This window comes from Spirochaetota bacterium (genome assembly GCA_030154445.1).
GTDB lineage: Bacteria > Spirochaetota > Brevinematia > Brevinematales > Brevinemataceae > Brevinema_A.
In genome coordinates this window covers 57,672-173,014 of record JAGUQW010000011.1, presented here as the reverse complement: position 1 = coordinate 173,014, position 115,343 = coordinate 57,672, and the positions used below count along the sequence as shown (strand labels likewise).

Genomic DNA, 115,343 nt, shown 5'->3' with positions numbered 1-115,343 from the left:
TTTAACATGGATCTTATTAAAATTCTTCTTCAAAAGAAACGCTTTATCTTTGTCTACTGCTGGTCATTCTATAGAAGTTCTTGCTACTGTTCCTGCAGGATTAGGATCTTATTTTGTGATTGCCAAGTTAAGCAATCTCTATTATCTTTGTTCTCTTTCCAACGATGGTCTGCGTTTATTAGACAAAATTTCAGATCAAGAAGCTATTGATTTTATAGAAATTAATAGGGCTCAAACACTCCCTCAAGATATCAAATTTGTTGATTTATTAGAAAATCTTCCTGAAGGTCAACCTAAAAAAGCTTTAGAATTTTTACGCGAAAAAATTACCAATCTTAAGAAGAAATAAATGACAATAACTAACAAACAAAAACATGTATTCATCGGCATGAGCGGTGGAGTTGACAGCTCTGCTTCTGTAAAGATACTTCTTGATCAAAACTACAAAGTTACTGGTGTTACTTTTGTCGGATTAGGCAAAGAAGAAAAACAATTACAAACAGGTAAAAGCTCTTTTTTAGGCAAATCTTCTCGAAAGTGTTGTTCTGCCGAAGAAGTAATCGTAGCAAAACAAGTATGTTTTGGTTTAGGTATAGAACATATCACCTTGGATTTGGCAGAAGTATTCAAAACAATGGTAAGAGAACCTTTTTTAAATAGCTATCTTAATGGTGAAACTCCTAATCCTTGTATGCTCTGTAATCGATTTGTAAAATTAGGTGCTCTTGTAGATTTTGCTCTAAAAAATGGTGCTGATTATGTAGCAATGGGACACTACACAGGGGTAGAACTCATTGATGGAGAATATCTTCTCAAAGCAGGAAAAGACCAAAACAAAGATCAATCTTATTTTTTAGCACTTCTCAAACCTGAAATTTTACCCTATTTGATTTTTCCACTTGCCAACAAAGAAAAACACGAAGTCAGAGATATTGTTAATTCTACTACTTTTCCTATTAATGGAGATAAGGTGGAAAGCCAAGATATTTGTTTTGTAGATGATGACTATAGAAATTACCTAAAACAACAAGGTGTTCCCAAAAATGAAGGCATGATGCTTCTTGATGGTAAGAATGTCGGTACTCATGAAGGTGTAGCTTTTTATGCACTTGGTCAACGAAGAGGACTTGGGATAGCTGTAGGAAAAAAAATATTCATCAGAAAAATTGATGCTCCAAATAATCAGATAACCCTTGGTGACAAACCAAAAAGTATTGAGTTTACAGTTAGTGATCTTAATATTTTTTCTTCCAAATTACAAGATGGTGAATGGGATATACAAACCAGATATAGATCTTCTCGTATCCCTGGAAATATTAGTTTTATTGATAAAAATACAATAGCAGTCACCTTATCAGAAGCTCAAGAAATCATTACTGTTGGGCAATACGCAGTATTTTATAAAAACAACTATATCTATGGTGCTGGAAAAATTATTGCTACAAAATTATTAGATTGATAACAAGGAAATATCATGGCTATACAACAAATCGTGTCTTATGGGCATCCAGCCTTGCGTAGACCAGCACAAAAAGTAATAGAAATTAATGATGAAATACTACAAATTATTCAAGATCTCAAAGATACCCTTCAACATGTTGGGGGATTGGGACTTGCTGCTCCTCAAATAGGTATAGAAAAACAAATCTTTATTGCCGATCTTGCTCTTACAAAAGAAAGAAAATATATAGGCAACAAAGTAACTTTTATCAATCCTGAAATTATCTATACTTCTAAAAAAACAGACTTAGATAATGAGGGCTGTCTTTCTCTTATTGATATTCGTGGCAATGTATCTCGTCCTATAAAAATAAAAATGCGTGGCATGGTACCTTCTGGGACAATGAGAACAATAGAAACTACAGGATTTTTTGCTCGTGTCCTTCAACATGAATTTGATCATCTACACGGAAAATTGTTTATTGATTATTTTTCAGCTACAGAATATGAAAAAAATAGAGATAGAATCAAACAATATATAGTAGATAATAAAAAAATATTACCAGAAATTTTAGAATAGAAGGCTCTTGTGAAAATCATATTTTTTGGAAACAGTCAATTTTCTATGGTACCTTTACAAAAAATGATAGAATCATTTGAAGTTGTTGCTGTTGTAACTGCGCCCGATTCTGTTGTTGGAAGAGGTCAACAAAAATCCCGTTTCAACCCTATAAAAGAACTTGCTTTACAACATAATATACCGATACTACAGCCAGCAAAATTAAAAAATAATACCAATTTTCATCAAGAGCTTAGAGGCTTCAATGCTGATTTACATATTATTGTATCTTATGGCAAAATAATCCCTAAAGATTTGATAGAGATTCCCAAATATAATACAATTAATTTACACTCTTCACTCTTACCAAAATTACGGGGGGCAGCTCCTATACAATATGCTCTTTGGCAAGGTCTTACACAAACAGGTAACACTGTTCAATTTATTTCTGAAGGCATGGATGAGGGTGATATTATAGATCAGAGCATGGTAAATATTGATCCCGATGATAATTATACAATCTTAGAACAAAAACTAACTCTTAATGGTGCTGAGCTTTTAAAGCAAAGTATTTTAAAAATTCAAGCAAATATTGTTACTCCTATACCTCAGAATCATAATGAAGCGACTTATACCAAATTGATCTCTAAAGAAGATGGAATTGTTTATTTTTCTATGAGTGCTGATGAGATATATAATGCTTTTCGTGCTCTTAAAGAAAAACCTGGTATCTTTTTACCATTAGAGTTAGGGAATATTAAAATTATAGAGTGTGAATTACACCCCTTAGCAAATTCTAACATAGAGGGTGAAATCTTAGCGATCGAAAATAATAATATTATCGTGTCTTGTTATGAAAATTGTATCTCCTTAAAAATAATACAAGCTCCAAACAAAAAAGCCTTAAGCGGAAAAGATTTTGTAAATGGTAATAGATTAAAAATAGGATCTATACTAAAATGAAAATACAGTAGTCAAAGAGGATTTATTTATGATGAAAATTAATAAAGAAAATTTAGAAATTATACTTACAAAAATAAAAACTAACTTCATAATATATTTTAAAAATACTAAACAATTCATCATTCAATGGAGTAATCCTCAAACATGGTCAGAATATTTTATTCCTGAAAATCCTGCTGAACATCCTCGTTTGGTTAGATTTTTATTTTTAACATTAGGATCTGTATTAGTTGTTATCTTTATAATTTTTATTATCTCATTTACTATAGTAAGAATATCAATTCCTACGGTTCGTGTACCTTCTGTTGCGAAAATAGATATTACCGAGGCTATCACTATTCTTCAATCCAATCGCTTAAAAACAAGATTTGATATTACCTACGATGATACTCATCCAAAATATCAAGTTATTAAACAATATCCTGCCTCAGGATCTTCCGTGCGTGAAGGACGAGAAGTGAATCTTACAATTAGTTTAGGTGGAGATTTGTATGTAGTTCCTGAACTATGTCAATTAAACAAAGAAACGGCTGTTAATCTTTTAAATCAAGAACGTATTCCTTATAGTATTCAAGTTATTCCAGTGGGCGATAAAGAATTAAACAAAGTAGTGGCTATGAGTCTTCCTATAGGATCTACGGTACCAAGAGATACTGTATTAGTAATCACAATTACCGATGCTATCCTAAAGAATCAATATAAAATGGATAATTTTATAAGACAACCTTTAGAATTTGCAGCTAACACTTTATTTAATAATCATATAACACCTATTATTGTTACCGTTAATGTTGATTCTTTAGCAGACGATGGCATAATCTTAGAGCAAAGTACTGTAGAAGGTGAAATTTTAATGAAAAACACTAGTGTTGTGTTAAAAGTAGGTCTTTATGCTTACAATCAAGGTGACAAAGAAAAATTAAACTGGTATGTATTTCATTTTAATATTCCGAAAGTAGAGGGTTATCAACAACAAATTATTATCACTAATGAGGATGGTACTTTAGAGGATAGCTCTGATGGAGAAAAACAAACAGCTAAATTTTATAAAGCTGTTTTAGAAGATGAACTTGGTAGAACGCGTACTCTTTATGAAAGAATGGGGGCTGAGGGTTCTTCCTTTATTCGTGTTTTCAAAGCTTATGGAAAAGCTAAAATTTATGTATATGCTAATGATGATATTATAGGTAGTAAAGAATATGGTCAATAGAACATTACAAATTTTACCTTCTATTTTTGCAGCCGATGTTAGTAAAATGGAATCTGAAATAGAAAAAATTAAACAACATGATATTCAAATGATCCACTATGATGTTATGGACAATCATTTTGTGCCTAATATTTCTTTTGGACCATTATTTATCCAACAAATAATTCAATCAACGCCTAATATCAAAGCTGATATTCATTTAATGATTGATTTACCAGGACATTGGGAGACATATTTGGATTTAAATCCTTCTGTACTAACAGTACATTTAGAAGCTGGTAATCCCATTCTGATTAAATCAATACTACAACAAATAAGATCCAAAAATATTCTTGCTGGCATATCTATAAAACCAACAACTCCTATCACCGTGCTAAAAGAATTCTTAGGTGAATTTGACCTTTTATTGATTATGAGTGTAGAACCTGGATTTTCTTTTCAATCCTTTATTCCAGAATCTGTTATCAAGATTCAAGAAGCGCGCAAATTATGTGGAGATAATATTATTATCCAAGCTGATGGTGGTATTTCACAAAAAAATATATTAGAATTAAAAAAAGCTGGATTAGATTGGTTTGTAATGGGTGGTGGATTTTTTAAAGAAGCAAATATACAATCTATGTGCCAATCTTTATTATCTTAATAAAAGAATGATAAAAACATGAAGAATACTATTGACAAAATATAATATATATTTTATAATATATTTCATTAAAGAGGGCGTTTAGCTCAGTTGGTCTAGAGCATCTGCCTTACACGCAGAGGGTCGTAGGTTCGACTCCTACAACGCCCAATCAAAAAAAAACTGAATTATTAATAATAATTCAGTTTTTTTTTGATTATATCTAGTTTCAGTACTCTATTCTAACTTCCTTTCAAAATCTTTATAATGTATTATACAGCTTTAGATGAATTATGTCATATCTGTGCTGTATACTTTATTATAACAATACTGCTATTTGTTTATATTATATACATATAATCTTTAATAAATAATATTTCTTAAAACCTATTTATGCAAAACAAAAATATTATTATTATATCTTTAATATCTAAATCAATTAAAAATAAAGAATTAAATGAATATTATGACTATTACATTTTACACTTTACAAAAATCAAAGCTAACTTTATAATATATAAGATATCACTGATCGTCAAAAGATAATAATTTTAAACAACTTAAAAAAATTCAAATAAGGAGAATATATGAATATTCCTTTTAAAGTAGATTTAAAAGATCAGGTAGCGATAGTAACAGGTGCTGGTGGAATCCTATGTAGTGAAATGGCAAAAGCATTAGCGTTATGTGGTGCAAAAGTAGTTGTAGCAGATAGAACATTAGAAAGCGCTCAAAATATTGTAAAAGAAATTGAAAATCTTGGTGGAGAAGCCATGGCTGTAGTATTTGATGTTCTTAACAAAGATGAAATCATCAAAGCAAAAGATGAAATTATGACAAAATGGGAGAAAATCGATCTTCTTATTAATGGCGCTGGTGGTAACTCTCCTTTGGCAACAACAACTATGGAAAATTGTATGCCAGACACTTTATCAAACAAAAAAGAAGGCGATATAACTTTCTTTGATCTCCCTTTAGAAAATATGCGTTGGGTTATGGATCTTAATTTATTTGGAACTATTTTACCTTGTCAAGTATTTGGAGAAGAAATGGTAAAAGCACAAAAAGGAAATATTATTAATCTTTCTTCTATGAATGCTTTTATCCCTTTAACCAAAATTCCTATGTATAGTGCTGGAAAAGCTGCTGTAAGTAACTTCACACAATGGTTAGCAACACATTTAGCTCCTGTAGGGATTCGTGTAAATGCCATTGCTCCTGGATTTTTTGAAACCCATCAAAATGAAAAATTGTTAAGAAACGAAGATGGATCTTACTCTGCAAGAGCAAACAAAATTATCTTAGGAACTCCTATGGCTAAATTCGGTGTTCCTCAAGATCTTATAGGTTCTATTTTATTTTTAGCTTCTGATGAAGCAAGTGGATTTATTAGTGGAATTAATATGCCTATTGATGGTGGATATTCTGCTTACTCAGGCGTATAAATATATACAAAAATAAGGGGGATATTATGTATATGACATTCAGATGGTATGGACCAAATGATCCTATTAATTTAAATTATATTCGGCAAATACCAAAAATGAAAGGAATTGTTAGTTCTTTACATGATGAAGCAACAGGTGCTGCATGGGATTTGGCAAAAATTATATCTTATAAAAAAAACATTGAATCTTATGGATTAAATTTCAAAGTGATTGAAAGTGTACCTGTACACGAAGATATCAAATTAGGACAAGGCTCAAGAGATGAATATATAGATAATTATATCACTACTATCAAAAATCTTGCTCAAGCAGGTTTAGAAGTGATTACTTATAATTTTATGCCGGTATTTGATTGGACAAGAACATCACTCAACACTCCGTTTCCTGATGGATCTAATGCCCTAACCTACAAACATAAAGATATCATGGCTATGGATCCAACATCTCCAGATCTCACTCTACCAGCATGGGTAAAATATAATAATCAAGAGCTTCGTGGATTATTAGAAGCTTATAAAAATGTAGATAATGAAGGGCTTTGGAAAAACTTAGAATATTTTTTAAAAGCCATCGCCCCTATCGCACACGAAAACAAAATCAAACTCGCTATTCATCCCGATGACCCACCTTGGTCAATTTTCGGATTACCAAGAATTATAACTAATAAAGCAGCTTTAGAGAGAGTTCTTTCTATTGTTGATGTTCCCGAAAACGGTCTTTGTTTTTGCACAGGATCTTTAGGAATTTCTCCTGAGAATGATTGTGTTGATATGGTCAAAACATTTGCAAGTCAAAAACGCATTCACTTTGCACATGCCCGTAATGTAAGTATTGATGGCGATCATGATTTCTCAGAAGTAAAACATACTAATGATGTTGGAAATATTGATTTTACTAAAATTCTTAAAGCATATTTTGATGCAGGATTTGACGGTCCCATAAGACCAGATCATGGTAGAATGATTTGGGGTGAAACAGGACTTGCTGGATATGGGCTTTATGATAGAGCTTTGGGGGCTACCTACCTACAAGGTATCTGGGATGCTTTTGAATCTACAAAATAAAGTGAAGGACAACCCCTATGAAAACTTTCATTACAGATCAATTTTTATTAAAAAATAAAACTGCAGAATATTTGTATCACGATTATGCCAAAGATATGCCTATCATTGATTATCATTGCCATTTGTCTCCTCAAGAAATAGCAGAAGACAAGCATTATCGTTCTATTACAGAAATGTGGTTAGACGGAGATCACTACAAATGGCGTGCTATTAGATCTGCCGGTTTTTCAGAAACAGCAATTACAGGGCATTTAGGTGATCCAAATCATGATAAAGAGCGTTTTGATACTTGGGCAAAAGTGCTTCCCCAAACTCTAGGAAACCCTCTCTACCATTGGACTCATCTAGAATTATTACGCTATTTCAATATAGAAGAACTACTTACACCAGAAACATCTGATGCAATTTATAAACAAACAAATCATATCATCAATCAAGATACTTTTTCTGCAAAAAATCTGGTAAGAAAATTCAATCTTAAATTTATTGGAACCACAGACGATCCTATAGATTCTCTTGAATACCATAAAGCTATCGCTGATAGTAATTTTGAATGCAAAGTATCTCCCTCTTGGCGTCCTGATAAAGCTCTAAAAATAGAGCTCAACAGTTTCAAAGATTATATTCAAAAATTATCTTCCGTATGTGGATTCTCTATCACTTCTCTCTCCGAATTAGTCTCTGCTCTAAAAGGCAGAGCTTCCTACTTCAAAAAACATGGTTGTACTATTTCGGATCATGGCTTGGATGAATTCGTATTCACCAGAGATTTTACAGAAAATCAAGTTGCTCATATTTTTAAAAAATCATTAAATAATGAAGTATTGAGTACCCAAGAAATCGTTCAATACAAAAGTTATCTGCTTATAGAATTAGGGCAACTATACAATCAATATCATTGGGTAATGCAACTGCATATAGGTGCATTACGAAATAATAATACCAAAATGTTTAATATTTTAGGTGCTGATTGTGGATTTGATTCTATCAATGACAAAAACTATGCTCCTGAATTATCTGCGTTCTTAGATTCTTTGAATATGATTGATTCTTTACCACAAACTATTCTTTATTCTCTTAATCCAAGAGATAACGAAATGCTAGGAACAATGGTAGGTAACTTCCAAGGTAATACTCCTGGAAAAATTCAATTAGGATCAGGTTGGTGGTTTAATGATCAAAAAGATGGTATGCAAAAACAATTAATAGCCTTATCTAGTTTGGGATTGTTAACACAATTTGTAGGTATGCTCACTGATTCTCGTAGTTTTTTATCATTTGCTCGCCATGAGTATTTCAGAAGAATTCTCTGTAATATGATAGGATCATGGGCAGAAGAAGGAGAAGTACCTATGGATTTGAATTATTTAGGTACTATCGTCAAAGATATCAGCTATAATAATGCTCATCATTATTTCAAAATATAAAACATTTATTATTATTTAATAATAAGAAAATAAATAAGAACACAAATTAGTTAATCACATATTAATTAAAAATAAATATTAAATAAGAACATAAATCAGTTAATTACACATTAATTAAAAAGTCAATAAGAAATCAATAAGAAATTAATAAACACTAATTAAATAAGAAATTAATAAATTCATCTTAACAGCTTCAATAGATATACGTATAAATTTATATAATTTTTTATAATTACACAATGGGGGGTAATTATGAAAAAACTATTTTTAACATTTATTATTTCAATATCATTAATAAATAATAATTATGCACAAGAAACTACCGAAACAAAACCAAGAATCGGATTTAGAATGTTTAATATGTATGTAGAATCTACTTTTGGTGATAGTCTAGCACCAGATCTAGCATCATCCGGTTTAAAGCCATGTTTGGATATGAAAGCTAATTACATACATATGCTTCCAAATGTACCTTGGCTAGGATTTGGTTTTACAGCTCAATTTCAGTATCAATTAGCAAAGTTTCAACCTGGATCTTTAGTACCAATAGATCCAAATGAAGGTAAATTACCAAAATCTGCTACTATTGGTGCAGCCATTCAATTAGGACCTGTATCTTTCGGTATAGATCTTACAGGAAAACTTTCTATGTTTATATTTCAAACATGGAAAGTACCACCTCCTAGGGGATTTGTTGATAATAGTATCACTATAATTTTAGAACAAGGTATTATGGTTAATGGTACCGGATATGTAACTAAAGATGGTAGTCAAATAATGAATCAATATATTATGACTGACGGTCAACTACGCTTTCGTTATCTTATGAAACCAGTATCTTGGTTTGGACTTCAGTTGGAAACAGTCTTGTTTTGGTTTCCAGTATTTCATGCTAGTGGGATGGTCACCGATCCTGCAAGTGCTATGATGATGCGTTTTAATCCTCGTTTTAATTTTTATATTAATAAAAATTGGAGTGTATTTGGTGAACCTAGAGTATTTGTACTGGGTCTTGGCAAACAAAACGGATTCCCTGGAGCTCCAGATCATAGACTTGCTTTAGAATTTAAAGTAGGTATTAATTACAATATAACCTGGATAGATTAAATTAAAAGTGAATTATTAGATCATTAAACTATTAATAATATAAGGAGCATACTATGCTATATCCTATTATGACAGAAAGCCGTCAAGTTATTTCATTAAATGGAATTTGGAACTTCAAACTTGATCAAAATCAAAATGACGAAGGAAAAGGGTTTTCAGAAAAATGGTTCGAAAATTCATTAACAGAACCTATGTCTATCGCTGTACCAGCATCGTTTAATGATCTACATGAAGGTAAAGATTTTAGAGATCATATAGGTTGGATGTGGTATGAAAAAGATATTACTGTTCCTAATTCTTTAAGAGAAACTTCAGAAAGAATTTTACTTAGAATTGATGCAGCTACCCACAAAGCCAAAGTATACTTAAATGGAAAATTAATCATGGAACATATAGGTGGTTTTATTCCTTTCGAAACAGAAATTAACCAATACTTACAAAAAGGTAGTAATAGACTAACTATTGCTATTTGTAATATTACTGATTGGACAACACTTCCAGCAAGTGGAATGACTTTAATGGATACTCCATCAGGTAAAAAAAGAGTTTATAATGGTATGCCTGATTTTTACAACTATGCAGGACTTAATAGATCTGTTCGTATTTATACCACTCCTAGAGATTTTGTTCAAGATATTTCTATCGTGCCTAGTATTAAAGGCAAAGACGGAGTTATTGATTATTCTATAGAAACAGTAGGATCAGGATCTATAACTGTAGAAGTATTAGATAAAAATAAAAAATCAGTGGCTAAAGCTGCTGGAGCAAAGGGGACAATTACTATTCCTAATGCAAAATTATGGAATCCTGGAGATGCTTATTTATATACTCTGCGTGTTAATTTTGGAACAGATATATATGATGAAGAATTTGGAATTCGTACTATAGAAGTCAAAGATGGCAAATTCCTTATTAATAACAAGCCTTTTTACTTTAAAGGATTTGGTAAACATGAAGACGCTCATATAAATGGGCGTGGTCTCAACGAAGCAATGTATATTAAAGATTTTTCTCTTATGAAATGGATCAATGCAAACTCATTCCGTACTTCTCATTATCCTTATTCCGAAGAAATTATGCGTTTAGCAGATAGAGAAGGTATTGTTGTTATTGATGAATGTGCAGCAGTAGCCGTTCATATGAATTTTGGTTTTTCACTTATGGGTGGAAAACACGAAAAAGTAAACACTTGGGAAAAAATACAAACAATGCCTCAACATAGACAAGCAATGGAAGAACTTGTAAAAAGAGATAAAAATCATCCTTGTGTAGTGATGTGGAGTCTCTCTAACGAATCTGCAACAGAAGAGGTAGGAGCAAAAGAATATCATCAAGAGCTTTATGATCTTACTCGTACTTTAGATCCTCAAAAAAGACCTATTACTATTGTAACTCATATGATGAGTACTCCAGATGTTTGTCAAATAGCAGATATTACCGATGTTTTGGCATTAAATAGATATTATAGTTGGTATATCTTCAATGGAGAAATCGAAGATGGGCGTATTGCATTAACTAAAGAACTAGAAGCTTGGGGGAAACGCTGCCCTGGCAAACCTATTATGTTTACTGAATATGGAGCAGATACTATTGCTGGAATGCATGATACAACTTCTGTAGCATTTACAGAAGAATATCAAAAAGAATATCTCGAAATGCATCATGAAGTCTTTGATACATTCCCAACTTTTATTGGCGAACAAATTTGGAATTTTGCGGATTTTGCAACAACACAAGGTGTTATGCGTGCTCAAGGCAACAAAAAGGGAGTCTTTACCAGAGATAGAAAACCCAAATTTGCAGCACATTATTTAAAAGATCGTTGGGGATCTATTCCTAATTTTAATTACAAAAAATAAATTATCAACAATTCTTTCTTTGAACTCTTTTAAAGAAAGAATTGTTTTTTTAATTAATCTTACTCAAACTAATTAATCAGGAGTAAAAAAAATGAATATAACAACAAAACCTTTTGGTTTTAAAGATAAGATAGGTTATTTTTGTGGAGATTTCGCAAATGGATTATTCTTTTCTTTGACAGCCTCCTATTTAACTTTATTTTATGTAGATATTCTAGGTATCAGCGCTGCTTCCGTGGGTTTATTATTAGTATTGGCTAGAGTTTGGGATGCTATCAATGACCCAATACTAGGAACTTGGATCGACAATCAAAAACCAACTCCCATGGGTAAATTCCGTCCATGGATTCTAAGAATGGCAATGCCTGTAATAATATTTGGTATGCTTTCTTTTGCAACTTTTTCATCTTTATTAGATGCACCTTTATATATCAAATTAATATATGCTTATGTTACTTATATCGGATTTGGAATGAGTTATACTGCTATTAATATTCCTTATGGATCTTTAGCTTCTGTAATATCAGATAATGAAATAGATAGAACATCTCTTTCTATGTTTAGATCTTATGGTGCCGTCGCTGCTTCTTTAACAATAAGTATGTTGATTCCTATTTTTGTATTCGATGAAAATCGAATGCCTCAAGCAGAAGGATTTTTTAAAGTTTCAGTTATATTCGGTATATTAAGTATGATTTTTTATACTATATGTTACAAATTAACTACAGAAAGAATTGTAAATACTTATACAGGTCCTAAAAAAATAGATCTTCTTGTAACGATGAAAGATATTTTTAGAAATAAACCTCTATTATTACAAATGTTCTCAGGTATGACATCTATTGGAGTTTTTCTTGTATTAGGTACTTTAGGACCTTACCTTTTTAAAGATTATTTCCAAAATACTAATGCTTTAGTACTTAATGGATTATTAGGTGTTATTGCTATGGTAATTGTTAGTTTATTTCTAAAAAAATTAGTAGCTAAATTTGGTAAAAAATCTACTGCTGTTGGAGGATTATTTATTTATAGTATATGCTCATTTTTATTTTTTTTATTACCAATCACTAATGTTTATCATTATTTTATTTTAATGGGAATAGGTATGTGTGGTATGACTACTAACACTCTTCTTACTTGGGCTTTTATACCTGATTGTATTGATAATCATGAATATCTTACAGGAAAACGTGAAGAGGGTACTATTTATGCGATCTATTCTTTTTCTCGTAAAATAGGTCAAGCTGCTGCTGGATTTTTTGGAGCTTATGTATTAATATGGGTAAAATATATTGCAAATCAACCAACACAATCTATTGAAACTATTCAAGCCATTAAGGTATACGCTAGTCTTCTTCCTGGTATAGGTACATTAATAATAGCAATAGTATTAATGTTATTTTATCATCTTGACAAAGATCAAGTTCAACATATTACAGAAACACTAAAAAAACGTAGACAAGAGCTAAAAGATAGTAATACTCTTACAGAATAAAAATTAATATTAATAAAGTGCTATTAAAATATTCAAATAACAATATATCTTTCTTTTAATTAATATAGTAAATAATATAATGAATAACCTAACTTATATAATAGGAAATTTATATGAAAAAAAATATAACTTTATTAATTGTCACTCTAGTATTAATAGGAGCTTGTGGTAAAAACGAAAAATCAACAGACACAGCGAATACAAAAACACAAGTATTAAAACTATCACACAATCACGCTACTGGATATCCAGTAGATTTAGCATATCAAAAATTTGCTGAATTAGTAAAATCCAATTCAGCAGGACGCTATGAAATAGAAATTTATCCAAGTGCTCAGCTTGGAGAATCAAAAGCTTCTGTAGAATTAGCTCAATCTGGAGTATTACAATTTGGACATATTAATTCTGCTGCCTTAGAAGGATTTGATAATATTTATTCCATCTTAAATTTACCTTATATATTCAAAGATTATGAACATTACAAACGCGTAATGGATAGTACCGAAGTGCGTGATATTTTTGAAGCTTCTTCTAATCAGGGATTTATAACTCTTATTTACTTAGAAGGTGGGGCTCGTAGTTTTTATACCAAAAGCAAAGCAATCACTACTCCTGCAGATCTTGCTGGTATGAAAATTCGTGTTCAGGATTCTCCAACTCATATACAAATGATTCAGCGTCTAGGTGGAACTCCTGTTATTTTAAACTTTTCTGAAGTATATACAGGATTACAACAAGGGGTTATTGACGGTGCCGAAAATAATACCCCATCTCTCGTACAAACAGGACATGGAGAAGTTGCTAAATATTTTTCTCTCAATGAACATTTAAGATTATCAGACTTTCTTGTTGTTGGTGCTCCTTTTTGGAATAAACTATCTGAAGAAGATAAAGATATGTTCCGTACATCAGCTAATGAAACAATAGCATATTTCAGTACTGTTTGGAACGATGCCGAAATGGACGCTCTCACTCAAGCAAAAGAAAAATATAACATTAAAATTACAGAAGTTAATACAAAACCCTTCAGAGATTTAGTATTACCTTTACAAGACGAAATCGCTGCCAAAGATCCTAAATTCAAAAAATTGTTAGATCATATTCGTTCTTTAGAACAATAAAATACTGGAGATTTTATGCATCATTTTACAACAATCAAATTAAAGATTGATAAAGTTCTTATTACTTTATTAAGTAGTTTATTATTCACTATGCTTTTTTGTGTTTGTTGGCAAGTTTTTTCAAGATATATTTTAAAAATGCCTGCAACTTTCACGGAAGAGTTAGTCCGTTTCTTATTAATATGGGTGGGATTACTTGGTGCTACATATAGCTTTGGTACTCATAGACACTTATCATTAACATGGGTTTATGATAAATTTTCTAGTAAATTAAAATTCATTATTAAAATTTTTATTATAGTATTAATTACTATCCTTTCAATAGCTTTATTGATATATGGTGGTTATAGACTAATGCTTATTGCTAGTACTCAAAAATCATCTGTTTTAGCAATTCCTATGTGGATAGTTTATGCTATTTCACCTATTAGTGGTTGTCTGATTTTATTTTATCAAATTTATGATTTTTGGACACTTATAAATAATAAGGAGATACTATAAATGAATATTGAAATTACTACTTTACTTTCTGTTTTTGTTGTTTTGCTTGTTATAGGAGCTCCTATATCTATCGCTATTGCAATTTCATCTTTGAGTGTTATGTTCATGTTTTTACCACCTGAAATGGCTTTGTTAACAGCAGCCCAAACTGTTGTTAATGCACTAAATTCTTTTTCTTTGTTAGCTATTCCTTTGTTTATTCTATCAGGTTCTATTATGAATACTGGCGGATTAGCCTTGAGATTGATTAATTTTACAAAGCTCTTCACAGGAAAACTTCCAGGCCCTCTTTTTCAAATTAATATTCTTTCAAATATGTTATTTGGAGCATTATCAGGATCAGCAATTGCTGCTGAAGTCGCCGTTGGTAAAATCATTGATCCTTTACAAAAAAAAGAAAACTATGATCCTGCACTATCTGCTGCCGTGAATATTGCTTCTTGTCCCACTGGGCTTCTCATCCCACCAAGTAACACTTTTATTGTGTACTCCTTGGTAAGTGGAGGGACTTCTATTGCTGCTTTATTTTTAGCTGGTTATTTACCTGGTATATTAATGGGCTTGGGCATATCTTTGGTTGCAATGTTTTTTTCAATCAAAGAAAATTATCCAAAACAGCAAAGCATCTCTTTTCAAGAAAAAAAAGAAATAATAATTAAAGCCCTACCTAGCTTATTAATGATTGTTATTGTTATTGGCGGTGTTGTTGGTGGTGTATTTACTGCTACAGAAGGATCTGGTATTGCCGCTCTGTATAGTTTAATTTTATCTGTAATATATAAGTCATTAAATGCCAAAAAATTAAAAGAAATTGTTATAGAAACCGTTAGTATGACTGGTATTGTATTATTTCTCATTAGTGTTTCTTCTATTATGTCTTGGGTATTATCTTATTCCAAAATTCCTCAAATTATTGCTGAAGGATTATTAAGTGTTTCTAACAATCCTATCATAATAATGCTTCTCATTAATCTTATTCTATTATGTGTAGGAACTTTTATGGATATGACACCTGCTATTCTCATCTTTACTCCTATTTTCTTACCTATTGCTAAACAAATAGGATTTGATCCTGTTCATTTTGGTATCATCATGACATTCAATCTTTGTATAGGTCTTTGTACCCCTCCCGTAGGAAGTGCCTTATTTGTTGGTTGTAGCTTATCTAATATCAAAATAGAAGAAGTTTTCTCAAAATTAATTCCTATGTTTATTGTTTTGATTATTACTCTATTTTTGATTATTTTTATACCAGAAATCAGTCTTTTTTTACCAAGAGCATTTGGATTAATGTAAATCACAGTCTATATAAAAAGCACCTCTATAAAAGAGGTGCTTTTTTTTGTTTATATTATTTGAAATATTAGTATGTGATAATTTTTATTATATAGATATATATATAATATATTTACATTGAAAATCAAGTTTATTTAAAATAAATCCGATATATATACAATAATCTTATATTTGGAGTATTATGTTATGGCTTATGATAATATTGAACTTTCTATTTCTAATACAATAAAAAAAATTGCTGTTTTATGGTTTTTATTTTCTATTATTAATATCACTTTTATAGCGATATACAGTTATATCAATAATGAAACAAATGAAATAAACAAACAAATGCTGCTTTTATCAGAAATTAATATAGAAGCAACATCTATTTTATATTATAATTCTCAAAAAAACATTGCTTCTGAAGTCGATTATGAAAAAACATTGTTAAATAAATGGATTCTTGACCAACAACAAAAATTTACATCTATAATACCAAATTCCATACCTGAGATAGAATTATTAGACAAACTTGGTAGGATTTTCTATTCAGTAGATGCTCTTAAAATAAAAACTCAATCTGTACAAAATTATCAAAATCTTAGTGATCAATTAGATCTTCTAAAAAGAGTTGCTAATACTCATATAGATAACTCTATTATTACTTTATTAACTACTATCCTAACAAAATTTTTCCTACTTTTTAATGGTATAATACTATTGTTTCTTCTTCTTCTAACATCAATAATATCTAAAAATTTACAAAAAAAATTGCTATCAAAAAATGAGTTTATTCTTGAAGATATATGGAATGAATTACAAGATCTAGAATTAGATCATCAATCGTCTTCCTTACAAATATTAAGCACTACAGATATTCCAAACACAACATCTGATAACATCAGTATTTTAATAGAAGAAGCTAAAAATATCAGTGTTAAAACTCATAGCATCAAAGAAATGCTACTATATTATAATGAACAATCTCCTCATATAATAACATCTACAGAAACATTAGATTCACAAATGCAAGAAAAAATTCTTGGTATTCAAAAATTATTATCCCGCTTATTCACTCGTGCAGAAAGAGCATCATCTTTAGCAAAAGCCTCTACAGAAAATGGATTTCAAGCAGGAATTTTAGCACTCAACATATCTATAGAAGCAGCTCGAGCTGGTAATGCTGGTAAGAATTTTATTCCAATTTCTGATAGGGTTAAAGATTTTTCTGAAAAAAGTTCTCAAATTGGAAACGCCATTCTTGAAGAATTAAAAGATGCCAACTTATCTATCCGAAAAGCCTATGCTGTAGGTAAAGGTATTATAGATTCATCACCACCAGAAAAAATTCATAATACTACTAATTCCACATCAAATACTACTAACTTACATAAAATTATTGAAGAATGTAACGATGTTGTATCATTAACAAAGTATATTCAAAATATTTCCTTAGAATTAGAAAATACTATACAAGTAACATCCGCTGTACCACAATCATTAAATAAAAACAATGGTTTCTTAAAAGCAATACTGATAAGAAGTTTTGAAAGACTTTATCGTTTAAGCTATGGTATTGATCCACCATCTCATAACAAACAAGATACCCTTAATAAAATATAAAATAAAATAAATAAAGCCTCTTATTATATAAGAGGCTTTATTTATTTTATTTCCAAAACTTTAGTGATTAATTCATTTCTGAATAATAAATAATAATTTCCTGGTATAGAAATTTGTATATTTTGTATATTATTATTGGTTGCTATGAGTAAACCCTTATCATCTATAACTGTATAAGAACCTACATGATTGTGATTATCAATATGAAGTGCCCAATAATTATTTTGATCTTGTACAATAGTAATAATAAGATCCAAAAAATTATAGCGATAACATGTAGATTGCTCTTGTCCTCTAAATATTAATTTTTTTTCTTCTAATAGTTCCACCAATCCTGTACATAAAACAGTCCATGTATCTTCAACACATGAAAATAATATTTTATTTTTTACAGTTTCTGTATAATTTTTAATTTTAGCAAGTTCTATAAGATAATTTAATTGATTTTTATTATTTAATAATTCATGAGATATTTTTTGAGAATCATTAGCTGAGAGTTTGTTTTCAAGATAAAGTAATAATTCTTCTAAGTTATATTTTTCTGATTTCATATTTTCCATCTATTATACTATATTTTTTATCATTAAAACCTTTTTCATTTGTAAATTAATTTTTTTTATTATTCTATAAGCAGTATTATAATCTTTAAAAAATTTGATAAACACTTTAAAAACATTATTAGTTAATCTCTTTAGAGATCTACTATACTTATATTGTTTATTTTTTAAACGTAATATTTTTTCTTTATATTCCTTATCCGAATCATTTATATTTTTAATAATAATGTTTTCTATATGAGCAATGGTATGATCTATTTTATCAATCATCTTCAAATAAAATTCTTTTTGTTGATAATTATTATATTGTGCTTTTAAAATTTCTTGATAATATATCATGATTTCTGGTAACGATTTATTTGTAAATTTCATAATAATATGTAATGTATTTGCATCTATATGTTGGGGCATATAGTACAAAAGCCATAAGCTTCGATCTATAGGAGAAAGTTCTTGTACTAGTTCTTCCCATAATATATTTGATTCTTGCTCATCATTTAAGTGATTAATGACAAAGTTGCCTATTTGATTGTCCAATAATTCTCCACCCAACACAAAATCTTGAGATGGAACTGAGCCTTTTTTTGAAAAATCACAAAATTTATTATACAAAACAGCATTAAACCATGTAGTAAAAGCAACTTTTATATCTACTGGATAGGATTTGATGATCTCTTCTGTATGTTCTACAATATATAACACAAAATCAAAACAAATATCTTCATTACATAAGTATTGTTTTTTAGGCCAATTACTTACATATATAAAAACATTTTCTTGAAAAATTTTTATATTTTCTTTAGAATTTCCTTCATGATACTTTTTAATAATATTTATTACGATATTTTCATTTAATTGCATTTATACTACCATTTTAATTATAAAGATTCCCCAATCCATATATATCTAATTTATTAACAGTTTACTATAAATATCTAACAAATCAATAGGGTCAATAGTCGTATTTTCTTGGCTACCCATTGGATTCAAAACTGTTATTTTTACACCTGTTTGGTCTGATATGGCTTGTAATACTGTTGAAGGATCTGTAAAAGCGTCATCTATCATCACAATTTGATCTTTATTTGATATTTGGTTTATTTTATTAATGATAGTAACCATTTTTTTAACAGACACTTGTTCTCCTTCATGCTCATATAGTGTAGCAATAAGTTCAATATTTAATTCTTTTAATAAATAATCCCACACATTGTGTCGTTGCACAACAAATATTTTTTTATCACTATCTTTGTATAAATTTTTAATTTGTTGATAAGATTTTTCTAAACGATCATTAAAAGTTTTATTGTTTTTTTGAAAATCCAACTTATTTTCAGGGAAATTAGCAATTAATATTTCCATAATTTTTTGAGATAAATCTCCTAAATGTTTATAAGATATCCATAAATGTGGATTATTTAAATGATCATGATCCTCATGAGTGTCCTCAGATTCTGTATTCAACAAATGAAACTTTGCGGTATTATCAGCTGTAGATAATATTTTGCCATCAAAGTGATTATCCAAAGCTATTATCGTATCAGCTTTTGCTAAAATAATAGCATCTGATGGTTTTAGATTAAAATTATGAGGATCTGTATTATTCGGAATTATAAAACGAATATCATATTTATCACCAGCTATAACAGTAATTAATGAAGCAATAGGTGCTAATCCCGTGACTATTAAAGTCTTTTGAGATATATTTTTTGTACCACAAGCACTATTCAAGCCTAACATCATAGCTAGTATTAGGTATTTTTTATTAATCATTTTATCTCTCCAATATTTTATATATTATAATAGCTTATATAAAAAAATTCATCTTTTTTCATCTTTAAAGATTGAAATATTACTTAAAATAATATACAATAAGTTTCACTCATTGTATATCTACATCTTGGAATGGAAATCTTATGAAAATATATCTTTTATTATTATTTTTACTATTAAATCCTTTTATATTATTTTCTAAAACTACCAATTCTCAACATACTCTTCCATCGATTTTCGCTATAGTTTATTCTATAGGTAGTGTTGCTAGTGTAAGAGGTGGTGCTCCTCAACACAGTGTTCCAACACTATGGATAAATTTAGAATGGAATATCCCTATCAATATTAAAAAATATTATATTTATACTCAATTCAGAAGTTCTTTTTTTATAAGTAATCCAGCAGATCCTTTTTCAAATCTACTTCCTATAATTCACATGGAAAATTTTAAATTAGGATTTTTATTTGGATTTGGAGGCCTCGTTGCTGATTGGAGAACGGACAATAACACAGGATCTTATATTACTGTGAATGGTGGATTTGTTTTTGAAGGATCTTACTACAGTCGGTCTCTTTCTTCCAAATTCATTCCTATAAGTTCTAGCTTATTAGAAAGTTTTTATCATATAGGATTCGAAATAAACAGTCGCTATCATTTTATATTAGATAAACATCAAATTTTAAGTTTTGGTCTTACCGTTGGTTATTTTTTCAATCCTATTGCTGGAGATCCTTTTTACTTAGGATTACAAAAAGAAATCGTTTTTTTTCATATGCTTAATTATAATTTTAGTATTGGATTGCATTTTTAAATATTATAGAACAAACTATCTAACTCTTAGGTGAGTTTTGCAAATTGGTTATATACCAACAAAATTTGAGGAAGTTTTGTTGTTCATGTGCAATAGGGGGGATCTTGTTGCACATCAAATTATAGGGAGGGAATATGCCTATTACAGAAGAATTTATTGAATCTCTTAAGACTGATCTGGATGATATTTGTACTCGAATTTCAGAAAAATTAAATATTTCTAAAACTCAAATCAAAACTACACTAGAACTTTTTAAAGAAGATTGTACTGTTCCTTTCATTGCTCGTTATCGTAAAGAAAAAACAGGGAATTTAGACGAAACAGAAATTCGTGCTATAGAACATCTTAACAAATCATTAGTTAATTTAGAAACAAGAAGAGTAGAGATTACTAAAGCAATTTTTTCACAAAAATTACTCACAGAAGAACTACTCACTAATATCAATGCTTGTTCTACGCAAACAGAATTAGAAGATCTCTATGCACCATACAAACGTAAGAAAAAAACTCGTGGTATGAAAGCTATAGAAGCAGGTTTAGAACTATTATCAGAATTAATACTTACTAAAGCCTCTGAAGATGAAATTAATACCAAAGCTTCTGAATTTCTCAACGAAGAGCATAAAATTATTACTATTGCAGATGCTCTCCAAGGTGCTATGGATATTATCGCAGAAAAAGTATCACAAGATATTGATAATAGAACTGCTATTCGTGTTTATATTCTCAAACACGGTCAATTACTTGTAACAGGAAACAAAGACAAAGAGACTAGTGTTTATGGTATGTATTATGATTATAAAGAACCACTTTCTACAGTCAAACCACATAGAATTCTTGCTCTAAATAGAGGGGAAACAAGCAAAGAACTAGAAGTGAAAATTAATATTGAAGAAGATAGTGTATATAATGTTACTCTTTCTCGCTATACTATATCTAACAAATTTCATAAAAATGCTATCACTGATAGTATGAAAAGATTGCTTATTCCTGCCGTTTTGAGAGAAATTCGTTCTAATTTTACTAGTCTTGCTGATACCCATGGAATAGCACTCTTCTCAGTAAATCTTCAAAATCTTTTATTACAAGCTCCTATCAAGCGTACTCGTATTCTTGCTTTTGATCCAGGTATTCGTACAGGAACAAAAGTAACTGCTTTGGATGAAAATGGTAAATATCTTTCCGATTTTACTTTTTATCAACACAAATCAATAACTGATTCCAAAAATATGATAGCAGCAGCATTACAAAAGTATAATATAGAATTAATAGCTATCGGTAATGGTACTGGTAGTCAGGATGTTCAAGAAATAGTTACTCAAACAATAGAAGAATTCAAAATTGATATCCCTTTTACTGTTGTCGCCGAAGATGGAGCAAGTGTATATTCTGCCTCTCCTGTAGCTAAAGAAGAATTTCCAGATTTAGATGTGAGTATCCGTGGTGCTATTTCTATTGGGCGTCGTTTGTTAGATCCCCTTTCTGAATTAGTAAAAATTGATCCTCAATCTATTGGAGTTGGACTTTATCAACATGATCTCAATCAAACTGCTCTTGGTGAATCACTGGATGAAACAGTAGAATCTGTTGTAAATAAAGTAGGCGTAAATGTAAATACCGCTTCTTATTCTTTATTAAAATATGTTTCTGGTATTAAATTGAGTCTTGCTAAAAAAATTATTACTTATAGAGATAAAAATGGTACTTTTACTAATCGAATAGATCTTCTCAAAATACCAGGTATGGGTGACAAAACATTTGAACAAGCAGCTGGATTTCTTAAAATTCCTGAATCTCCCGAATCATTAGATAACACATGGGTACATCCAGAGAACTATGCTCTAGCTCGTGAGATTATTACTATTCTCAAAGAAGGTAAAGCATCTAAAGCTCAGTTAGAAGAATGGTGTACTAAATATAATGTTGGACAGACAACAATAGAAGATATTATGTTAGAATTACAAAAGCCTGCTCGAGATCCTCGTGAAGATTATCCAGGGCCTATCATGCAAAAAGGCGTGAAAAAATTTGAAGACCTTCGTGTTGGGATGTCTGTAACTGGTAAGATAAAGAATGTAGTAGATTTTGGTGCTTTTGTAGATTTGGGTCTCAAAGAGACAGCTCTTCTTCATTTGTCTGAAATGAGTGATAATTATGTAGAACATCCTACAGATGTTGTCAAAACGGGTGATATCATTACCGCTAAAATTATTGATATTGATGAAAAAAGACATAGAATTGCTTTGTCCATGAAAACTGGAACAGCAAATCCTCGTTCTCCAAGATCAGAAAATAAAAATAGTGAGAGAACTTCTCCAAAAGATAAAGCAACAAATAATAATAGCTCTAATAATTCACGTAATAACGATATGAAACAAAATGACTCTGGTCAAATGACACACAATCCTTTTGCTCATTTATTAAAAAAATAATTATAATATTCAATCCAAAAACCCTTCCTAGTTATTAGGAAGGGTTTTTGGATTGAATATTATTTATTTACAATAAAAAAATTAGAATCCTTGATTTTCTATATAATTATTCATATATTTTATAATAAGAGAGTTTACAATGATAATATTAATTATGATCTTAATAGCACCTGTTATTTCTTATTCTAAATATACACAAATAGATTTAGAAAATCCAGAAATATTTACTTTTGCTATTATAAATAGAACATCAGCGCAACATATAGTATATGGCAAAGACAAACACGATAAAATTATTCCTATCAATACATCTATTTTAGAATTGTATTTTGGTACTCCAAATGCTTTTTTTTATTCTGGATTTCGTGCATCCACACCCTTGATATTCTCTAGTCAAACTGATCAAAATCAGAATAATAGCTTAAAAAAAATGAATGCTTTTTCTGCTGGTTTGTCTGTCGGTGGTGGGTATGGAATATTATTTCGAAATGCTGTAGCAACGCATCATCTTAAATTTATTGTAAATATAAGTTTAGATATAGGAATATTAAATCATTATAGTTCTATGCCTGAAAATATTTACGAAAAATTGATATCAGGAACAGAATTATTATTTCGATATCATTATACCTTTTCCAAACGCTATTCTTTAATTCTTGGTTTTGATACAGGTATAAGTATACACAGTCAATATGATGAAGAAAAAAATGTTGATATGCTCAATGGGATTTCTATATTTTATGGAGGATCTATTGGACTAGGATTTTAAAATAAAAAAAGCCATTTTTCAACGGCTTTTTTATTATTTAATTAATGACTACAACCACATTCTTCTGATCCACCACCACAGCATTCATCGGAAGCTTCCCCAACAGACTCTAAAGTAAGTTCAAAAGTAAGAGCTTTTCCTGCTAATGGATGATTTCCATCAAGAGTTAATTTACCATTTTCTGCTGCAATAATTGTTACAGGCATTGGCTCACCACTTTGTGGATTTAATAATACTAATTTTTGTCCTACTGGAATTTCAACAACAGCCTCTTTAACAATATCACCATAAGCATCTTTGGTCGGAATATTGATAGTTTTAGTTGCACCCACTTCCATTCCCTCAACACCTTTTTCAAAACCAGGTATTATTTGACCTTGACCAATAACGAAAGCTAAAGGATCTTTACCTTCAGAGCTATCAAAAACTGTTCCATCTGTTAATTTTCCTGTATAATGTACTTTAACTGCATCGCCTTTTTTTGCTTTCATAGATAGCTCCTTAACATTGTAAAAATTTATATATAATATAATACTAAAAATTTATAACAATATCAAGTTTTAAGTCTATTTAAATAGTTTACTTTAATATATAGATATGATACAATATGTTAAATATATATTTTATAGATAGGACATATTATGAAAAAAATAATAATAGCTTTTATGTTATTTACCTCCCCATCATTTAGTAATGATTACAAGTGGGCGAAAGATGAATTATTAAATTTACAAAAAAATTATACTTTGTATATTTCATCTATAGTAAAAGTATCAAATAATCTTGAGCAAATAATACAATTAGACTCTGATCTTTCTATTCAACAACCTACTTCAAGCATAGTATTACTTTCTGGAAATAAAAGCTTTGAAATTTATCCACTTGAATTTTTTACTAGAGTAAATCCTCTAGGCGACTATCATCCTACAAATATGACGGTACAAGATAAACAATATCTTGCAGAAATAGATAGAGCAAAAATCAATGTATCTTTGTTTATGTTAACAAATCTAGAAGTACTTTATTCACAATTAGTAAAAAAACCAGAATCTAATACAATATATAAGGATTTTTTCAAAAAAAGTCAAGAGTACTTACTTTCTCTTGCAAAAAAAGCTCTTACAGTACCTAGAGAAGAAGCTGAAATGCTCAGTACAGAATTCAATCTTTTTATTCTAAAATTATCTACAGTTCCCTTTCCATCAATATATTCTTTTTATCGTCGTCGCATGTTATATTCTTTAGATACTCCAGAAGCTGCTCAAAATGAAATCAATAGAATTAATCAAAGTATTCTTGAAATTAAATAATATTTTATATTAAAGGAGCTTTTTATCAAATTCATAATTGTATTATTAATTATTTTCACCTCTTGTGGTCAAAATAAAACAACACAAATCACTTTTTTACATATCAACGATACTCATTCAAAACATATTCCAACTATTATTACTGACAAAAAAACAGGACTTGCATCTACTAATGGTGGTTCTGCTGCTTTAGCTACTCTTATCAAACAATTAAAAGCAGAAAATCCTGAAAACACATTAGCTATTTTTGGGGGAGATGCTGTTACAGGTTCTGCCTTTTCTCTGGTTTATAAAGGTATGGATTCCACGGATATTTTTAATATGACAGACTTGGATATTGCTGTATTAGGAAATCATGAATTCGATTTTGGACTTAAACAAGCCTACAATATTATTACTAATAGAAATTTTCCAACTATTACTGCTAATATTTATGAACGAGATACTAGTAACAATATTGTTCCACCAACTTTTACTACTAATATTAATGGCAAAAGCATAGGATTTATTGGACTTTTAACTTCTGACGAAGTTTATGCTGACAAAGATAAATTTGGTCAATTTTTTGTTACTGATGAATTTATTTCTTTATCAAATCTTCTTCTAACAGAGCCATCTATCACAACTAATGATTTGCTAGTTTTAGTCTCTCATACAGGAATTGAAAAAGAACAGGCTATTGCAAAAGCATTTCCAAATCTTTTTGATCTTATTATAGGTGGTCATTCCCATACTTACTTGGAACAACCTATAAAAATCAACAAAACATTGATTGTTCAATTAAATAATAACATTAAAGAATTGGGGAAATTAGATTTAAATATCAATTCTAAAAATGAAGTTATATCTTATACATATCAAGCAATCCCTATTAAAAATATTACTCCAGATCCTAAAGTGAGATCTTACATAAAATCAAAACAAGGCTTAGTAGACCAACAAATGGGTTTTATTTTAGCAACAATATCTGAAACATTAGAAGATACAGATATTAGAAGATTATCAACGCCCTTAGGTAATTTTATTACTGATATGGTGTTCGAAGGCTTCAAAGATAGAGGCGTAGAGATTCTTATGTTGAACTCTGGTGGTATAAGATCATCTATAGATGAGGGGAATATTACTTTAGGTAAAGTATACGAAATTCACCCTTTTGATAATATTGGAGTATATTTTGAAACAACTGGTTCTGCATTAAAACAAATATTATCTCACTCAGCTAACAATGTTCGTGGTACAGGTGGATTTTTACAGTTATCAAAAGGTTTATCTGTTACTGTAGAAAATGATAAAAGTATCTCCTCAATTATACTTAATGGAATAGCAATAGATGAAAATAAAATATATAAAATAATAACTTCTGATTGGACATTCAACGGTGGAGACGGATATAATATGATCAAAAAAAATGCTCAAAACATACAAACACTTGGATTTGATGTAAGAGATATACTTATCCAACAATTAAAAAATCGTAGAGAGATTAATGTAAACACATTAGATAATACGAAACGATGGAATATTAAATAAATAAAAAAGTCCTCATTATTGAGGACTTTTTTTATTGATTTATATTATTGTAATTCTTCTACTTGAAAGTTTGAAATGGGCGTTTCATATTGAAAAATATGTTCTACTGGTATTTCTTGAATATCATTTATAGATTGGGGTGCTTTTTTATCTAAAAATCTAAACATATGGAGACCATATTTTACCATAGGAATCCAACCAGTTACTTTTTGAGTTACAGGTAACACTTCATGAACAGGAATAATGGTTATTTTATCTTTGATTTTTATTTCTATATGTAACAAACAAGTTTCAACATCTGCACTTTTACCACCAACAAGATGAAATAGAGACCAAACAGGAAATATTGTACCATGTTTTTGAATTAATCCAATTAATGGAGCTTGCATATTTGGCATCATAGATATGTTACCACAAGAATCTACATTTTTTATTAGATCTAGCTCTAATCCCAACCAAGTATTATTCAAACGAAATGGTAATATTATATTCTGCATAAAATCCTCAACTATTTAAATTAATTCTTTAACTTTTTCTCTTTGGAGAATGATATTTTTAGCTTTTTGGTATAATTTTTTCTCATTAAGAATAAATCCTAAAGTGCCATCTTTAATAATAGAAACCTGATCAACACAAGGTAATAAAGGAACATCAACATATTCTACTACAGCTTCTATACTATATAATATTTTTTCTACGCCAAACACAATTTTTTTATCACCAAATTTACAAACTACCATCACATTTGTAGAAACATTATCAACCCCTAAAAGGGTAGCTAAATTAATTTGACCAAGACATTTTTCATCTCTCATAGCTATCAGAGATTCTTTTATATCAATTACTCTATCAATACATCTATTTGGAATCAACACTTTAGTGTTTTTTAATTGTACTACTAAACAATCTGTAAGGATTTTCTTCATTGGTAATTGTATATGAATTTTTAAATATTCATTATCCATGCTATCAATTTCTAAAGTTCCACCTTTTTTGACAATTTGTTCTTGTAATTCTACGATATTCATTTGATCTGCCACTATACCTCGCCCATCATCTCGAACATAAATATCAAAATAATCACCAGCATCTTCAAATTCTATTAATAACCAACCCATTTCATTTTTATCAGTAGCTTTTCGTCTAAATATAGGTTCTAAACTAAAGTGTAAAGAATTTTTAACTAATGAAAAAACAATATATTTAATAAATTCACTATCACGAGTCAATATTTCACTATTTTCCCCACGAATTCCTAAACGTATTTTTTTACCTAGTTTTTTCACTTCTGTATGAATGTATTTTCTAATATCATCTCCCAACAAGGCTTGTACGGAAATATAATAGTGATCAAACAAAATTTTTTTAATGTTTTTAGTTAAATCTTTCATTTCTATTAGGTCTTCTGTCATTTCTACTGTTTTTTCTTCTGTTAAACCAGCAAACAATAAATCTTGTTTTTGAAATAGTCTACCAACATATCGAATTAAAAATTCTTCTTGAGATACATCATAAAATTCTTTTTGTTCAATATTTTTATAACTAGGCTCTTTTAAAGCTTTTTTTATTAAATTTTGATATTCAAAATGATCAATTTGAACAGAATTTATACCTTCACCCATTGTTGGATCATTTTGAAATTTTGTGGATTTTTCCATAATTTGATCATCAAAAGAAACATTATCAAAAGAAACATCGTTATTCATAAGAGCTGATATTTCTTCATCTGTCAGTACAAGTGTTGTCATTAATTCTTGATGTTTTGGTTCTTGTATATTATTTATTTTTTGAATAGTAACAGATACTTGGGATAATTGTTCTATAAGAGTATCGACACTGTTTTTTGAAAAATATTTTGTAATTACTTGAATATCATCATTATACTTCATAATATTATCTGCTGTATTTTTATAATATTCTAAAGTATGAATAAAATTAATATGTGATCCTAATTCTGAAAAACGATTGTTTTTATATTCTATATCAATAAATTCTGAAAAACTAACTGTTAATTTTGATAATTCTTCTATTCCCATAAATAATATATTATCATGAATTTTTTGTAGATAATACTTTAATGTTTCATAATACTGTTTTGTTGTTGTAACTAAAATAGGCTTAGCAAATAATTCTTTGATAATATCCAAGTCTTGTAATAAATCATTAGAAAATTGTAATAATAATTTTTTATCATTAATTAATAAGGTATTACCTAATTTTTTGACTAATAATATTTTAGATTCTTGCATGATTTTTTCAATTTTGAAAGCACCATCAATATTTGATATTTTACCATCAACCATATCTAAGATTAATTCTAATCCTTTTTTAATGATATCTTTAATAATTACAATCGCTTGAGCATCATCATATTCATAATTACGAGCTAAGGATTCTAAGATAGATAAAAAATGTGTAATTATTCTTAATTTCACACTGTTTCTACCCAATACTACTATCTTATCAAGATTCACTTGTGTATTATGAATATCTATATTTTCTACGCTTAATTTATAATATAATGATTTGACAGAATCAAACAATGAATGTAACATAACTAAACCCTTTTATTCTTATATAATAATAAATACTTTTCATTTTTATCGGTTTATCAATAAAAAAAATAAGAGAATATAAATATATTCTCTTATTTTTTGTTTTACCACTATTATGTAGTGTGTTAATAAAATTTATCTTTTACGATCACTTTGCTATTTGAAGAATCTGAAGTATTAGTATCATTATTTTGTTTCAAAACATTCTCAATAACTTTTTCTGCATATTGTAATTCCCAATTGACTTTATATATAGAGCCCCATATGTCATCTTTAGAAATTCGTATATTTAATTCTGATGTGTCCTCTATATTTTGAACTGGTACTGGATTATCTAATAATCCCAATTGTTGTTGACGATACAACATTCTTTGTTTTTGTAAATTTTGTTGTGCTGGATTGTCTAAATTATTATTTATCCTATTATTATCTCTTGCATTATTTTCTATTATTGGTAATTTGAAGGAATAAGTATCTGTTAATAAAGTTTCTATTTCAAATTTATTTTTATTAAATACACCGTTTGAAATCACTTGCTCATCAATAACAGGCCATAAAGGACTATAATTTTTAGAGAGTACAATGCCTACATTTGTTGATTGATTTGGCCCTAAATTATACAAACCAAAAGATACGGTGACTCCAACATCTTTTCCACTATTATTATCGTAAGACAACGAAGGATCTATCTTGGTTGTATTCCATGATTGTTCTGTAAGTCTACGCCAATTAGCTACTACAATACGAGAAGGAGGTGTTTCTGATACAAAAGGATATAGATAAAATCCATCTCCTTGAGGTCTTTGTGTAGCAACATTTTTCTTACCAAAAAATAAGAAAGGTGGTGTTTTTCCATTATCAAAAATAACAGAATTAGTAATTTTTTCACCAGTTGGTAAATAAACCAAAGGATCATTTCTACTTTCTCCAATATCAGAGTCCAATGACAATTGTACTCCCACTTGCCTTGTATTACTCAAAGAAATATTTGAAACCCTAACAACAACACCTATAGTATTCTCACTAGAATCGCCTAATAAATCCATAGAGAAAAAAGTCAGTTCTAGACGAACATCTTGTTGACTACCAGCTTGAAATATCCCATCTATTTGAGAGCCTATGGCAACTCCTAAAGGATAGACTGTCTGCATCTGATCTAATGTTTGTACTTGATTATCTACATACAACTTCAAAAAAGAAGAGGGTGCTGTTGCTCCTCCAAATAAAATAGAAGAATAATCTAAATTCAATTGATTAATATCAAAAATACTAAAATTACCTCTATACATATCTACATAAGCAGTTAAATCTCCAGATTTAATATGTACTATTCTTTCTTGTTGTGTATATGTATAACTATAAATTAAAGAAAAAAATGCACTATATTTTAATAAATAAAAAAAATTTTGTTTATATTTATTGAGTGTACTAAGCATCATCAGCTACATACTCCGCATCATAAGCACCATCATCTGTAGTGTATCCCTCGTCTCCACCATAAGCACCATCATCTGTGGCGTATTCCTCTTCTTCAGCATAAGTATCATCTTCTGCTGTATATTCCTCATTGTAAGTGGTTTCTTCTGCTACTATTGGTGGTGCAGGAGAAGGTGGTAACGGAATGTTAGGTGGGGGATTCACTCCCTGTGTAAATGAAGGTGGGCCAGTAAATTTTTGCACACCGTCTTTTGTTATTTTTTCTGATAAATCTTGATAAATATTATTTTGTATTCTACTTTGTTGTTCTTTTAATAAATCTTCTTTTACTTGTAATATTTGAGCTTTTTCTGTAGATAATTGTGCCAATTCTTTGACTTTAAGTTTTGTGTTTTCTAATTCTTGTTCTTTGAGATTGAGTTGATATTCTTCTTCCCATAATTTTTTATAAGCTGCAATTGTTTGTTTTTTCTCATAGTCTTTTCCACTTTCTAATGGAGTATACTGATCTCCGATTTTTTGAATAACATTCTCTTGAATAAGTTTCTGGATTTCATTATCATTTTCCTGTTCTACATATGATGAACTCATAGGTTCTGGTACTTCTGACTGTATTGATTCAATTTGTTGTGTAATTACTTCTACAATTTGTTGTGTAATTATTTGAGGAGGACTTTGTACAAATTGTGTTAATACTGTCGGACTATTTTGATATAAAACAGGATTCATAGTATTAGAAATACTTTTGTCAGAGCTAGATAATTGTGCTTTGAAATCAGTTTTTTCAAAATCAGTATCATCTATTAATTCTCTATTATTTTGTTGATTATTATTTCGTTTTGTAGTTTGGTTTCGAGTAATAAATCTAGGCTCATCAAAATCTACATTTTCTTCATCACCAATATCATTTACAAACATATCAATAGAACCTTTTTTGGTTACTATATTATTTGGAACTTGCGTATCAGCCCATAGACTTTCAGGAGTCGTACTATCTAAAACAGCTACTTTTTCTATAGATTTGGCATAGTAATCTGATTCAGGATATAATTCTAATACTGTTCGATATTTTTCTATAGCCGCACTAACTCTATTTTCTCTTTCTCGTGCAATACCTGAAAAATAAAGAGCTGCTGGTGCATATTCAGATTCTGGATATTCTGTAGCAAAAAATGCATAAAAATCTCCTGCTTTATCATGTATCCCTAATTGTAACCAACTTTTTGCAATCCCTAATAATGCTTTTTGTTTTTCTGAAACAGTTTTGGATTTGTTTAGTAATATTTTATAATATTGAAGAGCTGGCTTGTATTTTCCAAGATGTGCGTAAGTTTGCCCTAAATAAAATAATGAAGAATAATAATAAGAAGAATCCGGATATTTTCTAACAATATCCAAAAATCTAGGTTCAGCTTCTGTATACAATCCTTGTTCAAAAAAACGCTTGCCTACTGTGTAGGTTGCTTGGTCCAAAACCATAGGATATATAGGTGCGTTAATTACTAAACATAATATTATTACTAAAAACTTTCTTTTCATATGTATCTCCAAAGAAATAGGCTATTATATTTTAAAACAACTCTATCTTAATAATCGGTATACATAATATCAAATCTTGAACAAATTAAAATAATAATATAAATATTGATTAAAAAAACCTACATAATGTAGGTTTTTTTAATAATTCATCCAAGAAGGAATTTCTTGACCATTTTTTTTCAAAAATTTTATTGCTTCTTTGTGTAACAGTTCTTTTAAGATATCAATTCCATCTTCACTTTTCGCCGATAAAAAAATCGCTTCTGGAAATTTTACTTTAAGATTTACCAAAACTTCATTATCTAATAAATCAATTTTATTAAAAACTAATTGAATTGGAGATTTAATATCCATTTCATCCATCAGATCATTTGCTGTTTGAATTTTATCTAAATAAAATTCTGAAGAAGCATCCACCGCATGTAATACCAAATCCGCATAGGCTGTCTCAGCCAAAGTTGATTTGAAACTTTCTACGATTTCATGGGGAATATCTCTAATAAATCCTACAGTATCTGTCAAGACAGCAGGAATTCCACCTAATTTAAGTTGTCTTGTAGTAGTATCCACTGTGGAAAACAATTTATCCTCTATTAGCAATTTATCGCCAACCAATCTACTAGCTAGAGAAGATTTACCCGCATTAGTATAACCTGCTATCGCTACTTTAAAAACAAATTGACGCGATTTTCTTTTTTCTTCTGATGAGTGTTCTAACTGTTTTAATTCTTTTTTAAGAACTAAAATTCTATCATTAATTTTTCGTTTATCTGTTTCTAATTTTGTTTCTCCAGGACCTCTTGTCCCGATACCGCCACCAGAACGAGACATTGAAGCACCTTGACCCATAAGGCGCGGCAATAGATAAGATAATTGTGCTGTTTCTATTTGTAATTTGGCAACCTTAGATTGGGCATGAATAGCAAAAATATCTAAAATTAACTCTGTTCTAGTAATTACACGACATTCTAATATTTCTTCAATATTACGCGATTGCGAAGGACTTAGTGACATATTGAAAACAACGGCAGCTTTTTGATCTTCAGTTTTATCAAATAATAGATCAATTTCTTCTAATTTGCCTTTTCCTATATAATAAGTAGCATCTATAACTTTTCTATTTTGAATTACACTACCAGCGACAATGCCTCCAGCAGTTTTTACCAAACCTTCAAGCTCACGCATTGATTCTTCAACAATCTTAGGATCATCTTGCGGTAATTTAATTCCAACAAGAAAATAGATATGTTTATTATCTTCCATATTTACTCTTCCTACTTAAATATATAATTATAGTATACTACTTTTCTTGTGTTTTGTCAGTTAATTCTAATATATAATTTAATTGTTTACACAGTTCTAGAAAAAAGCAGAATTTCTTTTCTATATTATCAGCGTCTCTGTTGAGTATTTTTGTGTTTTTTAATAATATATTAGTATCATTTTGAAAGTCTTCTATAAATAAAACAACAAAATCACACAATTCTACTAATAAAGGTCGAAAATTTTTCACTAAAAGATTTGCTTTCTCATTAATATCATAAACCAAAACTTTTACTAGATATTTTTCACCTTCTGTGATTTTATTACCTTGCAAAAACATCATTAATTTTTTATTAGTTGGTAGTTGAGGGTGTACTTGCTGACAAAAATTTTCAAATTCTCTAACAAATGCAAATAATTTTTGATAAAGTTTATCCATTGAATCTTTGTGAGCCATTGTGAAATATTTTTCTGTTAATAAAAAACTGAAAAATGTCATAAACCATTTATTAATAGATTTCGTAAACCAAACTTTAATAGTAGCCAATAATATTGGATAAGAAAATCTATGTAGACCAAGAGTGCTTAATTTATCAGAATATTCTGATGTATAGACTCCTACTTCTGTTATCTGAACATTAAATATTTCGTTTGTTTTTTCAACAGTATCTTTTATCGTATTATTCATAATTTGCTGGATAATTATAGGAAGTAAATTGTCTACTCGTTCTCTCATTATGTGTTGAAATTTCTCAAAAATATTATCAGTATTGTGAATTAATTCCCGTCCCATTAAAGGATTATTATAGGATATATATATGAATTTCAAAATAATATCATTATCTTGAAAAATTTTTACCATGGAACTAATGTTTTTCCAAACAGTAGTCAGTTGGCTTTTTGACAAACAAAATTTTTCACTATTATAAAGTGCTAATGAATCTTGTAATTTTATTAATACTGTTAGTCCCTCATCTGTCATATTAATACTATTTATTAGATTATAAAATTCAATTAAGTAATGTCCAACAGCATTAATAGATACAGCATTCCAAGGTAACTCAGATTTTTTATCATCTAATGAAAGAGAAACATAAGGATGAAAGCGTCTCAAAAATTCTAAAATACTCGAATCATATATTTTGTACAAGGCTATCCACTCTGCATATTGTATATTTACTTTTGTAGAGTCTACAGGAGCAATATTTGCTAAATATTGCCGTATTTTTTTTATATTTATTTGAGAAAGATCAGTGTTATCAATATTATCAACACCCTTAGCAAGATTTTGGATAGTAAAAGGATAAGATTCTATAGAGCTATGAGTCAATAAAGTATGAAATATCAACTCTATAGGTGTAGGATTTTTTATATCTTTAGATATTTTATCAATACTAGCAAAAGTATCTTCTAAAATAGATTGGATAGTAAAAATGTTTTTTAATAGTATATATAAATTATCTGCAAATCCATAAGTTAATTTTTTAGTTTCATCATTATACCAAGTCGGTTGTAGTTGTACGACTTCTTTGCAAAAAAATTTTAATTTGCAATTAAAATAAAAATCATGTAATTTAGCATGATTGAATATTTTGATATATTGAAAACATATTTTTTCCCAAATTCCAAATTCTTCTATGATAGATTCGTAATCATCGTAGTTGCTTTGGTTTTTGTTAATTATATATGATTTTTTATAAACATCATTATTACTCATAATCTTCCATTCATTTGTAGTATTTTCATCAGTTGCAAAAAACTGTATGATATATTTATCATACAGTTTTAGTAATATTAATGCAAATATACGACATTAAAACAATAAAAATAAAAGTGGATCAACTTAGATCCACTTTTATTTTTTTATTTAACAATTTTTGTTAATGAAGTCTACAGCATCTTTAACTGTTTTAATTTTTTGGGCATCTTCGTCTGGAATATCAATTCCAAATTCTTCTTCTAAAGCCATCACAAAATCAACAATATCTAAAGAATCAGCTCCTAGATCTTCTATAAATGATGCGTTTTCTGTAACATCAGATCCACTAACGTTGAGTTTATCAACAATCAATTCTTTTATCTTGTCAAAAGTATCAGACATAAATACCTCCAAATGGTTTATAATAATATACAATTATAATACACTATATGATAATTTGCAAGATTTTTAATAAAAATCATCAACACTAGCCTCACTATATTTGTCAGTATTAAATATATAATTATTTATAAATTTATGTTATACTATACCATATCATTATGGAGAATTTCTGTGCATATTTTTTTAATAATTCTGAACTCTTTATCTATAACTCGTATTTCTATTTTATCAATTACTATTTTTTTTCTTGTTCAAGGTATTTTAGGGGTATCTATACCATTTATTATGCTATGGCTTAATCTTTGTTTGTTATTTATTTTTATTCATATGATTACAGAAATCATCCATTTTCATTATATCAAAAACTCTACTATTCTAATTTCTTTATTTTTAGCAGGGTTTTGGATTATTTTTATCAACGCATCCCACACTGCTATTTTTATTATTAATGATACTCTCAAGCTACAAACTTTATTTAATGCTATTACTATTAGTATCCTTAGCATTTATTTATACCAGAATCTCCGTCGTTCTTTTAGTATTTTTACTAATATCAAAATTAGTTTTCGTCTTTTAATCACACTATCATTTTTATTAGTAATTTCTATTGGAACTGTTTTATTAATGCTTCCTATAGCTACTCCCCCAATGTCACCTCGACTATCTCTAATTAATGCATTTTTCACAGCTGTTTCTGCAGTATGTGTAACAGGTCTTATAGTGGTAGATACAGCAACTTATTTTTCTCGTTTTGGACAACTGATTATCATAGGACTTATTCAAATTGGATCTTTAGGTTTGGTTACTATTACTACTACTATGGTTACACTTTTAGGAAGAAAATTATCACTTACTGGTCAATTATCAGCTAAAAATAGTGTTAGTGCTTCTGGAGATAATACACTAACTAATTATTTAGGATTTACCCTAGGTTTTACAGTTTTCATTGAGATATCTATAGCCCTTCTTTTATTCACACGATTTTCTAAAATTCTCCCTTTAGATGATGCTATTTTTTATTCTATTTTTCACGCTATATCTTCATTTTGTAATGCTGGATTTGCTCTGTTCTCAGACTCTTTAATGGGTTTTGATAATGATATTACGATCAATTTAGCTATTATGCTATCTATTATTATTGGCGGCTTGGGATTTGGGATTTGGTTAGATATCAAAAATAGATTTATCAACAGAGAAAGTAAATCACTATCTCTTCAAACACTTATCGCTATTCGCGTATCATTATTACTTATTTTTGTTGGAACACTAGGATTTTTTATCTTAGAAAAAAACAATACCTTAGTAAATTTACCTTGGTACAAACAAATACTTCGTTCTTTATTTGCTTCCGTAAATTTACGCACAGCAGGTTTTAATACTATTGATATCTCACAAACAAACGAAGCTTCTCGTTTGATGTCTTTATTATTTATGTATATAGGTGCCTCTCCTGGATCTACAGGAGGTGGAATAAAAACAACCACCTTCGTTCTATTATTAGCATATGTCAAAGCATCTCTCAATAATTCACCTGATTATATTGTTTTTGGAAAGAGAATACAGGATTCTCTTGTTAATCAAGCTTGGGCTTTAACTTTTAATTCTATTTCATGGATATTTTTTGTAACTTTAATTCTGTGCTATTTAGATAATATTAGTCTTTCTAGTGCTTTATACGAAACAGTATCAGCTTATGGTACAGTAGGCTTGTCTACAGGGATTACTAGTTCTTTGTCGCCTTTATCCAAACTTCTTATTTCTATTACCATGATTTTGGGACGCGTAGGACCAACTACTATAATGTTAGTCTTGATAAATACTTCTACCAAAATCAATTTAACACGTACACCCGCAGAAAAAATATCTATAGGTTAGAATATTTTATATTATTCTATAAAAAATATTTTCATTTTTATTATTATAAGTTATAATAATATATATATTGTAATATAGAGGCTTAAATATGAAGCAATCTTTAAAAGATTCATCTCTCATCAGACAAGAATTCATCGAATTTTTTCAAAATAAAGAACACACCGTCGTTTCTTCAGCTTCTTTGATTCCTGATAATGATCAAAGCTTACTTTTTACTAATGCTGGTATGAATCAATTCAAAGATGTCTTTCTTAATACTGGCTCAAGACCATTTACTAAAGCGGTTGATACTCAAAAAGTTATGCGTGTTTCTGGTAAACATAACGATTTTGATGATGTTGGTAGAGATACTTATCATCATACTTTTTTCGAAATGCTAGGAAATTGGAGCTTTGGCGATTATTACAAAAAAGAAGCAATTACTTGGGCTTGGGAACTACTCACCAAAAAATGGAACTTACCAAAAGAAAGACTATATATTACTGTTTATGAATCTGATGACGAAAGTTTTGATCTTTGGCTAAACGAAACCGATGTCGACAAAACACATGTATTAAAATATGGCAAAAAAGAAAATTTTTGGGAAATGGGTGCTACAGGTCCTTGTGGCCCTTGTTCTGAAATTCATATTGACCTAACATCAGATCTTTCTCAAAGCATTGGTAAAAAAGGTGTTAATGCTGATAATCCTTTGTTTATTGAACTATGGAATCTGGTTTTTATTCAATATAATAGATTAGAAGATGGGTCTCTTCAAGATCTTCCCTCAAAACATGTTGATACAGGAATGGGATTTGAAAGAATTACAGCTGTACTTCAAAACAAAACTTCCAACTATGATACAGATCTTTTTGCTCCTATTATTGAATTTTTGGCAAAAGATTCTTCTATTCCTTACCAAATTGGGTCTGAAGGCACTCCACATCGTGTTATTGCCGATCATATTAGAGCTTTGACTTTTGCTATTGGAGATGGTATTATTCCATCTAATGAAGGGCGTGGTTATGTTATTCGCAAAATATTACGCCGTGCTGTTCGTTTTGGAAGAGAATTAGGCTACAAAAAACCTTTCTTATATAAACTTGTAACTATTGTTGTTACTATTATGGGTGATGCTTTTCCTGAGATCAAAGACAAAAAATCTTCTATTGAGTCAGTAATACGCTCTGAAGAAGAATCTTTCTTTCGTACCTTAAATAAAGGATTTGACAAAATCAAAGAATTAATTCACCTCGCAAAATCTTCTCATAACAAAGTAGTAAGTGGAGATGATGCATTTTTATTATATGATTCTATGGGATTTCCTATTGATTTTACAGAACAAATTCTGAAAGATGAGGATCTTACTTTTGATCAAGATCGTTTCGATATTCTCATGCAAGAACAAAAAAAAAGAGCTAGGTCAGCTTGGAAAGGCGATGGAATTAATTTTGATGCGTTTGGAAAGATTGCTCAAACTGATTATCTTGGTCATGATTTATATCAAAGCGAAGCAAGGATCATTGGTCTTGTAAAAGAATCTAACAAAGTTATGTCTTGTACCATAGGTGATGATATCGCTCTTGTTCTTGATAAAACTCCTTTTTATGGTGAAAAGGGAGGGCAAATTGGTGATAGTGGTCTTATCAAAATCGATGAAGAAAATATCATAGAAATTTTTGATACGAAGATTTTTCACGGAAAATATATTCATCTAGGAAAAATATTAAAAGGATCTTTTAAAGAGAATGATCTTATTCTAGCTATTGTAGACAAAAATAGAAAAAAAGATATTGCACGAAATCATAGTGCAGCTCATTTATTATTCAAAGCCCTGCGTCTTGTCTTGGGAGATCATATTGCTCAAGCTGGATCTTGGGTTGGTGATAATAGAGTAAGAATCGATTTCACTCATCCCAAAGCTATTTCTTCTACAGAATTAGCTCAAATTACTACCGTTATTAATAAAGATATTATTGCTAATTATCAAACTAATATCATAGAAATGCCTATTGATCAAGCGAAAGCTAGTGGTGCTATTGCTGCTTTTGAAGAAAAATACGGAGATATTGTTCGTGTCGTTACTATAGGCGATTCTATAGAATTATGTGGTGGTACACATATATCTTCTACAGGAGAAATTGGTATTCTAACCATTATTAATGAATCATCTGTATCCGCTGGTACCAGACGCTTGGAAGCATTGGTAGGAAACACAGCACTAGATTATATTAATAATTCTTTGACATTAGAAAAAAATATTGCTCAAACACTAAAATGTGCAACTCATGATATTTTCGAAAAATTAAATAAAGTGCTTGAAGAATCCAAACAAAAAGATAGAGAAATTAAAAAATTAAATATCCTGTTAGCAAAAGGATCTTTTACCGAATTACAAACTAAAGCACATATTATTAACTCTAACACAATTATTATTGCTGAAGTAGACTTGGCTCTCATTCAAGATCTAGGAGATTATTTCAAGAATTCTATAAAATCTGGTGTATTAGTATTAGGCGCTCAAAAATCTGACGGTGGTGCGGTAATAAATGTTATTGTTTCAAAAAATTTAACTAATATTATAAACGCTGGTGATTTAATCAAAGAAATCGCTCCTATTATTGAAGGTAATGGCGGTGGAAAATCAGATCAAGCTATGGCTGGTGGTAAAAACGGAGCAAATTTACAAGATGCACTAACAAAATCATTCAAAATTATTAACAATTCCATCTCTAAAATATAAAAAATAACTATCATTCATTGATAAATTGGAGGCTATTATGCTTTTAAAAGACATTCTTACAGATGAAGCATTTCAAATAGGAATAAATTCTTCTAACAAAGAAGGAATAATTCAAGAAATTGCTAATTTTTTTGAAACAGCTTATGGTCTAGATAATAAAACTATTTTTACAGCTCTCTGGAATAGAGAACAAAAAGGCTCTACAGGCTTAGGAAAAGGTCTCGCTATTCCTCACGCTCGTATCCCAAATAGTGGTTCTATGAAATTAGCAGTGTTCTATGTAGCTAATGGCAAAGATTTTCAATCTTATGATGGTATTCCTACTCAATTATTTGTTGCAGCAATTATTGATGAAGATACGCAGGCTCAAGAACAATTAGAAATGCTTAAAATTATTGTAGAAACTTGTGAAAAAACAGATCTTATAAAAGCACTAAAAGATGTTCATAGTAAAGCTTCATTGAAAGATATTGTTATTCGTCGTATTACTGAAATACAAAATAACTAATTTTTTAGAAAAGGAATATAAAGATCAATTATAATACTCTTCTAATCTGTTTTTATCTGTTTTCATTATTTACTTCATCTTATAGTCAAGTAAATAATGATACTAAAGCTATAGATTCTGTCAAGAACGATAGGGCACAAACTGTGCTTCCTGATTCTCCAAATTTAGCTCCTTTATTGCCTGAGCTTGGAGAATTAAAAATAAAATACTTAACAAAAAATATTACTCATCATGAATTATTTAGATTGGCAAGTTTTTATTTGTCGGAACAACTTTATCAGTATGCTGCAGAATTATATGGTCATTTTTTAGAATTGAATTTAGATGAACCTATATATCAACAAAGAATAGCGATTGCTTTTTATAATAGAGCATTAGCATTGTTTTCTTTAAAATTATATTCGTCTGCTTTACCTGAATTTCAACAAGCTTATGAATATAATAACAAACTCCACGATGCTTTAAGAATGATAGGGACAATTTATTTTATTAATCAAGATAAAGAAAAGGCTCTTTCTACTTGGAAGGAATATCTACTTATAAATATTACTCCAAGTTCTGAACGCAGTTCTGTAGAACAAGCTGTTACTTTATTATCTGATCCAAATTTTTCTTTTGCTCAAGAAGAATTGAATAAAACACCTAAGTTGCCAAATAATACCTGGCCTTTCTTGAGGCCTGACATCATTCCTAATCCCGATTCAAAATACGAAAAAAAGAGAATTATTTAATGAGATATCTATGTTTGAAAATATAAGTTACTTTATTGCCACAACTATTATTATATTAATTGTAGTTGTATTTTATTATTATTATATTATTATACCTAATAGAAACGATCAGCTTCAGGTATTTCTTGAAAAAGCAGAATATGATAAAGCTGAAATTCTTATTCTTGATGTAATAAAAAAAGAACCTTCTAATATAGAGATGTTAGTAACTTTAAGTGATATATATTGGATAACTGAAAAAAAAGAACAAGCTGTTAAAATTTTTGAACATATAATAACTATGTCCAAATTATTACCTATTTATGCAAATATTATATTATTTCGATTGGCAACATGGTATACAGAAAAAAATTATCTTGTAGAGGCTTCTAAAACTTTAGAAAAATTATTACTTTTAGATCCAAAAAATACACAAAATCTTACCCTATTAGGTGATATTTATTATAAAAAAAAAGATTTTAACAAATCTATTGCTATCTATAAAAAAGTAATAGATTTAAATGTAAATGATCTTCAAGCCTGGAAAGAACTCGCATATATTTATTTTTTCTTAAAAATGTATACAGAAGCTTATCAAGCTTTTTCTCAACTTATCAAACTTGATCAAATAAATCCTGAATATGTATTTAAATTAGCTGAAATTTGTATGATTTTGAATGATTTTGACAAAGCTTTAACATATTTTGAGCGAATAAATAAATTTAACGATCCTCTGTTTATCTTTAAAGCTACAAAAAAAATAGCATATATTTATCAGCAACAACAAGACGATGATCAATATGTACTTGCCTTAGAAAAAGCTCGTTTTCTTATCACAGGAAATCCCAATTTACAAATTGAACAAGAAGAAATTTTAGATATCTATTATCAATTAGGAGAATTCTATTCATCTAATAATCATATTCATCTAGCATTAAAAGAGTGGGAAAAAATATTACAAATCAATAAAAATTATCGTGATACTACAGAAAAATTTGAAAAATATTATACTAGCCAATTAAATGATTTTTTTACAGATATGCTTACCCATAAAGATGATGAATTGGTAAAAATCATTTCTAATTTTATCATATCTATTGGTTATAACATAGACTCCATTCAAAGTTTTGGTGCAGAAGCGTTTGATTTTTTTGTTTCAGAATCCTCTGCTAAATGGCGAGATATTAGAAGAAGAAAAACACTTATATCTTTTTGGTGTTCTAATCGACCTCTTCCTGTTGATATACCTATTCGTTTAGGTATATCAGCCAATTCTAAAGGATTAGCTAATATTTTTATCATTTCTACAGGCCCTGTTTTTTCAGAAGAAAGAGCTAATCTCAGTAAAAAATCTATTATTGTTTATGATCAAAATAACATGCAGGAGCTTATGAATGCTAGAAAAAAAATCCTCACCAACAACTAAATCTTGCGTCTTATTCACTGTTCTTTTTTTGAGTTTTGTAGCCCTTATTAGTATATTTACTATTTATGAATTTGTAACTATAGGCAATCCTTTTATGGATCCTGTTACTCCTAATATATTATGGGGATCTATTTTTTTAGTAACATTTTCTTTTGCATTTCGCTATTTCAATACAAAAAAATAATTATATTATTAAAGAAAGGTGTTTATGAAAAATCAACATTGGATTTCAAAAGATAATTTTGGTATAGAAAATTATTATCACCCTATTTTTGATCAGCATACTATCTATAGTCCTTGTAGAACCGCTCCTATTTTTATATTTAATGAAAATCCTGTCAATATAAATCCAACGACTATAGGATTTGAAGAACATTATTGCCCTTTTTGTTTAGGGCAAAATTTTTTAACAACTCCTGAAAAAATAAGAGCAATCAAATCACAGGATCAAATTTCTTATCTTGAATATCCTACGCTACAACAAGATACTCAAGATGTTTTATTTAGAAGACAAGCTAATTTATTTGAAATTATTAGTTATAATTATTGGCAAGAAAAATATCATATCACAACCACGCAGAAAGATATTCATAGAATGGATTGTGCCTTTGATAATTCTCAAATAAGAAATTCTTTTGAAAAACTTCTTCAACTAAAATTACAAAAAAACAATCAATATCTTGAAGATTTTTCTATTACTGAACAAAAAAAAATGTGTGAATATTTTTATAATGGGTTTCACGAATTATTAACTTCTGGAAGACATTATTTACCAAAAGCATCGAAGTCTTCAGAATTATTACATTCTGGTTATATATCGTGGCAAGATCATCGAATATCTTTTGAGATGATTTGTAATGCTATTACAGATATGCATACACGAAATCCATTTTTAAGCTTTGTTACCGTATTTCAAAATTGGCTCTTCAAAGCTGGTGCATCCATTGAACATTGGCATAAACAAATATTAGGTATTGATTTTTGGGGACATATTCTTTTACGAGAAGCGTCTCTTACTAAAAAAAACCCAACTTTCTATAGAGATTTTGTTTGTACTACTATTAATCAGGAAAATTTATTGATCGCTGAAAATACACATGCTCTTGCATATGTAGAAATAGGTGGCAAAACAGGGCAAATTACTATTTGTTCCAAATCACAAAACTTAAGACCTCAAGAACATAGTTTAGAAGAAATACATGCTATGAGTGATTTGTCTCATGCTATTTTAAATACATTTAGCCCTCTCACACCTTATAATGAAGAGTGGTTTTATACTCCTTTTAATCAGCAAGAGTTTATTACTCCTTGGCGTATTATTATCAATTTACGAACTAATACTAATGCTGGCTTCGAAAATATTACACAAAAATTAATTAATCCTATTACCCCTAAGTTATTTGCACAAACCATAAGGGATCTTATGAGAACAAAAAAACATCAAATTGCTCCTAATATTATTATTGGATCCAAACCTATCACAGCAAATATATTTCAATATATATTCAAAAAGTAATCTTTTCATAAATTTTCTATTTTTTACTTAGTATGATATAATTAATAAAACAAATGATTATAAGGAATATAATATACATATTTTTTTACTTATTCTCTTTTCTATTAATGTGTTGCATATTTACGCTCAAGAACAAATTTTTGAAAAAAACAAAATAGTTATTCAAGACGCTGTTGGTGATATACAAACTCGATATTTAAATTCGCATGTATGGTCGCCCATAACTGCGGGAATTTCCATATCACCAAATAGTTTTGTCCGATTGAATTCACCTAACAGTACTATTGATCTCAAATATCCTGATGGTAGCTCTATACGATTAATAGGAATGGGATCTTTCTTCTTCGAAGATGTTTCACAAATCACCAATAATATCTATCAAAGTAAATTATTAGTTTTATTTGGCAGATGGGTTTATCAATCTCATCCTGATTACAAATCACGTCTTATCATAAACACAGATATTACTACAAGTGTCATAGAAAATGGTATAGGAGCTGGATTCTTTTATAATGGAACTAATGAATTCGTACTCAAAAAAGGTAGAGGTATTATTAGTTATAGACAGCAAAATGCTAAAGCTATTGTATTAGATGAATATCAATATATTAAATTTAATGTTTTAGATGGCTTCTTTTTTCCTAGATTAGCTACAGATCAATTATTCAAACAATATCTTATATTTTCAAAAGAAAATTCTGCTACTAATATGCCTAAAAATTCTAATAAGTTGAATCTTTTATCATATATGAAGACTATTAGTTCAGCTAAACAAAACGATACTACTGTTAAAAAAAAAATACTAATAAATGAAGAAATTGATATTACGCAATTAGATAATTTAAAAAATATGACTTTTAAACAAAGATCAGATTTTTTACAAGTAACTATTGCAAGTAGAAGAAAAATTCCTGAAAAAACTATTCCTATCGAAGTTCCTATCGATGACAATCCTATCATTCCAAAATATTTACTTACAGATATAAATATTAAAGACTTTAAAATTAGTGTGAAAAAAAAACCTGTGGTTAAAAAACCTGTGGTTAAAAAACCTGTGGTTAAAAAACCTGTGCGTCCTATATACAAAGCTCCAACAAGGAAACCAACCCCTGCAAAACCAAAACCAAAACCAAAAGTTGTAGCACCAAAAAAAAATGCAAATGATTTGTTAAAAGATTTAAATAAAAACTTTAAAAAAGAAAAACCTAAGCCTAAGCCTGTCACTAAACCTAAACCTGCTCGTATTGTTGTAGAGAAAGTTGCACCCCCTAAACCTAAGCCTAAGCCTAAACCTGTCGTGAAACCTAAACCTGTAGTAGAAGAACCGAAGCCAACTCCTAAAAAGCGTAGGCGTAAAATTAAAAAACCAATTGAACTTATCGAATTAGAAAATATTCCAGAACCTGAACCTGCGCCTGAGCCAGAACCTGAAGATATACCTATTCCTGATACGATTTTAATACCTGAAGAAACTTATCAAGAAAGATCCTCTCCTCAAATAATTGAAGATCCTCATGATCCTAGATATAATGAATTCAAAATTGAAAGTTTAGATGATCTATTAAATAGTGAATTTTCATCTGTTCTTTTTGGTTTATAACATTAATAAATCAAAAACCATGTAATCTAAATAATGACCTTATATTTTTATTAATAAATCAATAAAAATATAAGGTCAATGAAATTGGGGTAAATCTTAACAAGTTTTTATAACAAATGTTTCTTTTATAATATATAGTCTTAATTTGATGTTAAAACTTGTTAAACTTGTTAAGATTTTTATTTTTTTTTATATACAAATTATATTTCTACCCAAATCTTTTGCTTTATATAGTAGCAGATCAGCATTGAAAAATAGATCTGTATATTCTGTATATTCTTCTCTTACACTTACCAGACCTGCACTTAAGGTTATTTTCACAGATTCATCCATTTCCTGTGTTTTTTCTACACATAATCTAATTTTTTCTAACACATCATAAGCTTCTTCTAAAGTAGTTGCAGGAAAAATAATAGCAAACTCTTCACCCCCTATTCTTGCAAGAAAATCTGTTTTACGACAATTCTTTTGCATAATATCTGCAGTAATCGCTAAAATATCGTCTCCTTTCAAATGACCAAAAGTATCATTAACAAATTTAAAATGATCTAAATCAATCAAAGCTAAACAAAAAGAAGTTTTATTACATTTAAAATATTGAAAATATAATTCTAAATTCTTCATAAATGTTCTTCTATTTCCAATCTTAGTCAAAAGATCAAAAAAAGCATAATTATGTATTTGTTGAATTTTATAAAAATTATGTATTGATAATTTTATTTGTATATATAGCTCTTTACTGGTCATAGTTGCCATAGATATCATTAATGATGTTCTTGTATCTAATACATAAGAAAAATCAATATCTTCTACATTATCACATAACAATATCGGTAAAAAAGTCATCACTTCATCTTTTTTAAAAAATGAAGTGATATCATACTTTTGATATAACTTATAATCTATCAATACTAAAATATATTTATTAGATTCTAATTCATCACTATCAGAAAATATTTTTAAAAAATCATCAAAAGTTGCCATAAATGTTAATTTATAGTGTTTACTAAGCGACTTTTTTATTTTTTCAATATAATTATTATTTTCAGTAGCTACAAACAGATTCATTGCTTACCTCTTATTGGCTTTTATATTTTTTATAATTTTCTTATCACACATATTTTCTATAGGGCACAATGAACATTTTGGAGAAATAGGACGACAAATTACTTGACCTAAGGCAACTAAAGGTCTATTAAATTCATTCCAAATATTTTGAGAAACAGTATCACGCAAATAAAATTCTGTTTCTTCTGGATTTTTGGTTTTACAGATCCCTAATCTATTAGAAATCCTATGTACATGGATATCAACACAAATAGCTGGTTTTTCAAAAGCTACTGCCATGACTAAATTAGCTGTTTTTCTGCCTACTCCTGGTAATTCTAATAACAAATCCAAATCTGCAGGAACTGTAGAGTCATAGGTATCTTGCAATATATGAGCGATCTTATGTATTTGTCTTGCTTTAGTTTTATAAAATCCGACAGGATATATTAATTTTTCTATTTGTTCTATCGATATATCACTGATATCTTTTGGTGTTGTCACAACATCGAATAATCGCACAGTGGCTGGTCCGGTAACCTCATCTTTTGTTCTTAAACTAAGGATTGTCGACACTAATACTCTCAAAGGACCATCTCCAACGGTACTCATAAAAAAAACAACAGGTGCTTCTGATAATTGAGGACTATTTTTTAGTATATCAAACATATTGATTAATTTAGTATCATCCCACATCACAAATCCTTTTTTTATTTAATATCGTTACCATTATTATCATGATCAAAATAAATACTACAGAAGCTATCATTTTATTTTGAAAAAACATTACACCCATGGGTATTTCAGAAAATATTTTTGCAATTAAATAAATAAAACGATAAAATAAAAATATTATTTGATCTAGCATCTCAAATGAGATTCCATAGTAACTGAAAAATACTGCTGAAAAACAAAATATTAACAGTATAGGCATAAATGGTACAATAATTGTACTTGAAAACACTGAATATATGTTGAGTACTCCAAATACTAAAATCAAGATTGGTGATACTGACATAAATGCTGCTAAAGAAACAGCTAAATATGAGTTTATTACTGGTATAATATATTTTGATAGTACATCATACCAAAATTTATAGGAAAAAACAATACCTGCCACGGAAATATAACTTAACCAAAAAGATAAGGAATATATATTGTTGGGAGAAATAATCATATTAACAAATAAAGCAATAAAAAATATTTTTGTGTTTAATACAGGAATTCTTATATAAGAAAAAAAAGAACTTAAGAAATGAAATAAAACAGCTCTTTGTAAAGAAATCCCTAAACCACCTAAAAATAAATAAAAAAGAGAAAATGGTAATGTGCTGACTCCTAAAAATCTATTCGACATACCTAACAAAGAAAACAACCAGATGAAAAACATTATAAAAATAATCAAATGTAATCCAGATAGAGCTAATAAATGTGCTAATCCAGAAAATCTTATGTATTCCATAAACTCATCATCAAGAAAACTTTTATTTCCTAAAATTAATGCTGTAATTAAAGCTCCTGATTTAGGATATAAATTAATGATTTCTCTAGTGATATCAATACGAAACACAGAAAATTTATTCAATATCGGAAATAACGAATGATACCAAACAATATTTTGCGGGACATTAATATAACTAGAATTATATTGTTTAGTTCCATATACAGCTATTTTACTAAAAGGAGACAATTCTACAGGAAAATCAAAATATAAATATTGTTGATAAGAAGAAATAACATAGCGTTCTTTTTTATTGTTAATCTCTATATTCGGAAAAGAAGTGATTTGATATTCTTGATAAGAAAAAATAGAAATTTCAGATGAAAAATTATTAGTAATTATAATAAACAGATAGAAAAAAATGAAATATTTTTGTAACATTTATATAGTAATAGTATTTTTTTCCTTAGATCTATTATCTAAAGATACCTCATCTGATTGAAGATCACTATTCATATTAATACCATTTTTCACAGCATTATTTAGTATATCAGTTAATTCATAAAAACCAGCTGGGCGAGATAAATCAAGCATAAAGTGATATTGTGATGCTTGTTTGGCAACAATATCTAACATAGAAGAAGTAAAGGTATAAGAGGATAAAGGTTGTATTTCCATTTGTTGTAATAAATTATGAATAACACCTAATACTTGTAAACTACTTTCTAAAGGATCTCTTTCCTCAATTTCTAAAATACGAGCAATTTTTTGAAATTTATCTAAATTAGATACTAACGAATACTCGAGAGAACTCATCAAGACAGCCCCAGATCCTTCTATTTCGGAACAAACTAAAGAATTAGACAAAGACATCGCTAATCCTGCACAAATACCCAAACTAGAACTTTGTATAGCAAAGCTTGCTAACAAAGATCCCATCATTAATTCATTTTTGAGTTTTACATTAGTTGGCTCATTTGGTAATCTATTACCAGCAGAAACAATTAATTCTATTGCTTTTAATGCATAAGACTCTGAAAGCATCGTAACATTACGAGAAAATAAAGCATCCAAGGCATAAGACAAGCTATGAATAGCAGATTTCAAAATATTATCTACTCTACTAAATTCAGTATAAGAAGAATCTAAAACTAACCAATCAGCTCTTGACTCTAGATCTTTATATGGTTTTTTTAATGTTTCATAATTTGAAGCAATATAGTATGTTTCTAACAATCCTGTATAAATACAAGGAATCGAAGGAATTTCAATATAAGATATCTTATTGTTATCTGTACTTGCAAATTGTACTATTGCTCGAGCAATAGATAACACATGAGTGTCTCCAAATCCTACCACTGTTTGTACACAACTTTCTTTGGCTAATAAAATAGCCTCATCCTGAACACCTTCACTACACTCATTAGAAACTGGATGGAATATTAATCCATAAGAAACATTTTCTATAAAACGACGAAGATTTTGTGTTGCACCAAGATTCATAAGATTTTGATCTGTTACCATAATTACTCTTTTTTTTAATAATTCTGATAATTCACTTAAATTGGTATAACATTCATAGCCTTGAATAATGCGTGTAGGAATATGAAAATAATTGAAATCAAGCATACAAATACCTCTATAGATTTACTTATATAATCTATCGGAAGTAATATTATTTTATTAACATTTATTTTTTAATTCCAAATCCACCAATCATCACAATTATTACAAGTATCGCAAATTTTGTATTCTTGTTTTTTATGTTTATCAAAAGATACCTGATTTTTTGCCCAAATGCTTATTAGTGATTCTTCTAATAAAGAACCAATAATGGTATCTGCTTGACGACATAACAATACTCGTCCATCATTTAAAATAGTCAACTCTCTTCTCAAAGCAAAACAAGGATGTCTCTTAATAGGAGCTAAATCAACAACTTTATTATCCATACCAAAAGAATCAGCTTTTGTAATTAAAACTTTTAAATATTTCCATTCTGTCAAAAAATATTTGATACTTTCTTCAGTTTCCAAACATCTTGTCAAGCGTACCCAAACATGATCTTTATTAGGTAATGATTTAATAAAATTAGTAATTTGTTCCAAGCTATGAGCATTTTTTTTGTACTGTTTGAAAAGTGATTCTACGGTAAAACTAACATCGAAAATTAATTCTGTATTTGGTCGAGCAAGAACTAAATCTGTAAATTCTTGATTTAAACAGAGCGATCTGCATTCTATCAGCACTTTATTTGAAATAGTATTCAATAGCATAAATAATTCTATGAAAGCACTGTGCAAAAAAGGATCACCCCATACTCCTATAGATATCAATGTTTCAGGACATAACTCATCAATTTCTGTTATAATCTTTCTAAAAAGATCTATACCCATCTCTTTATTTGAAAAAGATTTACTATGAAAACCATCTGATTGTGAAGAAATTTCTATAGCTATATATTGAGGATTATGGCGTAACATCACTGATTTTTCTATTAATAAATTATCTATCGTATGAATAGATAATTTTGGATTATCCATCAAATTACTAATATATTCTATAGCACCTTTATTAACGGGAAGAAAATCTATTCTTTCCATAATTAACAAAGAAGCTGACAAATATACACCTACATCGATACCTTTATATTCCCAGTCAATCAGTTCTTTTAAAGAAGATTGTATAACTTGATCTTTCTCAATAAAATTCCAAAAATCATCCAGAAATTCATGAGAAATAATCATAGGAACTAGCCCATCAGGGATATTTTCTGTTAGACAAACATCATATTGATTATTTCTCATATAATTAACTACATCTTCTGTATCTACTAAAGAAAGTAATCCTGCAAAAGCATCACAAATAACAACATCTCTTTGTTGTGCATTTTTAGCAATATATTGATAGAGAGATTTTGAATCAGAAAACTTCAAATCAGTGATTAAACTATCTTGATGACCAACAACTAGTATATCTATATTATTTAATTTGCTTACTAATTTTTGGTGAATATTACTAAGCTTATCTTGATAACGCAAGTAAAAATTTTTATCTATAGAATCTATTAGTACAAATAAGATATTATTCATTATTATCTCCTATTTATTATTGTAGCTTACTTAACATTTCTCTGCAATTTTTACCATATTATTTTTGATATTTTTACTGTTTAGTATTATAATATCATTATGAAACCAATTAAAATATATTTCTTATTTTTTCTCTTTCCTGCTATCATAAGTTCACAATCTCGTATGATACTACCAGATGCTCGTCAAATAAATGATTTTCTCACAAAAGATATCTCTGATATCAATTTTCAATCTCCTTTGATTCTCAGTAATTCTATTCTTTTTTTCTACAAAGGTCCTGCCAAATCTGTACAAATTGCCGGTGATTTTAATAATTGGCAAAAAAATTTGCAAATGGAAGAATCTCGTTCTAATATTTGGGTACTCTCTTTGAAAAATCGTATCCCTGCTGGAAAATATAAATATCGTTTTAAAGTTGATGGATTTTGGATTACCGATCCTCTTAATCCTAATCATGAATTTGATATGGGACGACAAAAATTATCTATTCTTAATCTAACTAATGATTTTATTCCTAATAAAAAATTTCCTTTTTGGATCTCAAATAATACTTATATTTTTCAATATCAAAATACAAATGCTAATATTATTACTATTGCTGGAGATTTTAATAATTGGAATCCTTTTTCTCATCAACTTACTCATAAAGGAGCAGGAATATTTGAAATCGAATTAGAATTAGACTCTGAAGAAATATATTTGTATTCTTTTGTTAAAGACGGCATTTGGATTTATGATCCAAATAATTCAAAACAATATAGAAATGCACAAAATAGACCAGTTAGTGGTTTCTATGCAGATCAAACTAATTCTATTCCTTAAAACAACTATTCATATATATTTAAGAAAGGTGGCTGTCATATGAAAAAATTTCTTGCTACCCCTGGTCCTGTAAATATACCTGATTTTGTTCATCAAGCAATGCAGAATGTATATTATCACCGATCATCAGAATTTTTTAATATTCAAAAAGAATGCAGCACTCTTCTTAGTCATTTTTTTAATAACTCTATACCTAGTATTATTATGCCATCATCTGGAACTGGAATAATGGAAATGGCTCTTATCAATATCTTATCACCAAATGACAAAGTTATTTGTTTAGAATTTGGTAAATTTAGTGAACGTTTTCGTCATATAGCTCAAGCTTTTGAATGTAATGTAGTTAGTATCAAGAGTCCTTGTGGTACTTATCCATCACCCGATCAATTAGAACAAACGCTCAACATTCATCCTGATGCCAAAGTAGTTACCACTTGTCATTCAGAAACAAGTACCTGTGTACTTGCACCTATCAAAGAATATGCTAAAATTATTGCCCCTACAGATACACTTTTTGTAGTAGACGCTATTAGTTCTGTTAGTACCTGTCCTATAGACCAAGAATTAAACAAAATCGATATTTGTCTTGGAGCTGGTCATAAAGGATTCATGATTGATTCAGGCTTAGCCTTTCTCTCTTATTGTGGAGAAAAATTATTACCAGCTATAAAAACTTCGACATTGCCTAAATTTTATTTTAATCTTCAGAAAGAAATGCTCATCCAGAAAGATGGATTAGTATCTTGGACACCTAATATTATGCAAATATTAGGATTACAGGCCAGTCTTCAACATATGATTCAAGAAGGAATTCCTAATATTTATGATCGTTATCAACAGTTATCTCAATTTACTCTACAATCAGGAAAAGAACTAGGATTAACATCTGTTGTTCAAAATCACTTTGACAATAGTTTGAGTGTTAGTGGATTTTTTGTACCAAATCCTAAAGAAATTATAAAAAAAATGGATAATCAAAATATTATTATTACTGGTGGTCAAGGTGAGCTAGCCGACAAAATTATTCGTATTGGACATCTTGGTAACACTACATCATCAGAAATGTCTTGGATAATGAAAATTTTAGCAGCATCTCTTTGAAACTATATAAAAACATTCAATGAATAAAAAATTGACATTACTATCACTTTAGTTTTATAATTAAATAAATAATCACAAAATGAGGGAGTTCATAATGAATATATCTGTATTATTCGGTTCCGAGACTGGAAATGCTCAAGCATTAGCATCACAAGCTAGTGAATTTTTAAATACTAATGGACACACAGCTTCTATAAAAGATTTAGGCGATGTATCAGTAAATGATTTGAAAACATTAGAAAACATCCTTATAATTACTAGTACTTGGGGTGATGGAGAAGCACCTAGTAATGCAAGTAACATTTATGAAACTTTATCAAATACTCAAGAAGATTTATCAAACACTTCTTTTGCTGTATTTGCTATCGGCTCTACTTCTTTTCCTCAATTTTGTCAAGCTGGAATTGATTTTGATGCATTTTTAGAAAAAGCTGGATCAAAAAGACTAGTTGATCTTGAAATGGCCGATGATGATTATAGTGATTCTTTTCCAATATGGTTAGCAGCTATTCAATCCAAATTAGCTTAATATATATCATATATAAAAAACACCCTATGTTTATACTAGGGTGTTTTTAGATTAATTTTGTACTTGATAAAGAGAATATATATCTTTAGTGCATAGTTTGTCTCTTCCTTTAAGAAATGTTAATTCTGATAACAATCCAATTCCTACAAGTTCACCACCCAACTCAAGAACCATTTGTTCTGCAGCTTCTAAAGTACCACCTGTAGCTAAAATATCATCACAAATTAACACTTTATCACCAACATTAATTGCATCTTTATGGATCTCTAAACTATTTTCTCCATATTCTAAAGAATAAGATCGTGAAATAAGTTCTGCTGGTAATTTTCCAGGTTTTCGTATAGGTACAAAACCTGTATGCAAGCCAACAGCAACTGGAGCAGCTATCACAAATCCTCTAGCTTCTAAACCAACAATTTTAGTAATACCTTTGTTTTTAAAATGCTCAATAATTTGAGTAATACTATAAGCAAAAGCATCCGCATCTTTCCAATAAGTAGTCACATCTTCAAATAAAATTCCTTCTGTAGGATAATTTTTAATTTGACGAAATAATGAAGAGTACTTCATATATATTACCTCTTTACTATCATAATTTATAATATTTTATATATCGTATTAATTATTTTATTATTTAGTACTTTGTTCTTTACATTGCAAAGCTCTTAATCTACATAATGCTGCATGCCAATCCAAAGGTCTTGTCTTAACAATATAACGCCAAGCTCTAGTTTTTTCTAATTTGTCACTACTTTGTTTTGATTTTCTATCTATTTGCCTTGGAGATAAATGATCAAAACCAACTCTTGAAAAAATTTCCCAACCGTATTTCTCTATATCTTTTGATACTCGATCCCAAACTTCTTTAGGACTTTGATTTAGATATTCTTTTTCTTTGGCATAAGCCAGTACTGCTGCCAAAGTACCATATTGTGAAAAATCATAAATATGATGCCAGGCACTAAGATCTATAGATTCTCTACCAAACTTTACATGCCCCTTTTCACCATCTATTAATGCCATTCCTTTTTTACCCACAAAACTAACACTATTACCCATGATAACTCTATTATTTCTAGTTTCAAAAACAGGAGCGTTGATTTTTTCCATAGGATTTTGTTTCATAATCTCTTTTGCCTTTTGTGTTTGATCCGTATAGTCATAGTTATCAGCGACAATTACTCTATCAGCAATATTCATAAAATCACCCAAAGCACCCGTAACCATAATTAGTGAAACACCCTGTTTTTTGAGATTATTCATATGAGCAATCAATGGTGTAATTGTTTCTTTATAATCAGGCACTAGATTTCTCATTCTGGAATCTCTGATGAGAAAATTAGTTGCTGAGATATCTTCATCTATTAAAATCAATTTAGAACCCATTTCTAAAGATTCAATCAAATTAGCTGCCTGAGATGAAGATCCACTGGCATTATCTGTTTGGAAAAATGTAGAAGATTTGTATTCTGGTAAATTATGAATAAAAGGTGATATATCTATTCCTTCAATAAAACGACCATCTTCAGCTCTTAAGAAAACCGCACTATCATCAGTGACACAGTATTCTCTACCATCACCTAGTATGTGATTATAAATAGCATTAGAAATAGCAGTAAGTAATGTGGATTTACCATGAAAACCACCACCAGCAATTAAGGTAATACCTTTTGGAATAGCCATCCCTGTAATTTGAAATCCATCTTGTAAAGTAATTGTTTGTTCTAATTCTTTTGGTGATAGGAATGCTCTAGCTTTTTGATGAGACATCGGCTTGTCGTTGATAGCTGAAGCTCTCGCCAAAACAGAATCATTAGCAATAAAGGTAACAATATTTTTGTTTCGACACTCTTCTCTAAGCCAATGTTGTCTTTCTGTTATTTGGACAAATTTTAACAAATAATCATTTTCTTGTTTTGCTTCTAATAATGTTTTTTGAATAACATTAGGTAACTCTTCTAACAACAATTCTTGGGCTTCATTCCCTGCTATTGTCCGTCCAAAAGCTGGTAATCCTATCAATATTTTAAGCTCTATACAATCATCTTTGATAATAACTGAGTTGCCTTCTATAACTTTTTGAGCACCATAACGAATACCACAAAAACCACCATTACCAGAACCTTTGTCATCTTTTGTCATAATACGCACATTTTGTGCAAATATCCTTCCTATAGCATCACAAAAAGAATACAAACGAACAGGATTTGCAATCAAGCTAGGATCAAATTCTGTATTCTGAAAAGGAACTTTAATCGTCATTTTGGATGGTTGAGCAAAAGGATCAGCTTGTACCTGATCTATACTAAGAATGAATTTTTCGAAGTTATATTCTCCTAATAATCCATAATAGAGAGTATATTTACATTTGTTAAAACGCTGTAGTTTAGTTCTTAGATTGTGCATTGTTATTCCTCAATAATTCTATTCTGTTATTATACATTATTTTTATTAAATAGAATACTATTATTTAATAATTTACTAATATTTAATATATCAAGGTTTCCACCCACCTATAAAATACCAAAATAAAAACCACCTTCTGTAATTAAAGAAAGTGGTTTTTTATTGATATTACTAAATATTTGTTCTTGTATGTATCTCTTTTTTTACTTGTTGAATAAAAGAGTCTACAGATATAGCAGTCTCCTCACCTCTAGTATAATGTCTCGGCGAAACGGTATGTTCTGTCATTTCTTTTTCACCCAATACAATTATATAAGGAACTTTCGACATTGTTGCTTGTCTGATTTTGTACCCTAATTTTTCATTAGATTTGTCAATCTCTGTTCTAATTCCAGATTTTTTGAGAATATTTCTTATTTCAATCCCATATTCGTTAAACTTTTCAGAAACAGACAAAATTCGGACTTGTATAGGAGCAAGCCATACTGGAAATTTACCCCCAAAATGCTCTATCAAGATTCCAGCAAATCGTTCCAAACTTCCATAAATAGCTCTATGTATCATCACCAAAATATGTGCTGCTCCATCTGATCCTGTATAAGTCATACCAAAACGCTCTGGTAAATTCATATCTAGTTGAATCGTTCCACATTGATGAGTACGCCCAAGAGCATCTTTTAGATGATAATCAATTTTAGGCCCATAGAATGCCCCATCCCCTTCGTTGAGCGTATATTTTTTACCAAAACGATCCAAGGCTGATTTTAATGATTTTTCTGCTAAAGCCCACATTTCATCAGAGCCTATAGATTTGTCAGGACGAGTAGAAAACTCTATATTATAATCAAAACCATAAGTAGCGTAAGTTTGATCTACAAGTTCCATTGCATTAACTATTTCATCTTCTATTTGTTCCGGTGTCATAAATACATGAGCGTCATCTTGAGTAAATCCACGCACACGAATAAGTCCATTGAGTTGTCCTGATCTTTCATATCGATGTACTTTACCAAACTCTGCCACTCTTAAGGGTAATTCTTTATAAGAATGTGGTTCACTATTATACCATATAATTCCACCAGGGCAATTCATTGGTTTTAGAGCAAGGGTTTCATTCTCTTTGGTTGAAGAAAAGAACATATTTTCTTTGTAGTTTTCCATGTGTCCAGAAGTTTCCCATAAAGAAGTTTTGAGCATTGTTGGTGTTTCAATTTCTATATAGTCTCGTTGATCTAATTCTTCTCTCATAAATTTTAGCATTTCATTTTTAAGTACCATCCCATTAGGATACCAAAAAGGCAAGCCCAATCCCTCTTCATGAAAACCAAATAATTTTAACTCTTTTCCTAATTTACGATGATCTCTTTTTTTAGCTTCTTCTATATTTTCAAGATAGGAATCTAAGTCTTCTTTACTAGCCCATGCAGTACCATAAATACGAGTAAGCATTTTATTGTTTTCAGATCCTCTCCAATACGCTCCAGCAAGCGTTTGTAATTTGAAAAATTTCAAAGCTCTTGTATTGGGAACATGTACCCCACGACAAAGATCTAAAAATTCACCTTGTTTATAAATAGTAACAGGCTCACCACCTTTGATAATATCGTTTAGAATTTCTACTTTATAAATATCATTTTGCTCTGTAAAATATTTGATAGCATCAGATTTTAACCATACTTCTCTAGTAATAGGTAGCGATTCCTTGGTTATTTTTATCATTTCTTTATGAAGAACTGGTAAATCACTTTCTCCAAATTCACCCACAATATCAAAATCATAATAAAATCCATCTTTAATAATAGGTCCGATTGCAGCTTTAGTACCAGGTCGAAGACGAATTAATGCTTGTCCCATCAAATGAGCCATAGAATGTCTATAAATAGCCAGCCCTTGAGAATCTTGAGGCGTAAGAAATTCTACTGATTTTGTATTGTTAATTGCTGTACTAAGATCAGTTTCTATACCATCTGCCAATACAGCAATAGTGGCATCGAGTAGTTCATTAACACCTAATTTTTTAGCGAGATCTCTATCTTCTCGTAATGTTTTTAAGACCTCAGCAAATGTTTGCTGAGTATCTACGCTTAATTCACCTTGTGGAAATTTTAAAAGACTCATTGTCTACTCCTTAAACTCCCTAAACAACAGGGCAGTTTTTGTATTTTTTTAGTTTTCTTAATAAAATTATTCTATTTTTCGTAGATAAATTTTAAACCTAATTTTCTCAGTATATACTTTATAAGGTGCTTAATTTTGTGATTACGCGTCATCATACCAAAATCATACCATTTGTTTCTCATGATTACTGATTCACTAACACAATCATCATCACAAAAATTTTCCAATGAAAACTCAAGATATACTTTGATGAATATACTTCTAAGTGTATCAGAAAATTCATTAATGATCGATACCACTTCTAACGGCAATTCTTCTACACTAGATGAGCTTATTCTTACGAACCCTTTTAAATGTAATTCCATATCTCTAATAAATCTATCTTTAATCATATCCCATACTTTTATAGTTTTGAAAAAACTTTTATTACATTCATAACATATAGAAAACTCTCTAAAGTAATGTACTAGTTCTTTAGCATTTTGTCTTCGTGTTTCAGAGTCTGGATTGAAACGATATTCATATATCTGAGAATCGATATGAATTCTTTTATTAGAACAAGCATACAAAATAGGACTAGAAATCCAATCTTCAAATTTATTGACTTTTATATTTCTAAAAGTATATAATAAAAACTTTTTTACAATTTCTCTCTTAATCAATCCACCTGTTTTATTCCTTTTATATTTTATATTAATAAAGTAAGATTCCAAAACAGCTTGAGGGTTATTTGAAGTATTAGTCCATACAGCATCTATTTCTTGAGATTGAGGATATATATTATTATCAAGTTTCTGACCCCATATAATAGAAGTTACAATATCTGCATTACTTTCTATAGCTTTGGCTAACAATATTGTACAAGCCTCAATATGTAATAGATCATCCGCATCACAAACAGTTATATAATCTCCTGTGACATTTTCATAAGCTATGCACAGTGTTTCATACAGCTTCATGTTTTCTTTGTTTTCAATATAGATAATACGAGAATCTTTGCTCATATATTCTTGAATAATTTGCTTTGTATTGTCTGTAGAAGCATCATTAACAATTACTATTTCTATATTTTTATGAGTTTGATTGATTAATGAATCCAAACATTCTTTTAAAAACTTTTCTCCATTATATACAGGTACAACAATAGATATTTTCATAGTAACTTCCTCAATTTATTTTTTAATATTTTTTCTCAGTTATAATAATTTCCTTTCTAATACATCTATAGAATATTTCTTATTAGTATCTTGATAAGGATAGAGAGGTTTTTTTTCTACTCTATATACCCATTCTGTTCGCAAACTCATATCAAAAATAAGTGTGCCATCACGATCAAACTCAGCAATTCTTGTGGTTTGAAAAATATTTAAGAGCGTATCAAAACCCCACAATACTAGTAAATTTTCGTGATTATCGCCTATCAAATCAACATCAGAAAGCAAACGAGAATAAACTCTTTTTGGATGTTTGATATTTTTTATTAGTGTTGCTTGTCCACCTTGTTCATTAGAATTTGGAGTAATTTGATATTCCAAAACACGAGACCCTATAAAACTAATATCATTATCACCTTGATTATCAAACATTAATAAATTACCATTACTTCTCAACAACAAACTATGTTGATTTCTCGGATAAGTAGAAGAAATCAAGCGATAGGGTTCTAAAGCTTTGATCTGATCCAAATAGACAAAAGAACTGGGTACAAATCCATAGTTCTTACCTTGTTGTGTATTCATCCTATTATCTGCTAACCACCATAAAATCTTCCATTCTTTGTATTTGGCAGCAATAACACCTAGATGTCTCAAGGATAAATAAATAATATCAGTATTTTCATCATAGACCATAGCATTCGCATGAGCCCAATCAATATTTTCTTCTTTTTTAGTAATACGATTCGTACTCATATTATTTGTATCATAAATAGTTTTATTGAGCTCTTCCCAATCAGATGGATCTAGTGTATTCCTAAATAAATCTCCAAAAATTAAATCTCTGATAACTTTTCCTTTGGGATTTATTTGTATAAGTCTATCTTCCATCCCACCTCTATCTGAAAGAGCTAAAACCATTTTGTCCGCGCCTTTATAAGAAAAATCATGGTGTACTTTTATTTGTTCTGTAGAGGAAAAAATTTCTTGACCTAGTAAGTTTATTTTTATCATTTTTTTATCTACAAAATAAAAATAAAATTCATTATTCTTATATTCCATCCTAGCCATTGCATTGATATTATTATCTTTTTGATAGATATAACGAAGATCACCTAATCTATCATAAGCAACAATATTAGTGTAATTGTCATAAAGGAAATAAAAATCCTGATTAAAAGGATCTGATTTTTTTAATTTGTCATAGTGGACTTTTACATATGAGGATCTGACTTTTGGGTATTTTTCTCTCTGATTAATATAAACATCACTAATAAAAATATTAGTATTTAGAATTTGTTGATCTCCCAAAAAAACCAAGATTTGATTTGTTCTATTGTGATACAATCCTTGTATAGGAAATTCATGTCCATACTGAGAAGCAAAAGTATGAGAAAGCGACATGCTTTTTTGTTTGCCCAACACGGTAATGGTTAGCGGTAAATTATTTTCTTGTGCTAATTTGAAAATTCCTGATAAAGGAGTTTTTCCATAAGGATTGATCGTTAACCCTATAGGCACATTAAAAGGTTTGACAAAATCATTAGCACTAAATAAGAAAATTAATATTATAAATACATAGGACATACTACAAACCACACAAAAATTTTTCAAAAGTAGTTTGGGTAAACAGAGTTGATTTGGTTTTGGATTCTATCTCCAAAACACTAATGCATTCAAAACAAGAAGATAAAAAACGCAGATTGTTTTTGGACACTAATGTTTGGTACTTTCTCCACTCATAAGGAGAAACAGCAAATCCTGCTGGTATTTGTCCATTTTTAGCAGTTTTTACTGCCCACATAATTTTGGTTGCTCTATAAAACATTGCTATTATGGCAGGAAAAGATTCCCCAACATAAAGAAGATCGTGCAAAGATTGGAGAGATCTTTCTATATCATGATTGAAAATAGCGTCTATTAGATCAAAAATAGAAGAATTTTGAGCTCTTTCTAATACATGTTGTATATCATTTTCATCAATTGATTTTTTGTCTGTACCTATATAAGCAATCAATTTGTCTAACATTCCTGATAATTCTTCTATATCTTCTCCAGCAAAAGTAACAAGTAAATCTATTACAGAAGAAGAAGAAGAAATACCTTTGTCCCCTAAGCGTCTTTGTGCATAACGCTTTTGATCCTGAGACCATGCTTTTTTGAAATTATGGATGACAGCTCTTTTGTTACCTAATTCAGTAACACTATTTAATATTTTAGTAGGTATTTTTTGATATTCTAATACCAAACAAATAGCGCTAGAAGGATCTTTTAAATAATTTAATAATTGTTTTTCAAATTCACTTTTAGTTTTATCAGCATTTCTAACAATTAACATACGACGAGCGGAAAACAAAGATCCTGTTAATAAGTCTACAAAGAAATCTTCTAAAATTAATTCATCTCCATAATACACAACTCTGTCTTTTTCAGAAAAAGTTGAAATAATTTTATCAAGTTCTTCTTTGAGAAAAACAGGGTTTTCACCACCTAAAACAAAAACATCTATCATCACTATTGTTCCTTAAATATTATAAATAAATTTATTTATAATTATACAATAGAATATTTTTAAACACAATACTATAAGGTATTATCCACAAAATACAAACTATAATAAATAGAAATTTATGTCTAATACTATATTAATTTATAATTATATGTTATGATTGTATAGATATAATAATTTTATTTCAAATATATTTAAAATATACAAAATTTTGGGGCCAGAATGAACATTGTTTTTTATTTTTTATTTTTATTTTTTTCTCCTAATATTATTATCACACAAACAAATGACGATATATTACCATTATCTGATCCTGAATTTTCACATTCTATTATCATATTAAATGGTACTAATTATATAAATATAGGCCTTAAAACAACTCCAAATAGAGGAATGCCTGCCAATATAGATTGGAATCAAATACCTGATATTGGATTTCCAAAAAATGAAGTACATACTATAAAAATCATCCGTAAAGCTAAAATTAATTTTTCTAATGATAATATTATATTATCACCTAGTGTGTGGCGTTTTGAAGCAAAATCTTGGTCTTTGGATTATAAAGGATCTATTCCTTATCTTGAAAATTTAGAATTTCTTGCTCTTGAAGAAAATACCGATTTACTAACATCTAGTAAAATAGAAATAGCACAAAATTCTATGGGTTATTATCAAGATAAAATTAGTCGTTTTCCTGGTTTTTATCAAGCTATGAATCAAACATCATATAACTTAGTATCATCAATTTTTCTAATTTCTAAACAAGATAACATCAACATATACCAACAAACAAAAAAATTAGACAACGAAATATTACAAAATATTCAAGAGCAAATTGTTACAAATATAGAAAATGAATCAACAAATGATGATAAAAATGATTATTTTAATAATGAAGAAATCACTGCTAATGAATCTCATAATACACAAAATGACCAATTAACAATACTAGATAATGGAATGAGTATTAATACTAGTATTGATAAAAAATTAAAAAATAAATTGGATAACGATAATGAATACTGATGAAAAAGATTTATTATACCAAGATATACCTTCTATTAAAAATCGTATTTCTCGAAATGAGAGGGTTTCTTTAAGAAGGCGTAAGATCTGTACCGATTGTCAACCAGATCATATCACTATCGCCAAACAAAAATCAAAACATTTGTATTATTTTTATTTAGCGATTTTAGCGATTGGTATTATTGCTCTACAAATACAAAAAAGACAGAATAATACAGAATCTTTCGCTAAAGAAAGTTCAAAAACTGTACGAATTTCTTTCACAAAAAAAATAACCGCTACTATTATTGATCAGAAATATCGTTATGGTATTTCTATTGTTTTTAGAAATACAGGTAATCAAATTTGGAATATCAATACTTTGAAACTTGATATTTCAAATCTCCCTGATCAAAAAGAAATTATTATCAATTATTCCTTAGCACAGGATGATTTTCATTCTGTTTTTATCCCTTTAACAGAAAAAATCAATAAGATAAACGACATAACTATCACTACAACTTCTTAGGAACAAAATATGAAAAAAGCTATTTATCCTGGTACTTTTGATCCCCCAACAAAAGGGCATGAAGATATTGCACGCCGAGCATTAGAAATATTTGATGAGCTTATTATTGCTGTTGGTGATAACTTCTCAAAAAAAACTCTCTTTTCAGCACAAGAACGAGTTCAATTATGGCAAGAAATATTTCCAAATAATCCCAAGATCACAATAATATCTTTTACAGGATTGATTGTAGAATTTGCCAAAAAAAACAAAGCTGAAATTATTGTGCGTGGATTGAGAGCTATTTCTGATTTTGAATATGAGCTTCAAATAGCAGAGACTAATAGATCTCTTGATCCTCAGATTGATACTATATTTTTTACAGCTAAAGGACGACAACTATTCGTTAGTTCAACGATTGTAAAAGAAATTGCCTCTTTAGGCGGAGATATTTCTAACAAAGCTCCTGCAAATGTTTGTAGAGCTTTGCAAGAAAAATTTCAAATAACGAATCTTAATTAGAAAAAAAAGATCTAATAATATATATATAATAAAAAGGAGTCTGTTTATGTTTATGTTTCTTATGATGCTAAACTTAGTTTTTTTAGCTGTAGGTATCTTTGTTTTCAAAGATTATACCCTATATTTTATCATCCCTGGATTTATCATGGTTCTATGGGCTCAGTTAAATATTCAATGGACATTCAATCATTGGAAAAAGGTCTCAACCTCTCTTACTGGTGTAGCAATGGCTAAACTTATTTTAGATGAAAATGGTATTGATGATGTCTCTATAGAGCATGTTGCAGGAGATCTTACTGACCACTACGATCCTAGATCCAAAATTTTGCGTTTGTCAGATGCCACTTATAATAGTAATTCCGTAGCCGCTGTTGCTGTTGCTGCTCATGAAGTTGGACATGCTATTCAACATCACAAACTTTATACACCGCTTATAGCTAGAAATAATTTTGCACCTGTTGCTCAATTTGCATCTACTATTTGGAGTGTATTAATTTTTGCAGGTTTCTTCCTTAGATTACCTTATCTGTTAGAAATTGGTGTTATTTGTTATGGTGTATTCTTTGTCTTCGCCGTTGTTACTCTTCCTGTTGAGTTTGATGCAAGTAGTAGAGCATTAAAAGCATTAGAGTATGATGGTTCTTTAGATTCTCAAGAATTAATGGGAGCACGTAAAGTGCTCAATGCAGCTGCAATGACTTATGTCGCTGGTGCTGTCATGACACTATTACAATTAGTAAGATTATTATATATTCTCAATGGAAGAGATGAATAATATCACAAATTAATAAAACAATCATTTAAGTAGGTATATTTATTATGGAAACATTCGCTCAAAGAGTTATTAATAGTGCTCAGCAAACTCCTTTACGCCTTCTTCTTCCAGAAGGTAATGATCCTCGTGTACTCATTGCTGCACAAGAAATTATGCATCTAAAAATCGCTTCAGAAGTTAGTGTATTGGGAAATCCAGATCAACTACAAAAAATCGCTAAAGCTAATAATATAGATTTAAAAAATATCAATATCATTGATTTCCAATCAGATCCTAAATTAGAAGAATTCGCTCATGAGTATTATGAGCAACGAAAACACAAAGGAATGACAGAAGAACAAGCCCTAAAAGAAATGACGGATGATGTTTTCTTCGGGGCTAAAATGCTTTCCAAAAATTTCAGTGATGCTATGGTATCGGGGAGTTTCTCACCAACATCAAAAACATTAAGAGCTGCTATTTTCTTTGCAAAACCAATATCAAAAACAATATCTGGAACTATGGTAATGGAAGTTTCTAACAAATCTTTAGGTACTAATGGTTGTCTTGTTTTTGGAGATTGTGCTGTTGTACCAAAACCAACTGCAGAACAATTAGCTGATATTGCTATAGGTTCTGCTCAATGTGCTAGAGAATTATTAAAAATAGAGCCAAAAGTAGCAATGTTAAGTTTCTCTACTTTAGGTTCTGCAAAAAGCTCTGAGACAGAAATTGTTGTCGAAGCGTGTGATATTCTTCATAGTAGAGGTGTCGATTTTGACTTTGAAGGAGAAATACAGTTAGATGCTGCTATTGATCCAGAAACAGCTTCTTTAAAAGCTCCTAACAGTCTTGTTGCTGGTAAAGCTAATGTCTTGATATTTCCGAATCTTGGAGCTGCTAATATTGGCTACAAACTAGTTCAGCGTTTCTCTGATAAAGCTCAAGCTTTCGGACCTTTATTACAAGGGTTGACTCTTCCTATTAATGATCTGTCTCGTGGTTGTTTTGCTGAAGATATTGTTATTACCTCAGCTATCACTTTAAATCAAGCAATAGCAAAAAAATAACAAATTGATTACAAATACAAAATAGATCTACAATTATTCCATGCATTTTCTGTATGGAATAATTTTTATATTTACAAGGTTAGAAATTTTTATGAAAAAATCTTACATTCCTCTGAAGAATACCTTAATTAATGCTTTTGGAACTTTTTTATCTCGGATTACAGGAATCATCAAATTTAATATTGTAAATTATCTTTTTGGTGCTGGTGCTGATACTTTTTATAGTGCAAATGCTAATATTTTATCATTAAGAAAAGTTCTAGGAGAAGGACCGCTAATTAATTCTTTTTTACCAATCTTTAGTAAAGAAAAAAATAAAAATAGTATAGAAGCTGATCGATTTGCTTCTAATGTAATAAATCAATTATTTATTATTTCTATTATAGTTATTATTATAGGTATTGCAGTCACTCCTTGGTGGACAAAAACTTTTTTACCTGGATTTAATAATGATGCTCAAGCATTCAATGAAATAGTAAAACTTACCTCTATTATGTTATTTTCTACTATTTTTTTCTCACTATTTTCTATCATTATGGGACTTCTTAATGCACACGAGAAATTTATTTCATCTTCAAGCGCTCCTATCTTATCAAATATTGTTTTTATTGTTTTTCCTATCCTTACTTACAAGCAGCTAGGAGTTATGTCTTTAGCTTGGGCGATTGTAATTGGTTCATTTGTTCAGTGTATTGCTGAAGGTATCGAATTATACATAATAGGTTTTCGTTATCAGTTTTATTTGAATTTTAAATCTGATAACATTAAAGCATTTTGGAAGTTGTTTTTTCCAACTGCGTTGAATTATCTTGCTCAATCTGGTATTTCTATAGGCTTAGGATATTTTGCTTCCTACTTACCGAGAGGCTCTATGACTTATCTTAGAAATGCAAATACTATCATGATTGCTCCTGTGGGGTTTATTGGAGTTGCTATTTCAGGGGCTATATTCCCCGTGTTTGCTAAAGTAAAAGATAACAAAGAAGAGCTTGCTGAAGCATGGACTCAAGGATTGATTTTTTTTATGTTTGCTTCTATTCCTATAGCGATCTTCTTTCTTATTTATCCTGATATTATTGTAAATATTATTTTTAGAGATATTTCTCGATTTTTCTCTGGTTCTACAGGGTTATTTACTGTAGAATTACTTGATGCTACTATTACTGCTGTAAAAATATTAAGCACTATCCTTATCCCTTGGTCTCTTAATATAATGATAGGCAAGTTATTTTACTCTCTAGAAAAGCCAATGTTTCCTCTTTTTTTAATTGTAGTAAATTTTATTCTTAATATATTAGGTTATCATTTTTCTCGCGTTTTTGGTTGGGGTGGAATTGGACTAGTATACGCTGATCTCATTGCAGGTTGGTTGACTCTTATCACCAGTTTTATTATTATTAGCTTTTACTTACCTCAAACAAAAAAATACAATTTTGTATTTTTGAAAAACACTATTATTTTCAGTGTCTTATCTACTACATTGTGGATTTTATGTAACCCATTATATAATTGGTATCTGACAATTGAATCACCGCTATTTGCTTTATTGCTAGGGGGATTTATTTTTACTCTAGGAATTATTTTATTTGGGATATCAACACATTTATTAAAAATAAATCCTATGACTCATAGAAAAAATATTACTTTATAAAATTGGAGAAGTTATGATTCATAAACATCTTGATGAATTTCAATATTCACCAAAGTTGCATATAATTATAGGATCTTTTGATGGTATACATTTTGCACATCAGCAACTAATAACTAAAGCTATTAATATAGCAAAAAAAAATAATGAAAAATCTCTGATTTTTAGTTTTGATCCTATACCTAAAGAATTTTTTCTTAAAAACGAATTCAAGGGAACTTTGTTACCTATAGAACAAAAAAAGAAAATATTAGAACAGCTCAATGCTGATCATACTATTATTGTTGATTTTGAATCTATAAAAAATTATACAGAAAAACAATTTATTGATATTTTGTTAAGCAAATCAGATCAATTAATTATTTATTCAGGCAAAGATTTTCGTATTGGATCTAAAAATCAAGAGCTATATTCAGGATCTCAGGTCGAATATGTTATTTTGGATGACATATTCATTAATCAACAAGTATGTCGCTCTTCTACAATTAGAGAATTAATTTTAGAGGGAGATATGACGCTTGCTAACACAATGTTGAATAAAGAATATTCAATCTATTCTCACACTATATCAGGCAATAAAATTGGTCGGTCTATTAATTTTCCAACTATAAATATTTTGCCTACGAAACAAATTATCCCAAAATCAGGAGTGTATTTTGGAGAAATAAAAATATATAAGCATACACACCCTGTTATTATCTATGTAGGTAACAGACCTACAGTAGATGGAACAGAGCTTCGTATAGAAAGTCATGTTATTGAAGACTTTCCTCACGGAGATATTCCACCTAATACACCAGCAGAAGTTATTTTTATTCAACGAATTTTTGATGAAAAAACTTTCAAATCACTTGAAGAATTAAAAGAAATGTTGTATACTTATAAGGAAATATCCTTGGGTCTCGCGACTGAGAGATATAAAAATAAATTGAATCGGCTTTCTTAGTCACTGACCGATTGTCCGCGGAGGAACATCATGATTACAGCTGAAGATAAAAAGGCTATTATCGAAAAATATCGAATGCACCCAACAGATACAGCTTCAACAGAAGTTCAAATTGCTCTTACAACTTTGTATATTACTAACTTGTCTAAACATTTACAGCAATTTAAAAAAGATCACAAAACCAAGCGTCGTCTTTTAAAATTGGTAGGACAACGTAAAAGTTTATTGCGTTACTTACATAGATGTGATTTGACTCGTTTTCACAATATTGTAGCAAGTCTCAAAATTCGTGCTTCTTTCTAATCAAAAATAAATATGAGTCAATATAATATGTTGGCTCATATTCTTTTATAAATAAATTTTTAGGAAAAATATATGAGAAAAAATATAATTATATTATTATTATTATTTATGGTATCATGTTCTTCAATTCTAGCAGATTCTGAAAAAATAACAACATTACCAAATGGTACTTACCAAAGTCCTTTAAAGGAAACAATTATTGTTACTGGAGATAAATTTACCATTACAGAAGGATCTGGTATTGACTATACAATCAAAAATTTTGCTTTTGTATCATTCAACAAATATGAACAAACATACTCTTTTACTATAATAAATCCTACAGATAAACAAGAAAAGCATGGAATATTAACACTTTATTCCAGAGAGAATAAAAAAATAACAACTTCAACTATTACTTATAATAGTAAATCTTATTCTTTAGAATAAATATAAAAAAAACAAGTCAGTATAATTGGCTTGTTTTTTTTGATTATCCACCAAACACTGATTGTTTAGCTATTTCTATCTATTAAGATATAGGAATATTTATTTCTTGTTGAGTGATTTTTTTACCCCAAATATCCATTATTGAGCTATCAAAAAAAAATAATGTTCTATGGTATTGAGGATCTTTTGAAAGAGAGTTTTGAATTAATAATTGATAAATTCTATTCTTTTCTGCTTCTAATTGTTCTGGTGATTCAAATGATGATACATGTATTCCATAAAAAATATATTTAATATTTCCAGATACTTGTATTTCATGAGAAATATGAGTATCCAATTGATCAGCTAATGAATGCCCAAAGATGAATAAACTTCTTTTTCGACCTGTATTTGTCTTTTGAAATGATGCAAAAGCTGTAGATAAATATGAATTTGAACGTATTTCTAATGATTTTTTAGTATGATTTTCTGCCATTACTATTATTGGCAATCGATTCTCAAATATTTCTAATAATTGTTCTTTAATATTACCTTTAATATCTCCAGATCTATGTCTAAAAACAGTAGTAGGATCTTCTATTTTCATGGTTTTTTGATCACTATCAGCATGATTAATAAACAGAGATTCTTTGTATTTCAAATCTATCATATCAGAAAATATGTGTAACGCACCATGTAAATAAAGAACAGAGGCTTTCTTACTATTTTTACGACTATCACGAAAAATATATTTTGGAGCATTACCATCTCTTTTCTTATAAAATCCATCAATGAAATTATTTTTTTTATGGGCACAATAAGTTCTATGAAGTATAGTATTGTACAACAATAAATCAAAATTAGTAGTAAATATTTTATCAAAATTCTTTAAAAATTTCTCATAACAATGATTAGTATATCTAGGATCTATATCAAAAACAGATCTAGGATGACATTCTAAAATTTTCTCTACAATAGATTTCTTAATATCGTCTTGTGTTATTTTGATTTTTTCTTTATTCTCATAAGTATGACAATGACTCATTGCTATCTCAGGATTATTATATTTAGATATTAAATCTCTTAATGGGTTTTCTGTAGAATTATTCAAAGCCAAATAACTAAAGTTGGGATCAAAACTAATACTAAAACCATTTCCTAATAATAGATGTTGTTCCAATTTTTCTTCTTCGTTCATTTCTAAACATTCTGTAAATGTTTTAATATCTAAATCATTATTCATGTTAATTCCTTTTATCATTAATCACACCATACTAATGGCATAGTTATAAATCTATAAAAACACCCCCGCTCTTTAATTCAAGAGCGAGGGTTATTTTTGTTGTATATAGTATATTATTTAATGCTCTGTACCAGCATTGATGGCACTATCTTTTTCTGTTAAATCAATAGCACTAATCATTGCTATCAAACCATTGATAATAGTCTCTGTACTCATTGATGCTTGTCCTGGTTTGAGAATAACTTGAGATGGAAAATAAGGAACATGTACAAATCCACCAGCTTTAGCAATATTTGATTTTTCAATATGATATAATAAAGCATATAAAATATGATTACAAACAAAAGTACCTGCAGTATTAGAAATAGAACAAGGAATTTCAGCATCTCTTGTTTTTTGCATCATACTTTTAATAGGTAATTTTACAAAATAAGCATTTGATCCATCTTTATAAATAGGCATATCAATGGGTTGATTGTTTTTATTATCAGGAATACGAGCATCATCAATATTAATCCCTATTCTTTCTATAGTTAGATCAGAACGACCACCAGCTTGCCCTACACAAAGAATTACATCTGGTTTTTCATTTTTTGCCAACTCTAATAAACAATCAATAGACTCTTTAAAAATTGTTGGTATTTGAGCTGTAACTATATCAATTATACCAATTTTTTTAGGAAGTACTTTTACAGCTTCCCAAGCTGGATTAATAATATCTTTTCCAAAAGGGTCAAAACCCGTAACTAAAACTTTCATTAAATACCTCTTAAAATGCTAAAAAATACATCAATACAATATGCAAACATAGTAATATTAATGCGAATGGAAATTGAATTTTAATAATTTTATATTTATCTTTTATTTCCAGAATAGAAATTGGAACCACATTAAAATTAGCTGCCATAGGTGTCATCAAAGTACCACAATAACCTGCAGTCAATCCTAAAGCCCCTACAACTGCTGGGTCACCACCTTGATTGATTACAAATGGTATTCCTATACCTGCAGTAATCACTGCAAAGGCTGCAAATCCATTACCCATAATTATAGTAAACAGTACCATAGAAACACAATACAAAACAACTCCAAGTAAGTGATTACCAATAGGAACAAGACCAGACATAAGATTTGCTACTACATCACCAACACCTACCTTTGAAAAAATAGCACCCAAAGATCCTAATAATTGTGGTAAAATAACAGCTGCTCCCATTCCATGAAGGAGTCTTGGAGCATCATGAAAATAACCTGTTTTTATAGAATCTTTAGTAAGATATATAGCTATTAAAAATGCTACAAGAGAGCTTATCCCTAAACCAGCTAAACCACCTATATTTTCGAACGAAGCTAGTATTATAGCTCCCACACCTATACATAAAGTAGGAATCCAAATATTATTACCTACTTCTAAGCTTTTTAATTGTTTATATTCTGCTGAAGAATCTGACATTACAGACATTTTAACTTGTTTTGTAGCTGTTAGAAATCCCATAATTAACACAAAAATACCAATAACTAAAGAGGGGATATATTTACCTACTACAAATATAGTACCAAATAATAACCAAAAGATTGTTGTTCCAACACGAGCTGTATTATCTTTGTCTTTCAAGGCATAAAATCCAGTACTAAGAGCTACACCACCACCAAAAATATACATTATTTCTAAAATTATTGATTGCATTAGTCTTTCCTTTGTAAATATTTTTTGACCATCATCGTTTGAAGAGGAGTTAACAAAATAACTGAAAACGCTATATAAAATGATACTTTAGCTACATCGACATTAAGAACAGGTATACCCATTTCTTGTAAAGTACCAACAATTAACAACACCCCAGCATTAGCAATAAAAACATTTTGACCAAAAAAATTAGCATAGTTATCAACAGCACAAGCCATTGCTTTTAGTGTATCTTCTTTATCTTGTGATAAATCATGCTGTTTATTAGCAACACTTTCTAACATAGGGTACAAAATAGGTCTAACAAATTGAATATGCCCTCCCAATCGAATACCAAACATAGTCATTGTAATACGAGCAAAAGTATAAAAATTAAGGATATTATCTGTTGTTGCCGTTTTAATCTTTGTAATTAATCGAGTAGCTGTATTTTTTAATCCATTTTTTTCTAAAACTCCTAAAACAGGAAGCGTGAAAAGAAAAATAGACATATATCTTGTATTAAAAAATGATTCTCCCAAAATCGTAAGTAATTCTGTAATATTTAATCCTGAGACTAAACCTGTAATAACACCAGCTAAAATAACAACAGCTATTATATCTAATTTAAGAATAGATCCGATTAAGATTATTAATACACCAATAAGTTTTATCATGAAATTAACTCCTTTTGTATAATTATCAGTATAACAGATGCGTAAATTTATGTCAATTATGGCAAATAATAGGCAGTAATAATATCAGTTATTAATATTACGATTAATAACTTGTAAATATATTGCAAAAATATTAAAAATATATTAAAATAATAAATCATTTTAATATATTAATATATATTACGAATATTACAAAAAAATCTAATTTAATAAATCTTTTATAAAACAGTTATTTAAATCAGATATTATTTGTTATTTCAAATAACAATAAAACTATTTACAGGAGTATTTGATTGTTTAATATCAAAACTATTTCCCGTAAAATCGGAGAACATGAAATCTCTCTCGAAACAGGAAAAATTGCTCGTCAAGCTGGTGGTGGAGTAATTGTAAGATATGCAGGTAATGCTATGTTAGTTACCGTATGCTCTTCTTCAGATCCAACAGATGGTGATTTCTTTCCATTAACTGTACATTTTCAAGAGAAATTTTACTCTGTAGGGCGTATTCCTGGTGGATTCTTCCGTCGTGAAGCAAAACCTTCTGATAATTCTACTCTAATGGCTAGACAAATAGACAGGCCTATCCGACCTTTATTCCCTGCAGGTTTTAGAAATGAAGTTCAAATAATTGTAACACTTATTGATTCTGATCTTACTTATACTACAGAGGGAATGGGTATTTTAGGAGCAGCAGCAGCTCTTGCGATCTCACCAATACCTTTACAAGAACTAACTAGTGGTGTAAAAATTGCTTGGCATCCAGATTGGGGATTCAAAATCAATCCTAGTTTAGAAAATATTAAAGCTTCCAAACTAGATATGCTTGTTGGTGGAACTAGAGCTGGTGTTTGTATGGTTGAGGGTGGCGGTGATGAAGTTTCAGAAGAAATTATTCTTGAAGCATTAAACATCGCTCAAAAATCAATCCTTGAACAAATTATTATGATAGAAGAATTTGCAAAACTAGTAAATCCTACCAAATTAGAAGTAATAGTTCCAGAATCTAAATTCACAGAAGAGCAGAAAAAAGCATTTAAAGAATTTGCTTATAATAAAATTAAAGAAATCTCTAATGAAAATGACAAACATCGTCGATCTTCTAATCTTAAGAATGTATTTACAAATACTTTTGCTCATTTTCAAATTGACAAAGACCATGAAGCTCATAGAGAATTAAAACATATGCTTGAAAATTGGGAAGTCGAAATTATTCGGCATCAAATTCTTATTGAAAAAGTTCGTACTGATGGTCGTAAGCTTACAGAAATTCGTCCTATTAACATAGAGTTGGATCTTTTCAAAGGACTCCACGGCTCTGCATTATTTACGCGTGGTCAAACACAAAGTTTAGGTGTGGTTACTCTCGGTATGCCAAAAGATGAATTGCTTATTGATTCTGTAGAAAACAAAGCAGTATATTCCAAGCGTTTTTTCCTTCATTATAACTTTCCACCATATTCTGTAGGTGAAGTGAAGCGTCTTGGTGGATTATCACGCCGTGAGATCGGACATGGATATCTTGCAGAAAGAGCTCTTGTAGCTGTTCTTCCAGACTCTAATGTGTTTCCTTACACTATTCGTTTTGTATCAGAAATTACAGAATCTAATGGATCATCATCTATGGCATCTGTCTGTTCAGGATCTTTGTCTATGATGGCTGCTGGCGTTCCTCTAAAAGCTCCTGTAGCTGGTATCGCTATGGGTCTCGTATGGGATAAAAGCACTAATGATTACACTGTTCTTTCTGATATTCAAGGGTTAGAAGACCATCATGGAGATATGGATTTCAAAGTAGCTGGTTCTGTACACGGAATTACAGCAATTCAAATGGATCTTAAAACAGCTGGAATACCAGAAGAAATTATGAAAAAAGCTCTTTCTCAAGCCAAAGAAGGAAGAATGCATATATTAAAAATTATGGAAAAAACAATTATAGAAGGAAGGTCAACTGTGTCTAATTCAGCACCTAAAGTACAAAAAATGTCTATTGAGACAGATCAAATCGGAAATGTTATCGGTTCTGGTGGTCGTGTAATCAAAAAAATGATGGTAGAGTTTGATACAGAAATCAATATCGATGATAATGGTACTGTTACAATTTCTGGAAACGATCTAGATCAAATTGAAGCTAATATGAAAGTTATTGAACGCTTAACAAAAGGTTTTAATCCAGACGAAGCTATCACAGGTCCTATTACTCGTAAAGAAGCATTTGGTGTATTTTTAGAAATATTACCAGGAACTCAAGCTCTTCTTCATATATCAAAAATGGAAGCAGATCTTCATTCTTTAGAAATTGGAGATAATATTACTGTATTCTTCAAAAATGTAGATGAGAAAAAACGTATTAATGTTTATCAAATAAACAAAGATGTTGAAGAACCTCGTCGTGAGCGTCGTAATTTTGGAGACCGTGGTGGAGATCGTGGTGGATACAATGGCGGTGGAGATCGTGGTGGATACAAAGGAGATCGTAGCTACAAAAACGATCGTGATGATTCTTCAAAAGGTCATACTCCAGATTCTGGATTTTAATTATAAATTTAATAGAAAAAACACCCTGTTCGTATTGTATAGGGTGTTTTTTTAGTGAAAAATAAATCTATGGTATTGAATTAACAACAATTATACATTATAATAAATAAAAAAGTGAGGATAAGATATGAGAAATATATTAATATTTATATTGTTTACAAGTGCTTGTAGTATGTCATCTTCAAATTCCAAAGATCCAAGTACTTCACCCCAAGATCCAAGTACTTCACAAAAAAATTCAGTTACAAAGCACTTTAACAAAAATCATGTAGGCTTGCCTGTTCTCAAATCTGCTACAAAAAATTTATCTGAAAAATTAAATAAAACTGTTTGGAAAACACTAAATGGTAAGAATTACTCTTTTAGTGTTTTTCTTCTAGATAAAGATAATAGATTTCTTCAAAATACTAGATATGATCAATCTTATGAATTTATACCATCAGGTACTTTATACTATTATAAAATAATCAAAGATACTCCTACAGAATTACAAATACAAGATGATAATTTTTTTATTATATATGGATTAGTCGCTAATAACAAAATTTACTATAACTTAGTTGCTGCAAAACATCATAGCTCTGCTACCGCATATAATACTAAAATTAAAACTGTACAAGATGAGATGACAGTATTATTGGCAACTACTGAAGATACTTCTGGTAGTAGTGGTTTTGATAAAACTAAATGGATTCATCAAAATATTATAGATAAAGAACAGTATACTGTATCTTATAATTTTCCAAGAAATTTAAAAAATTATTTGTATAAATATAAATAAATAAAAGACCCTAGCTTATTATAAAACTAGGGTCTTTTTTTATTATATAATGTATTATTTATTAGCGCAAGAACAATTACCACCACAAGTAAAATTAGCAATACGAGCAAAACTTTCTACTTCGAGAGAAGCACCACCAACTAATGCACCATTAATATTTTCCATAGCCATTAATTCATCAACATTATCAGCTTTTACAGATCCACCATAAAGAATAGCCATATTGTCAGCAAGATCACTTCCATAAATACTAGAAACAATCATGCGAGCCATTCCATGAGCATCATCAGCATCTTGAGGCGATGCTGTTTTACCAGTTCCTATAGCCCACACAGGTTCATAAGCAATAACGATTTTACTTGCATCGGCAGCAGAAATACCTTCAAAAGCCCCTTTAATTTGTGTAGATAGTACAAGTTCTAATTTTCCAGCTTCACGCTCTTCCAAACTTTCACCAACACATAATACAGGTAAAATACCATGAGCTAGTGCAGCTTTGATTTTTTTGTTTACTACAAGATCTGTTTCTCCAAAAATAACGCGTCTTTCAGAATGACCTACTAATGTTACTGTTGCTCCAGCATCTTTTACCATTAAAGGTGAAATTTCACCAGTAAAAGCACCTTTGTCTTCAAAATACATATCTTCAGATCCTACCATGATAGCAGATCCTTTAGCTGCTTCTGCAACAGCATGCAACATTGTAGCTGGCACACATATAAGTACCCCACGCTCAGGTCTGTCCTGCAGTTGTTTTTTTAATTCATTGACAAATGCTACCCCTTCAGCGATAGTTTTATGCATTTTCCAATTTCCAGCCATTAATGATTTCATATTTTCTCCTTTGTGCTATTGACACATTTTATATAATATTAATAATTTTTATTCTTTTGTACTAAAAGTATCTAATTGTTTTAATATAATCAACTCTTCTAATCGTTTTTCTTTATCATCGGCAGTAATAACACTACTTATATTCTGTAAAAAACTATCAAAATCCTTATTATTTATTAATTTATTCATTGTATTCAGATCTAAAGAGTTTCTTTTTTTCGCAGGATAAAGAACTTTAGAACTATCTGGATTATTAAGATCTAATTTCAATATTCCAACACCAAAAGATTGATTTAATCTTTCTAATTCAGCAGAAATATCTTCTTGAATATCTAAAGCTACTAACCAAGCTTCATTTGCCCATGATGAATTTGACACTGCTTGAAAAAAGTACTCTGTTAAATTAGAAGAATTTAATTTTACTTTTAATTCATAAGCAAAAAATTCTATCGTATTGATATTTAATTGTGTACATATTTTCTTGAGTATTGGAAGAAATTCTGAAAATATCACTCCAACCATATCAGGAGTACCCCATTTCATTTCTCCTAATTTGGAAGAGCTAGTACTAGCATTGATTGTTTTGGTATAGATTGATTGATTATAAAGATATTGAGTAAGAATAACATGAAGATCTTTTTCTTTTATTTTTTCAATACCTATAGATTTTTCATAATCATGTTCACTCTTTTTTTCTAATTGCTCTAAGTCTTTATCAGGTGTTATTTTAGATTTGAGCCAAAAAAAACCTTTATCTGTTTTTATAAAAATAGAATCTTGTTTTTTTCTATCAACAGATAAGCGTGCTCCTATAGTATCCCATGGTGTTAGACGGCTTCCCTGATTCGGAATGGGTAATTGTTTATCATAGCCTTTATCAACCGCATTAGTCCAAATCTGTTTATAATGTAATGGTATATCACTTTCTTGTAATACGCGTTCAATTAATTCTAAAAAAGTCATCTATACTCCTTATTATTAAATATATAAATCATTCCTTCCATAAAAAATATCTCTTATTTTTAATAATTCTATTATAAATATTTCTCATATAATATATGTACCGACAAAGGGTGATCTTTGTCTAATTTAGGGTGATTAAATTCACTTACATAAGACATTTTTAATTTTTTCATTACTGCTTGAGACGAAATATTATTTTTTGCAGTAAAAGATACTATCTTGTTCGTAATATTTTTTTCTTGGGCATATTTTAATACACGAGTAGCTGCTTCTATAGCAATTCCTTGCTTCCAATATTTTGTGGCTATTCGCCATCCTATCTCCATCGCTGGTGTAAAAAAAGCTTCAAAAGGAACTTTTTGTATTCCTATAGTACCTATCAATGTTTTTGTCAATTTTTCTTCTACAGCCCAAAAACCAAAACCATTATCTCTTAGCTGATCATCTAAATAAAACATTTCCCCTACAGCGTCTTGATCAGATAATACTTTAGGAAAAAATTTCATCACATCACTATTTTGACACAAAGAAATATAAAACGAACTATCTTCTATTTCCCAATATCGAAATCCCAATCGCTCTGTCTCAAAAAGATAAACTTGGTGGTTTTCTAACATAAGATAAGCCTTTATTTATTTTTTATTTAACAGTTTATGAAAAGCTACATATTTAACTGTTTCATCACCGTACTTCGGTACAAATTCTTCTAGAAATTCCATGTGTATCTTTTGCATTACATTAATTGAGGGTTGATTTTGTTTGATAGTATACGCATATATTTCAGAAAGATCACTATGCTTCTCAATATACTCTAAGGCAGCTTTTGCCCCTTCTGTAGCCAGACCTTGTCCCCAATATTCTTTTTTTAAACACCAGCCGATTTGGACACAAGGAGTAAAAAAAGCTTCAATACTAGGGTGATTAAATCCTATCGTTCCAATAAATTCACCATTTTCTTTGTAATCTACTGCCCAAAAACCATAACCATGATCTTCTAAAAAAACAATATATTCACACATTTTAGCATAAGATTCTGCAGGCGTATAAAGACGAGAGAAAAAAATCATTCCAGCTACATCCTGTCCCAAATTAATAAAAGGAGTTGTGTCTTTTTTTTGCCACAAACGAAAACCAAGTCTTTCTGTTTCAAAAATATATAGAGACATAATATTATCCTCAAACTTATACCAACACAGTATTTTATTATTTTTCTTCTATAGATCTTGTTAATTTGCAACTCATTGTTAACAATTCTTTTGTTAATCCTGCAGTTTCATATAAAGATATAGCTGATTTGTTATTATGAAGAACTGATAATTCTATTTGAGTATAACCTCTATTGATAGCCCATTTTTTGAGATTTGTAAAACACATTTGTCCCAACCCTTGACCTCTATAAAGAGAATCCACGATAAAACAAGCTACAAAAAGATAATGTGATCCTAAAAAAGCAATATCAGTAACTCGTATTTTATCTTGAACATAAGCACAGGCTATTACTATATTATCTTTTTCAAATAATAAAAAAAAATCTAATTCTTTAGCTAATCTTATCTTATCTTCTTGATCATCAAACTCTTCTATAAGAGTGATAAATTCTTCATAACTTTTAACATTTCGAAATAACTTGGGAAGAGCCTGTGTATGTTGTTTTTGAAGATCATAGAGTAATGGCATAATATATTGAAAATCATTTTGTATATCTGCGACACGGATTGTTACAGCTGACATAATTCCCTCTTTTTCTTGTCACTTTCATAGCTTAGTAATTCGTTTATGAGTAATAATCTATGCTCCCTGCTCTACTAAATATCTTGTGACTTCTACATGTCTATTTTTTCTAGCTATTTTTACTGCTGTTTCACCATCTTCATTTTCAATATGAATATCAGCACCATTTGCTATCAAATATTTAATAACTTCCATATGTCCATTATAAGAAGCAAACATCAATGCTGTGCTTTTGAAAAAATCATCCTGAGTATTAAAATCAACTCCATCTTTTGTAAGAAATTCTACGACATCTATTTGCCCATATCTGGATGCTGTCATCCAAGCTGTTCTACCATCTTTATCCAAAGTATTAATCTCAGCACCTTTTTCAATTAAATATTGTACTACTTCCAAATGTCCATTTCTTGCAGCTTTCATCAAAGGGGTGAAACCTTTATCATCTTTTGTATTAACATCAATGCCCTTTTCAATATATTCTTGCACACTTTCCAAGTTACCCTTAGATGAACTCTCAAATATATTCGATTTATTTCTCATGATAAATTCCTATTTCTATTTATTTTACTATTTAATCTATAATTATTGAAAATTAATAAAAATTCTACAATATTATTATTTTACTAATCTTTCTCTCTTCTTTCTGATAATAATTTCTCTTTATAAAACTAAAATTTTAATACTTGAATACCACTACTATTTGATTTTTTTGTAAAACAGCTATCAAACCTGTCAAAGAATATATATCCTCTTTATATATTATTCAATTGTCCTCTATTACTTTAGCTTTTGTCCCGTCCTCGAATGTTAATTCTTCTCCTACGGTGATATCTAATTCTGTAAAAGTAAAATTAGAACGACGCCCTCTTTCTACAACAATTAAACCATCATATTTATTTAAGGCATCATAAGCTTCTTGAGGTTCTATATTAAAAAATTCTCGTTTTGGATTGACACGATATTTGATAAATTTATTATAAAGATTTTTTTCAACATTTTTATAATTTTCAACTTTTTTAGTAAAATATACTTAAAAAGGTTGAGATACTCTAGTAGAATTTAATTTTTTGATACAATCTTCTATAGAACGCTTTGTCATTCCTATTTTAACACGATTTTTAAAATCTTTGTTAGTAAGAATATAAATAGCACTCTTAAATACATACAAATAGTCCTGCATATAATACATTATAATATATTTTCATTTAAAATCAATATATATAAATCTTTAATCAACCTTGTGTTTGTCTAAACTTATTCCAAAAAAAATACCCATTCACTAAGATAGTAAATGGGATATTATTATCAATTACTTAATGTTTGTTACAAGAGCAAGATAGATCATTAAGAGCTGCAACACCAGGCATTTCCTTACCTTCAATAAGCTCCATAGAAGCCCCACCACCAGTAGAAATATGTGACATTTTGTCGGCTAAACCAGCTTTATTAACAGCTGCGACAGAATCTCCACCACCAATAATAGTTAATGCATTTGGTAATTCAGCAAGAGTTTTTGAAACGGCATCGGTACCATTAGCAAATTTATCAAATTCAAAAACACCCAAAGGTCCATTCCAAAAAATAGTTTTTGCAGTTTTAAGAACAGCAATAACTTCTTCAATAGATTTAGGACCCGCATCTAATCCCATCCAGCCTTCAGGGATTGCATCAGCGTTGACAATTTGTGAGGCTGCATCAGGTGCAAATTTGTCCGCTACTACTACATCTGTAGGTAATAAAAATTTAACATTTTTTGCTTTTGCAGCAGCCATAATTTTTTTTGCTGTATCGATTTGATCATCTTCTACTAAAGAAGTACCTACACTATACCCCATTGCCTTGAAGAATGTATAAGCCATCCCACCACCAATAATAATAGCATCAGTTTTGTCAAGCAAATTTTCAATAACACCGATTTTTGAAGAAACTTTTGCGCCTCCAACAATAGCAACAAAGGGATGTTCAGGATTTTTAAGGACTTTATCTTCTAAGAAATTTAATTCTTTTTCCATTAATAATCCAGCAGCCGCAGGTAAGAATTTGGCAATAGCCTCTGTAGAAGCATGAGCTCTGTGAGCTGTACCAAAAGCATCGTTGATAAAAACATCCATTCCTTTAGCCAAAGATTCACCCATTTTAGCTCTTTCAGTAGCATCTTTGGAAGTTTCTTCTTTGTTAAAACGAGTGTTTTCAAGCATAAGAATTTCACCATCTTTTAATTCAGCAATCATTTTTTCAACATCAGCACCAAAAGTAGCTGGTGCCATTTTTACAGTTTTACCAAGTAATGTTGATAAGTGTTCAGCAACAGGTTTTAGAGATAATTTTTTAGCTATTTCTGTAGCAAATGTTGATGCATTAAAGCCTTCTTTTTCAGATGCTTTTTTTTCTTCTTTTTTTGGATCTCCGAGATGACTCATCAATACTAATTTTTTAGCTCCATTTTCAAGCGCATATTTGATTGTTGGTAAAGCACCTTTAACACGAGTATCGTCAGTGATAGTTCTAGACTGCGCGTCTCCAGTCATAGGGACATTAAAATCTACACGCATAATTACAGATTTACCTTTTAAATCCATATCTTTGATGGTTTTTTTTGTAATAGCCATGAAAATACTCCTCTGTATCTTTGATACTTATTTTATTATAATTATGATTGTAAAGATTCTAGTTTTGTAAATAATTGATCTTTTAAAGTATATAAATCATCTAAGCTTGTAATGGATATAGGCTTATTCTCTATAATTTCAATTTCTTTTTTTCTATCATTTAGATATAATTTGCAAATATGTTTTGTTTTTTTACCATCATAATAAACACTAAAAAAACCTTGATAATCTTGATAGTTAATTTTACTTGATACAACTTTTTCTGTACAAATACTTTTTATAATATAGTAAGCTTCCATTTCTTCTTCCGTTGTAACAATATTAGATTCTTGAATTATATTTTCTTTAGATTCTTCTTCAATTTGTTTTTTGGCCATCTCGTTAATACGATCTCTTACTATTTCATCAAGCCATTGTTTAATATATTTACTAGCTAATACAGAAAATTTATTTCTTGATTCACCTCTTTTATGTTTAAAAGGAGTCTCTTTAATTATTAAATTTGTAAATTCATCATCTGAAGTCAAAGAGTTTTCTAAAAGACTATTCATGAATTTTTTTATAGCTGTTTCTGTTGCTAATAAATCAATAGTATTATTAAGTTTGTCTGGATCAAATTGTGTACTATTAAAAGTAAATAAGGTTTGCAATTGAGAAGTAGAAAGAGACTTAGTAATATCAATTACTAAAAATGGGTTTAACTCCATAATATTTGTTTTCTCTTTAGACGCCTTATAAAAACGATACTCAGATCCATTTGTTAAAATAGCATAATTCAATTCTGGAACAGCTACAAAATAAGAGTTCAACTGCCCAACATGATTGTTTAGGGATTCTCCTAATTTTTTACATTCAATAAAAATAATAGGTTTACCATCTTTCAAAATAGCAATATCAACCTTTTCACCTTTTTTCATACGAGCATCAGCATCGTACTCTCTATGAATTTGACGAGGGTCTGTTGTATCATAATCTAATGCTTTAATCAAAGGATCTATCAATGCAGATATAGTAACAGCCTCAGAAGTAATATACTGTTTTTTCGCTTCCAAATCTCGTGCTATTGTTTTTAAAGATAATTCTAATTCTTTCATTTTAAACTCCTAATTATTAGTTAATTTTTTGTAAATATACTGATAATATTATAACTCGATTTTAAATTCTTCTCAAGATATATAATATCAAATTAGCCAAAATAGCTATTTTGTGTATAAATTATTGTTATTTATTTTTATATTCAGCAAGTGTTAGTTCTGGAAATTTCAAACGATCAAAGTTTTTCACCAAATATGGACTAGTGTCTCTTACATCCAAACCTTCACTACGGAGTTTAATAAGCTCATCAGATCGGAGTAACCACATTTTGCCCATACCAAGAGAATACAAAATGAAATAACAAAAATAACCTTTTGAGATATCTGTATCCACAGGTATCACTAATTCATTATTATATTCTTCTGTACGAGATAACATTTGGATTTCCATATATTGCGGAATATTATTTTCTTTTATATTCCTTATAATCACATTACATGATTGATCACTAGTTGACGCAGAAAATACATTGAAATTTTGTTGAATTAGTAAACCTTTGAGGTATTCTACCATGCGTTGATTTGTATTTCGTATCATTTATAATACCCCTATCTTTTATTGTATAAATTATACTATATTTATATAAAAGTATCTACAAAAAGAAAAAACTCTCAAAAGAGAGTAATTATTATAGTTTACATGTCATATAATTGGATATATTTTTAAATCCATGTTTTTGATAATATTTATTTAAATTTTTAAAAGCTGTTAATGCATGAAGTTCCATTGTTGCAAAACCTAAACTTTTTGCGTGCTGACGCGCAAATTCTATCATTTCTTCAGCAAAATGTTGACCTCTATAATCAGGATGAACAATTAAAGTATCTAAAATGATGGAAGGTTTTGTAGGGAATAATAAATCTATATGTGCTTCGTATTTAGAAATATCCATATAAGCAATTATTTTATCTTCTAATTTATACACAAATTGATAAAACCCATCCAAATCTATCATTTTCATAAGGCGATCTTCTAAAATATCTAGTGACTCCAATGGATTCATAAAATAAGGGATTTCGACTTGATGAATATTATACATCAATTCTAATAATGGAAGAACCTCTTTAACCTCATTTTTTTGTATGCTTTGAATCATGTTAAACCTCTTATAATTTTATAGTTAATTATAGCATAGTTATTTAAAATAATCTATATAAAAAAACGACCCTCTATAAAGAAGGTCGTTTAATTGAAAAATTTTATACAAAATCAGAAACAATTTTACAAAGGTGAGCAAGACGATTTGAGAATCCCCATTCGTTATCATACCATGAAAATACTTTAACTGTTTTCTTATCAACACCACCAACAGCTGTTAACTTAGAGTCAACAATACCTGAGTGTGGGTTTCCTACGATATCTTTAAGAACCAAAGGATCAGTTGAATATTCAACAGTTCCCTTTAGGTATCCTGTAGCAGCTGCTTGAAGAGCTTTGTTTACTTCTTCAACAGAAGTAGATTTAGAAACTTCAAAAGTCATATCTGTAATAGATCCAACTGGTGTTGGAACGCGTAATGAACAACCGTCTAATTTTCCTTTTAATTCAGGAATTACTAAACCAATAGCTTTAGCAGCACCAGTAGAAGAAGGAACAATATTTTCAGCGGCAGAACGAGCTCTTCTTAAGTCACTATGTGGACTATCTAATAATTTTTGATCCATTGTGTACGAATGAATAGTAGTCATGAAACCAGAAACAATACCAAAAGCATCATTTACAGCTTTTACAACACCAGCCATAGAGTTTGTAGTACAAGAAGCATTAGAAATAAATTTCATTTCTTTTGTGATTAAGTTGTGATTAACACCAATAACAGTTGTCAAATCAACATCATCAGCACTTTTTGAAGGAGCAGAAAGAAGAACTTTTTTTGCACCAGCTGTGATATGAGCAGTCATACCTTCACGAGTTGTAAAAATACCTGTTGATTCAATAACAATATCAACCCCTAATTCTTTCCAAGGAAGTTTTGTTGCATCTCTTTCAGCAAGAAGCTTGATTTTTTTACCAGCAACTACAAGAAATCCATCTTCTAATTTTACATCACCTTGAAATGGTCCATAAGTTGAATCATATTTGAAAAGGTGAACAAGTACTGCAGGATCTGTTAGATCATTAATTGCAACAATTTCGTATGCTTTAGAATAATTCGCTAAATAAGCACGCAAAGTACAGCGTCCAATACGCCCAAAACCATTGATAGCTATTTTTGCCATTTGAGGCCTCCTGATAGGATAAAATTCATTTTTTATATCACTATATAAAGTATAACACATATTTGAAATTATACAAATTACAAGATTTATTTTTATCGATTATCTATAAAGTCGCCATTTACGACCTTTTTTTTGCTCCAAATTATTGATCAATTCTGTTGAACTTCCTGTAGATTCAGCAGTATATAGTGTACAACTGTTTTGCAAATGAAAGCCAATATATTGATTACGGTTATCTTGTTCTTGAAAAATAACTGTATCATAAAATTTAAGAGAAGATGCTGATGCTAACGCTTCTTCTTTACCTAACAATGTATATGAATGATTTGCTGGATACTTATTAGGCACCATATTTTTTTTTTCAGTTTTGATAGCATATTTATTTTCATTGATATCTATATATAGGTAGGTATCCTTGTCTTTAGAATTCTCTTCTGATCTCCACATAGTACCTCGTAATTCTGAGAATATTTTTTTCCCTGTATCAATATTAGGAATATGTGTGCTTCTTGGTCCTAGATTATTATAATTTGTATCAATAATAAAAGAACAAGAGGTAATCATCAATGCTAATAAAAAAATATTTTTTTTCATGGTATCCACCACCTTAAGTAAACATTTTATAATACTAACTACACAAATCATATATTATTATAGTAAAATTATCAAGTATTATACTTTAAAAAGTATATATTAATAATAATTTGAACATTAATTATCTATTTAATATAACCTTGATAATTTCATTACATTATGCTATACTAAAAAAAATTAACTCAATCCACACTCGAAATTTATTTAAGGAATTTTTATGCACCCAAAATCTGGAGATAAACTGCTTCTTATTAAAGAATTAGATAACCAATTAAATTCTCTTAGCCCTTCTGATAGGGAGTATGGTAAAGTAGCAAAAGAGCGTGCTTCTTACGATGACTTTATTACTAAAAATAATGAATATAACCAAATAGAAAATACTATCACTGAATATTCAGAGTGGTTAAATTCTCCTGATAACGAACTAAGATCTCTTGCAAAAGAAGAGATGCCTCTTTTAAAAGAACAATTAGAAAAAGCATACCAAGATGTTCTATTATTACTCATCCCTCAAGATCCTATGAAAGATAAGAATGCTCTGGTAGAAATTAGAGGTGGTGCTGGTGGTGATGAAGCAGCATTATTTGCTGGTGATCTTTTCCGTATGTACTCTCGTTATGCCGAAACACAACGTTGGAAAATAGAAGTTATTTCTTCTAGTGAAGCTGGAGTCGGTGGTTACAAAGAAATTATTTTTACGGTTAGTGGTAAAGGTGTTTTTGGGGCTCTCAAATTAGAAAGTGGTGTTCATAGAGTTCAACGCGTCCCAACAACTGAATCTAGTGGGCGTATTCACACTTCTACTGCATCTGTAGCTGTACTTTCAGAAACTAGCGAAACAGATGTAACTATTGATGAAAAAGATCTCAAAATAGATGTTTATCGAGCAAGCGGTGCTGGCGGACAACATGTTAACAAAACAGAATCTGCCGTTCGTATTACTCACCTTCCATCAGGATTAGTCGTTACTTGTCAAGATGGGCGTTCTCAAATCCAAAACAGGGCTTCAGCAATGATGGTTCTTCAATCTCGCCTATACGATATGGAATTACAAAAACGGCAAGGGGAAGAATCTGAAAAGCGTAAAGCTCAAATTGGCTCTGGTGATAGATCAGAAAAAATTCGTACCTATAACTTTCAAGAAAATCGTGTTACAGATCACAGGATCAAACTTACTTTACACAAGCTAGACACTATTCTAACCGGTGATCTTACAGAATTACTCAATCATCTAAAAAGCAGTCAAGAATTATTATTCTTAGAACATTTATCTTAAATAATTTAAGTATGATAATAAATTAGTATAAAATAAGGATTATACATTATATGAAAAGTGATAGATCTCTATTAACCACTTTGATTTTATTTTTCTTCTTTGGATGGATATCGGCTCATAGATTTTATGTAGGAAAGAATGTTTCAGCTTTGATTTATTTATAGCTCAATTATGTGGTATTGGTTTGATAATTGATTTTTTTCTAATAATAACAGGAAATTTTACTGATATTAATGGTAAAAGAATTTTATAAAATTAATAAATTTACTTAGCGGTACTTACTTGTAAGGCTAAAATTTTTTCTCTATTTTGTTGAAGCTCGTCTAAGATTTGACTATATATTTCTTCAAAATCATAAGGATCATTCGTGATCGTGTAAATTTTTTGATCAAAATCAATTAAGGTCTGATCTCTATTAGAGTTCAATTCGCCGACTATGTCTCTCGCTTTTTGAGCTTCTTCAACAGCTTTTCTACGATAAATTAATGCTGAATTAAAATAAAATTCTGCAATTTCATAACCATCCAGATATTCTTTATAAAAATCATTATTATAAAAATAAATATTCTCTTTGTAGAATAATCGTCCATATTGGACATACTCATCAGCCAGACGCTGATTTAAATGAGCATTAACAGCATATTGATATTTTTGATATTGTTGTTCGTTAGTAACTTTGATCAGAGCCTTGATAGGATGATCAAAGGGCATTGCTAATGCTAACTCCAAAAAATAAATATTACGCGCAATAGCATCCTGTCTTTCATTTTGATTGAGAGTACGAGAATCCATCTTCAGTAGATCCTCTTTCGTGCTTAATCTTTTAGGCACTGCTTGCACCATAAAATCTGAAACATTTGCGTATACCATATTGCAAGTTAAAATAAGAAAATATAAAAGGACTTTATTCATGTTACCAATATCGGATTTTTTTGAAAAATATGAAGATTTTAACGAATTGAAGTTTGTTATTGATGAATCATTAGTAGGTATTCGTATAGATGCAGCTATTACTCAACAAGAACCTTCTGTGTCTCGAAGTTCTCTCAAAATACTGGACTATTCTATTCTTATAAACGGTATAGAACCAAAACTCTCTCACAAATTATTACTTGGAGAAGAAGTTGAATTTTATTGGTCTCAACATGTAGAAATTTCTTTTGAGCCAGAACCAATCCCATTGACTATTATTTATAGAGATGATGATCTTATGATTGTAGACAAACCATGGGGATTAGTCGTTCATCCTGCCAAAGGACATGAATCTGGTACGCTTGCCAATGGTATTTTACACTATTTACAAACAGAAAATATTGATTATAATTTTGGAGAAGAGGGTCGTGTTGGTATTGTACACCGTTTGGACAAAGATACCCGCGGATTGATGATTATAGCTCTTAACGAACATTCATCTCGTGCCTTAAGCGAAGCATTTAAAAATAGAGAAATCACTAAAGTGTACAAAGCTCTTGTTAAAGGACTCACTCCTGAACATGGAATTCTTGAAGGTAATATTGGTCGTTCTACTAATGACAGAAAAAGAATGGCTGTACTCAAGCGTGGTGGGCGTGATGCTCGTACCGATTACAAAGTATTAAAATATCTCAAAGAACATACTCTATTAGCATGCAAACTCTTTACAGGAAGAACACACCAAATTCGTGTGCATTTATCTCAAGCTACCTACCCTATCGTTAATGATGAACTTTATTCTCGTCAACGCGTTCATTTACCTGGAATGGGATTAATTGCTTGTCATTTAAGTTTCAAGCATCCAAGAACTGGCAAAGAGATGTCTTTCACTCTTCCTGATCCTCCGGCTTTTACACAATTAATAGAAAGTTTAGACAAATAATCAATAGGGTAGTCCTATGTATTTTAGACCAGCTCAAGTCAAAGATTTGTACTTAGAAAAAGATCTTGTTTTGGAACAGTGTTTTGTATTAGAAAATCATAGTGGTGTTTTAGGACTTGTATCTTTTCAAGAAAACACTATTACAATGATACATATAAAGGAAGAATACTATATAACTTTTTTAGAAATGATAGAAGAATATTTGTTTATGAAATATTCTTCTATCATCCTCCTCAATCCCTTAGCAAGCATAAATCTAACAGAGCATCAATGGGTATTTCATCAAACATACTATACAAAAGACAAAAAATCTTTTATTGATAGCCAGTATACTATGATAGTCCATCAAATATCGGAGTAAAAATCTGTGATTAATCCTAGAAAATTTGCATTATTAGGCACCAAGCAAAAAATCTATAAAATTGCTTCTACTATTAGAAATTGTGAAATAGCTCTCAAAAATGGAGAAACTATTGATATTAACGAAACGCTTGCTTATACAGATGCAATAAAAAATCAAGAAGGGCGAAAAATCCTTAAAACTATTGAAATAGTAGAAATGATAAGAAATGTACATACAATCAAAGAAGTGTCCGAACAAATTAAAACTCTAAATTTTGCTTATCATGATCTTTTAGACATTTTAGAACAAAAAATAGACGAAGATAAAAAGTTTTCATTTATTCAATTTGATGATCTCAACAAAGAAGCTATTCGCTATCCTTGGATTGGTATTTTGGATAATCTTCGTTCTCCTATGAATGTGGGGACTATCTTTCGTTCTGCTGATGGATTTGGAACAGGAGAATTATATCTAACAGGAATTACTCCTTGCCCTCCCCATCCCAAATTAGAAAGAACAGCACTTGGTGCTGAAAATTTTGTACCTTTTCAATATTTTTCTACCACAGAAGAAGCTATTCAAGTAGCCAAACAAAAATCATACAAAATCATTGCTCTTGAAGTGGTAGAACCTTCAAAGAATTTATCAGAAATCACTTGCTTTGAAAACTGTGCTTTTATTTTTGGTAATGAAGAGTTTGGTATTACAAGTTCTATCTTAGAATTATGTGATAATGTTGTTCGTTTACCTTTAGTCGGTAAAAAAAATTCAATTAATGTAGGTAATGTTTTTAGTATTGTATCACACTATATTGCTGAAAATATATATCATTAATACTATAATTATATTAAGGAATTGATATGAATATTTTTATTATAGTACTGTTATCAATACCTGTTTTAGGATTTTCAACATCTAATCAAGAATTTCTTGATGCCTTACCTACTGGTTCGCCAAAAATTATACAACAGTATATAGATAAGGGAGCATATCCTAATCAAATAGATTTTCATACAGGATACTCTCCTTTACTAATCACTCTTATAGAAGGTAACACCCCAGCAGCTATCACGCTCATCAACAATAAGGCAAAAATCAATTTTATTTCTGAAGATCAACATACAGCCTTAATTTTTGCTGCTCAATACGGTCATGCTAAAGTTGTAGATCTACTCATTAAAAATAGTGCTAATATTGATTTTACCAATGATCAAGGATCAGCATTAAACTATGCAGCTAAGTATGGTTTTGTACCTATTATTAATAGCTTGTTAAGAGCTGGAGCTAATATTAATAACATTAATATAGATTTATACACTCCTCTTATGCAAGCATCTTGTAATGGACATCAAAAAGCAGTTCAGCTACTCCTCAAAAATAATGCAAATCTTTCTTTCTTCGACAAGCAAGGATATTCAGCATTAAGTCTTGCTACTATAAATAATCACCCTAAAATTATTCAAATGCTCATCAAAGCTGGTGCTGACCCTCATATTATCAACAAAGATGGTTTATCACTTCTTATGTTAGCTAGTCAAAATGGCAGCATAGAAAACATAATATATTTTCTTAAACAAAATATAGCTTTAACTATCACAGATCATAATAAAAACGATGCTCTCTTACTTGCTGCCTACAAAAATGAAACGCAAGCTAGTGATATTCTTATTAAAGCTGGCTCTGATGTCAATAGACAGAATAATGAGGGATGGACAAGTTTACATATTGCTACCTTTTATGAATATGAAGAATTAGCCAAATTATTAATATCTTATGGAGCTGATCCTACTATCAAAAATAATCAAGTACAATCTGCTTTAGATTTTGCTATTAAAGAAAGGAATGAGAAATTATTTGAATTATTTAAATCTACAAACTCCAATCAACAAATATTAATACCAATAATCCAATAAGCTCATCAACAAAATATTAACAATAAAAAGCCCCTTTATAAAAGGGGCTTTTTTAGTAGTGTTATATGATTATTTTTGTATGTTAGTAGATAAGAGATATTTTTCTGTATCTAAGAAGTCAGATAAATTTGGATTAGCTATGATAAGTGCTAAAGCAGCTTTCGCCTCATTTTGAGTATCAGCTTCAACAATATACAAGTTGAATTCGTCTTTTAACCAATATCCTTCATATTCAACTTCATCTCTAGACCAATTTTTTACGATAGCAGCATTGCGACTTGCTGTTTTTTTAGTAGCTGGATCAACAGTTTCTCCTGAAAGAGCAACATCTGTCAACCACACTAATTTTGCATAGTCATCGGAGTCAACTCTTTCCATTCTACCATTTTCCATTTCTCTTTCAACAACCCATGATTTGTTATCAAAAATCACAAATTCAGTTTCTACTTCTAATTTGCCATCATCGTAGTCTTTTTCTGTTTGATACCAGACAGTATTATATAAGCGTTGAATTAAATCAAAATCGCCAATTCTGGTGTCTGCACTAATAGTTTTTGTAGATTGTAATGATCTACCTTCTTTGATTTTGAAATCCTCACTAGGAATATTTTCTGTAACCATTTTACCTATTTGGTTTTTATCTGATGTATTACAACTAGCAACACTAAATAATATTAATATTAATATATTTTTCATGATATTCTCCATAATAATTTTATTTATCTAAAACGATTTATATTTTCTTACAAAAAAAATATATCATTTAAGGATATACTATACTATACTATAATTAATCATATATTTCAACTATTATCAACAACATACTATCAAAAAAGGATGAAAAAATGGATATATCTAATTATCTAACAGAATTAATTTTATGGAATACTACTCACAATCTCGTTTCCAAAAATGAAATCAACAATTTAGAAGAACATGTAGACGATTCATTTTCTCTCTGTGAGCTGATTAAAGAAACAAAACATCATACTATTATAGATATAGGATCTGGTGGTGGATTCCCCATTATCCCTTTAGGTTTTTGGATTAAAGAGGAAAAATTGCCTATTACATTAATTGCTACAGATATCAAAGAAAAAAAATTATCTTTTTTGACATTATGCAGTAGAAAATTTGAATTAGATATTAAAGTAGAAAATTTAACAAAAAAATTTATTTTTGAGCAAGAGTGTCTCATTATTAGCCGTGCTTTTTCTTCTCTCACAAATATTTTGATTTGGAGAGACAAACACGCACCACTCGCTAAAGATTTTTTAATTCTCAAAGGAAATACCGTAGAAGAAGAGTTGAAAGAAGCACAAATATTAGAATATAAACTCATCAAGAATCCTAGAGGCTATATTGTCCAATTTACCCATTTACCTGCTTGTAAATAAGGAAACAGCTTATGAATAAAATAATTTTAGCTTCAGAATCCGAAGGTAGAAAAGAGTTGTTTACTCAGTATTTTGGCACACAATTTGAAACTTATCCGTCTAACTTTATAGAAAAAGATTATTTTCATCTTCCTCCACAAGAAATGGTTCACCAATTAGCTCAACACAAATCAGCTACTGTCGCTCTTAATTTTCCAGATGATTTTGTCTTTGCTTTTGATACTACAATATCTTGTAAAAATAAAAATCTAGGTAAGCCTCAAAATATAGAAGAAGCTTATCTTATGCTTCAATTTCTTAACCAGAAAATACAAACTGTTTGGACTGGCTATTCTATACAATACAAAGATATTCAAACTAGTGGAACAGAGTGTGCTGAATTAATTCTTTCTATTACAGAGGAAGAAATTCATACCTATATCAACACTTATCCAGTTACTAAATTTGCTGGTGCCTATGCTATCCAAAAACAAGATACAAATATTATTGTTAAATCTGGTTTTATAGATACTATTATTGGAGCTCCTATGCATATCGTTTTAGATTTTCTAAAGGTTCATCAACACTATTAAAACAAAAATCCTACAGTCAATCCATAAACTAAGGCATGATCAAAACGCACATCATTTATGTCAGGAAATTCAAATCCAGATGTTATTGATTCTAGCTTATTGAAATAAGAAAAACTCATGATATAACCAATATCTATACCAAAGGTAATTGCAGAATATTTTGTAAAATTATATACAGCTCTTAGTGATAATTCTGCACCCAGATTTACAGGTGTGTTAATATCTTCAATATTCATATCTACATAACGCTCTATAGATGCCAAATCTACAGTCATCCCTCCATTTAAGAAAAGACCCCATCCTTTCCCTGTATCTTCTTTGATCGTATTAATCAAACGACTAGATCCACCAAATAAAAAACCCCAACGAAATTCATTCATAAAAGTATCTATCCGTTGACACTTCGCAAAAGGTGTTGCAAATCTAATTTGAATATAAGAACTATAGCCTAAAAGCCCTTTTCTTTCTTGAGGAAAGAATTCCAGCAAGCTCATACTGTATCCAAAATCTTTGTGATCAGAATCTTTCGGTGCTTTTATATTATGTACTCCCATAAATCTTGTTGATGTACCTATACTACCTGCTGTGTATTTAGCAAAAATTAGTCCCGATTGTAAAATTCCTACCAATAACCCTAATACTAATAATTTACGATTCATTTATTCTCTCCTAATTGTATTCAATCAAAAATACTATATTAAGTTATTTTTATCAAATATGTTTTATTATATATAGAGATTATTGACACTTTTGGACAATTATACATATAATATATATAAATAATATTAAGGAATATCAATGAAATTCAAAGGTGGTTCTTATTTTTTATTAATTCTCCTAGGTGGTGTTATCGGTTACATGCTTGGAGTATCTATGGATCCAGTAGACCGTGCTATTCGTAAAGCTCAAAAAATAAATAGAGCAAATTTAGCAAACATTTCTTCTCTCCGAGAAGGAGGGGCTATGAATATTTTTGGTATTTTTACCAAAAAAACATCCTTACAAGAAAAAATTAACACAGATATTACTTTTAGTAATGAATATGTCAATAGAATCAATAATGATCTAGCCAAAAAAGAAAAAGCTATTGAATTATTAGATGAAACAAAAGAATTTATCAAGCTTGCTACTCAAGAAGTATTTATCGATAGTAGTCTGCAAAAGTATTTATATTCTTTGGGACGCGTTCAATTACAAAATGGGATGATTTTTCAAGCTCTTACAAATCTCCAACGCTCTTATAGTATCAATCCAAATGATTCCTCAACCACACAATTACTATCTTCATCTTACCTTGCCCTTTATCAAACGCTCCCTGCAGGCTCTGAGAAATCACAAGCAGGAGAATCAGCGATAAGATTTCTCAAATTAACACTGTTAACCAAACCCAATAGTATTAATACTATGTATGGCCTTGCCTTAATATATACAGATCAAGGTCTCTACCAACAAGCACTTCCTCTATTTTTACAGATTATAGACAAAGATCCAGAACATATTGATTCTTTATTAGGAGTCGCTCGTATCTATTATGATCAGGGAGAGCGTAACAAAGCTCGACGCATCTATGAACAAACAGAAGCTCTTATCTTAGAACTCAAGAATAAAAAATATTTTACCAGAAAAGAATTAAATATTGGAGTTTTGGATTATAAATTAAAAGTTATTAGAAATAATTTGGAAATATTATACAGCACTCAAAAACTAGGTATCAATTAGATGATAGACAAATATTTGTACACTCTTATTGCCTTTTCTGCTACAGATATTATTGGTTATAATCGTTTTATAAGCATCAAAAAAAAATTTAACGATATCAGTGAATTTTTAGAATGTGATCTTAACTATCAAATGAATCTATTAGGTCTCAAAACAGAACTAGCTAAAAAAATACTTCTTAATATGAAAAAACAAGCTGATATTATTATAGAACAATGTGAACAAAAAAAGATAAATTTTATTCCTCATAATAGTTCTCTCTATCCTCCCTTACTAAAAGATATTATAGACCCTCCTTATTTGCTTTATTCTCAAGGAATCATGAATCCAACAATCCCTCTTATTGCGGTAATAGGAACAAGAAATTCTACTCCTGAAGCAGAAGAGATTAACAAATGGTTTTGCAAAACTTTTGCACAATATGGTTTGGGCGTAGTAAGCGGACTGGCAAAAGGTCACGATGCTATTGCTTCTGATACAGTATTAAAGCATGAAGGGTATACCATTGGTGTTCTCGGTACTGCAATCGATACAGTATATCCTTCCAGCTCCTCTTATCTTTTTCAAAAAATAAGAGAGAAAGGTGTTTTAATATCTGAATATCCACCAGGAATGACATCAACTAAATGGAGATTTCCACGAAGAAATCGTATTGTTAGTGGATTATCTCAAGCTGTTTGTGTCATACAAGCACCAGAAAAATCAGGAACTATGATCACTGTAAATATAGCTTCAGAACAAGGGAAAGATGTTTATGCTGTACCAGGAAATCCTATGATCAATCAAAATAGTGGTACAAATATTTTAATCCAAAAAGGTACCAAATTAGCTTTAAATCCTATAGATATTATTCAAGATGTATTAAAATCAAATCCAAATTTGGAAACAATTCAATTTTTAGCTCAAGATAGTTCTCAAATAATAAAAAAAGAAGATCTTGTAGAAGAAATTGTAGAAGAAAACCAATATTCTTTATCTACAGAAGAAGTAAAAATATTGGAATTAGCTTACGAACATATTCACATTGATGAGATTTCAAGAACTCTAGAAATGAATATTTCTACATTAAATGGACTACTCACTATGATGGAGATCAGAGGTCTTATCATCCAAAAACCAGGACAAATTTATATTAAAAAGGGTTAGGTTATGATGATAATAACATTGATAATAATATCAACGATAGCTGTTGTTTTTGCGATTGTGTCTACTCAAACATTATACTTACATCAAAGACCAGATAAAGAAATATTAACGAAAGAATTTTCTACTCATCACGATTTTTGGTCCAAAAAAGAAGGAAACAAATCTCTCTTAATAATGCTCCATGGAATGTATTCTCACCCCAGTATCTTTCATGATACAGCTCAAAAAGTATTACAAGATGAGTGGGATGTTTATGCCCCTATTCTTCCTAATGCTTCTAATTCTTATGAAGATCTTACTAGCCAACAAGTATACTTATGGGAAGATAGTTTGAAGGTAGCATTTCAAAGATCTTTGATCCACAATCAAGGGTATACAAAAATCGTCCTTGCAGGTCATTCTCAAGGAGGAGCTTTGGCATTAACAATAGCACCATCTTTATCTTTTTTAAACGGATTGATTTCTGTAGCAACACCTATAAATCTAATTCATAAGAAAAACAGTGTTATTAGAAATATTGGAATAATGTTATCAGGGCTCTTGGTGTTTTTAATCCCCAAAAAAGGCTTGTCTACAAATAATAAATATTATAAAGAAAGAAAACTCGTAGAAAATTATGGATCTCCTCGAGAATTTCATTTTGGATTAACACTACATTCTATGAATTTAGGCTTAAAAAAAACAAGGCAAAATCTCCATCACATTACAATACCTTGTTTACTAATCCATGAAAAGGGAGATAAAACAGCTATCTTTGAAGATTTACTATATGTTAAAAAACGTATAAATTCTTCTTCTATTAAAGAAGTACTTCTTGATACACCCCTTTCCATAGACCCTTACTCTAAAAGACATAAGCTATTTACTTATATTCATACAAAAAATCAAGTTGCTCAAGAAATAGTTGATTTCTTGAAAACATTATAAATAAAAATTATGTTAAAAAAAACACTCCCTCTATAAGGGAGTGTTTTTAACATACATATTAAATGTTATTCTCTTTTTCATAATCAACTTTAATAATTCTATTTTCAATTTGATGGATTTTTTCTAATTCTTGAGAACTTTTTAATGCTTCATCAATATTTGTAAAATAACCTACACGAACACGCATTAGATTTTTATTTTTAATTTTTATATCTGTAATATAAGCATTAAAACCAGCCTCTCGCAATGAATTATAAAGTTCCAAGGCATTTTTTTGTTTACTAAAAGCACCCAATTGAATAATATAATGATTACCTATTTTTTGTGGTGTAAAAGGTTCTGTATTTTTTTCTTCAGATGTTAGTGGACTTACTGGTGGTTCTGGTACTTTTTCTTCAGATGTTAGTGGACTTACTGGTGGTTCTGGTACTTTTTCTTTAGGTGTTGGTGGACTTACTGGTGGTTCTGACTGAGGATACTCAGAAATATCATACCCATAGTCATCTTCTTCAGATAAAGGTAATAGAGTATCTCTACGATCATTAGTAGGGCTTGCATCTAAATTATAAGCAGTATCTTGAGCATTCGTTGGTGCTGTAGGTGATACTAAACTATTAGCAATTTCATCTTGAAAACTATAAGGATCTGAACTTTCATTAAATAGATCTGAAAAAGGATCATCATCAATATTATCTTCTAACAATTGCTTTTCTGACGATGTTATTTTATTAGGGATACTATTTAAAGCTTCTGGTGTAGCATGGGATACTGCTACATACTCATCATCTGGACCAATAGTAATATTTGACAAAGGATCATCTATAAGAATATCATTTGTATCACTAATAAAACCAGTAGCCTCTACAGCAGGATTATTATTAGCAAAACTTGAAGGAGAGTTTGAAATCACTTGTGCTTTTAATTCTGAATCTTTATTTACTAATTCTGATTGAAAATCATCATCCATAAAATCTAATTCATCATCAATATTAGCAAATAGCTCATCATTACTATTAAATAAATCATCACTAGCAAGTTCTTCATAATCTTCAGCTTCTGTATATTCTTCTTCAGTATCAACAGGAAATGTATCCTCTTCTTTTTCCGGTGTAACATTGTTAGTAGGAGTATTAGCAAGATTATAAGGAATATCTTTTCCTATTGGAGGGGTAGGCAAACCTATAGGAGAAGGTAAAGAAGTACCTAATTCTAAGATAGTAATTTTAACAAAAGTTGTTCCTTCTGCAATAAATTCAAGTATAGTAGCAGCTTGTTTTGATAAATTCAACACTCTGTTTTGTTCAAAAGGCCCTCTATCATTAATAATAACTTCAACTTTTTTACCATTACTGAGATTTTCGACCTCTATTCTCGTACCAAAAGGTAAAGATCTATGTGCCCCTGTTAAAGTATCTGGAGCATATTTCGCACCACTGGCAGTAGTTTGATCGTTAAAATCATTACCATACCATGAAGTAATACCGTATAGATATTTGGTTGCATTATCTTTTGTAATACGAGCTGCTTGTTGAGTAAATACAGGTGATATACTTGATATTATCAAAACAACTAGTAATACAGGTACAACTTTTGTTGCCTTTTTTACAACATTCAACATGGAGTCCTCCAGTATGTTAATAGTATTTTATTTTAATAAGACACACTTTCATGATGTATCTATTTTTAATCTATTAAAATAATTCGGTAACATAAAAAAAATCTTTACATAACATATAAAATAATTTTAAAATAAAAAAATCTCTTATAAATAATTATAAGAGAAATTAAATTTTAAAACCTATACTGAAAATATTATATTTTTTTAAATATCATAAAAATAAAGTGAATAAATTTCATAATATACTATCTATATAGTGTAAAATTACAAAAAAAACTTTTCTTGAATACCAATAAAATAAATATTTTCAAAATTTATATTTATCATAGTATTTACTATTTTCGTTACATATATAGAAGAATCTATTAGTACTATTCCCAAAAAGTTACCATCTAATGTTTTATATACAGCTTTAGAAGATGTATATACAGAATCTAATATTAATACCAGAGACGAATCTGTATGATCATTATATATCTGTAATCGTCTACCATTATTACTAAAATGTAGGTAGTTATATTTATAGTTAAAATTTTGATTTGACACTCTATTAGAAAATAAATTAGATTTATTTACAGTGAATTTGTGTACTTGAAGTAGAGAAAGTATTAAACATGTTACTAATAATGTGAATATCTTCATTTGTATATCTTTCCTTTTTGATTAAAATATACCCTATTTCAATCAAATTATAACACAAATACAATTTCTATTCAATATATTAAACCAAAAAAATAACAATTTAAATTACTACTTTACAAGCAATCATTTTTAGGTGTATAATACAAATAATAAATGATAAGGGCATGTATGAGTATTTATTTAAAATCTTTAGAAATATCTGGCTTCAAATCGTTTGGTACAAGAACATATATAGAATTTTCTGAAGGAATTACTGGAATTGTAGGACCTAACGGTTGTGGTAAATCTAATGTTGTAGAATCAATGAAATGGGTACTAGGTGAACAAAGTGCCCGTTCTCTTCGCGGTGAAAAAATGCAAGATATTATTTTTGCTGGAACAAAACACCGTACTGCCTCAGGAATGGCAGATGTTGCGTTAACTTTTAACAACGAACTTAAATGGCTCCCTCTTGACTTTCCAGAAGTTTCTATAGGTAGGCGTGTTTTTCGTTCTGGAGAAGGACAATATTTTGTTAATGGGGTTCGTTCTCGTCTAAAAGATACTACAGAACTATTTCTTGATACTGGTGTGGGGAAAGATTCCTATGCTATCTTTGAACAAGGTAAAATCGATAGACTTTTATCAGAATCTGCAGAAGATAGACGGATTTTGTTTGAAGATTTTGCAGGTATTTCCAAATTCAAATTTAGAAAAGAAGAAGCTGAAAAAAAATTAGCACAAGCTCGTGAAAACTTAGAACGATTACAAGAAACTATTGATCGTTTGGAAAAAGAAATCAATATTTTAGAAATTCAAGCAGTAGATGCCGAAAATTATAATACAATTAATAATGAACTTCGTGAAATGGAAGTAAAATTTGAAGTTGCTCGTGTTAATAACATGAAAAGAGAAATAACTCGTCGTGAAAATGAAATTATCAAATTAAAAGAAGCTCTTGCTCCTATGACTATCAAATTAAATGAAATTGAAGAACAAATAAAACTTTCTGATGCTTCTTTGGGAGAAAAAGAATCCCAATTTGGTCATATGAATGAACAAAATATTAAACTAGAAAAAGAACTGTCTGCATCCAAGATTCGTTATGAATCAGCAAAAAAAAATATTGCAGATAGTAATGTTCGCTTGCATGAAATAACAATCAGATCCAAACAAGATCTCGAGCGTATTGAAGAATGGGAAGACATCTTATTAGAAAAGCAAGATGCAATTACTGATGCAGAAAAAAAACAGCAACTAGCTAAAAAAATACTTGATACTGCAGAAGCATCTCAACAAGAACTAAAAAATAAATCCTTACAATTAGAAGAAAATTTATTAGAATTATCTAAAGAACATGGATTCAAAAAAGTATTAAGCCATGATGACATCAATAATATACGCAAAAAAATTGCTGAACTTCAAGGGCAACTTTATGTACAAGAATCAACAATTATTTCTTTGGAAGATGAAATTAAATTAAAAACACAATATCTTCAAGAAGAAGAACAAGAGTTTCAACAATTACAAAAAAAATTAGAAATTGTACAACAAGAAAAAGAACTAGTTTCTACAGAAAAAAATACTATTGTATCACAAATCCATGCTATAGAACAAGAAATACTATTATTAGAAAAAGACTACAAAAAAATTATTGAACAATCTAAGGAGTGTGACAAAATAATTCTTACTAACATGGATCAACAAATTGTCAAACTAAAAGATTTTCAAACAGATTATTCTATACGAAAATCCTCATTAATTGCATTACTAGACAAATCTCAAGAAATCGTTCAAAAAGGATCTCCTATTACTAAGGATATGTTCAATGAACTGCGTAATACTATTAACGCTCATGAAGATGCTTATACTCTTTTGCTAAGTGATATTTTTGGTGAGGGTGGAACTTTTTCTGAGAAGATTATTCTTTCTGAAAAGATGGAGCAAATTGCTCTATCTTTAGAAAATGCAAGAGCTAATCTTACTATAGTAAGACAAAATCTTGATAAAGTATCACAAAAAGAAAATGTCATCTTTCAACAAGTTGCAGAAATTGATATACTACACAAATCATCACAAAAAGAATATATTAAAACTGAAAAAAATATTGCTCAATTATCTTATCAAAAAACCCAAGCTCAAGGAATATTTGAACTTGAAAAATCTCAAATGATTACTAACAGTAGTAAGCTTGAAAAAATTGAAACTATCGTGAGTGATTATGATAAAAAATTAACAGATATCAGAAATAAAAATTACCAATTTCAAGAAGAACTCACCAATGCTCGTATCAATTATAATAGTACAGAAACACAAAGCAAAGCATTGCAAAATGATATGAAAACTCTTGAGGAGCGTATCACAGACTATCGTAGACAAATTACAAATTTTGAACATGATGCGTATCAAATTACTAAAAGAAATACTGAGTTACAAGAAGAAATAGAAGACCTATTAATAGAACAAGATGAACTTAATCCAGAATTGACTAGAATCCAAGAGGATATGAAGCAACATTTTACAGATATTGCGGATCTCAGACAAACTAAAAAAGTACTAGAACATATGCATAAAGAAAATGTAGAACAATTTAATAAATTGCGTATGAGAGAAAGTGAAATCGAGGGCTCTCTTTCTGAAAGAAAAGCTACTATGCTTACTATGGTACATGCACTAAAAGAACAGTTCAACATTAGTGATACTGATATTACTTTAGACAAAGAGGAAACCACAGATCTTTTGAATAATCGTATTAGGCAGTATCGCGATAAACTTCACCAAATGGGTAATGTGAACCTTCTTGCTATTGAACAATTTCAAACTACTAAAGAACAATATGCTACTTTAATTTATCAGAAAGAAGATATAGAAAAAGCTACTAATGATACCGAAATGCTCATCAATGATACAAATAAAGAATCTGCAGAAAAATTTGTAGTTGCTTTTGAACAAATCAGAAAATCATTCCGTACCTTATTTTCAGAACTCTTTAATGGTGGAAAAGCTGATCTTATTCTTAAAGATAAAGAAGATCCTTTACGCTCTGGAATTGATATTATGGCAGAACCTCCGGGACAAAAATTTCAAAATGTTAGTCTTCTTTCTGGAGGACAGCGTGCTATGGTTGCAATCGCCGTTATTTTTTCTATTTTAGAACTAAAGCCAACTCCTTTTGTTATCTTAGACGAAATGGATGCACCTCTTGACGATGAAAATATTGATCGTTTCAAAAGACTTTTGGTACGATTCAAAGGAACAAGTCAATTTGTTGTTGTATCTCACTCCAAATCTACTCTTGAAGTATGTGATGTGTTATTTGGTGTTACTATGGAAGAGCTCGGTTGTTCCAAAGTAGTCAGTGTTGCCTTTGATGAATCTGAAGATTTACTATTTGCTGAATAAAATGAGTAAATTTTATATAATTTTTGTATTTTATATATTAACGGTACTTACTGCTGATAATTTTACTATAGATACAAATGTAGTAATAATACCAAAATTTACAGATATTAAAATACTACTAAAAGCTACTGAGGAAAGACCAGATTTCAGAGTTCAATATTTACAATACAATCCACATTTATGGATGAATAATCCAAGAACAACGCTGATTTTTAGTGAAGCCTTATATAAAATAGGACGCTATCAAGAAAGTTTAGCTTTTGGTCATTATTTATTACTAAAGCCGTTATCTTATTTCAATAAAGGTAAAAACTATTTTACTATTGCCAAAAATTATATTGCTCTAAAAAATATCAATCAGGCTCACTATTATCTACATAAAGCTATTACAAGAAACAATCAATATTATTATTTTTATTATGCTCGCTTTGAAGAATATAATGGTAATTTTTTACTTGCTATAGAATTATATCAAAAATCTTTAAATCATAAATTTGGAGAAAAAGATTATATTTTAGCAGGATATTCTAGAGTCTTAAATAATGCCTTAATCTATTATAAAAACAGAGACAAAGAATTGTATAATTATTATATGAATCTGATAAAAGAAAATCCTCGTCTTCCACAAGGGAAAGCGAGGATAATTGAAAAAGCTATAATTTGGTAATTTATATTAAATATTCATCAGAAGAAGAAAATTTCTCTATATTCATATTTCTACCAAGATAGGAATCGATAATACGAGAATTTTTGATCCTTGTATTAATATCTACTATGGTATTCACTAATGTTGAATCATCAATAATTACATTTTCAGCCAAAGATACATTAGGGCCTATAGTGGCATTAGTAATTTTCACACTAGGGTGTATCCATACAGGTTCATAAATAATGACACTTTTATCAAAGGTGGTGGAAGTAGTATTATTTTTTTGAAGCAGTGTTTTATTAGCTGCTAGCAAGTCTTTGTGATTGCCACAATCATTCCAATCTTTAATCAACAATCCTTCAAACTGTTCTCCCAAGTCCATCATAATACGCATAGAATCAGTGATTTGAATTTCACCTTTTGTACGAATATCTTGAGCTATTTGGTAAGCAATAGCAGAAAAAACACTCTGAGCAGAAGGAAAATAATAAGTTCCAGAAATCGCAAGATTGCTTTTGGGGTTTACTGGTTTTTCTTCCATATCAGTAACAAAACCTCTATCGTCCAGACTTACTATTCCAAATTGGCTAGGATCTTCTACAGTAACTACAGAAATTCTATTATGAGAACTTTGCAACATTTTTGTCCAATCTATCGTAAATGTTTGATCACCTAATACTACAAGCATATCTTCATCTTTGGCAAAAGCATCCCTAGCCTGATATATAGCGTGACCAAGTCCCTGAGGATCTTTTTGTTCTAAAAATTTCATAGCAATATTTGGGTATTTATTTTTAAGATGAGTTTCTAATTCTTCTTTCATGTACCCTGTCACAAAAACAAATTCTGTGGGATTTAATGCTATTAGTTCTTCCATTAAATGATCTAGAATACTTTGACCTGCAACAAACATTAATGGTTTTGGAACAATTGTAGTATGTGGCAATAAACGTGTGCCTTTACCTGCTAATGGCAATACAATTTTCATATTACTTTGCTCCGAGTAATTGTTTTAATATTCTTAATACACGAGTACCATGATCCTTAGCTTTGACATTATACATAGCTTCTTCAATAATACCTTCTGGGTTAATAATAAAAGTACTTCTTGTTAATCCTGCATACACAGTACCCATAAATATCTTTTCGCCCCATACTTTATAAGCACTAAGAGTAGATTTTTCTGTATCTGAAAGTAATATAACTTCTAGTTTGTTTTTTGTAGTAAATTTTTGGTGACTTTCTATACTATCTCCATTAATTCCAATGATATCAACCCCTAAAGCTTGAAATTCTGGATACAAACAAGAAAAATTTATAGCTTGTAAAATACACCCAGGAGTGCTATCTTTGGGATAAAAATAAACTATTACCCACTTGCCAACATAATCACTAAGTGAAATTTTATTACCAGATAACGAATCTAAAGAAAATTGAGGTGCACTATCTCCTTTTTTCAACATGAGATACCTCTATTTTTTATTTTTTTTATTTGGATGTTTTTTTACAGGTCTTTCTTCATCTCTTTCTCTAAAAGTAAGCGTAATAGGTACTCCAGAAAATTCAAAAGCGGTACGCATTCTATTTTCAAGAAATCTTGGAAAATCTTTTCTAAGATTGTCTTTTTTATTAATAAAGAAAACAAATCTTGGTGGTGCTGTATATACTTGAGAACTGTAATAAATTTTTAAGCGAGCAGCAGATTTTTCACCATCATATTCTATAAAGTTTTTAGCTAGCCAATTATTAAAAGTACCTGTTACAACTCTATGATGGAAATCATGTCTTACTTTAATTGCTGTTTCTAATAACTTGTCTGTTTTATAATTATCTTTTCCAGAAATAAAGCATACAGGAGCATAATTAAACTCAGGCAGAGCTTTTCGAATTTTATCTTCCATTTCTTTCATCAAATCTTGATTTTGTTTCCCACTGTTCCCTTCTGTATCCAAAAGATCCCATTTGTTAAGAGCAAAAACCATAGCTCGTTTTTTTTCTTGAATCATATTAGCAAGAACTTTATCATGTCGTGCAATCTCATCAATAGACGCATGAGCATCAATTAATAGAATAGCTACTTCAGCATGCTCTATAGCTTGAGCAGAACGGACAGTTGCATAATATTCAATATCATCTTTTATTTTGGCATTTCTTTTGATACCAGCTGTATCTGTAATACGAATCTTTGTACCATTATGATAAATAATTTCATCGGTAGCATCTCTAGTAGTTCCAGCAATATCACTAACGATCATTCTCTCATAACCAAGTAAAGTATTCAGCAACATCGATTTACCAGCATTAGGTCTACCCACAATAGCAATACGCGTTTCTTCAGTTAGTTCGGCTTCATCATCATTACCAGCAAAAACACCATCAAGATTATATAATTTAGCTTCTATTTCTTCTAATAATGTCGTAAGTCCTACTTTTTGGATTACCGATACAGGAACAACTTTGTCAAATCCCAATGAATAAAACTCTGCGGAAGATATTCCATATGTTCTATTATCAGCTTTGTTTGCTACAACGATAGTCGGGCAGTTAGTTTTTTTGATCATCAGTGCTAGTTCATCATCAAGAGGGTGTACATTTTGAGCATCTACCACAAATAATACAATATCAGCATGGCTGATGGCATAATTTATTTTGATTTGAGCAAGTGAATCAATAGTATCTTCTGTTTCCAAATAACCAGCTGAATCCCATACCATAAATCGAGGATACTGTGGATGTGAAGAAGTTCCAGAAACGATATCTCTCGTAACCCCTTCCGTTGCGTCAACAATAGATTTTCTTTTCCCTACTAAATAATTAAATAGTGATGATTTGCCAGTATTTGGTCGTCCAACTATAGCCACAATAGGCATTAATTTATCCATGTTCCATCCTAAAATTTACTCTATATAGTATACTTTAAAATCGTTTTTTTTTCAAGCTGTAAGCATAGTATAATAGAGAAATAATTATATTATTATTATTTTTTATCTCAGTATATCTAAAACATTGATAAATCTACTCAAATATAGTATAATTATTACATAATTATTTACAGGAATTTATTAATGAGTACAAAAACTTTAATTAAACCTTCTCAATCTACTAATATTAATAAATACAATATTAAATCGTTAAATATCGCAACTGTATTTAGTGGGATAGGATCTTTTGAACAAGCGCTACAAAGAATGAATATAGAACATGATATCGTTTTCGCTTGTGACATAGATAAATTTGTTAAACAAAGTTATTTTGCAAATTATAACATATCAGAAGAGCGATGGTATAATGATATCTCAGATATAGATGGTACTTCATACAAAAATCTTGATATTTTAGTCGGAGGTAGCCCTTGTCAATCTTTTTCTATGGTAGGAAAAAGAAAAGGTTTAGAAGATACTAGAGGACTCCTAGTTTTTGAATTTATCAGAGTGCTACAACAAAGTTCACCTAGCATATTTATTTTTGAAAATGTTAAAGGGTTATTATCTCATAATAGTGGAAACACATGGAAGTTAATAGAAAAAGAATTCAAAGATTTAGGGTATACTATTTTTTCTCAAATTTTAAATGCAAAAAATTTTGGAGTTCCTCAAAATAGAGAAAGGGTTTTTGTGGTGGGGTTCAAAAATCCTTTTATTAATTTTAATTTTCCTTCTACCATTCCTTTGGAATATACAATGCAAGATTTTTTAGAAGATACTTGTGAAAACAAATATTTTTTACCTGAAAAAGGGATAGCATTTGTAACACAAGAAAAAAACTTGAAAAAAAAATACACCCAAATTAATGGAAAAATTGCTTTATGTCAAAAGGCAAATCAACAATTTAACTGGCATGGTGATTTTGTTCAATATATTGAAAAGTATTACCTATCAGATAAAGTTAAAAAATATGTATTAACTAGTGGAACAAAAAATTTCAAGACTAGTACAAAAACAGATCTAGAAATAGCTCGACCACTATTATCGACAATGGCAAAAATGCACAGAGCTGGTGTAGACAACTATATTACAAGAGATACTAGATTAAGAAAATTAACCCCTAGAGAATGTTTAAGATTGATGGGGTTTTCTGATCATTTTAAAATAGTTGTAAGTGATACGCAAATGTATAGACAATCAGGAAATTCAATAGTATCAGATGTTTTAGTCCATATCATAGACAAAATAATAAATACAGGTATATTTAATGTCATATAGTGAATTAGGAAGAATTGAAAATATAAATATCACTGATTCTTGGGTAAAATATAATAAAGTTGGTGAAGGTAGTGGTGAAGCTAGATTATATGTAGGGCAAAATAGTGAAAAACATGTTTTTTTTACATCTACCAATCAATCAATATTTACTGCTTTTGTTTTAAAAAAAGATTTAGCACAGTATTTAAATGATGCTGAATTTGAATATCAAAACCCTTCAAACGATTATAGAAACCGAGAGTCTTTATATGAAAATTTTATTACATACAAACAAAAACTATATGACTTACCAAATATCATCTATTTTGATTTTGAATTTGCCCCTGATACAGCACAAGATCAAAATAGATGTTATATTCGAGCATTAGACACTTCTAACAATTCTATATACACATTCCTGAGAGAAATTCTTTTCCCAAATTTGACTAAAATTGATATTGTCAAAATTAACTTTGATAATGATAGAATAGAGTTTTATTATATACCAAAATTAGAAATACAATATAATCATTATCAACAATTAACCAGGCTCAAAAATCTTGAGGATACAATCACTGAATCAAAATCTATAGAACCTACAGAGAACGAACAATTAATTCTATCTAGGAGAGGACAAGGTAGATTTCGAGCAAATTTAATTGAAGAAATGGTATGTTGTCCTCTAACAAATGTAAATGATTCACGATTATTACTTGCTAGTCATATAAAACCATGGGCAGAATCTAATAATGAAGAAAGGTTAGACCATTATAATGGATTATTATTAACTCCTACCTTTGATAAATTATTTGATCAAGGATTGATAACATTCACTAATCCAACTCAAATATTGTTTTCTTCCCATTTAAGCGAACAAACAATAGAATTATTAAAATTACGAGAATTTACTCCTAATATTAATCATTTTGATTTACGTGAACAATATTTTATTTATCATCATCTAAATATTTTCAAAGGGTAATTAAGCGATTCTCTAAGTAATTAATCTATATTCTCCTCCATTAATTTGGGGGATTTTTTTGATTTAGCTTATATTCTTAATTGCAAAAAAAATGAAAATAATTTATAATATTATTTGTAAATCATCAGTTTTTTAGGAGAGCCCCATGCTTTTATCACCAGATAAAAAAAGAACTCAATTCTGTGGAGAAATCACAGAAGATAAATATCTTGACCAAGTTATCGTCGTCAATGGATGGGTCAATAATTACCGTGATCATGGAGATCTTGTTTTTATAGATTTACGCGATAGAAGTGGTATTATCCAACTCGTTTTTGACCCTACTGATGCTGCAAAAGCTCATGAACTTTCCAAAACACTGCGTCGTGAAGATGTCATTGGTGCTAAAGGTGTTCTTCGTAAAAGAGCTGAAGGATTAGAAAACCCTCGTATTCCTACAGGCAAATATGAATTATGTTGTACAGAGTTATTTATCTTTAATAGATCCAAAACTCCTCCTTTTGATGTTACTACTGGTGAGAAAATCAATGAAGAAGCGCGCCTCAAATATCGTTATATAGATATTCGTTCTCCATTTATGTATGATAATCTTCTCAAAAGATCTGAAATTACTAATAGTATTCGTTCTAGTATGCAAGAAAATGGATTTCTTGAAGTTGAAACCCCTATCCTTACCAAATCTACTCCAGAAGGAGCTAGAGATTTTTTAGTACCATCTCGTGTACACAAAGGATCTTATTTTGCACTACCTCAATCACCACAAATTTTTAAACAATTATTAATGATAGGTGGAATTGAGCGTTATTACCAAATCGCTCGTTGTTTCCGTGATGAAGATCTTCGTGCTGATAGACAGCCGGAATTCACTCAATTAGATATCGAGACATCTTTTATGACAGCTGAAGATATTCAAACACTGATTGAAAATATGCTTAGTAAAATGATGAAAACAGTTTATCACCAAGAAATCAAAACTCCTTTTTTAAGAATGACTTATAAAGATGCTATGAACAAATACGGCGTCGATAGACCTGATATGCGTTTTGGTATGGAAGTTGTGGATGTTAGTGATATTGTCAAAAACTCTGAATTTTCTGTTTTTACTAATGTAACAGCTAAAGGCGGAATGGTAAAATGTCTTCCTGTACCTAATGGTGAAAAACTTTCTCGTAAAGATCTCGATGAATTAATTACATTTGTGGGTAATTATGGTGCTAAAGGTATGGCTTGGATGCGTGTCAAAGAAGATGTCTTAGAATCTAATATTGTAAAATACTTCTCTCCAGAAATTCAAGCAGAACTTATCAAAAAAACAGAAGCTCACAATGGGTATGCTTTGTTATTTATTGCAGATAATAATGATAGTGTTGTATATGATTCTATTGGAAATCTTCGTTTAGAAGTTGGTGATCGTTTTAATCTTAGACCAAAAGATCAATTCTCCTTCTTATGGGTTGTTGACTTTCCACTATTTGAAAAAGATGTGGAAAACAATAGATGGTCTTCTGTACACCACCCATTCACCTCTCCTCATGCCGATGATATAGACAAATTAATGACAGATACCAAATCTGTTCGCGCAAATGCTTATGATGTTATTTGTAATGGAACAGAGCTTGGTGGTGGATCTATTCGTATTGCAACTAGTGATATGCAAAGTAAAATATTTGAACTACTTAATATTTCTACAGAAGAAGCTAATGAAAAATTTGGATTTCTCTTGGAAGCTCTCGCTAATGGCGCACCACCTCATGGCGGTATTGCCTTAGGATTAGACAGAATGGTCATGATTTTTCAGCAATTGGATTCTATCAGAGATGTCATTGCTTTTCCTAAAACACAAAAAGCTACTTGTATGTTAATGGATGCACCTTCTAGTGTAGATCCTCAACAACTCTTGGATCTAAGTATCAAAAATATAGAAGTCAAAGTTAATAGATAATTACTATACAAAAACAAAAAAAAAGCTCCTGTTATAGGAGATTTTTGTGATTATTAATGTTTTTTATAAGGAATATAAATACGAAAATACCTATATATTCTAGGATAAAAAATTTTCAACAAAATCAATGACATCCAAACACTATCTCCAGAAGAATTGTTTGAAAATCGTAATAAAGGGCCAAAGATAGTTTTTTGACATAAGGTATAAAATGGAGATGCTATAACCACACAACCTTTATCTAAAAATTTTTGAATAAGACCTTGTGTACATTGTGCTAAAAGACAACTGTTAAAAATAATGATTTTAGATGACTTTTGTTCTAATAATGATTCTAAGACATCATTTAACAAATATGATTTATATTGATCAACGCCCCCATGTGCAGAAACCAGAATAATATCTGGAGTTTTATAATCTAAAATATAAGAACGCTTTTCTAATAATTTCAAAGTATTCAATGACTCATCTTTAGATAATTCTAATTCAGGATCATACATAATAGAAGCACTATGAATCCTAGATGATTGAATTTTTATAGCAGAAATAATATAATGTTTAACTATAAAAATACTATAAATAAACTCAAAAGGGATAAAGAAAAATTGATTAGAATAATAAATTTTTAGAACAGTTAGAGAAGTAGGGATAGGGATTTGTAATTCTTTGAAAAATAGAATCATAATTTTTTTACCATAATGCGGTAAATCAAAATTATCAGCTATAGTAAAACTTTGGGTGCTTTCTTGAAAAAGTTCTTGCCAATAAATAAGTTGTTTTTGTGTGAGAACATATTCATAATGATTTTTTTCATAAGATATTGTAAAAGATAGATGAGTATTATCATAATTTATAACCATATAATAATGATTGTTTTCTAAGCTATCTATCAAATCATGGCATTGTTGTATTTGTTTATCGGATACTTTCAAAGTAGAAGATTGAGCGAAAAGAGAGTCTGCTATTACCAATAATTTATCTTCATAATGAGAAAATTTCATAAACTGATTGTCACGATTGAAAACGCGAACATGTTGGGTATCATATTTTAATAAATTATTCATTATTTTATAACATTTGCCTCTTTAGGAATGATTAAAATTACTTTGCCCTTTTTCAATTGATCGAGAGTGCGTTGTTGTCCAAAAATTTTGAGTACATCTTCTTCAAACAAAATAATTTCAGAAGATGTATTACCAGCAACAGCTTTTGGAAGAATATACGCTATTCTACTTCCTCTCATAGAATGCTTTAACGCCTCGGTAATAGAAGTAACAAATTGTATAGGACCTTGATTGTAAAGAACATCTGGTTCAATAGTTTCTATACTATAGACTACCTCTCCTGTATGATCCAAAATCTTAGGCATCAGCGACGGTTTGAATTGAGGAAACATGATCATATCAATAATTAATGTATCATAGTATTGAGAACTTGTTGTTTCTTTGGTAAGATAGTTAGTAACTTCTTTATAAAGAATATTTTGATACAAAGATTCTGTTAAACTATTAGAGCCAAATAATGGTACCGTAACTTTTCCAAACATTGTCGAGTTTTTGACAACACTATTTTCAATAGGAAGACTATATAAAATAGATAACACTTTAAATCTGATCGTTTCATTATTTTGAAAGAAATCATTAAAAGAAAAAATAGAAGATACTCTTATTTGTATTACAGCCCCTATAGTGAATTGTATAATTTTTTCCTTTAATCGTTCTAAAAGATTTCCTATATTACGCCCAATATTAAGATCATTATAAGTAATAGGAATACTATATTCTGTTACAATAGTACCTTGTGTCCAATTTATAATAGAATGGTACTCTGAATATAATTCTATCATATCCAGAGATGTTTCTTCATTAGAATATTCTATAAAAGTTCCTGGTTTCAATTGACTATAAAACATAGATGGAGACAAACAAAACATATATATTATTAATAATAAACATTTATAATTATTTTTCATAGTATTCCTATTTTGATTTAAAATCATCTAATTCTTTTTTGGATAAGATAATAGGACGCCAGGGCACAATATCTTTATCACTTTCAGAAAAGTGTATTTTTTCTGGCTTAATACCTAGCGCTGCTTTTGCTCTAATTAACGCTTCATGAGGAAGCATAGTGGGCGCTTGACCTGATATTTTGTAACCAGTATTATAATTTTCACCTTTCACTAAAGCTTCATTTTCTTTATCTTCTTTAATCATCAAACGAATAGCTTGAGCCATCTGATAAGCTAATTTTTCTACATTACTATAATGCTTTGCTCTTTTATATAATTTTAACGCTGTAATCCTATCTTTTTTTTCATGTTCCATTACACTAGCAATACGAGCAATTCCATCTTGGTAATCTATTGCTAAGTAAATCTTTAAAGAATTTTTATAATCTTTATTATTAAAAAGTTCATTACCTCTACGAATTAACATAACTCTTTCAGATTTTTCCATAACAATATCCTTGATATCATAGATTTATTACAAAACACCTTTGATATTTTGCAATATAACTCCTATGTTATCGACATTTTTTTGATATTCTTGAGTATTATTATCCATTCTAGCCTTCTCTGCATCAAGATAATATTGATACACTTCCTGTAAAATAGCTCTTAATTTTTGTTCTTCTGAAAAAGTCATCTGATCTTGATTTTCTAGAATTTTTAATACATTATACATTAATTCATCTACTGTTCTACCAAGACTGACTGTTGTACCGTCAATAACGATAAATTGAGCTGCTAATGGTGTACTAATAGTTTCTGATTCTAAAAATATTGTACTTGCATATATTCCCCTATCTTTCATAGGGTAAAAAATAGTATCTGCACTGGATAGTTTTGAACCAATTTGTCCCCATAAAGTAGACATACGAGAAAAATCTGGATCTTGATTCAAAAAAGATATAGCTTGTGCTAATCCTGGTATCCCTAAACTCGCTGGAGCTTCATACAGATAGATCTTTTTTTGTTTGTTATGATCAATATAAGCAATCATTTGTGCTGAAAAAATATTCTTACCTTTAGGAGTATATGTTTGTTGCATTGCAAGTATATTTTTATTCAAGATCATTCTATTTTTAACAAATTTTCCAATCTCTTGATTCCCTTCGTGTGCGATTTCCCTTTTATTAAATCCTGAATAAAAACTGGCAGTATTAGTATCATGATATATTTCTAACAATTGGCTTTGAATATTAAATAAATCCATAGGATATAAATACTTCTCAGAACCTAATGCCATTTTTTTCTCAAATAATTTTGGGTATAATTTTTTCGTAATTTTAATAAAAGGGTCGGTATTATCCTGAATATCAAAAATAACCTCTCCAGAATATGCTGAGACAAAAGCTTTCATAGGAGATCGAACCCAATTATATTTGCCCCAAGGCGTAGTTATCATTTTAGATGTATAAATAAAATCTGATACACTATAGGCATCTAATTCCCACCACAATTCTTTATTGTATAAGATTAGTCTTGGAGTAGAATAATGAAAATTAGGTAAAATATTCTGTACTATTTCTGTCGGTTTTCTTCTGAAGATAAATTGTGTATCCTTATTAAAATAATCTGTCAATAAGAATCTACTATCTCTATAAATAATAGTTAATAAAATTTTTGTAAAAATATTTATAGGAATACTTCTCAATCCTGTAAAATTTTGTATTTCAAGAGATATACTATTATTTTTGAAATTTGGTAAAAGCATTTTTGTATTTATAAAAATATAATCATTGTATTTTTCACTAAAGAAAATTTGTGGATTAGTTATTTCAATATTTATATTTGTATCTGTATTGTTTAATTCTAAATCTTTAAGAATCAACTGAGATTCACCTTCTTTATTAAATTTATTGACAGCACCTATAATAGCACCATAACCAAAAATATTTCTAAAATGCTTGATATCCCATAATTCCTTAGGATCTTCAGTACTTTCCCTACTAGCAATTAAATAAGGGGAAAAATTGCCCTGTTTGTTAGAAAGTAAAAGAGGTGTTACAGAATGAATAGTAAAAATAGGAAGAACTTCTTGATTTCTTTGTACTACTTTTAAAAAATGAGTGGCATCTTGCCAAAAGTTTTTAGCAAGTACATTTGAAACTTCTTGTTCTGATATAACATAATTATCTCCACGGATAATTTTATCTAACATAAAAGATTTTCTTGTGCTTTCAGCATGAATACCTGCAAATTTTTCTTGTAAAGAACTTTGATTCGGGGTATAGATAAATTTGTCTAAATAAATAGGCCAAATAATATTCAAAATTAATAAAATAAACACTAAAATACCAGAAGTGAT

General features: G+C 29.6%; 110 protein-coding genes, 1 tRNA gene and 1 pseudogene (2 of these 112 cut by a window edge). 60 read left to right on the top strand and 52 right to left on the bottom strand.

Going from position 1 to position 115,343, the window contains the following annotated elements:
- The 17 genes from KFW21_05765 to KFW21_05685 form a co-directional block, all read left to right on the top strand.
- Positions 1 to 349, top strand: partial view of a hypothetical protein gene (locus KFW21_05765; protein MDK2818937.1) — the 3' portion only. 239 nt of this gene lie to the left of the window's left edge; the window shows 349 of its 588 coding nt (coding positions 240-588); its start codon lies beyond the left edge, outside the window; the stop codon is at positions 347 to 349.
- Complete coding sequence (gene mnmA / locus KFW21_05760) at positions 350 to 1,459, top strand: tRNA 2-thiouridine(34) synthase MnmA (GenBank protein ID MDK2818936.1); 1,110 nt, start codon at positions 350 to 352, stop codon at positions 1,457 to 1,459.
- A gap of 15 nt (positions 1,460 to 1,474) precedes the next feature.
- A complete protein-coding gene (gene def, locus KFW21_05755) occupies positions 1,475 to 2,020 on the top strand; it encodes a peptide deformylase (GenBank protein ID MDK2818935.1) in 546 nt (181 codons plus the stop codon).
- 9 nt (positions 2,021 to 2,029) lie between these two features.
- Positions 2,030 to 2,962, top strand: coding sequence for a methionyl-tRNA formyltransferase (gene fmt / locus KFW21_05750; GenBank protein ID MDK2818934.1), 933 nt, complete (start codon positions 2,030 to 2,032; stop codon positions 2,960 to 2,962).
- Positions 2,963 to 2,990: 28 nt separating this feature from the next.
- Positions 2,991 to 4,172 (top strand): PASTA domain-containing protein, encoded by a 1,182-nt coding sequence (locus tag KFW21_05745; protein MDK2818933.1) that lies wholly within the window; start codon positions 2,991 to 2,993, stop codon positions 4,170 to 4,172.
- Positions 4,162 to 4,815, top strand: coding sequence for a ribulose-phosphate 3-epimerase (locus tag KFW21_05740; GenBank protein ID MDK2818932.1), 654 nt, complete (start codon positions 4,162 to 4,164; stop codon positions 4,813 to 4,815). The genes KFW21_05745 and KFW21_05740 overlap by 11 nt, the downstream gene beginning before the upstream one ends.
- Positions 4,816 to 4,890: 75 nt before the next feature.
- Positions 4,891 to 4,965 (top strand) — tRNA-Val (locus tag KFW21_05735).
- A gap of 416 nt (positions 4,966 to 5,381) precedes the next feature.
- Entirely contained in the window at positions 5,382 to 6,239 is an 858-nt protein-coding gene (locus KFW21_05730) for an SDR family oxidoreductase (protein MDK2818931.1), read from the top strand.
- Positions 6,240 to 6,265: 26 nt separating this feature from the next.
- Positions 6,266 to 7,306: a mannonate dehydratase gene (locus KFW21_05725; protein ID MDK2818930.1), complete on the top strand. Its 1,041-nt coding sequence runs from the start codon at positions 6,266 to 6,268 to the stop codon at positions 7,304 to 7,306.
- A 17-nt stretch (positions 7,307 to 7,323) separates the two neighbouring features.
- Positions 7,324 to 8,733, top strand: coding sequence for a glucuronate isomerase (gene uxaC / locus KFW21_05720; protein MDK2818929.1), 1,410 nt, complete (start codon positions 7,324 to 7,326; stop codon positions 8,731 to 8,733).
- Positions 8,734 to 8,985: 252 nt separating this feature from the next.
- Positions 8,986 to 9,840: a hypothetical protein gene (locus KFW21_05715; protein MDK2818928.1), complete on the top strand. Its 855-nt coding sequence runs from the start codon at positions 8,986 to 8,988 to the stop codon at positions 9,838 to 9,840.
- Between the two features lie 53 nt (positions 9,841 to 9,893).
- On the top strand, positions 9,894 to 11,699 hold the full coding sequence (uidA, locus tag KFW21_05710; protein ID MDK2818927.1) for a beta-glucuronidase: 1,806 nt from the start codon (positions 9,894 to 9,896) through the stop codon (positions 11,697 to 11,699).
- Positions 11,700 to 11,790: 91 nt separating this feature from the next.
- Positions 11,791 to 13,194 carry a glycoside-pentoside-hexuronide (GPH):cation symporter gene (locus tag KFW21_05705; protein MDK2818926.1) on the top strand — a complete coding sequence of 468 codons (1,404 nt, stop codon included), beginning with the start codon at positions 11,791 to 11,793 and terminating at the stop codon, positions 13,192 to 13,194.
- A gap of 113 nt (positions 13,195 to 13,307) precedes the next feature.
- A complete protein-coding gene (locus tag KFW21_05700) occupies positions 13,308 to 14,315 on the top strand; it encodes a TRAP transporter substrate-binding protein (GenBank protein MDK2818925.1) in 1,008 nt (335 codons plus the stop codon).
- 15 nt (positions 14,316 to 14,330) lie between these two features.
- A complete protein-coding gene (locus KFW21_05695; GenBank protein MDK2818924.1) occupies positions 14,331 to 14,816 on the top strand; it encodes a TRAP transporter small permease in 486 nt (161 codons plus the stop codon).
- A complete protein-coding gene (locus tag KFW21_05690) occupies positions 14,817 to 16,112 on the top strand; it encodes a TRAP transporter large permease subunit (GenBank protein ID MDK2818923.1) in 1,296 nt (431 codons plus the stop codon).
- Between the two features lie 186 nt (positions 16,113 to 16,298).
- Complete coding sequence (locus KFW21_05685) at positions 16,299 to 17,717, top strand: hypothetical protein (protein MDK2818922.1); 1,419 nt, start codon at positions 16,299 to 16,301, stop codon at positions 17,715 to 17,717.
- A 41-nt stretch (positions 17,718 to 17,758) separates the two neighbouring features.
- On the opposite strand, the gene KFW21_05680 is transcribed toward KFW21_05685, so the two are convergent.
- From KFW21_05680 to KFW21_05670, 3 genes are read right to left on the bottom strand one after another with little or no spacing between them, the layout of a single operon-like run.
- Positions 17,759 to 18,277: a hypothetical protein gene (locus tag KFW21_05680; protein MDK2818921.1), complete on the bottom strand. Its 519-nt coding sequence runs from the start codon at positions 18,275 to 18,277 to the stop codon at positions 17,759 to 17,761.
- A 3-nt stretch (positions 18,278 to 18,280) separates the two neighbouring features.
- Entirely contained in the window at positions 18,281 to 19,135 is an 855-nt protein-coding gene (locus KFW21_05675; GenBank protein MDK2818920.1) for a hypothetical protein, read from the bottom strand.
- A 45-nt stretch (positions 19,136 to 19,180) separates the two neighbouring features.
- Positions 19,181 to 20,047 carry a zinc ABC transporter substrate-binding protein gene (locus tag KFW21_05670; GenBank protein MDK2818919.1) on the bottom strand — a complete coding sequence of 289 codons (867 nt, stop codon included), beginning with the start codon at positions 20,045 to 20,047 and terminating at the stop codon, positions 19,181 to 19,183.
- Positions 20,048 to 20,190: 143 nt separating this feature from the next.
- On the opposite strand from KFW21_05670, the gene KFW21_05665 reads away from it, so the two are divergent.
- The 3 genes from KFW21_05665 to KFW21_05655 all read left to right on the top strand — a co-directional run bounded on the left by KFW21_05665 (position 20,191) and on the right by KFW21_05655 (position 24,060).
- On the top strand, positions 20,191 to 20,859 hold the full coding sequence (locus tag KFW21_05665) for a hypothetical protein (protein MDK2818918.1): 669 nt from the start codon (positions 20,191 to 20,193) through the stop codon (positions 20,857 to 20,859).
- Positions 20,860 to 20,993: 134 nt separating this feature from the next.
- Complete coding sequence (locus KFW21_05660) at positions 20,994 to 23,291, top strand: RNA-binding transcriptional accessory protein (GenBank protein MDK2818917.1); 2,298 nt, start codon at positions 20,994 to 20,996, stop codon at positions 23,289 to 23,291.
- A gap of 139 nt (positions 23,292 to 23,430) precedes the next feature.
- Complete coding sequence (locus tag KFW21_05655) at positions 23,431 to 24,060, top strand: hypothetical protein (protein MDK2818916.1); 630 nt, start codon at positions 23,431 to 23,433, stop codon at positions 24,058 to 24,060.
- A gap of 41 nt (positions 24,061 to 24,101) precedes the next feature.
- Here KFW21_05655 and KFW21_05650 read toward each other — a convergent pair whose 3' ends face one another.
- The gene (locus KFW21_05650; protein MDK2818915.1) at positions 24,102 to 24,551 is read right to left on the bottom strand and encodes a peptidylprolyl isomerase; all 450 of its coding nucleotides are present in this window, start codon (positions 24,549 to 24,551) and stop codon (positions 24,102 to 24,104) included.
- A 150-nt stretch (positions 24,552 to 24,701) separates the two neighbouring features.
- Here KFW21_05650 and KFW21_05645 point away from each other — a divergent pair, with 150 nt between their 5' ends.
- Together KFW21_05645 and KFW21_05640 are read left to right on the top strand one after the other, a co-directional pair.
- Positions 24,702 to 25,370 (top strand): hypothetical protein, encoded by a 669-nt coding sequence (locus tag KFW21_05645; GenBank protein ID MDK2818914.1) that lies wholly within the window; start codon positions 24,702 to 24,704, stop codon positions 25,368 to 25,370.
- Between the two features lie 297 nt (positions 25,371 to 25,667).
- Positions 25,668 to 26,900 (top strand): bifunctional metallophosphatase/5'-nucleotidase, encoded by a 1,233-nt coding sequence (locus tag KFW21_05640; protein ID MDK2818913.1) that lies wholly within the window; start codon positions 25,668 to 25,670, stop codon positions 26,898 to 26,900.
- Positions 26,901 to 26,944: 44 nt separating this feature from the next.
- Here the strand turns inward: KFW21_05640 and KFW21_05635 are convergent, their stop codons facing one another.
- From KFW21_05635 to KFW21_05605, 7 genes are all read right to left on the bottom strand, one after another.
- Positions 26,945 to 27,397: a chemotaxis protein CheW gene (locus KFW21_05635; GenBank protein MDK2818912.1), complete on the bottom strand. Its 453-nt coding sequence runs from the start codon at positions 27,395 to 27,397 to the stop codon at positions 26,945 to 26,947.
- A gap of 15 nt (positions 27,398 to 27,412) precedes the next feature.
- Positions 27,413 to 29,455, bottom strand: coding sequence for a hypothetical protein (locus KFW21_05630; protein ID MDK2818911.1), 2,043 nt, complete (start codon positions 29,453 to 29,455; stop codon positions 27,413 to 27,415).
- A gap of 125 nt (positions 29,456 to 29,580) precedes the next feature.
- Entirely contained in the window at positions 29,581 to 30,891 is a 1,311-nt protein-coding gene (locus KFW21_05625; GenBank protein ID MDK2818910.1) for a hypothetical protein, read from the bottom strand.
- Positions 30,884 to 32,431, bottom strand: a complete 1,548-nt coding sequence (locus KFW21_05620; GenBank protein MDK2818909.1) for a tetratricopeptide repeat protein — start codon at positions 32,429 to 32,431, stop codon at positions 30,884 to 30,886. The genes KFW21_05625 and KFW21_05620 overlap by 8 nt, the downstream gene beginning before the upstream one ends.
- 138 nt (positions 32,432 to 32,569) lie before the next feature.
- Positions 32,570 to 33,694, bottom strand: a complete 1,125-nt coding sequence (gene hflX / locus KFW21_05615) for a GTPase HflX (protein ID MDK2818908.1) — start codon at positions 33,692 to 33,694, stop codon at positions 32,570 to 32,572.
- 37 nt (positions 33,695 to 33,731) lie between these two features.
- On the bottom strand, positions 33,732 to 35,411 hold the full coding sequence (locus KFW21_05610) for a hypothetical protein (GenBank protein MDK2818907.1): 1,680 nt from the start codon (positions 35,409 to 35,411) through the stop codon (positions 33,732 to 33,734).
- A gap of 150 nt (positions 35,412 to 35,561) precedes the next feature.
- Positions 35,562 to 35,795 (bottom strand): acyl carrier protein, encoded by a 234-nt coding sequence (locus tag KFW21_05605; protein ID MDK2818906.1) that lies wholly within the window; start codon positions 35,793 to 35,795, stop codon positions 35,562 to 35,564.
- Positions 35,796 to 35,966: 171 nt separating this feature from the next.
- Between KFW21_05605 and KFW21_05600 the strand changes: the two genes are divergently transcribed.
- From KFW21_05600 to KFW21_05565, 8 genes are all read left to right on the top strand, one after another.
- Positions 35,967 to 37,670, top strand: coding sequence for a TrkH family potassium uptake protein (locus KFW21_05600; GenBank protein ID MDK2818905.1), 1,704 nt, complete (start codon positions 35,967 to 35,969; stop codon positions 37,668 to 37,670).
- A gap of 88 nt (positions 37,671 to 37,758) precedes the next feature.
- On the top strand, positions 37,759 to 40,392 hold the full coding sequence (gene alaS / locus KFW21_05595; protein MDK2818904.1) for an alanine--tRNA ligase: 2,634 nt from the start codon (positions 37,759 to 37,761) through the stop codon (positions 40,390 to 40,392).
- 37 nt (positions 40,393 to 40,429) lie between these two features.
- Positions 40,430 to 40,900: a PTS sugar transporter subunit IIA gene (locus tag KFW21_05590; GenBank protein ID MDK2818903.1), complete on the top strand. Its 471-nt coding sequence runs from the start codon at positions 40,430 to 40,432 to the stop codon at positions 40,898 to 40,900.
- Between the two features lie 143 nt (positions 40,901 to 41,043).
- On the top strand, positions 41,044 to 41,631 hold the full coding sequence (locus KFW21_05585) for a hypothetical protein (protein MDK2818902.1): 588 nt from the start codon (positions 41,044 to 41,046) through the stop codon (positions 41,629 to 41,631).
- A gap of 10 nt (positions 41,632 to 41,641) precedes the next feature.
- Positions 41,642 to 43,036: a hypothetical protein gene (locus tag KFW21_05580; protein MDK2818901.1), complete on the top strand. Its 1,395-nt coding sequence runs from the start codon at positions 41,642 to 41,644 to the stop codon at positions 43,034 to 43,036.
- Complete coding sequence (locus tag KFW21_05575) at positions 43,005 to 43,220, top strand: hypothetical protein (GenBank protein MDK2818900.1); 216 nt, start codon at positions 43,005 to 43,007, stop codon at positions 43,218 to 43,220. The genes KFW21_05580 and KFW21_05575 overlap by 32 nt, the downstream gene beginning before the upstream one ends.
- A 24-nt stretch (positions 43,221 to 43,244) precedes the next feature.
- The gene (locus KFW21_05570) at positions 43,245 to 44,552 is read left to right on the top strand and encodes a DUF4921 family protein (GenBank protein MDK2818899.1); all 1,308 of its coding nucleotides are present in this window, start codon (positions 43,245 to 43,247) and stop codon (positions 44,550 to 44,552) included.
- Positions 44,553 to 44,661: 109 nt separating this feature from the next.
- On the top strand, positions 44,662 to 46,152 hold the full coding sequence (locus tag KFW21_05565; protein MDK2818898.1) for a hypothetical protein: 1,491 nt from the start codon (positions 44,662 to 44,664) through the stop codon (positions 46,150 to 46,152).
- Positions 46,153 to 46,341: 189 nt separating this feature from the next.
- Here the strand turns inward: KFW21_05565 and KFW21_05560 are convergent, their stop codons facing one another.
- From KFW21_05560 to KFW21_05540, 5 genes are all read right to left on the bottom strand, one after another.
- On the bottom strand, positions 46,342 to 47,220 hold the full coding sequence (locus KFW21_05560; GenBank protein MDK2818897.1) for a GGDEF domain-containing protein: 879 nt from the start codon (positions 47,218 to 47,220) through the stop codon (positions 46,342 to 46,344).
- 3 nt (positions 47,221 to 47,223) lie between these two features.
- A complete protein-coding gene (locus tag KFW21_05555) occupies positions 47,224 to 47,895 on the bottom strand; it encodes an endonuclease III (protein MDK2818896.1) in 672 nt (223 codons plus the stop codon).
- A complete protein-coding gene (locus tag KFW21_05550; GenBank protein MDK2818895.1) occupies positions 47,885 to 49,081 on the bottom strand; it encodes a ComEC/Rec2 family competence protein in 1,197 nt (398 codons plus the stop codon). Before KFW21_05550 ends, KFW21_05555 begins: the two co-directional genes overlap by 11 nt.
- The gene (locus KFW21_05545) at positions 49,082 to 50,269 is read right to left on the bottom strand and encodes an iron-containing alcohol dehydrogenase (protein MDK2818894.1); all 1,188 of its coding nucleotides are present in this window, start codon (positions 50,267 to 50,269) and stop codon (positions 49,082 to 49,084) included. It abuts the gene before it with no gap.
- A gap of 68 nt (positions 50,270 to 50,337) precedes the next feature.
- Positions 50,338 to 51,732 (bottom strand): SPASM domain-containing protein, encoded by a 1,395-nt coding sequence (locus tag KFW21_05540; GenBank protein MDK2818893.1) that lies wholly within the window; start codon positions 51,730 to 51,732, stop codon positions 50,338 to 50,340.
- Between the two features lie 99 nt (positions 51,733 to 51,831).
- Between KFW21_05540 and KFW21_05535 the strand changes: the two genes are divergently transcribed.
- From KFW21_05535 to KFW21_05525, 3 genes are all read left to right on the top strand, one after another.
- On the top strand, positions 51,832 to 52,557 hold the full coding sequence (locus tag KFW21_05535; protein MDK2818892.1) for a glycogen-binding domain-containing protein: 726 nt from the start codon (positions 51,832 to 51,834) through the stop codon (positions 52,555 to 52,557).
- A 39-nt stretch (positions 52,558 to 52,596) separates the two neighbouring features.
- Positions 52,597 to 53,658 carry an alanine--glyoxylate aminotransferase family protein gene (locus tag KFW21_05530; protein ID MDK2818891.1) on the top strand — a complete coding sequence of 354 codons (1,062 nt, stop codon included), beginning with the start codon at positions 52,597 to 52,599 and terminating at the stop codon, positions 53,656 to 53,658.
- A gap of 94 nt (positions 53,659 to 53,752) precedes the next feature.
- A complete protein-coding gene (locus tag KFW21_05525; protein ID MDK2818890.1) occupies positions 53,753 to 54,187 on the top strand; it encodes a flavodoxin domain-containing protein in 435 nt (144 codons plus the stop codon).
- Between the two features lie 51 nt (positions 54,188 to 54,238).
- Here KFW21_05525 and KFW21_05520 read toward each other — a convergent pair whose 3' ends face one another.
- The 6 genes from KFW21_05520 to holA form a co-directional block, all read right to left on the bottom strand.
- Positions 54,239 to 54,757 carry an adenine phosphoribosyltransferase gene (locus tag KFW21_05520; protein ID MDK2818889.1) on the bottom strand — a complete coding sequence of 173 codons (519 nt, stop codon included), beginning with the start codon at positions 54,755 to 54,757 and terminating at the stop codon, positions 54,239 to 54,241.
- A 60-nt stretch (positions 54,758 to 54,817) separates the two neighbouring features.
- Entirely contained in the window at positions 54,818 to 56,593 is a 1,776-nt protein-coding gene (locus KFW21_05515; protein ID MDK2818888.1) for an ABC-ATPase domain-containing protein, read from the bottom strand.
- Between the two features lie 171 nt (positions 56,594 to 56,764).
- Positions 56,765 to 58,711: a threonine--tRNA ligase gene (gene thrS, locus KFW21_05510; protein MDK2818887.1), complete on the bottom strand. Its 1,947-nt coding sequence runs from the start codon at positions 58,709 to 58,711 to the stop codon at positions 56,765 to 56,767.
- Positions 58,712 to 58,782: 71 nt separating this feature from the next.
- A complete protein-coding gene (locus KFW21_05505) occupies positions 58,783 to 59,868 on the bottom strand; it encodes a glycosyltransferase family 2 protein (protein MDK2818886.1) in 1,086 nt (361 codons plus the stop codon).
- A 39-nt stretch (positions 59,869 to 59,907) separates the two neighbouring features.
- Positions 59,908 to 61,452, bottom strand: a complete 1,545-nt coding sequence (locus KFW21_05500) for an aryl-sulfate sulfotransferase (protein ID MDK2818885.1) — start codon at positions 61,450 to 61,452, stop codon at positions 59,908 to 59,910.
- 1 nt (position 61,453) lies between these two features.
- Positions 61,454 to 62,377 carry a DNA polymerase III subunit delta gene (holA, locus tag KFW21_05495; GenBank protein MDK2818884.1) on the bottom strand — a complete coding sequence of 308 codons (924 nt, stop codon included), beginning with the start codon at positions 62,375 to 62,377 and terminating at the stop codon, positions 61,454 to 61,456.
- 219 nt (positions 62,378 to 62,596) lie between these two features.
- Between holA and KFW21_05490 the strand changes: the two genes are divergently transcribed.
- From KFW21_05490 to KFW21_05450, 9 genes are all read left to right on the top strand, one after another.
- Positions 62,597 to 63,400 (top strand): hypothetical protein, encoded by an 804-nt coding sequence (locus KFW21_05490; protein MDK2818883.1) that lies wholly within the window; start codon positions 62,597 to 62,599, stop codon positions 63,398 to 63,400.
- Positions 63,390 to 63,908, top strand: coding sequence for a hypothetical protein (locus KFW21_05485; GenBank protein MDK2818882.1), 519 nt, complete (start codon positions 63,390 to 63,392; stop codon positions 63,906 to 63,908). Before KFW21_05490 ends, KFW21_05485 begins: the two co-directional genes overlap by 11 nt.
- Before the next feature lie 9 nt (positions 63,909 to 63,917).
- On the top strand, positions 63,918 to 64,409 hold the full coding sequence (gene coaD / locus KFW21_05480; protein ID MDK2818881.1) for a pantetheine-phosphate adenylyltransferase: 492 nt from the start codon (positions 63,918 to 63,920) through the stop codon (positions 64,407 to 64,409).
- A gap of 64 nt (positions 64,410 to 64,473) precedes the next feature.
- Positions 64,474 to 65,184 (top strand): zinc metallopeptidase, encoded by a 711-nt coding sequence (locus tag KFW21_05475; GenBank protein MDK2818880.1) that lies wholly within the window; start codon positions 64,474 to 64,476, stop codon positions 65,182 to 65,184.
- Positions 65,185 to 65,228: 44 nt separating this feature from the next.
- Positions 65,229 to 66,233 carry a phosphate acetyltransferase gene (gene pta / locus KFW21_05470; protein ID MDK2818879.1) on the top strand — a complete coding sequence of 335 codons (1,005 nt, stop codon included), beginning with the start codon at positions 65,229 to 65,231 and terminating at the stop codon, positions 66,231 to 66,233.
- A gap of 91 nt (positions 66,234 to 66,324) precedes the next feature.
- The gene (locus KFW21_05465) at positions 66,325 to 67,884 is read left to right on the top strand and encodes an oligosaccharide flippase family protein (GenBank protein MDK2818878.1); all 1,560 of its coding nucleotides are present in this window, start codon (positions 66,325 to 66,327) and stop codon (positions 67,882 to 67,884) included.
- A 13-nt stretch (positions 67,885 to 67,897) separates the two neighbouring features.
- Entirely contained in the window at positions 67,898 to 68,827 is a 930-nt protein-coding gene (locus KFW21_05460) for a hypothetical protein (GenBank protein MDK2818877.1), read from the top strand.
- Positions 68,828 to 68,857: 30 nt separating this feature from the next.
- Positions 68,858 to 69,130 carry a 30S ribosomal protein S15 gene (gene rpsO, locus KFW21_05455; GenBank protein MDK2818876.1) on the top strand — a complete coding sequence of 91 codons (273 nt, stop codon included), beginning with the start codon at positions 68,858 to 68,860 and terminating at the stop codon, positions 69,128 to 69,130.
- 72 nt (positions 69,131 to 69,202) lie between these two features.
- Positions 69,203 to 69,559, top strand: coding sequence for a hypothetical protein (locus tag KFW21_05450; GenBank protein MDK2818875.1), 357 nt, complete (start codon positions 69,203 to 69,205; stop codon positions 69,557 to 69,559).
- 82 nt (positions 69,560 to 69,641) lie between these two features.
- Here KFW21_05450 and KFW21_05445 read toward each other — a convergent pair whose 3' ends face one another.
- The 4 genes from KFW21_05445 to KFW21_05430 form a co-directional block, all read right to left on the bottom strand.
- Positions 69,642 to 70,799: a DUF4917 family protein gene (locus tag KFW21_05445; protein ID MDK2818874.1), complete on the bottom strand. Its 1,158-nt coding sequence runs from the start codon at positions 70,797 to 70,799 to the stop codon at positions 69,642 to 69,644.
- A gap of 99 nt (positions 70,800 to 70,898) precedes the next feature.
- Positions 70,899 to 71,540, bottom strand: a complete 642-nt coding sequence (gene pcp, locus KFW21_05440; GenBank protein MDK2818873.1) for a pyroglutamyl-peptidase I — start codon at positions 71,538 to 71,540, stop codon at positions 70,899 to 70,901.
- A gap of 10 nt (positions 71,541 to 71,550) precedes the next feature.
- Positions 71,551 to 72,468, bottom strand: coding sequence for a DUF979 domain-containing protein (locus KFW21_05435; protein ID MDK2818872.1), 918 nt, complete (start codon positions 72,466 to 72,468; stop codon positions 71,551 to 71,553).
- On the bottom strand, positions 72,468 to 73,124 hold the full coding sequence (locus tag KFW21_05430) for a DUF969 domain-containing protein (GenBank protein MDK2818871.1): 657 nt from the start codon (positions 73,122 to 73,124) through the stop codon (positions 72,468 to 72,470). Before KFW21_05430 ends, KFW21_05435 begins: the two co-directional genes overlap by 1 nt.
- A 293-nt stretch (positions 73,125 to 73,417) precedes the next feature.
- Between KFW21_05430 and KFW21_05425 the strand changes: the two genes are divergently transcribed.
- Entirely contained in the window at positions 73,418 to 75,661 is a 2,244-nt protein-coding gene (locus KFW21_05425) for a polyribonucleotide nucleotidyltransferase (protein MDK2818870.1), read from the top strand.
- Between the two features lie 127 nt (positions 75,662 to 75,788).
- Positions 75,789 to 76,442 (top strand): hypothetical protein, encoded by a 654-nt coding sequence (locus tag KFW21_05420; protein MDK2818869.1) that lies wholly within the window; start codon positions 75,789 to 75,791, stop codon positions 76,440 to 76,442.
- Between the two features lie 54 nt (positions 76,443 to 76,496).
- On the opposite strand, the gene tpiA is transcribed toward KFW21_05420, so the two are convergent.
- From tpiA to KFW21_05350, 14 genes and pseudogenes are all read right to left on the bottom strand, one after another.
- A complete protein-coding gene (gene tpiA / locus KFW21_05415; protein ID MDK2818868.1) occupies positions 76,497 to 77,276 on the bottom strand; it encodes a triose-phosphate isomerase in 780 nt (259 codons plus the stop codon).
- A gap of 48 nt (positions 77,277 to 77,324) precedes the next feature.
- Positions 77,325 to 78,239, bottom strand: a complete 915-nt coding sequence (locus KFW21_05410; GenBank protein ID MDK2818867.1) for an HrgA protein — start codon at positions 78,237 to 78,239, stop codon at positions 77,325 to 77,327.
- Positions 78,240 to 78,310: 71 nt separating this feature from the next.
- Positions 78,311 to 78,856: a GNAT family N-acetyltransferase gene (locus KFW21_05405; GenBank protein ID MDK2818866.1), complete on the bottom strand. Its 546-nt coding sequence runs from the start codon at positions 78,854 to 78,856 to the stop codon at positions 78,311 to 78,313.
- 15 nt (positions 78,857 to 78,871) lie between these two features.
- Positions 78,872 to 79,405 carry a GNAT family N-acetyltransferase gene (locus KFW21_05400; protein MDK2818865.1) on the bottom strand — a complete coding sequence of 178 codons (534 nt, stop codon included), beginning with the start codon at positions 79,403 to 79,405 and terminating at the stop codon, positions 78,872 to 78,874.
- 37 nt (positions 79,406 to 79,442) lie between these two features.
- Entirely contained in the window at positions 79,443 to 79,970 is a 528-nt protein-coding gene (locus KFW21_05395; GenBank protein ID MDK2818864.1) for a GNAT family N-acetyltransferase, read from the bottom strand.
- A 57-nt stretch (positions 79,971 to 80,027) separates the two neighbouring features.
- Positions 80,028 to 80,510: an ankyrin repeat domain-containing protein gene (locus tag KFW21_05390; GenBank protein ID MDK2818863.1), complete on the bottom strand. Its 483-nt coding sequence runs from the start codon at positions 80,508 to 80,510 to the stop codon at positions 80,028 to 80,030.
- 223 nt (positions 80,511 to 80,733) lie between these two features.
- Positions 80,734 to 80,988, bottom strand: a pseudogene (locus tag KFW21_05385) (GIY-YIG nuclease family protein).
- Between the two features lie 12 nt (positions 80,989 to 81,000).
- Positions 81,001 to 81,150 (bottom strand): GIY-YIG nuclease family protein, encoded by a 150-nt coding sequence (locus KFW21_05380; protein ID MDK2818862.1) that lies wholly within the window; start codon positions 81,148 to 81,150, stop codon positions 81,001 to 81,003.
- A 133-nt stretch (positions 81,151 to 81,283) separates the two neighbouring features.
- Positions 81,284 to 82,573 carry a phosphoglycerate kinase gene (locus KFW21_05375; GenBank protein MDK2818861.1) on the bottom strand — a complete coding sequence of 430 codons (1,290 nt, stop codon included), beginning with the start codon at positions 82,571 to 82,573 and terminating at the stop codon, positions 81,284 to 81,286.
- A 47-nt stretch (positions 82,574 to 82,620) separates the two neighbouring features.
- Entirely contained in the window at positions 82,621 to 83,673 is a 1,053-nt protein-coding gene (locus tag KFW21_05370; protein ID MDK2818860.1) for a type I restriction enzyme HsdR N-terminal domain-containing protein, read from the bottom strand.
- Between the two features lie 127 nt (positions 83,674 to 83,800).
- Positions 83,801 to 84,211: a hypothetical protein gene (locus KFW21_05365; GenBank protein MDK2818859.1), complete on the bottom strand. Its 411-nt coding sequence runs from the start codon at positions 84,209 to 84,211 to the stop codon at positions 83,801 to 83,803.
- A gap of 91 nt (positions 84,212 to 84,302) precedes the next feature.
- Complete coding sequence (locus KFW21_05360; GenBank protein MDK2818858.1) at positions 84,303 to 84,770, bottom strand: GNAT family N-acetyltransferase; 468 nt, start codon at positions 84,768 to 84,770, stop codon at positions 84,303 to 84,305.
- Positions 84,771 to 84,873: 103 nt separating this feature from the next.
- Complete coding sequence (gene gap / locus KFW21_05355; GenBank protein MDK2818857.1) at positions 84,874 to 85,893, bottom strand: type I glyceraldehyde-3-phosphate dehydrogenase; 1,020 nt, start codon at positions 85,891 to 85,893, stop codon at positions 84,874 to 84,876.
- Positions 85,894 to 85,992: 99 nt separating this feature from the next.
- Entirely contained in the window at positions 85,993 to 86,487 is a 495-nt protein-coding gene (locus KFW21_05350) for a hypothetical protein (GenBank protein ID MDK2818856.1), read from the bottom strand.
- A 217-nt stretch (positions 86,488 to 86,704) separates the two neighbouring features.
- Between KFW21_05350 and prfA the strand changes: the two genes are divergently transcribed.
- Both prfA and KFW21_05340 read left to right on the top strand, forming a co-directional pair.
- Positions 86,705 to 87,763 (top strand): peptide chain release factor 1, encoded by a 1,059-nt coding sequence (gene prfA, locus KFW21_05345; protein ID MDK2818855.1) that lies wholly within the window; start codon positions 86,705 to 86,707, stop codon positions 87,761 to 87,763.
- 50 nt (positions 87,764 to 87,813) lie between these two features.
- Positions 87,814 to 87,927, top strand: a complete 114-nt coding sequence (locus tag KFW21_05340; protein MDK2818854.1) for a TM2 domain-containing protein — start codon at positions 87,814 to 87,816, stop codon at positions 87,925 to 87,927.
- A gap of 100 nt (positions 87,928 to 88,027) precedes the next feature.
- On the opposite strand, the gene KFW21_05335 is transcribed toward KFW21_05340, so the two are convergent.
- The gene (locus tag KFW21_05335; GenBank protein MDK2818853.1) at positions 88,028 to 88,633 is read right to left on the bottom strand and encodes a hypothetical protein; all 606 of its coding nucleotides are present in this window, start codon (positions 88,631 to 88,633) and stop codon (positions 88,028 to 88,030) included.
- A 40-nt stretch (positions 88,634 to 88,673) separates the two neighbouring features.
- Here KFW21_05335 and KFW21_05330 point away from each other — a divergent pair, with 40 nt between their 5' ends.
- From KFW21_05330 to KFW21_05315, 4 genes are read left to right on the top strand one after another with little or no spacing between them, the layout of a single operon-like run.
- Positions 88,674 to 89,618, top strand: a complete 945-nt coding sequence (locus KFW21_05330) for an RluA family pseudouridine synthase (GenBank protein ID MDK2818852.1) — start codon at positions 88,674 to 88,676, stop codon at positions 89,616 to 89,618.
- Between the two features lie 16 nt (positions 89,619 to 89,634).
- The gene (locus KFW21_05325) at positions 89,635 to 89,979 is read left to right on the top strand and encodes a hypothetical protein (protein MDK2818851.1); all 345 of its coding nucleotides are present in this window, start codon (positions 89,635 to 89,637) and stop codon (positions 89,977 to 89,979) included.
- Positions 89,980 to 89,985: 6 nt separating this feature from the next.
- The gene (locus KFW21_05320) at positions 89,986 to 90,795 is read left to right on the top strand and encodes a hypothetical protein (protein MDK2818850.1); all 810 of its coding nucleotides are present in this window, start codon (positions 89,986 to 89,988) and stop codon (positions 90,793 to 90,795) included.
- Positions 90,796 to 90,821: 26 nt separating this feature from the next.
- Positions 90,822 to 91,874 (top strand): ankyrin repeat domain-containing protein, encoded by a 1,053-nt coding sequence (locus KFW21_05315; GenBank protein MDK2818849.1) that lies wholly within the window; start codon positions 90,822 to 90,824, stop codon positions 91,872 to 91,874.
- Between the two features lie 69 nt (positions 91,875 to 91,943).
- Here KFW21_05315 and KFW21_05310 read toward each other — a convergent pair whose 3' ends face one another.
- Complete coding sequence (locus KFW21_05310) at positions 91,944 to 92,570, bottom strand: hypothetical protein (protein MDK2818848.1); 627 nt, start codon at positions 92,568 to 92,570, stop codon at positions 91,944 to 91,946.
- 149 nt (positions 92,571 to 92,719) lie between these two features.
- Here KFW21_05310 and KFW21_05305 point away from each other — a divergent pair, with 149 nt between their 5' ends.
- On the top strand, positions 92,720 to 93,271 hold the full coding sequence (locus tag KFW21_05305) for a class I SAM-dependent methyltransferase (protein ID MDK2818847.1): 552 nt from the start codon (positions 92,720 to 92,722) through the stop codon (positions 93,269 to 93,271).
- Between the two features lie 11 nt (positions 93,272 to 93,282).
- Complete coding sequence (locus KFW21_05300) at positions 93,283 to 93,843, top strand: Maf family protein (GenBank protein MDK2818846.1); 561 nt, start codon at positions 93,283 to 93,285, stop codon at positions 93,841 to 93,843.
- Here the strand turns inward: KFW21_05300 and KFW21_05295 are convergent.
- Positions 93,840 to 94,502, bottom strand: coding sequence for a hypothetical protein (locus KFW21_05295; protein MDK2818845.1), 663 nt, complete (start codon positions 94,500 to 94,502; stop codon positions 93,840 to 93,842). The genes KFW21_05300 and KFW21_05295 overlap by 4 nt on opposite strands.
- A gap of 139 nt (positions 94,503 to 94,641) precedes the next feature.
- Between KFW21_05295 and KFW21_05290 the strand changes: the two genes are divergently transcribed.
- Genes KFW21_05290 through KFW21_05280 form a run of 3 tightly spaced genes read left to right on the top strand, consistent with a single transcriptional unit; the run spans position 94,642 to position 97,635 of the window.
- On the top strand, positions 94,642 to 95,562 hold the full coding sequence (locus KFW21_05290) for a tetratricopeptide repeat protein (GenBank protein MDK2818844.1): 921 nt from the start codon (positions 94,642 to 94,644) through the stop codon (positions 95,560 to 95,562).
- Positions 95,563 to 96,708: a DNA-processing protein DprA gene (gene dprA, locus KFW21_05285; protein MDK2818843.1), complete on the top strand. Its 1,146-nt coding sequence runs from the start codon at positions 95,563 to 95,565 to the stop codon at positions 96,706 to 96,708. It abuts the gene before it with no gap.
- 3 nt (positions 96,709 to 96,711) lie between these two features.
- Positions 96,712 to 97,635: an alpha/beta fold hydrolase gene (locus KFW21_05280; protein MDK2818842.1), complete on the top strand. Its 924-nt coding sequence runs from the start codon at positions 96,712 to 96,714 to the stop codon at positions 97,633 to 97,635.
- Positions 97,636 to 97,693: 58 nt separating this feature from the next.
- Here the strand turns inward: KFW21_05280 and KFW21_05275 are convergent, their stop codons facing one another.
- Together KFW21_05275 and KFW21_05270 are read right to left on the bottom strand one after the other, a co-directional pair.
- Complete coding sequence (locus KFW21_05275) at positions 97,694 to 99,253, bottom strand: septal ring lytic transglycosylase RlpA family protein (GenBank protein ID MDK2818841.1); 1,560 nt, start codon at positions 99,251 to 99,253, stop codon at positions 97,694 to 97,696.
- Between the two features lie 264 nt (positions 99,254 to 99,517).
- The gene (locus KFW21_05270) at positions 99,518 to 99,895 is read right to left on the bottom strand and encodes a hypothetical protein (GenBank protein ID MDK2818840.1); all 378 of its coding nucleotides are present in this window, start codon (positions 99,893 to 99,895) and stop codon (positions 99,518 to 99,520) included.
- A 168-nt stretch (positions 99,896 to 100,063) separates the two neighbouring features.
- Between KFW21_05270 and KFW21_05265 the strand changes: the two genes are divergently transcribed.
- Positions 100,064 to 103,276: an AAA family ATPase gene (locus tag KFW21_05265; protein MDK2818839.1), complete on the top strand. Its 3,213-nt coding sequence runs from the start codon at positions 100,064 to 100,066 to the stop codon at positions 103,274 to 103,276.
- A gap of 1 nt (position 103,277) precedes the next feature.
- The gene (locus KFW21_05260; GenBank protein ID MDK2818838.1) at positions 103,278 to 103,943 is read left to right on the top strand and encodes a hypothetical protein; all 666 of its coding nucleotides are present in this window, start codon (positions 103,278 to 103,280) and stop codon (positions 103,941 to 103,943) included.
- Between the two features lies 1 nt (position 103,944).
- Here KFW21_05260 and KFW21_05255 read toward each other — a convergent pair whose 3' ends face one another.
- From KFW21_05255 to der, 3 genes are read right to left on the bottom strand one after another with little or no spacing between them, the layout of a single operon-like run.
- Positions 103,945 to 104,913 carry an NTP transferase domain-containing protein gene (locus tag KFW21_05255; GenBank protein ID MDK2818837.1) on the bottom strand — a complete coding sequence of 323 codons (969 nt, stop codon included), beginning with the start codon at positions 104,911 to 104,913 and terminating at the stop codon, positions 103,945 to 103,947.
- A gap of 1 nt (position 104,914) precedes the next feature.
- Positions 104,915 to 105,388, bottom strand: coding sequence for a thioredoxin-dependent thiol peroxidase (bcp, locus tag KFW21_05250; GenBank protein MDK2818836.1), 474 nt, complete (start codon positions 105,386 to 105,388; stop codon positions 104,915 to 104,917).
- 9 nt (positions 105,389 to 105,397) lie between these two features.
- The gene (gene der / locus KFW21_05245; GenBank protein MDK2818835.1) at positions 105,398 to 106,807 is read right to left on the bottom strand and encodes a ribosome biogenesis GTPase Der; all 1,410 of its coding nucleotides are present in this window, start codon (positions 106,805 to 106,807) and stop codon (positions 105,398 to 105,400) included.
- Between the two features lie 183 nt (positions 106,808 to 106,990).
- Between der and dcm the strand changes: the two genes are divergently transcribed.
- From dcm to aspS, 3 genes are all read left to right on the top strand, one after another.
- The gene (dcm, locus tag KFW21_05240) at positions 106,991 to 108,127 is read left to right on the top strand and encodes a DNA (cytosine-5-)-methyltransferase (protein MDK2818834.1); all 1,137 of its coding nucleotides are present in this window, start codon (positions 106,991 to 106,993) and stop codon (positions 108,125 to 108,127) included.
- Positions 108,117 to 109,088: an HNH endonuclease gene (locus tag KFW21_05235; protein MDK2818833.1), complete on the top strand. Its 972-nt coding sequence runs from the start codon at positions 108,117 to 108,119 to the stop codon at positions 109,086 to 109,088. The genes dcm and KFW21_05235 overlap by 11 nt, the downstream gene beginning before the upstream one ends.
- A gap of 145 nt (positions 109,089 to 109,233) precedes the next feature.
- Positions 109,234 to 111,030 (top strand): aspartate--tRNA ligase, encoded by a 1,797-nt coding sequence (gene aspS / locus KFW21_05230; GenBank protein MDK2818832.1) that lies wholly within the window; start codon positions 109,234 to 109,236, stop codon positions 111,028 to 111,030.
- A 53-nt stretch (positions 111,031 to 111,083) separates the two neighbouring features.
- On the opposite strand, the gene KFW21_05225 is transcribed toward aspS, so the two are convergent.
- The 4 genes in view from KFW21_05225 to KFW21_05210 are tightly spaced (at most 46 nt apart) and all read right to left on the bottom strand, a layout consistent with a single transcriptional unit that may run on beyond the window.
- On the bottom strand, positions 111,084 to 112,094 hold the full coding sequence (locus KFW21_05225) for a hypothetical protein (GenBank protein ID MDK2818831.1): 1,011 nt from the start codon (positions 112,092 to 112,094) through the stop codon (positions 111,084 to 111,086).
- Complete coding sequence (locus KFW21_05220; protein ID MDK2818830.1) at positions 112,094 to 112,963, bottom strand: hypothetical protein; 870 nt, start codon at positions 112,961 to 112,963, stop codon at positions 112,094 to 112,096. The genes KFW21_05225 and KFW21_05220 overlap by 1 nt, the downstream gene beginning before the upstream one ends.
- Before the next feature lie 46 nt (positions 112,964 to 113,009).
- The gene (locus KFW21_05215) at positions 113,010 to 113,489 is read right to left on the bottom strand and encodes a hypothetical protein (GenBank protein ID MDK2818829.1); all 480 of its coding nucleotides are present in this window, start codon (positions 113,487 to 113,489) and stop codon (positions 113,010 to 113,012) included.
- Between the two features lie 27 nt (positions 113,490 to 113,516).
- A protein-coding gene (locus tag KFW21_05210) for a UPF0182 family protein (protein MDK2818828.1) crosses the window boundary here: on the bottom strand, positions 113,517 to 115,343 show its 3' portion. The gene runs 720 nt beyond the window's last position; 1,827 of the gene's 2,547 nt are visible here — the last part of the coding sequence; the start codon falls outside the window, past its right edge; it ends in the stop codon at positions 113,517 to 113,519.

Bases quoted from the DNA above. Each gene is read 5' to 3' on its own strand.
- mnmA (MDK2818936.1), top strand. From the start codon at position 350: ATGACAATAACTAACAAACAAAAACATGTATTCATCGGCATGAGCGGT.
- def (MDK2818935.1), top strand. From the start codon at position 1,475: ATGGCTATACAACAAATCGTGTCTTATGGGCATCCAGCCTTGCGTAGA.
- KFW21_05745 (MDK2818933.1), top strand. From the start codon at position 2,991: ATGATGAAAATTAATAAAGAAAATTTAGAAATTATACTTACAAAAATA.
- KFW21_05740 (MDK2818932.1), top strand. From the start codon at position 4,162: ATGGTCAATAGAACATTACAAATTTTACCTTCTATTTTTGCAGCCGAT.
- KFW21_05730 (MDK2818931.1), top strand. From the start codon at position 5,382: ATGAATATTCCTTTTAAAGTAGATTTAAAAGATCAGGTAGCGATAGTA.
- KFW21_05725 (MDK2818930.1), top strand. From the start codon at position 6,266: ATGTATATGACATTCAGATGGTATGGACCAAATGATCCTATTAATTTA.
- uxaC (MDK2818929.1), top strand. From the start codon at position 7,324: ATGAAAACTTTCATTACAGATCAATTTTTATTAAAAAATAAAACTGCA.
- KFW21_05715 (MDK2818928.1), top strand. From the start codon at position 8,986: ATGAAAAAACTATTTTTAACATTTATTATTTCAATATCATTAATAAAT.
- uidA (MDK2818927.1), top strand. From the start codon at position 9,894: ATGCTATATCCTATTATGACAGAAAGCCGTCAAGTTATTTCATTAAAT.
- KFW21_05705 (MDK2818926.1), top strand. From the start codon at position 11,791: ATGAATATAACAACAAAACCTTTTGGTTTTAAAGATAAGATAGGTTAT.
- KFW21_05700 (MDK2818925.1), top strand. From the start codon at position 13,308: ATGAAAAAAAATATAACTTTATTAATTGTCACTCTAGTATTAATAGGA.
- KFW21_05695 (MDK2818924.1), top strand. From the start codon at position 14,331: ATGCATCATTTTACAACAATCAAATTAAAGATTGATAAAGTTCTTATT.
- KFW21_05690 (MDK2818923.1), top strand. From the start codon at position 14,817: ATGAATATTGAAATTACTACTTTACTTTCTGTTTTTGTTGTTTTGCTT.
- KFW21_05685 (MDK2818922.1), top strand. From the start codon at position 16,299: ATGGCTTATGATAATATTGAACTTTCTATTTCTAATACAATAAAAAAA.
- KFW21_05680 (MDK2818921.1), bottom strand. From the start codon at position 18,277: ATGGAAAATATGAAATCAGAAAAATATAACTTAGAAGAATTATTACTT.
- KFW21_05675 (MDK2818920.1), bottom strand. From the start codon at position 19,135: ATGCAATTAAATGAAAATATCGTAATAAATATTATTAAAAAGTATCAT.
- KFW21_05670 (MDK2818919.1), bottom strand. From the start codon at position 20,047: ATGATTAATAAAAAATACCTAATACTAGCTATGATGTTAGGCTTGAAT.
- KFW21_05665 (MDK2818918.1), top strand. From the start codon at position 20,191: ATGAAAATATATCTTTTATTATTATTTTTACTATTAAATCCTTTTATA.
- KFW21_05660 (MDK2818917.1), top strand. From the start codon at position 20,994: ATGCCTATTACAGAAGAATTTATTGAATCTCTTAAGACTGATCTGGAT.
- KFW21_05655 (MDK2818916.1), top strand. From the start codon at position 23,431: ATGATAATATTAATTATGATCTTAATAGCACCTGTTATTTCTTATTCT.
- KFW21_05650 (MDK2818915.1), bottom strand. From the start codon at position 24,551: ATGAAAGCAAAAAAAGGCGATGCAGTTAAAGTACATTATACAGGAAAA.
- KFW21_05645 (MDK2818914.1), top strand. From the start codon at position 24,702: ATGAAAAAAATAATAATAGCTTTTATGTTATTTACCTCCCCATCATTT.
- KFW21_05640 (MDK2818913.1), top strand. From the start codon at position 25,668: ATGGATTCCACGGATATTTTTAATATGACAGACTTGGATATTGCTGTA.
- KFW21_05635 (MDK2818912.1), bottom strand. From the start codon at position 27,397: ATGCAGAATATAATATTACCATTTCGTTTGAATAATACTTGGTTGGGA.
- KFW21_05630 (MDK2818911.1), bottom strand. From the start codon at position 29,455: ATGTTACATTCATTGTTTGATTCTGTCAAATCATTATATTATAAATTA.
- KFW21_05625 (MDK2818910.1), bottom strand. From the start codon at position 30,891: ATGCTTAGTACACTCAATAAATATAAACAAAATTTTTTTTATTTATTA.
- KFW21_05620 (MDK2818909.1), bottom strand. From the start codon at position 32,431: ATGAAAAGAAAGTTTTTAGTAATAATATTATGTTTAGTAATTAACGCA.
- hflX (MDK2818908.1), bottom strand. From the start codon at position 33,694: ATGGAAGATAATAAACATATCTATTTTCTTGTTGGAATTAAATTACCG.
- KFW21_05610 (MDK2818907.1), bottom strand. From the start codon at position 35,411: ATGAGTAATAATGATGTTTATAAAAAATCATATATAATTAACAAAAAC.
- KFW21_05605 (MDK2818906.1), bottom strand. From the start codon at position 35,795: ATGTCTGATACTTTTGACAAGATAAAAGAATTGATTGTTGATAAACTC.
- alaS (MDK2818904.1), top strand. From the start codon at position 37,759: ATGAAGCAATCTTTAAAAGATTCATCTCTCATCAGACAAGAATTCATC.
- KFW21_05590 (MDK2818903.1), top strand. From the start codon at position 40,430: ATGCTTTTAAAAGACATTCTTACAGATGAAGCATTTCAAATAGGAATA.
- KFW21_05580 (MDK2818901.1), top strand. From the start codon at position 41,642: ATGTTTGAAAATATAAGTTACTTTATTGCCACAACTATTATTATATTA.
- KFW21_05575 (MDK2818900.1), top strand. From the start codon at position 43,005: ATGCTAGAAAAAAAATCCTCACCAACAACTAAATCTTGCGTCTTATTC.
- KFW21_05570 (MDK2818899.1), top strand. From the start codon at position 43,245: ATGAAAAATCAACATTGGATTTCAAAAGATAATTTTGGTATAGAAAAT.
- KFW21_05560 (MDK2818897.1), bottom strand. From the start codon at position 47,220: ATGAATCTGTTTGTAGCTACTGAAAATAATAATTATATTGAAAAAATA.
- KFW21_05555 (MDK2818896.1), bottom strand. From the start codon at position 47,895: ATGTGGGATGATACTAAATTAATCAATATGTTTGATATACTAAAAAAT.
- KFW21_05550 (MDK2818895.1), bottom strand. From the start codon at position 49,081: ATGTTACAAAAATATTTCATTTTTTTCTATCTGTTTATTATAATTACT.
- KFW21_05545 (MDK2818894.1), bottom strand. From the start codon at position 50,269: ATGCTTGATTTCAATTATTTTCATATTCCTACACGCATTATTCAAGGC.
- KFW21_05540 (MDK2818893.1), bottom strand. From the start codon at position 51,732: ATGAATAATATCTTATTTGTACTAATAGATTCTATAGATAAAAATTTT.
- KFW21_05535 (MDK2818892.1), top strand. From the start codon at position 51,832: ATGAAACCAATTAAAATATATTTCTTATTTTTTCTCTTTCCTGCTATC.
- KFW21_05530 (MDK2818891.1), top strand. From the start codon at position 52,597: ATGAAAAAATTTCTTGCTACCCCTGGTCCTGTAAATATACCTGATTTT.
- KFW21_05525 (MDK2818890.1), top strand. From the start codon at position 53,753: ATGAATATATCTGTATTATTCGGTTCCGAGACTGGAAATGCTCAAGCA.
- KFW21_05520 (MDK2818889.1), bottom strand. From the start codon at position 54,757: ATGAAGTACTCTTCATTATTTCGTCAAATTAAAAATTATCCTACAGAA.
- KFW21_05515 (MDK2818888.1), bottom strand. From the start codon at position 56,593: ATGCACAATCTAAGAACTAAACTACAGCGTTTTAACAAATGTAAATAT.
- thrS (MDK2818887.1), bottom strand. From the start codon at position 58,711: ATGAGTCTTTTAAAATTTCCACAAGGTGAATTAAGCGTAGATACTCAG.
- KFW21_05505 (MDK2818886.1), bottom strand. From the start codon at position 59,868: ATGAAAATATCTATTGTTGTACCTGTATATAATGGAGAAAAGTTTTTA.
- KFW21_05500 (MDK2818885.1), bottom strand. From the start codon at position 61,452: ATGTCCTATGTATTTATAATATTAATTTTCTTATTTAGTGCTAATGAT.
- holA (MDK2818884.1), bottom strand. From the start codon at position 62,377: ATGATAGATGTTTTTGTTTTAGGTGGTGAAAACCCTGTTTTTCTCAAA.
- KFW21_05490 (MDK2818883.1), top strand. From the start codon at position 62,597: ATGAACATTGTTTTTTATTTTTTATTTTTATTTTTTTCTCCTAATATT.
- KFW21_05485 (MDK2818882.1), top strand. From the start codon at position 63,390: ATGAATACTGATGAAAAAGATTTATTATACCAAGATATACCTTCTATT.
- coaD (MDK2818881.1), top strand. From the start codon at position 63,918: ATGAAAAAAGCTATTTATCCTGGTACTTTTGATCCCCCAACAAAAGGG.
- KFW21_05475 (MDK2818880.1), top strand. From the start codon at position 64,474: ATGCTAAACTTAGTTTTTTTAGCTGTAGGTATCTTTGTTTTCAAAGAT.
- pta (MDK2818879.1), top strand. From the start codon at position 65,229: ATGGAAACATTCGCTCAAAGAGTTATTAATAGTGCTCAGCAAACTCCT.
- KFW21_05465 (MDK2818878.1), top strand. From the start codon at position 66,325: ATGAAAAAATCTTACATTCCTCTGAAGAATACCTTAATTAATGCTTTT.
- KFW21_05460 (MDK2818877.1), top strand. From the start codon at position 67,898: ATGATTCATAAACATCTTGATGAATTTCAATATTCACCAAAGTTGCAT.
- rpsO (MDK2818876.1), top strand. From the start codon at position 68,858: ATGATTACAGCTGAAGATAAAAAGGCTATTATCGAAAAATATCGAATG.
- KFW21_05450 (MDK2818875.1), top strand. From the start codon at position 69,203: ATGAGAAAAAATATAATTATATTATTATTATTATTTATGGTATCATGT.
- KFW21_05445 (MDK2818874.1), bottom strand. From the start codon at position 70,799: ATGATAAAAGGAATTAACATGAATAATGATTTAGATATTAAAACATTT.
- pcp (MDK2818873.1), bottom strand. From the start codon at position 71,540: ATGAAAGTTTTAGTTACGGGTTTTGACCCTTTTGGAAAAGATATTATT.
- KFW21_05435 (MDK2818872.1), bottom strand. From the start codon at position 72,468: ATGCAATCAATAATTTTAGAAATAATGTATATTTTTGGTGGTGGTGTA.
- KFW21_05430 (MDK2818871.1), bottom strand. From the start codon at position 73,124: ATGATAAAACTTATTGGTGTATTAATAATCTTAATCGGATCTATTCTT.
- KFW21_05420 (MDK2818869.1), top strand. From the start codon at position 75,789: ATGAGAAATATATTAATATTTATATTGTTTACAAGTGCTTGTAGTATG.
- tpiA (MDK2818868.1), bottom strand. From the start codon at position 77,276: ATGAAATCATTAATGGCTGGAAATTGGAAAATGCATAAAACTATCGCT.
- KFW21_05410 (MDK2818867.1), bottom strand. From the start codon at position 78,239: ATGACTTTTTTAGAATTAATTGAACGCGTATTACAAGAAAGTGATATA.
- KFW21_05405 (MDK2818866.1), bottom strand. From the start codon at position 78,856: ATGTTAGAAAACCACCAAGTTTATCTTTTTGAGACAGAGCGATTGGGA.
- KFW21_05400 (MDK2818865.1), bottom strand. From the start codon at position 79,405: ATGTCTCTATATATTTTTGAAACAGAAAGACTTGGTTTTCGTTTGTGG.
- KFW21_05395 (MDK2818864.1), bottom strand. From the start codon at position 79,970: ATGTCAGCTGTAACAATCCGTGTCGCAGATATACAAAATGATTTTCAA.
- KFW21_05390 (MDK2818863.1), bottom strand. From the start codon at position 80,510: ATGAGAAATAAATCGAATATATTTGAGAGTTCATCTAAGGGTAACTTG.
- KFW21_05380 (MDK2818862.1), bottom strand. From the start codon at position 81,150: ATGCAGGACTATTTGTATGTATTTAAGAGTGCTATTTATATTCTTACT.
- KFW21_05370 (MDK2818860.1), bottom strand. From the start codon at position 83,673: ATGAAAGAATTAGAATTATCTTTAAAAACAATAGCACGAGATTTGGAA.
- KFW21_05365 (MDK2818859.1), bottom strand. From the start codon at position 84,211: ATGATACGAAATACAAATCAACGCATGGTAGAATACCTCAAAGGTTTA.
- KFW21_05360 (MDK2818858.1), bottom strand. From the start codon at position 84,770: ATGATTCAAAGCATACAAAAAAATGAGGTTAAAGAGGTTCTTCCATTA.
- gap (MDK2818857.1), bottom strand. From the start codon at position 85,893: ATGGCAAAAATAGCTATCAATGGTTTTGGGCGTATTGGACGCTGTACT.
- KFW21_05350 (MDK2818856.1), bottom strand. From the start codon at position 86,487: ATGAAAAAAAATATTTTTTTATTAGCATTGATGATTACCTCTTGTTCT.
- prfA (MDK2818855.1), top strand. From the start codon at position 86,705: ATGCACCCAAAATCTGGAGATAAACTGCTTCTTATTAAAGAATTAGAT.
- KFW21_05340 (MDK2818854.1), top strand. From the start codon at position 87,814: ATGAAAAGTGATAGATCTCTATTAACCACTTTGATTTTATTTTTCTTC.
- KFW21_05335 (MDK2818853.1), bottom strand. From the start codon at position 88,633: ATGGTATACGCAAATGTTTCAGATTTTATGGTGCAAGCAGTGCCTAAA.
- KFW21_05330 (MDK2818852.1), top strand. From the start codon at position 88,674: ATGTTACCAATATCGGATTTTTTTGAAAAATATGAAGATTTTAACGAA.
- KFW21_05325 (MDK2818851.1), top strand. From the start codon at position 89,635: ATGTATTTTAGACCAGCTCAAGTCAAAGATTTGTACTTAGAAAAAGAT.
- KFW21_05315 (MDK2818849.1), top strand. From the start codon at position 90,822: ATGAATATTTTTATTATAGTACTGTTATCAATACCTGTTTTAGGATTT.
- KFW21_05310 (MDK2818848.1), bottom strand. From the start codon at position 92,570: ATGAAAAATATATTAATATTAATATTATTTAGTGTTGCTAGTTGTAAT.
- KFW21_05305 (MDK2818847.1), top strand. From the start codon at position 92,720: ATGGATATATCTAATTATCTAACAGAATTAATTTTATGGAATACTACT.
- KFW21_05300 (MDK2818846.1), top strand. From the start codon at position 93,283: ATGAATAAAATAATTTTAGCTTCAGAATCCGAAGGTAGAAAAGAGTTG.
- KFW21_05295 (MDK2818845.1), bottom strand. From the start codon at position 94,502: ATGAATCGTAAATTATTAGTATTAGGGTTATTGGTAGGAATTTTACAA.
- KFW21_05290 (MDK2818844.1), top strand. From the start codon at position 94,642: ATGAAATTCAAAGGTGGTTCTTATTTTTTATTAATTCTCCTAGGTGGT.
- dprA (MDK2818843.1), top strand. From the start codon at position 95,563: ATGATAGACAAATATTTGTACACTCTTATTGCCTTTTCTGCTACAGAT.
- KFW21_05280 (MDK2818842.1), top strand. From the start codon at position 96,712: ATGATGATAATAACATTGATAATAATATCAACGATAGCTGTTGTTTTT.
- KFW21_05275 (MDK2818841.1), bottom strand. From the start codon at position 99,253: ATGTTGAATGTTGTAAAAAAGGCAACAAAAGTTGTACCTGTATTACTA.
- KFW21_05270 (MDK2818840.1), bottom strand. From the start codon at position 99,895: ATGAAGATATTCACATTATTAGTAACATGTTTAATACTTTCTCTACTT.
- KFW21_05265 (MDK2818839.1), top strand. From the start codon at position 100,064: ATGAGTATTTATTTAAAATCTTTAGAAATATCTGGCTTCAAATCGTTT.
- KFW21_05260 (MDK2818838.1), top strand. From the start codon at position 103,278: ATGAGTAAATTTTATATAATTTTTGTATTTTATATATTAACGGTACTT.
- KFW21_05255 (MDK2818837.1), bottom strand. From the start codon at position 104,913: ATGAAAATTGTATTGCCATTAGCAGGTAAAGGCACACGTTTATTGCCA.
- bcp (MDK2818836.1), bottom strand. From the start codon at position 105,388: ATGTTGAAAAAAGGAGATAGTGCACCTCAATTTTCTTTAGATTCGTTA.
- der (MDK2818835.1), bottom strand. From the start codon at position 106,807: ATGGATAAATTAATGCCTATTGTGGCTATAGTTGGACGACCAAATACT.
- dcm (MDK2818834.1), top strand. From the start codon at position 106,991: ATGAGTACAAAAACTTTAATTAAACCTTCTCAATCTACTAATATTAAT.
- KFW21_05235 (MDK2818833.1), top strand. From the start codon at position 108,117: ATGTCATATAGTGAATTAGGAAGAATTGAAAATATAAATATCACTGAT.
- aspS (MDK2818832.1), top strand. From the start codon at position 109,234: ATGCTTTTATCACCAGATAAAAAAAGAACTCAATTCTGTGGAGAAATC.
- KFW21_05225 (MDK2818831.1), bottom strand. From the start codon at position 112,094: ATGAATAATTTATTAAAATATGATACCCAACATGTTCGCGTTTTCAAT.
- KFW21_05220 (MDK2818830.1), bottom strand. From the start codon at position 112,963: ATGTTTTGTTTGTCTCCATCTATGTTTTATAGTCAATTGAAACCAGGA.
- KFW21_05215 (MDK2818829.1), bottom strand. From the start codon at position 113,489: ATGGAAAAATCTGAAAGAGTTATGTTAATTCGTAGAGGTAATGAACTT.